The sequence below is a fragment of the Streptomyces sp. NPDC057099 genome, from assembly GCF_042671245.1.
Lineage (GTDB): Bacteria > Actinomycetota > Actinomycetes > Streptomycetales > Streptomycetaceae > Streptomyces > Streptomyces purpurascens.
This window is the reverse complement of the sequence record NZ_JBHUTX010000002.1, coordinates 1-111571: the sequence shown is the minus strand read 5'-3', so window position 1 is coordinate 111571 and position 111571 is coordinate 1. Positions and strand designations below refer to the sequence as shown.

104 protein-coding genes and 6 pseudogenes (1 of these 110 cut by a window edge) are annotated in these 111571 nt (G+C 71.7%); 40 read left to right on the top strand and 70 right to left on the bottom strand.

The window, feature by feature from the left end; all coding sequences use genetic code 11:
* On the bottom strand, window positions 1-2150 hold the 5' portion of the coding sequence (locus tag ACFT4A_RS02970; RefSeq protein ID WP_382825389.1) for a bifunctional salicylyl-CoA 5-hydroxylase/oxidoreductase. The gene continues 226 nt to the left of window position 1, outside the view; 2150 of the gene's 2376 nt are visible here — the first part of the coding sequence; it begins with the start codon at window positions 2148-2150; the stop codon falls past the left edge of the window.
* The gene (locus ACFT4A_RS02965) at window positions 2135-2962 is read right to left on the bottom strand and encodes an enoyl-CoA hydratase family protein (RefSeq protein ID WP_382825387.1); all 828 of its coding nucleotides are present in this window, start codon (window positions 2960-2962) and stop codon (window positions 2135-2137) included. The genes ACFT4A_RS02970 and ACFT4A_RS02965 overlap by 16 nt, the downstream gene beginning before the upstream one ends.
* Before the next feature lie 310 nt (window positions 2963-3272).
* Between ACFT4A_RS02965 and ACFT4A_RS02960 the strand changes: the two genes are divergently transcribed.
* Complete coding sequence (locus ACFT4A_RS02960) at window positions 3273-3740, top strand: ATP-binding protein (RefSeq protein ID WP_382825385.1); 468 nt, start codon at window positions 3273-3275, stop codon at window positions 3738-3740.
* Window positions 3741-3747: 7 nt separating this feature from the next.
* Here ACFT4A_RS02960 and argF read toward each other — a convergent pair whose 3' ends face one another.
* The 6 genes from argF to ACFT4A_RS02930 all read right to left on the bottom strand — a co-directional run bounded on the left by argF (window position 3748) and on the right by ACFT4A_RS02930 (window position 10493).
* Window positions 3748-4755 carry an ornithine carbamoyltransferase gene (gene argF / locus ACFT4A_RS02955; protein WP_382825383.1) on the bottom strand — a complete coding sequence of 336 codons (1008 nt, stop codon included), beginning with the start codon at window positions 4753-4755 and terminating at the stop codon, window positions 3748-3750.
* A gap of 61 nt (window positions 4756-4816) precedes the next feature.
* Window positions 4817-6040 carry an arginine deiminase gene (locus tag ACFT4A_RS02950; RefSeq protein WP_382825381.1) on the bottom strand — a complete coding sequence of 408 codons (1224 nt, stop codon included), beginning with the start codon at window positions 6038-6040 and terminating at the stop codon, window positions 4817-4819.
* 93 nt (window positions 6041-6133) lie between these two features.
* Complete coding sequence (locus tag ACFT4A_RS02945; protein WP_382825379.1) at window positions 6134-7840, bottom strand: HEXXH motif domain-containing protein; 1707 nt, start codon at window positions 7838-7840, stop codon at window positions 6134-6136.
* An 89-nt stretch (window positions 7841-7929) separates the two neighbouring features.
* Complete coding sequence (locus ACFT4A_RS02940; RefSeq protein WP_382825377.1) at window positions 7930-8157, bottom strand: hypothetical protein; 228 nt, start codon at window positions 8155-8157, stop codon at window positions 7930-7932.
* 99 nt (window positions 8158-8256) lie between these two features.
* Entirely contained in the window at window positions 8257-9363 is a 1107-nt protein-coding gene (locus ACFT4A_RS02935; protein WP_382825376.1) for a caspase family protein, read from the bottom strand.
* A complete protein-coding gene (locus ACFT4A_RS02930; protein WP_382825374.1) occupies window positions 9360-10493 on the bottom strand; it encodes a hypothetical protein in 1134 nt (377 codons plus the stop codon). The genes ACFT4A_RS02935 and ACFT4A_RS02930 overlap by 4 nt, the downstream gene beginning before the upstream one ends.
* A gap of 185 nt (window positions 10494-10678) precedes the next feature.
* Here ACFT4A_RS02930 and ACFT4A_RS02925 point away from each other — a divergent pair, with 185 nt between their 5' ends.
* Window positions 10679-12004 carry a cation:proton antiporter gene (locus tag ACFT4A_RS02925; protein ID WP_382825373.1) on the top strand — a complete coding sequence of 442 codons (1326 nt, stop codon included), beginning with the start codon at window positions 10679-10681 and terminating at the stop codon, window positions 12002-12004.
* A gap of 46 nt (window positions 12005-12050) precedes the next feature.
* Here ACFT4A_RS02925 and fxsT read toward each other — a convergent pair whose 3' ends face one another.
* The 5 genes from fxsT to ACFT4A_RS02900 all read right to left on the bottom strand — a co-directional run bounded on the left by fxsT (window position 12051) and on the right by ACFT4A_RS02900 (window position 23410).
* The gene (gene fxsT, locus ACFT4A_RS02920; RefSeq protein WP_382825372.1) at window positions 12051-16613 is read right to left on the bottom strand and encodes an FxSxx-COOH system tetratricopeptide repeat protein; all 4563 of its coding nucleotides are present in this window, start codon (window positions 16611-16613) and stop codon (window positions 12051-12053) included.
* A 1-nt stretch (window position 16614) separates the two neighbouring features.
* The gene (locus tag ACFT4A_RS02915) at window positions 16615-17706 is read right to left on the bottom strand and encodes an AAA family ATPase (protein ID WP_382825370.1); all 1092 of its coding nucleotides are present in this window, start codon (window positions 17704-17706) and stop codon (window positions 16615-16617) included.
* The gene (locus ACFT4A_RS02910) at window positions 17703-19253 is read right to left on the bottom strand and encodes a hypothetical protein (protein WP_382825369.1); all 1551 of its coding nucleotides are present in this window, start codon (window positions 19251-19253) and stop codon (window positions 17703-17705) included. Before ACFT4A_RS02910 ends, ACFT4A_RS02915 begins: the two co-directional genes overlap by 4 nt.
* 156 nt (window positions 19254-19409) lie before the next feature.
* Window positions 19410-21950 carry a polynucleotide kinase-phosphatase gene (locus tag ACFT4A_RS02905; protein WP_382825368.1) on the bottom strand — a complete coding sequence of 847 codons (2541 nt, stop codon included), beginning with the start codon at window positions 21948-21950 and terminating at the stop codon, window positions 19410-19412.
* Complete coding sequence (locus tag ACFT4A_RS02900; RefSeq protein WP_382825366.1) at window positions 21947-23410, bottom strand: 3' terminal RNA ribose 2'-O-methyltransferase Hen1; 1464 nt, start codon at window positions 23408-23410, stop codon at window positions 21947-21949. The genes ACFT4A_RS02905 and ACFT4A_RS02900 overlap by 4 nt, the downstream gene beginning before the upstream one ends.
* A 127-nt stretch (window positions 23411-23537) precedes the next feature.
* Between ACFT4A_RS02900 and ACFT4A_RS02895 the strand changes: the two genes are divergently transcribed.
* A complete protein-coding gene (locus ACFT4A_RS02895) occupies window positions 23538-24329 on the top strand; it encodes an SAM-dependent methyltransferase (RefSeq protein WP_382825365.1) in 792 nt (263 codons plus the stop codon).
* An 87-nt stretch (window positions 24330-24416) separates the two neighbouring features.
* On the opposite strand, the gene ACFT4A_RS02890 is transcribed toward ACFT4A_RS02895, so the two are convergent.
* The gene (locus ACFT4A_RS02890) at window positions 24417-25340 is read right to left on the bottom strand and encodes an LLM class F420-dependent oxidoreductase (RefSeq protein WP_382825363.1); all 924 of its coding nucleotides are present in this window, start codon (window positions 25338-25340) and stop codon (window positions 24417-24419) included.
* 238 nt (window positions 25341-25578) lie between these two features.
* Between ACFT4A_RS02890 and ACFT4A_RS02885 the strand changes: the two genes are divergently transcribed.
* On the top strand, window positions 25579-25752 hold the full coding sequence (locus tag ACFT4A_RS02885) for a hypothetical protein (protein WP_382825361.1): 174 nt from the start codon (window positions 25579-25581) through the stop codon (window positions 25750-25752).
* Window positions 25753-25848: 96 nt separating this feature from the next.
* On the opposite strand, the gene ACFT4A_RS02880 is transcribed toward ACFT4A_RS02885, so the two are convergent.
* The 4 genes from ACFT4A_RS02880 to ACFT4A_RS02865 all read right to left on the bottom strand — a co-directional run bounded on the left by ACFT4A_RS02880 (window position 25849) and on the right by ACFT4A_RS02865 (window position 28484).
* Window positions 25849-26313 carry a DUF6099 family protein gene (locus ACFT4A_RS02880; protein WP_382825359.1) on the bottom strand — a complete coding sequence of 155 codons (465 nt, stop codon included), beginning with the start codon at window positions 26311-26313 and terminating at the stop codon, window positions 25849-25851.
* 173 nt (window positions 26314-26486) lie between these two features.
* Complete coding sequence (locus ACFT4A_RS02875; RefSeq protein ID WP_382825358.1) at window positions 26487-26816, bottom strand: nucleotide pyrophosphohydrolase; 330 nt, start codon at window positions 26814-26816, stop codon at window positions 26487-26489.
* On the bottom strand, window positions 26809-27996 hold the full coding sequence (locus ACFT4A_RS02870; RefSeq protein WP_382825356.1) for an ATP-binding protein: 1188 nt from the start codon (window positions 27994-27996) through the stop codon (window positions 26809-26811). The genes ACFT4A_RS02875 and ACFT4A_RS02870 overlap by 8 nt, the downstream gene beginning before the upstream one ends.
* 92 nt (window positions 27997-28088) lie before the next feature.
* A complete protein-coding gene (locus ACFT4A_RS02865) occupies window positions 28089-28484 on the bottom strand; it encodes a cell division protein SepF (RefSeq protein WP_031134653.1) in 396 nt (131 codons plus the stop codon).
* 194 nt (window positions 28485-28678) lie between these two features.
* Between ACFT4A_RS02865 and ACFT4A_RS02860 the strand changes: the two genes are divergently transcribed.
* Window positions 28679-32758, top strand: coding sequence for a molybdopterin-dependent oxidoreductase (locus ACFT4A_RS02860; protein ID WP_382825355.1), 4080 nt, complete (start codon window positions 28679-28681; stop codon window positions 32756-32758).
* Between the two features lie 438 nt (window positions 32759-33196).
* Here the strand turns inward: ACFT4A_RS02860 and ACFT4A_RS02855 are convergent.
* Window positions 33197-33713: pseudogene (locus tag ACFT4A_RS02855) on the bottom strand (YceI family protein).
* A gap of 119 nt (window positions 33714-33832) precedes the next feature.
* Here ACFT4A_RS02855 and ACFT4A_RS02850 point away from each other — a divergent pair.
* The 5 genes from ACFT4A_RS02850 to ACFT4A_RS02830 all read left to right on the top strand — a co-directional run bounded on the left by ACFT4A_RS02850 (window position 33833) and on the right by ACFT4A_RS02830 (window position 37879).
* On the top strand, window positions 33833-34336 hold the full coding sequence (locus ACFT4A_RS02850; RefSeq protein WP_382825353.1) for a MarR family winged helix-turn-helix transcriptional regulator: 504 nt from the start codon (window positions 33833-33835) through the stop codon (window positions 34334-34336).
* A 200-nt stretch (window positions 34337-34536) separates the two neighbouring features.
* A complete protein-coding gene (locus ACFT4A_RS02845) occupies window positions 34537-35871 on the top strand; it encodes a hemolysin family protein (protein WP_382825351.1) in 1335 nt (444 codons plus the stop codon).
* The gene (locus ACFT4A_RS02840) at window positions 35868-36890 is read left to right on the top strand and encodes a hemolysin family protein (RefSeq protein WP_382825349.1); all 1023 of its coding nucleotides are present in this window, start codon (window positions 35868-35870) and stop codon (window positions 36888-36890) included. Before ACFT4A_RS02845 ends, ACFT4A_RS02840 begins: the two co-directional genes overlap by 4 nt.
* A gap of 389 nt (window positions 36891-37279) precedes the next feature.
* The gene (locus ACFT4A_RS02835) at window positions 37280-37507 is read left to right on the top strand and encodes a hypothetical protein (protein ID WP_382825348.1); all 228 of its coding nucleotides are present in this window, start codon (window positions 37280-37282) and stop codon (window positions 37505-37507) included.
* A 204-nt stretch (window positions 37508-37711) separates the two neighbouring features.
* Entirely contained in the window at window positions 37712-37879 is a 168-nt protein-coding gene (locus ACFT4A_RS02830; protein WP_382825347.1) for a hypothetical protein, read from the top strand.
* Here the strand turns inward: ACFT4A_RS02830 and ACFT4A_RS02825 are convergent.
* The 11 genes from ACFT4A_RS02825 to ACFT4A_RS02775 all read right to left on the bottom strand — a co-directional run bounded on the left by ACFT4A_RS02825 (window position 37848) and on the right by ACFT4A_RS02775 (window position 50438).
* On the bottom strand, window positions 37848-38996 hold the full coding sequence (locus tag ACFT4A_RS02825; RefSeq protein WP_382825345.1) for an acyltransferase family protein: 1149 nt from the start codon (window positions 38994-38996) through the stop codon (window positions 37848-37850). The two genes, ACFT4A_RS02830 and ACFT4A_RS02825, sit on opposite strands and share 32 nt — an antisense overlap.
* A 141-nt stretch (window positions 38997-39137) precedes the next feature.
* Window positions 39138-40778 carry an ABC transporter ATP-binding protein gene (locus tag ACFT4A_RS02820; protein WP_382825343.1) on the bottom strand — a complete coding sequence of 547 codons (1641 nt, stop codon included), beginning with the start codon at window positions 40776-40778 and terminating at the stop codon, window positions 39138-39140.
* Window positions 40775-41569: an ABC transporter permease subunit gene (locus ACFT4A_RS02815; protein WP_382825341.1), complete on the bottom strand. Its 795-nt coding sequence runs from the start codon at window positions 41567-41569 to the stop codon at window positions 40775-40777. The genes ACFT4A_RS02820 and ACFT4A_RS02815 overlap by 4 nt, the downstream gene beginning before the upstream one ends.
* Window positions 41566-42525, bottom strand: a complete 960-nt coding sequence (locus tag ACFT4A_RS02810; RefSeq protein ID WP_382825942.1) for an ABC transporter permease — start codon at window positions 42523-42525, stop codon at window positions 41566-41568. The genes ACFT4A_RS02815 and ACFT4A_RS02810 overlap by 4 nt, the downstream gene beginning before the upstream one ends.
* An 89-nt stretch (window positions 42526-42614) precedes the next feature.
* Window positions 42615-44183 carry an ABC transporter substrate-binding protein gene (locus tag ACFT4A_RS02805; RefSeq protein ID WP_382825339.1) on the bottom strand — a complete coding sequence of 523 codons (1569 nt, stop codon included), beginning with the start codon at window positions 44181-44183 and terminating at the stop codon, window positions 42615-42617.
* Window positions 44184-44207: 24 nt separating this feature from the next.
* The gene (locus ACFT4A_RS02800; RefSeq protein WP_382825338.1) at window positions 44208-45014 is read right to left on the bottom strand and encodes a class I SAM-dependent methyltransferase; all 807 of its coding nucleotides are present in this window, start codon (window positions 45012-45014) and stop codon (window positions 44208-44210) included.
* Window positions 45011-46234 carry an MFS transporter gene (locus ACFT4A_RS02795; protein WP_382825336.1) on the bottom strand — a complete coding sequence of 408 codons (1224 nt, stop codon included), beginning with the start codon at window positions 46232-46234 and terminating at the stop codon, window positions 45011-45013. The genes ACFT4A_RS02800 and ACFT4A_RS02795 overlap by 4 nt, the downstream gene beginning before the upstream one ends.
* Window positions 46218-47270, bottom strand: a complete 1053-nt coding sequence (locus ACFT4A_RS02790) for a dipeptide epimerase (RefSeq protein ID WP_382825334.1) — start codon at window positions 47268-47270, stop codon at window positions 46218-46220. The genes ACFT4A_RS02795 and ACFT4A_RS02790 overlap by 17 nt, the downstream gene beginning before the upstream one ends.
* Entirely contained in the window at window positions 47267-48355 is a 1089-nt protein-coding gene (locus tag ACFT4A_RS02785) for a PLP-dependent cysteine synthase family protein (protein ID WP_382825332.1), read from the bottom strand. Before ACFT4A_RS02785 ends, ACFT4A_RS02790 begins: the two co-directional genes overlap by 4 nt.
* Window positions 48352-49185: a Rossmann-like domain-containing protein gene (locus tag ACFT4A_RS02780; RefSeq protein WP_382825330.1), complete on the bottom strand. Its 834-nt coding sequence runs from the start codon at window positions 49183-49185 to the stop codon at window positions 48352-48354. Before ACFT4A_RS02780 ends, ACFT4A_RS02785 begins: the two co-directional genes overlap by 4 nt.
* On the bottom strand, window positions 49182-50438 hold the full coding sequence (locus ACFT4A_RS02775) for an ATP-grasp domain-containing protein (protein WP_382825328.1): 1257 nt from the start codon (window positions 50436-50438) through the stop codon (window positions 49182-49184). The genes ACFT4A_RS02780 and ACFT4A_RS02775 overlap by 4 nt, the downstream gene beginning before the upstream one ends.
* A gap of 147 nt (window positions 50439-50585) precedes the next feature.
* On the opposite strand from ACFT4A_RS02775, the gene ACFT4A_RS02770 reads away from it, so the two are divergent.
* Window positions 50586-52079: an alpha/beta hydrolase gene (locus tag ACFT4A_RS02770; protein ID WP_382825327.1), complete on the top strand. Its 1494-nt coding sequence runs from the start codon at window positions 50586-50588 to the stop codon at window positions 52077-52079.
* A 12-nt stretch (window positions 52080-52091) separates the two neighbouring features.
* Here ACFT4A_RS02770 and ACFT4A_RS02765 read toward each other — a convergent pair whose 3' ends face one another.
* Entirely contained in the window at window positions 52092-53153 is a 1062-nt protein-coding gene (locus ACFT4A_RS02765) for an N-acetylmuramoyl-L-alanine amidase (protein WP_382825325.1), read from the bottom strand.
* A gap of 249 nt (window positions 53154-53402) precedes the next feature.
* Between ACFT4A_RS02765 and ACFT4A_RS02760 the strand changes: the two genes are divergently transcribed.
* The gene (locus ACFT4A_RS02760; protein ID WP_382825324.1) at window positions 53403-54878 is read left to right on the top strand and encodes a hypothetical protein; all 1476 of its coding nucleotides are present in this window, start codon (window positions 53403-53405) and stop codon (window positions 54876-54878) included.
* Here the strand turns inward: ACFT4A_RS02760 and ACFT4A_RS02755 are convergent.
* Window positions 54768-55757, bottom strand: a complete 990-nt coding sequence (locus ACFT4A_RS02755; RefSeq protein WP_382825323.1) for a LysR family transcriptional regulator — start codon at window positions 55755-55757, stop codon at window positions 54768-54770. The genes ACFT4A_RS02760 and ACFT4A_RS02755 overlap by 111 nt on opposite strands.
* A 117-nt stretch (window positions 55758-55874) precedes the next feature.
* Here ACFT4A_RS02755 and ACFT4A_RS02750 point away from each other — a divergent pair, with 117 nt between their 5' ends.
* From ACFT4A_RS02750 to ACFT4A_RS02740, 3 genes are read left to right on the top strand one after another with little or no spacing between them, the layout of a single operon-like run.
* Window positions 55875-56540 (top strand): RraA family protein, encoded by a 666-nt coding sequence (locus tag ACFT4A_RS02750; protein WP_382825321.1) that lies wholly within the window; start codon window positions 55875-55877, stop codon window positions 56538-56540.
* Window positions 56537-57193 (top strand): RraA family protein, encoded by a 657-nt coding sequence (locus ACFT4A_RS02745; RefSeq protein ID WP_382825319.1) that lies wholly within the window; start codon window positions 56537-56539, stop codon window positions 57191-57193. Before ACFT4A_RS02750 ends, ACFT4A_RS02745 begins: the two co-directional genes overlap by 4 nt.
* Complete coding sequence (locus ACFT4A_RS02740) at window positions 57190-57801, top strand: RraA family protein (RefSeq protein WP_382825317.1); 612 nt, start codon at window positions 57190-57192, stop codon at window positions 57799-57801. The genes ACFT4A_RS02745 and ACFT4A_RS02740 overlap by 4 nt, the downstream gene beginning before the upstream one ends.
* Before the next feature lie 28 nt (window positions 57802-57829).
* On the opposite strand, the gene ACFT4A_RS02735 is transcribed toward ACFT4A_RS02740, so the two are convergent.
* The 7 genes from ACFT4A_RS02735 to ACFT4A_RS02705 all read right to left on the bottom strand — a co-directional run bounded on the left by ACFT4A_RS02735 (window position 57830) and on the right by ACFT4A_RS02705 (window position 65981).
* Entirely contained in the window at window positions 57830-58633 is an 804-nt protein-coding gene (locus ACFT4A_RS02735) for an alpha/beta fold hydrolase (protein WP_382825315.1), read from the bottom strand.
* A gap of 98 nt (window positions 58634-58731) precedes the next feature.
* Window positions 58732-60006, bottom strand: a complete 1275-nt coding sequence (locus ACFT4A_RS02730; protein ID WP_382825314.1) for a phosphatase PAP2 family protein — start codon at window positions 60004-60006, stop codon at window positions 58732-58734.
* Window positions 60007-60209: 203 nt separating this feature from the next.
* Window positions 60210-61295, bottom strand: a complete 1086-nt coding sequence (locus ACFT4A_RS02725; RefSeq protein ID WP_382825313.1) for a tartrate dehydrogenase — start codon at window positions 61293-61295, stop codon at window positions 60210-60212.
* A 106-nt stretch (window positions 61296-61401) separates the two neighbouring features.
* A complete protein-coding gene (locus ACFT4A_RS02720) occupies window positions 61402-62331 on the bottom strand; it encodes a LysR family transcriptional regulator (RefSeq protein WP_382825312.1) in 930 nt (309 codons plus the stop codon).
* Window positions 62332-62368: 37 nt separating this feature from the next.
* On the bottom strand, window positions 62369-63529 hold the full coding sequence (locus tag ACFT4A_RS02715; protein ID WP_382825311.1) for a glycerate kinase: 1161 nt from the start codon (window positions 63527-63529) through the stop codon (window positions 62369-62371).
* Window positions 63529-64941 (bottom strand): C4-dicarboxylate transporter DctA, encoded by a 1413-nt coding sequence (gene dctA, locus ACFT4A_RS02710; protein WP_382825310.1) that lies wholly within the window; start codon window positions 64939-64941, stop codon window positions 63529-63531. The genes ACFT4A_RS02715 and dctA overlap by 1 nt, the downstream gene beginning before the upstream one ends.
* A gap of 167 nt (window positions 64942-65108) precedes the next feature.
* Window positions 65109-65981, bottom strand: a complete 873-nt coding sequence (locus ACFT4A_RS02705; protein ID WP_382825308.1) for a helix-turn-helix domain-containing protein — start codon at window positions 65979-65981, stop codon at window positions 65109-65111.
* A 183-nt stretch (window positions 65982-66164) separates the two neighbouring features.
* On the opposite strand from ACFT4A_RS02705, the gene ACFT4A_RS02700 reads away from it, so the two are divergent.
* From ACFT4A_RS02700 to ACFT4A_RS02680, 5 genes are all read left to right on the top strand, one after another.
* The gene (locus tag ACFT4A_RS02700) at window positions 66165-67181 is read left to right on the top strand and encodes a zinc-dependent alcohol dehydrogenase family protein (protein ID WP_382825307.1); all 1017 of its coding nucleotides are present in this window, start codon (window positions 66165-66167) and stop codon (window positions 67179-67181) included.
* A 63-nt stretch (window positions 67182-67244) separates the two neighbouring features.
* The gene (locus tag ACFT4A_RS02695; RefSeq protein ID WP_382825306.1) at window positions 67245-67910 is read left to right on the top strand and encodes an SDR family NAD(P)-dependent oxidoreductase; all 666 of its coding nucleotides are present in this window, start codon (window positions 67245-67247) and stop codon (window positions 67908-67910) included.
* 17 nt (window positions 67911-67927) lie between these two features.
* Window positions 67928-68446, top strand: coding sequence for a cyclophilin-like fold protein (locus tag ACFT4A_RS02690; RefSeq protein ID WP_382825304.1), 519 nt, complete (start codon window positions 67928-67930; stop codon window positions 68444-68446).
* A gap of 49 nt (window positions 68447-68495) precedes the next feature.
* Window positions 68496-69263 (top strand): SDR family NAD(P)-dependent oxidoreductase, encoded by a 768-nt coding sequence (locus ACFT4A_RS02685; RefSeq protein ID WP_382825303.1) that lies wholly within the window; start codon window positions 68496-68498, stop codon window positions 69261-69263.
* A 63-nt stretch (window positions 69264-69326) separates the two neighbouring features.
* Window positions 69327-70052, top strand: coding sequence for a GntR family transcriptional regulator (locus ACFT4A_RS02680; RefSeq protein ID WP_382825302.1), 726 nt, complete (start codon window positions 69327-69329; stop codon window positions 70050-70052).
* 60 nt (window positions 70053-70112) lie between these two features.
* On the opposite strand, the gene ACFT4A_RS02675 is transcribed toward ACFT4A_RS02680, so the two are convergent.
* From ACFT4A_RS02675 to ACFT4A_RS02645, 7 genes are all read right to left on the bottom strand, one after another.
* Window positions 70113-70766, bottom strand: a complete 654-nt coding sequence (locus tag ACFT4A_RS02675; protein WP_382825300.1) for a DUF3105 domain-containing protein — start codon at window positions 70764-70766, stop codon at window positions 70113-70115.
* A gap of 108 nt (window positions 70767-70874) precedes the next feature.
* Window positions 70875-71267 (bottom strand): hypothetical protein, encoded by a 393-nt coding sequence (locus ACFT4A_RS02670; RefSeq protein ID WP_382825299.1) that lies wholly within the window; start codon window positions 71265-71267, stop codon window positions 70875-70877.
* Between the two features lie 41 nt (window positions 71268-71308).
* Window positions 71309-71977 carry a DsbA family protein gene (locus ACFT4A_RS02665; protein WP_382825297.1) on the bottom strand — a complete coding sequence of 223 codons (669 nt, stop codon included), beginning with the start codon at window positions 71975-71977 and terminating at the stop codon, window positions 71309-71311.
* Window positions 71978-72155: 178 nt separating this feature from the next.
* Entirely contained in the window at window positions 72156-72851 is a 696-nt protein-coding gene (locus tag ACFT4A_RS02660) for a hypothetical protein (RefSeq protein WP_382825295.1), read from the bottom strand.
* A 52-nt stretch (window positions 72852-72903) separates the two neighbouring features.
* Window positions 72904-73506, bottom strand: coding sequence for a response regulator (locus ACFT4A_RS02655; RefSeq protein ID WP_382825293.1), 603 nt, complete (start codon window positions 73504-73506; stop codon window positions 72904-72906).
* The gene (locus tag ACFT4A_RS02650) at window positions 73503-74618 is read right to left on the bottom strand and encodes a sensor histidine kinase (protein ID WP_382825291.1); all 1116 of its coding nucleotides are present in this window, start codon (window positions 74616-74618) and stop codon (window positions 73503-73505) included. Before ACFT4A_RS02650 ends, ACFT4A_RS02655 begins: the two co-directional genes overlap by 4 nt.
* Window positions 74615-74833 (bottom strand): hypothetical protein, encoded by a 219-nt coding sequence (locus ACFT4A_RS02645; protein WP_382825289.1) that lies wholly within the window; start codon window positions 74831-74833, stop codon window positions 74615-74617. The genes ACFT4A_RS02650 and ACFT4A_RS02645 overlap by 4 nt, the downstream gene beginning before the upstream one ends.
* 164 nt (window positions 74834-74997) lie before the next feature.
* Here ACFT4A_RS02645 and ACFT4A_RS02640 point away from each other — a divergent pair, with 164 nt between their 5' ends.
* Together ACFT4A_RS02640 and ACFT4A_RS02635 are read left to right on the top strand one after the other, a co-directional pair.
* Window positions 74998-75882: an ABC transporter ATP-binding protein gene (locus tag ACFT4A_RS02640; protein WP_382825287.1), complete on the top strand. Its 885-nt coding sequence runs from the start codon at window positions 74998-75000 to the stop codon at window positions 75880-75882.
* Window positions 75883-75942: 60 nt separating this feature from the next.
* Window positions 75943-76662 carry an ABC transporter permease gene (locus tag ACFT4A_RS02635; RefSeq protein ID WP_382825286.1) on the top strand — a complete coding sequence of 240 codons (720 nt, stop codon included), beginning with the start codon at window positions 75943-75945 and terminating at the stop codon, window positions 76660-76662.
* Window positions 76663-76695: 33 nt separating this feature from the next.
* Here ACFT4A_RS02635 and ACFT4A_RS02630 read toward each other — a convergent pair whose 3' ends face one another.
* Both ACFT4A_RS02630 and ACFT4A_RS02625 read right to left on the bottom strand, forming a co-directional pair.
* Window positions 76696-77058 (bottom strand): GntR family transcriptional regulator, encoded by a 363-nt coding sequence (locus ACFT4A_RS02630; protein WP_382825285.1) that lies wholly within the window; start codon window positions 77056-77058, stop codon window positions 76696-76698.
* A 1-nt stretch (window position 77059) separates the two neighbouring features.
* Window positions 77060-77812 (bottom strand): DUF1648 domain-containing protein, encoded by a 753-nt coding sequence (locus ACFT4A_RS02625; RefSeq protein WP_382825940.1) that lies wholly within the window; start codon window positions 77810-77812, stop codon window positions 77060-77062.
* Between the two features lie 151 nt (window positions 77813-77963).
* Here ACFT4A_RS02625 and ACFT4A_RS02620 point away from each other — a divergent pair, with 151 nt between their 5' ends.
* Together ACFT4A_RS02620 and ACFT4A_RS02615 are read left to right on the top strand one after the other, a co-directional pair.
* Complete coding sequence (locus ACFT4A_RS02620) at window positions 77964-78485, top strand: DUF4232 domain-containing protein (RefSeq protein WP_382825284.1); 522 nt, start codon at window positions 77964-77966, stop codon at window positions 78483-78485.
* Window positions 78486-78566: 81 nt separating this feature from the next.
* Window positions 78567-78941 (top strand): DUF2255 family protein, encoded by a 375-nt coding sequence (locus ACFT4A_RS02615; protein WP_382825282.1) that lies wholly within the window; start codon window positions 78567-78569, stop codon window positions 78939-78941.
* Here the strand turns inward: ACFT4A_RS02615 and ACFT4A_RS02610 are convergent.
* Window positions 78903-81569 carry an AAA family ATPase gene (locus ACFT4A_RS02610; protein ID WP_382825281.1) on the bottom strand — a complete coding sequence of 889 codons (2667 nt, stop codon included), beginning with the start codon at window positions 81567-81569 and terminating at the stop codon, window positions 78903-78905. The genes ACFT4A_RS02615 and ACFT4A_RS02610 overlap by 39 nt on opposite strands.
* Before the next feature lie 149 nt (window positions 81570-81718).
* On the opposite strand from ACFT4A_RS02610, the gene ACFT4A_RS02605 reads away from it, so the two are divergent.
* The 5 genes from ACFT4A_RS02605 to ACFT4A_RS02585 all read left to right on the top strand — a co-directional run bounded on the left by ACFT4A_RS02605 (window position 81719) and on the right by ACFT4A_RS02585 (window position 85631).
* Window positions 81719-83032, top strand: coding sequence for an MFS transporter (locus tag ACFT4A_RS02605; protein WP_382825279.1), 1314 nt, complete (start codon window positions 81719-81721; stop codon window positions 83030-83032).
* Window positions 83029-84372: a carotenoid oxygenase family protein gene (locus tag ACFT4A_RS02600; protein ID WP_382825277.1), complete on the top strand. Its 1344-nt coding sequence runs from the start codon at window positions 83029-83031 to the stop codon at window positions 84370-84372. The genes ACFT4A_RS02605 and ACFT4A_RS02600 overlap by 4 nt, the downstream gene beginning before the upstream one ends.
* A gap of 97 nt (window positions 84373-84469) precedes the next feature.
* Complete coding sequence (locus tag ACFT4A_RS02595; RefSeq protein WP_382825275.1) at window positions 84470-84691, top strand: hypothetical protein; 222 nt, start codon at window positions 84470-84472, stop codon at window positions 84689-84691.
* Between the two features lie 117 nt (window positions 84692-84808).
* Window positions 84809-85078, top strand: coding sequence for a hypothetical protein (locus ACFT4A_RS02590; protein WP_382825273.1), 270 nt, complete (start codon window positions 84809-84811; stop codon window positions 85076-85078).
* A gap of 61 nt (window positions 85079-85139) precedes the next feature.
* Entirely contained in the window at window positions 85140-85631 is a 492-nt protein-coding gene (locus ACFT4A_RS02585) for a CinA family protein (RefSeq protein ID WP_382825271.1), read from the top strand.
* Between the two features lie 248 nt (window positions 85632-85879).
* Here ACFT4A_RS02585 and ACFT4A_RS02580 read toward each other — a convergent pair whose 3' ends face one another.
* The 11 genes and pseudogenes from ACFT4A_RS02580 to ACFT4A_RS02530 all read right to left on the bottom strand — a co-directional run bounded on the left by ACFT4A_RS02580 (window position 85880) and on the right by ACFT4A_RS02530 (window position 95017).
* Window positions 85880-86575 (bottom strand): cation transporter, encoded by a 696-nt coding sequence (locus ACFT4A_RS02580; protein ID WP_382825269.1) that lies wholly within the window; start codon window positions 86573-86575, stop codon window positions 85880-85882.
* Entirely contained in the window at window positions 86575-86910 is a 336-nt protein-coding gene (locus ACFT4A_RS02575) for an ArsR/SmtB family transcription factor (RefSeq protein WP_382825267.1), read from the bottom strand. Before ACFT4A_RS02575 ends, ACFT4A_RS02580 begins: the two co-directional genes overlap by 1 nt.
* Window positions 86911-87029: 119 nt before the next feature.
* Window positions 87030-87986: pseudogene (locus tag ACFT4A_RS02570) on the bottom strand (diaminopimelate decarboxylase family protein); the annotation flags it as partial.
* Window positions 87987-87988: 2 nt separating this feature from the next.
* Window positions 87989-88291: pseudogene (locus tag ACFT4A_RS02565) on the bottom strand (histidine kinase dimerization/phospho-acceptor domain-containing protein); the annotation flags it as partial.
* 59 nt (window positions 88292-88350) lie between these two features.
* Complete coding sequence (locus ACFT4A_RS02560; protein WP_382825265.1) at window positions 88351-89034, bottom strand: response regulator; 684 nt, start codon at window positions 89032-89034, stop codon at window positions 88351-88353.
* A gap of 143 nt (window positions 89035-89177) precedes the next feature.
* Window positions 89178-89846 (bottom strand): potassium-transporting ATPase subunit C, encoded by a 669-nt coding sequence (locus ACFT4A_RS02555; protein ID WP_382825264.1) that lies wholly within the window; start codon window positions 89844-89846, stop codon window positions 89178-89180.
* A 5-nt stretch (window positions 89847-89851) separates the two neighbouring features.
* Window positions 89852-91984, bottom strand: a complete 2133-nt coding sequence (gene kdpB / locus ACFT4A_RS02550; RefSeq protein ID WP_382825262.1) for a potassium-transporting ATPase subunit KdpB — start codon at window positions 91982-91984, stop codon at window positions 89852-89854.
* The gene (gene kdpA, locus ACFT4A_RS02545; protein WP_382825260.1) at window positions 91984-93645 is read right to left on the bottom strand and encodes a potassium-transporting ATPase subunit KdpA; all 1662 of its coding nucleotides are present in this window, start codon (window positions 93643-93645) and stop codon (window positions 91984-91986) included. Before kdpA ends, kdpB begins: the two co-directional genes overlap by 1 nt.
* A gap of 32 nt (window positions 93646-93677) precedes the next feature.
* Window positions 93678-93767, bottom strand: coding sequence for a K(+)-transporting ATPase subunit F (gene kdpF / locus ACFT4A_RS02540; protein ID WP_037770757.1), 90 nt, complete (start codon window positions 93765-93767; stop codon window positions 93678-93680).
* Between the two features lie 201 nt (window positions 93768-93968).
* Window positions 93969-94567 (bottom strand): annotated as a pseudogene (locus ACFT4A_RS02535) (amino acid permease); the annotation flags it as partial.
* Window positions 94568-94843: 276 nt separating this feature from the next.
* Window positions 94844-95017: a hypothetical protein gene (locus ACFT4A_RS02530; RefSeq protein ID WP_382825258.1), complete on the bottom strand. Its 174-nt coding sequence runs from the start codon at window positions 95015-95017 to the stop codon at window positions 94844-94846.
* Between the two features lie 129 nt (window positions 95018-95146).
* Here ACFT4A_RS02530 and ACFT4A_RS02525 point away from each other — a divergent pair, with 129 nt between their 5' ends.
* Window positions 95147-95542, top strand: a complete 396-nt coding sequence (locus ACFT4A_RS02525) for a molybdopterin-binding protein (protein WP_382825256.1) — start codon at window positions 95147-95149, stop codon at window positions 95540-95542.
* A gap of 23 nt (window positions 95543-95565) precedes the next feature.
* On the opposite strand, the pseudogene ACFT4A_RS02520 reads toward ACFT4A_RS02525, so the two are convergent.
* Window positions 95566-95694 (bottom strand): annotated as a pseudogene (locus tag ACFT4A_RS02520) (NAD-dependent formate dehydrogenase); the annotation flags it as partial.
* A pseudogene (locus tag ACFT4A_RS02515) lies at window positions 95692-95997 on the bottom strand (molybdopterin-dependent oxidoreductase); the annotation flags it as partial. The pseudogenes ACFT4A_RS02520 and ACFT4A_RS02515, both read right to left, overlap by 3 nt.
* A gap of 82 nt (window positions 95998-96079) precedes the next feature.
* Between ACFT4A_RS02515 and ACFT4A_RS02510 the strand changes: the two are divergent.
* From ACFT4A_RS02510 to ACFT4A_RS02485, 6 genes are all read left to right on the top strand, one after another.
* Window positions 96080-96466 (top strand): molybdopterin-binding protein, encoded by a 387-nt coding sequence (locus tag ACFT4A_RS02510; protein ID WP_382825254.1) that lies wholly within the window; start codon window positions 96080-96082, stop codon window positions 96464-96466.
* Between the two features lie 55 nt (window positions 96467-96521).
* Window positions 96522-97346 (top strand): molybdate ABC transporter substrate-binding protein, encoded by an 825-nt coding sequence (modA, locus tag ACFT4A_RS02505; RefSeq protein WP_382825252.1) that lies wholly within the window; start codon window positions 96522-96524, stop codon window positions 97344-97346.
* A complete protein-coding gene (gene modB, locus ACFT4A_RS02500; RefSeq protein ID WP_382825250.1) occupies window positions 97343-98230 on the top strand; it encodes a molybdate ABC transporter permease subunit in 888 nt (295 codons plus the stop codon). The genes modA and modB overlap by 4 nt, the downstream gene beginning before the upstream one ends.
* Window positions 98227-99312: an ABC transporter ATP-binding protein gene (locus ACFT4A_RS02495; protein ID WP_382825248.1), complete on the top strand. Its 1086-nt coding sequence runs from the start codon at window positions 98227-98229 to the stop codon at window positions 99310-99312. Before modB ends, ACFT4A_RS02495 begins: the two co-directional genes overlap by 4 nt.
* An 80-nt stretch (window positions 99313-99392) precedes the next feature.
* Window positions 99393-99947, top strand: a complete 555-nt coding sequence (locus ACFT4A_RS02490; RefSeq protein ID WP_382825246.1) for a hypothetical protein — start codon at window positions 99393-99395, stop codon at window positions 99945-99947.
* 574 nt (window positions 99948-100521) lie between these two features.
* On the top strand, window positions 100522-101574 hold the full coding sequence (locus ACFT4A_RS02485) for a hypothetical protein (protein WP_382825245.1): 1053 nt from the start codon (window positions 100522-100524) through the stop codon (window positions 101572-101574).
* Window positions 101575-101714: 140 nt separating this feature from the next.
* On the opposite strand, the gene ACFT4A_RS02480 is transcribed toward ACFT4A_RS02485, so the two are convergent.
* Complete coding sequence (locus ACFT4A_RS02480) at window positions 101715-102608, bottom strand: LysR family transcriptional regulator (protein ID WP_382825243.1); 894 nt, start codon at window positions 102606-102608, stop codon at window positions 101715-101717.
* Between the two features lie 138 nt (window positions 102609-102746).
* Between ACFT4A_RS02480 and ACFT4A_RS02475 the strand changes: the two genes are divergently transcribed.
* From ACFT4A_RS02475 to ACFT4A_RS02465, 3 genes are all read left to right on the top strand, one after another.
* A complete protein-coding gene (locus ACFT4A_RS02475) occupies window positions 102747-103565 on the top strand; it encodes a 3'(2'),5'-bisphosphate nucleotidase CysQ (protein WP_382825241.1) in 819 nt (272 codons plus the stop codon).
* A gap of 41 nt (window positions 103566-103606) precedes the next feature.
* A complete protein-coding gene (locus tag ACFT4A_RS02470; protein ID WP_382825239.1) occupies window positions 103607-104203 on the top strand; it encodes an NADPH-dependent F420 reductase in 597 nt (198 codons plus the stop codon).
* Between the two features lie 541 nt (window positions 104204-104744).
* Window positions 104745-105005, top strand: a complete 261-nt coding sequence (locus ACFT4A_RS02465) for a hypothetical protein (protein ID WP_382825237.1) — start codon at window positions 104745-104747, stop codon at window positions 105003-105005.
* 121 nt (window positions 105006-105126) lie between these two features.
* Here the strand turns inward: ACFT4A_RS02465 and ACFT4A_RS02460 are convergent, their stop codons facing one another.
* Genes ACFT4A_RS02460 through ACFT4A_RS02445 form a run of 4 tightly spaced genes read right to left on the bottom strand, consistent with a single transcriptional unit; the run spans window position 105127 to window position 108455 of the window.
* A complete protein-coding gene (locus ACFT4A_RS02460) occupies window positions 105127-106326 on the bottom strand; it encodes a Shedu anti-phage system protein SduA domain-containing protein (RefSeq protein ID WP_382825236.1) in 1200 nt (399 codons plus the stop codon).
* The gene (locus ACFT4A_RS02455) at window positions 106319-107239 is read right to left on the bottom strand and encodes a hypothetical protein (RefSeq protein ID WP_382825234.1); all 921 of its coding nucleotides are present in this window, start codon (window positions 107237-107239) and stop codon (window positions 106319-106321) included. Before ACFT4A_RS02455 ends, ACFT4A_RS02460 begins: the two co-directional genes overlap by 8 nt.
* Window positions 107236-107781 (bottom strand): hypothetical protein, encoded by a 546-nt coding sequence (locus tag ACFT4A_RS02450; protein ID WP_382825233.1) that lies wholly within the window; start codon window positions 107779-107781, stop codon window positions 107236-107238. The genes ACFT4A_RS02455 and ACFT4A_RS02450 overlap by 4 nt, the downstream gene beginning before the upstream one ends.
* Window positions 107778-108455 carry a recombinase family protein gene (locus ACFT4A_RS02445; RefSeq protein WP_382825231.1) on the bottom strand — a complete coding sequence of 226 codons (678 nt, stop codon included), beginning with the start codon at window positions 108453-108455 and terminating at the stop codon, window positions 107778-107780. The genes ACFT4A_RS02450 and ACFT4A_RS02445 overlap by 4 nt, the downstream gene beginning before the upstream one ends.
* A gap of 273 nt (window positions 108456-108728) precedes the next feature.
* Between ACFT4A_RS02445 and ACFT4A_RS02440 the strand changes: the two genes are divergently transcribed.
* Window positions 108729-108863: a hypothetical protein gene (locus ACFT4A_RS02440; protein WP_382825230.1), complete on the top strand. Its 135-nt coding sequence runs from the start codon at window positions 108729-108731 to the stop codon at window positions 108861-108863.
* An 87-nt stretch (window positions 108864-108950) separates the two neighbouring features.
* On the opposite strand, the gene ACFT4A_RS02435 is transcribed toward ACFT4A_RS02440, so the two are convergent.
* The 3 genes from ACFT4A_RS02435 to ACFT4A_RS02425 all read right to left on the bottom strand — a co-directional run bounded on the left by ACFT4A_RS02435 (window position 108951) and on the right by ACFT4A_RS02425 (window position 110749).
* A complete protein-coding gene (locus ACFT4A_RS02435; RefSeq protein WP_382825228.1) occupies window positions 108951-110039 on the bottom strand; it encodes a tyrosine-type recombinase/integrase in 1089 nt (362 codons plus the stop codon).
* A 66-nt stretch (window positions 110040-110105) separates the two neighbouring features.
* Window positions 110106-110312, bottom strand: coding sequence for a helix-turn-helix domain-containing protein (locus ACFT4A_RS02430; RefSeq protein WP_382825226.1), 207 nt, complete (start codon window positions 110310-110312; stop codon window positions 110106-110108).
* 227 nt (window positions 110313-110539) lie between these two features.
* Window positions 110540-110749, bottom strand: coding sequence for a hypothetical protein (locus ACFT4A_RS02425; RefSeq protein WP_382825224.1), 210 nt, complete (start codon window positions 110747-110749; stop codon window positions 110540-110542).
* Window positions 110750-111571: the final 822 nt, after the last annotated feature.

Below are 111571 nucleotides of genomic sequence, written 5' to 3'. Positions count from 1 at the left end.
CCGACCGCGATCACCGGGACACCGGTGGCGCGGCGGATACGGTCCGCGAACGGCGTCTGGTACGACCGCCCGTACTCCGGCCGCTCGTCCGCCACGACCTGCCCCGTCGACACGTCGATCGCGTCGGCGCCGTGCGCGGCGAACGCCCGGGCGATCTCGACGGCGTCCTCGGCCGTGGTCCCGCCCTCGGCCCAGTCGGTGGCGGAGATGCGCACGGTCAGGGGCCGCTCCCCCGGCCACACGTTCCGTACGGCGTCGAACACCTCCAGCGGGAAACGGAGCCGCTTCTCCGGCGAGCCGCCGTAGGCGTCGGTACGCCGGTTGGTCAGCGGGGAGAGGAAACCGGAGAGCAGATAGCCGTGGGCGCAGTGCAGTTCGAGCAGATCGAAGCCGGCCCGGGCGGCACGGCACGCGGCTGTCGTGAACTGCTCGCGGATGTCGGTGAGCTGGGCGCGGGACAGCGCGCGCGGCGTCTGGCTGTACGGCTTGTACGGGAGCGCTGAGGCGGCCACGAGCGGCCAGTTGCCCTCCTGGAGGGGCTCGTCCATGCCCTCCCACATCAACTTCGTGGAGCCCTTGCGGCCGCTGTGGCCGAGCTGCACGCCGATCGCGGTGCCGGGGGCCTGCGTGTGCACGAAGTCGGTGATACGCCGCCACGCCTCGGCCTGCCGGCCGGTGTAGAGGCCGGCGCAGCCGGGCGTGATCCGGCCCTCCTCGCTGACGCACACCATCTCGGTCATCACCAGCCCGGCCCCGCCCAGCGCCCGCGCGCCCAGATGGACGAGGTGGAAGTCGCCGGGGACGCCGTCGACCGCCGAGTACATGTCCATGGGCGAGACGACGACCCGGTTGCGCAGGCTCAGACCGCGCAGCCGGAACGGGGTGAACATCGGGGGCGTGCCGGGCGGACAGCCGAACTCGCGCTCCACCGCCGCCGTGAAACGCGCGTCGCGCAGCCGCAGATTGTCGTGGGTGACGCGGCGGCTGCGGGTGAGCAGGTTGAAGGCGAACTGGCGGGGCGGCTGGTCCAGGTACAGGCCGAGGTTCTCGAACCACTCCAGGCTGGCACGGGCCGCGCGCTGCGTGGAGGCCACGACGGGCCGCCGCTCCGCCTCGTAGGCGGCCAGGGCCTCCGCCGGCGAGTCCCGTTCCTCCAGGCAGGCGGCCAGCGCCAGGGCGTCCTCGACGGCGAGCTTGGTGCCGGAGCCGATGGAGAAGTGGGCGGTGTGGGCGGCGTCGCCGAGCAGGACGAGGTTGCCGTGCGACCAGCGGTCGTTGACGACCGTACGGAAGGTCGTCCACGCCGAGTTGTTGGACCTCAGGGGGCGGCCGCGGAGGGCTTCCGCGAAGATCTTGCCGCAGCGTTCGATCGACTCGGTCTCGTCGAGTTCGTCGAAACCGGCCCTCCGCCAGACCTCCTCGCGCATCTCGATGATCACGGTGGAGGCGTCGGGGGCGTAGGGGTAGCCGTGCAGCTGCATCACGCCGTGCTCGGTCTCGGCGATGTCGAAGCGGAAGGAGTCGAAGGGGAAGTCGGTGGCGAGCCAGATGTAGCGGCAGTGGTGTGTGGTGACCTGGGGGCGGAAGACGTCCGCATAGGTCTCGCGGGTGGTGCTGTGGATGCCGTCCGCGGCGATGACCAGGTCGTGGGTCTGCGGGAGGTCCTTCGGGGCCTCGGTGTGGAAGCGGAGGGCTACGCCGAGGTCGCGGCAGCGGGTGTGCAGGATTTCGAGGAGCCGTTTGCGGCCCAGGGCGGCGAAACCGTGGCCTCCGGAGGTCTGGCGGGTGGTGCGGTGGGTGATGTCGATGTCGTCCCAGCGGATGAAGTCCCTCTGGAGGGCCTCGTAGACCTGGGGGTCGGCGTGTTCTATGCCGCCGAGGGTCTCGTCGGAGAGGACCACGCCGAAGCCGAAGGTGTCGTCGGGGGCGTTGCGTTCCCAGACGGTGACCTCTCGGGTGGGGTCGAGGCGTTTGAGGAGGGCGGCGGCGTAGAGGCCGCCGGGGCCGCCGCCGATGATCGCCACGCGCAGGGGGTGGCTGTTGTCGTGGTGCGGGTGCGGGCCGTCCGTGGCTGATCGCGCCCCGCGGCGGAGCCGCAAATCGACACAGCCCCGCGCCCCTGAAGGGATCGCGGTCACCGTCCGCTCCATTTGGGAGGGCGCTTCTCTGTGAAAGCGGCGTGGAATTCCGCGTAGTCCGCGCTGTTCATCAGCAGCGCCTGGGTCGACGCGTCCAGTTCCACCGAGGCCGCCAGGGGCATGTCCAGCTCGGCCGTCAGCAGGGCCTTCGTCTGGGCATGGGCGAGGGCCGGGCCTTCTGCCAGACGACGGGCCAGCTGCTGGGCCGCCTCGTCCGCTCCGCCCTCCTCCGTCAGTTCGCTGATCAGGCCGATGCGCTCGGCCTCGGGGGCCCGGACCGGGTCGCCCAGCATCAGGAGGCGGGTCGCGTGGCCCAGGCCCACGACCCTGGGCAGCAGGTAGGCCGCGCCCATGTCGCCGCCGGAGAGGCCGACCCGGGTGAAGAGGAAGGCGAAGCGGGCCGAGGGGTCGGCGACGCGGAAGTCCGCCGCGAGGGCGAGCACCGCTCCGGCGCCCGCCGCCACACCGTGCACCGCCGCGATCACCGGGAAGGGGCACTCCCGCACGGCACGCACCACCTGGCCGGTCATGCGGTTGAAGTCCAGGAGCCGGGCCGTGTCCATGCCGAGGGTGGCGCCGATGATCTCGTCGACGTCGCCGCCGGAGCAGAAGCCGCGTCCCTCGCCGGCCAGCACCAGGGCCCGTACGGACCGCTCCCGGGACAGCTCCGCGAGCAGGTCGCGCAGGTCGGCGTAGGCGCCGAAGGTGAGCGCGTTGAGTTTCTCGGGGCGGGCCAGGGTGACGGTGGCGACGCCGTCGGTGAGATCGACGCGCAGGTGCTCCCAGCGGGGGGTGCGGGCGGCGGAGCCGGTGAAGGGACTCATGACGTGCGGCCTCCTCGGGCGGGCACTGTCTCACTGAGCTCTACCCCACGAAGCTATCACTCATCCGTGACTGTCGTCATGAGTGCGCGATAGACCGTTCGGGTAGGACTTCTGTGTGGATCCGGGGTGACCCGGGCCGGTCACATCCGTCACAGATCATCCACACCGGCGTAACGGCGGGAGCAGCCGCGCGCGGCACCGCGTTCACCTGGGTAAGCCGTCCGGCAGGGGGGCGAAGACGCTCCCCGACGGTGGCCCCTCGGACGCCTCTGAAGAGCGGCGCCGTACCATTCATCAGGTTGAAAGCAGGATGTCCTGCTCCATGAACGGACCCGCCTTGTACGAACTCCCCTCAGCCCCCGCCTCCTGGCGCATCGCGCTGCCGCACACCGTCGCGGCCGTGCCCGTGGCCCGTGCCCTGGTCCGTACGGCGCTGGCCGAGCTGGAGTACGGGGCCGACTGCGACACGGCGGAGCTGCTCACGGCGGAGCTGGTGGCCAACGCGGTGGAGCACACCACCGGCGAGGCTCCGATAGAGCTGGTCGTGGAGCTGATGCCGTCGGGATGTCAGGTCGAGGTGCACGACACCGACCCGGCCCCGCCCGGCGACCTCACCCGCCCGGCCGGCGGGCCGCCCGACCCCTGGCAGGAGCACGGGCGCGGGCTGCTGCTGATCCGCACCCTGAGTTCGTCGTGCGGGCACCGGCCGACCGAGTCGGGCAAGGCGGTCTGGTTCAGGCTGCCGGCGGTACCGGCTCAGCGGCGCCGGTCGGCGTAAGGCCGGCTCAGGCCAGGGTCGCCACCAGGACCGCCTTGATGGTGTGCATCCGGTTCTCCGCCTCGTCGAAGACCACCGAGTGGGCCGACTCGAAGACCTCGTCGGAGACCTCCAGGTACGCCAGGCCGTGCGAGGCGTGGATCTCGCGGCCGACCTTGGTGCCCAGGTCGTGGAAGGCCGGCAGGCAGTGCAGGAACCGCACGTCCGGGTTGCCGGTGGCGCGCAGGACGTCCATGGTCACGGCGTACGGGCCGAGGGCGGCGATGCGCTCGTCCCAGACGTCCTTCGGCTCGCCCATGGAGACCCAGACGTCCGTGGCGACGAAGTCGGCGCCGCGGACGCCGTCGTCCAGGGTCTCGGTGAGCGTGATGCGGGCGCCGCTGGTCTCGGCGAGCTCGCGGGCCCGGTCGACGATCTCCTCGGCCGGCCAGTAGGCCTTCGGCGCGACCAGACGCACGTCCATGCCGAGCAGAGCGCCGGTGACCAGGTAGGAGTTGCCCATGTTGAAGCGGGCGTCGCCCAGGTAGGCGAAGGCGATCTCGTTCAGCGGCTTGGCGCAGTGCTCGGTCATGGTCAGCACGTCGGCCAGCATCTGGGTGGGGTGCCAGTCGTCCGTGAGCCCGTTGAAGACGGGCACCCCGGCGTGCGCGGCCAGCTCCTCGACCTTCTGCTGGCTGTCGCCCCGGTACTCGATCCCGTCGTACATCCGGCCCAGCACCCGCGCGGTGTCCCTGACCGACTCCTTGTGGCCGATCTGCGAGCCGGACGGGTCGAGGTACGTGGTCGAGGCGCCCTGGTCGGCGGCCGCGACCTCGAACGCGCAGCGGGTGCGGGTGGAGGTCTTCTCGAAGATCAGCGCGATGTTCCGGCCCCGCAGATACTGGGTCTCGGTCCCGGCCTTCTTGGCGGCCTTCAGCTCGGCGGCCAGCTCGACCAGACCGCGGAACTCCTCCTCGGTGAAGTCCAGCTCCTTGAGGAAGTGGCGGCCGGCGAGGGCGCTCGGGGCTGTCGCCATGGGGGCGCTCCAGAGATACGGGGACACAGACTCCTGGAATACTATACGAAGCTCAGCATGCCTATACGGGCTCCCGTTCGACCGGGCAGCTCATGCAGCGCGGCCCGCCTCTCCCCCGCCCCAGCTCACTGCCCGGGATCTCTATCACCTCGATGCCCTGTTTGCGCAGATGGGTGTTGGTGGTGGCGTTCCGTTCGTAGGCGACCACGACGCCCGGTTCGACGGCCAGGACGTTGCAGCCGTCGTCCCACTGCTCGCGCTCGGCGGCGTGCACGTCCTGGGTGGCGGTCAGCACCCGGATCTCGTTCAGGCCCAGCGCGGCGGCGATCGCGCGGTGCATGTGCTCCGCCGGATGGTCGGTGACCTTCAGCTCCTTCTCGCCGACGCCCGGCTCGATGGTGTACGAGCGGAGCATGCCGAGGCCCGCGTACTGGGTGAAGGTGTCGCCGTCGACCATCGTCATCACGGTGTCGAGGTGCATGAAGGCACGCCGCTTGGGCATGTCGAGCGCCACGATCGTCTCGGCGGAACCGGCGGCGAACAGCTTGTGCGCCAGCATCTCGACGGCCTGCGGTGTGGTGCGCTCGCTCATGCCGATGAGCACGGCTCCGTTGCCGATGACCAGGACGTCCCCGCCCTCGATGGTCGACGGGTAGTCGGCCTGCCCCTCGGACCACAGGTGGAAGGTCTCGTCCCGGAACAGCGGGTGGTGCCGGTAGATCGCCTCGAAGTGCACGGTCTCGCGCTGCCGGGCGGGCCAGCGCATGGCGTTGATGGAGACGCCGTCGTAGATCCAGGCGGAGGTGTCGCGGGTGAAGAGGTGGTTGGGCAGAGGGTCCAGCAGGAAGTCGTCCAGGTCCATGACGTGGAAGCGCACCGAGGTCGGCTCCGGGTGCCCGTCCAGGAACTCGCGTTTCGTCATGCCGCCGACCAGGAGCTCGGCCAGTTCCCGCGCGGGCAGGTTCTCGAAGGCGGCTCTGAGGTGGTCGGTGGCCAGGGGGCCGTACTCCTTCTCGTCGAAGACCCGGTCCAGGACGAGGGTTCTGGCCGCCGGGACCTGGAGCGTCTCGGCCAGGAGGTCACCGAAGAGGTGGACGGCGACGCCCCGGTCGCGCAGCACGTCGGCGAATCCGTCGTGCTCGGCGCGGGCCCTGCGCACCCACAGCACGTCGTCGAAGAGCAGCGAGGTCTTGTTGCTGGGGGTGAGCCTTTTGAGCTCGAGATCGGGCCGGTGCAGGATGACGCGGCGCAGCCGCCCGGCCTCGGAGTGGACGTGGTATGCCATGCCTCCATCCTGACCATCGCGGCGCCCGTTGACGCGCTGCTCGCGTGTTTCCACGAACTCTTGTTTGCGTCTCCGTGACGACAACCGGCACGGTCATCCGCTCGGCAGCGGCTGGAGCAGCTCCGGCCGGGCCAGCATCCGCCGGGTCGTCCGCCCCGGGTCGAGCACGGCGCGCGCGACGATCCAGCCGGCCAGGGCGTGCGGTTCGGCGGGATCCGTGGCCAGCTGGTCGGCGTACCGGGCGAGCGCGGCGGCGGCGTCCCCGGCGGCGAGCTGCTCGTCGGCGGTGTCCGGGGCGACGGGGCGGGCGGCGAAGGCATGGGTGCGGACGTCGGGCCAGGAGGTGCGGTCGGGGCGGAAGCGGGGGCCGTCGGAGCCGGAGGAGGGCGGGGCGACATTGCGCAGACGCCACTCGGTGCGGTGCAGCGCCGCGGCCGTCCGGGCCCGGGTGAGCGCGGCGTGCGGGACCGGCTCGCGCAGCCAGCCGTCGAGCGTACGGGCGAGCCCCGACACCAGGGCCCGGCCCTGCGGGGTGAGACGCCCCTCCACCAGCAGGGTGCGCACGACGAGCCGGCTCTGCAGGCGGCGCAGCGCGAAGTGGTACCCGGCGAGGTCGGCCGCCCCGTCGCCCCGCGCCACGGCCATGCGGTCCCGCCAGAACCCCGCGACACCCGTGAAGGCGTACGCCCCGTGCAGCAGACCGGTGAGATGCCGCGGGTCGGGCCGCCAGGGGGCGTAGTAGCGCTCCTCCCGGTCGTCGTCGAGCAGCGGGAAGAGGTGCAGGAGGGCGGCCAGTTTGCTGTGCTGGAACTCGTGGACGAGGGTCTCGGCGAGGGCGAGCGGGCAGGAGGGGCGGGCGATGACCATGGCGCCGAACGAGTCACCGCTGGAGGCGGACACCAGGACGGTCGGCGGCGCGGGCGGCAGGGTGCCGGTACGCCCCCAGGGCACCACGGCCCGTATCGCGCCGGGGTCGAACCGGCCCGGCCCTTCGCCGCCCGGCGCGGCGAGCAGCGCGACGGCCTCCTCGAACAGCCGCTGCCAGGCCTCGGCTTCGCCGGCGTCGAGCCGTGCGGGCGGCAAGGGGTCGTCCAGGTCGCGGTAGGGATCGAGGTCCTCGAGGGGGATGGCGACGGTTCCGGCGGGGGTGGGGTGGGTGAGGGTGCGCAGGGGGGACCAGGCGGGGTCGGTGTCCGGCCCCGCCGGTGTCGGTCTCGGCAGGGGCTGCGTCGCCGGGCTGATCGTCACGGCGACGGTGCCGCCGTCGCGGCCCGGGCCGGACAGCGTCAGCTCGCCCCCGCTCGTCCGGGCGCGGGCGACCGTCAACCCTCTTTCCGCTCCGGTGAGTCGGGCCAGTCCCAGCCCCGGCAGCGACAGTCCGCCGTCGGCGAGGGGCACCCTGAGGTCCGCCCGCGTACCGGCACGCAGCGCCGCGGCGACGGCCAGGGCGCACAGATGCCCGGCCTCCGCCCACAGCGGCGGGCCCGACGCGGTGCCGTGCAGCCGGCGCAGCACATGGGCGAGCCAGCCGCCGGTCGCCGGGGCGAGCAGCAGCCGGTCGACCGGCCCGGGTGCCGCGGCGGCGGCCTCCTTGAGGACGTCCCACGCCTCGGCGGCCGGGCTGTGCGGCGTCCGCAGCGTGCCGAGCCGGTCCAGCAGGGTCCGCAGAAGCAGCAGCCTCCGCGCCCGCTCCGCCCGTTCGAGGAAGGCGACGGCCTCGGCGGAACCCCCTCCCGCGGCCAGTTCCGCGAAGAGCCGTTCGGGCATGCGGAACGGGGCGTGACGCGGCTCGCTGGGCATGCGGGACCTCCGGTCGGGGGGTACGGGCGTACAGACCCCGGCGGGAACACGGCATGCCCGTCCGGGGTCTGCCGTGCGGCAGGGTGCGGCTATTCGGCCCTGGCGGTCCCCTCGCCGCCCCCTCTGATGCTGTCGCGTGCGCGCAGGACCTCGCCGAGCAGACGAGCAGAGGGAGGCAGCGGGGCGAGACGGTCCACCGCGGTCACGGGCAGCCCCGCCAAGTCGACGAGATCCGACTCCCAGACGTCGGTACCAGCAGCTGTGGCCGGCTCACGAACGGCGGCTCCGGCGTGGCACAGAGCGGGCGGCTGGTCCAAGATGCTCCCCCTTCTCGCACGGTGGCACGCGATGCCCCGTGTCCTTTCCATCATGGCCATTCCTGCCCCGGTCGAAAACCGTACGATCACGCCACTCGATCATTTCCGATCACGCGGACGCATCACAGAGGCCTCGAACTCCCTTAACGCAGCGTCCAGTTCGCCCCTGAGGTCCGGATCGTCATCGAGAGAGACGACGGCGTCGAACAGCTCCCACAACATCTCCGGTCGCCCCCGGACCAGCCTGTTGAGAATGCCGACGACATCGGTGCGGGCCTTGCTGTGACGGGGCAGCGTCGCAGTGACACGCGGGTCCAACGAGGCGACCACCGTCTGCCGTTCGGTGGGGTCTGCCATCAGCGAATACGCGAGGAGGGCGTCCACCGCCCGCTGCAACGGCGAGGCCCGACGCTTCCCGGGCGACGGTACGGCCGGGGCCACGATCTCGGTGCGCTCAGGGCTCTGCAACCGAATCTCCGGGTACTGGAGAGTACGTCCCGCTTCCCTGAGGGCCGCGATACGTGCCCGTACGGCCGGAAACAGTCCCTCCGGATCGGGCAACGCGGGCAGGACGGCCGCCTGCTCGGCCAACAGCCCCAGCAGGATCTCGGAAAAGAGCCCCGTACCGCGCTCCGGGTCGTTGGCGGCGATCCGCCCCCGCCCGGCCGCCCGCAGCAGCGTCTGCCGATGGGCGAGGTTGCGCCGCCCCACCGGCAGGGCGTCCGGCGGCAGCTGCTCCCGGAAGGCCAGGTCCTCTTCGAAGGTCTCGCAGGCGTCCACGATCCACAGCTGGTCGGCGAAGGCCGGTACGGCGTCCCCGGCGTAGCGATCGAGCGCGGAGTCCAGGTCGATGCCCAGCTTGTCGGCGGCAGTGGCGTCCGAGCAGAACAGCCGCAGGTGCCCGGCCCGGTCGAGGACGCCGTGCCCGCCCCACCAGACCCAGAGGACATCGCCCTGGGCCAGGGTCAGTTCACGGACGAGGACGCGGCGCAGCGTCGCGTGATCGGCGGGCTGGTAGGCGACTTCGGGAACGTACGGCGGCAGCGGGGCGAGATGCAGCCGGAGCCGGTCGTCCGGCACCCCGGCGTCCCGCAACAGCCGGTGGAAGGCGACGGCGTCCCGCGCCGGTCCGGGCAGGTCCCAGCCGGTCCCGGCGTCGTACCGCTCGACACCGACGATCAGCGCATGCACCCGGGCGGGGTTCACGGCAGCCGGTCCACGATGTGCCGGTAGACCTCCGGGTTCGTCCAATAGGCGCTGTGCGAGGCCGGGAAGGGCTGACGGCTGTCGACCGCCACGTCCGTGACCCGTCCGGGGAACAGGCCCGCGCCCAGATGGGAGAGCAGGTCGCGGGGGTCGTACAGGTTCAACCAGTCCGGTACGTGCGACGGCAGGGGTGCGGGGTGTTCGAGGGAGGGCAGGGATCCGGACTCGTAGAGGAACGGCCCCTGGGACCCCGCCGTCACCAGGAGCCGGACCTGCGGCAGCGGGGCGGAGATCAGGGTGTCCAGGGCGATGATGCCGCCCAGGCTGTGGCCGACGAGGGTGACGGGCGGTTCGAGGCCCGTGACCAGGTCACGCAGCTCGGCGCGGACCGCCGCGCCGCGGCTGAGGTAGCGCAGGATGTCAGCGGCGGCGGGGTGGGCGGCCTGGGTGAGGGCGCGGCGGCGGCGCACGACGGCACGGGATGCCGCCGAACCCGCGACCCGCAGCACCAGGGAGCGCACCCCGCGTTCCGTGCCCCGGGGTTGTGCACCGAGTGCCACGCCGAGCCGGTCGGCGACGGCGTCACGGCTGTCGCCGGCCGGGACCAACGGGGCGTCGGAGTCCAGGACGTCGGCGATGACCCGGGCCGTGAGACTGCGGGCGGCGAGGGCGGCGAGGGCGTCCGGGGCGAGGGCGACGGCGGCGGGAGCGAGCAGCGGATGGGCGGCCAGGTCGGTGGCGGCGCGGGCCAGGCCCGGGCCCAGCTCGGCGGCGGGAGCGTCGCCTTGGGCCGCGAGGGCGCTGAGCCCCGCCCGTATCGCCTGGTCAGGGGGCAGCGAACCGGGCGCACGCTCGACGGCCTGCGGCGCACCGGCCGCGGCGAGCACGAGTTCGGCGTACGGATCGGCGTAGAGGGCGGCCCATGCGGCGGGCGACGCGTCGTCGGGGTCACCCTCGGCCAGGCCCCGGGCCGTGCCGCCCGGCTCGGCGGGAAGACTGACCCCGCCCGCCGCGAGCGTGGCGCCGTGCGTGCCGCCCCAGTAGTACGGCACGATGCGTAGTCCGTCGCGCAGGGCGGTCAGTCCGGCCGCCACGCGCCCCGCAAGCTTCGAGAAGCCTGGTTCGCGCACCCCTGTTCCATGAATGAAGACGACCGTCGCCATGTGCCCCCCGTGACACCGGTACAGAGTTGTGTACGACTGCCGATACGCCGTCAACTTACCAGTACCATCAGGAGGTTGGGGGTCAAGCACACGTGCGAGGACCCGCCTGCGGCCGAACCGCCGGCCATGACAACTGGACACAGGGGGACGCAGTGAACGCTGACGCGGTGGTCACGCATTTCCTTCTCGCCTCGGCCCTGATCCTCGCGGTCGGCCATGGCGCCGGCTGGGTGGCCCAGCGGCTGAAGCAGCCGTACATCGTGGGGCAGCTGACAGCGGGCATCGCCCTCGGTCCCTCGTTGCTCGGCAGTACGGCGCCGGATGCCTACCGGATGCTGTTCCCCCAGGAGATCGGCACCGCGCTGACCGGGCTCGCGCAGTTCGCCCTGGTGGTCTTCCTGTTCGCGGTGGGGTACGAGCTGGATCTGAAGATCCTGGGCGACCGGGCGCGCACGGTCGTGACGGTGGCGCTGGCGGCGTTCGTGGTCCCGATGATCGTGGGCAGTGGCTGTGCGCTGCTGTTCCGGGAGCAGTTGCGGGCCCTGGACATGCCCCCGCTCACCACCGGCATGGTGCTCTTCGCCGGGGTCGCCCTGTCGATAACGGCCGTACCGGTCCTGACGGCCATCGTGCGGGAGAACAACCTGGCCGACACGGTGCCGGGCGTCCTCGCGGTGTCCGCGGCCGGGCTGCTCGACGTGATCGGGTGGACGGTGCTGGCCGGAACGATGCTGGACAGCGACAGCGGTGAGCACGCGCTGGGCTGGCAGTGGCGGGCCGTCATCGCGGCCGGTTTCGCCGTGCTGATGCTGGTGGCGGCCCGGCCCGTGCTGCGCCGGGCGCTGTGGCGGACCCGGATGGAGCCGTCGCTGCGACTGGCTCTGCTCATCGGCTTCGCCTGTGCGTCGGCGTCCGTGACGCAGTTCCTCGGGCTGCACGCCATCTGCGGTGCGCTGCTCGCGGGGATCGTCTGCCCGCGTGAGCGAGGCGGCACCCTCGACCCCGATCTGCTGCGGCCGCTGCATGTCGTCAGCTCGCTGCTGGTGCCCTACTTCTTCGTCTTCTCCGGGCAGTCCGTCACCCTCGACAGCATGAACGCCACCGGCTGGATCACGCTGCTGGTGGTGACGGTGCTGGCGGTCACCACGAAGGTCGGCAGCGGCGTGGTGGCGGCCCGGATGGGCGGGCTGGACCGGGACGACGCCCGGACCGTCGGTGTGCTGCTGAGCGCCCGCGGCCTCACGGAGCTGATCGCCCTCAACGCCGGTTTCCAGGCGGGTCTGGTGAGCAAGCCCCTCTACACGGTGCTGGTCTTCATGGCCCTGGCCACGACGCTGCTCACCCAGCCCCTGCTGATCCTGGTCCGCCGCCTGTCGGACCACGAGCCGACCCGCGCCCCGGGCCCCGCCGAGGTCGTGCCGGTGCATCTGACTCTCCCGGACCACGCGGGCGACACCCCGGTGGCGGACGCGGGCTGACCGGTCCGGGGTGGCACACGGGTGCCACCCCGGCCGAGGCTGTGGTCTACAGCGGCATCGGCGCCATGTCGCACTCGATACGGCGGCCCTGACGTGCGGCCACATGCCACGGGTGGTCGGCGCGGACCACGCGGGCGAAGCCCTCCGTCGCCTTGCGCTGCAGCTCGTCGGCCTCCGCCCTGCGGCCCAGGCCGCGCAGGTCGAGGCCGAGGTTGGCCATGCACGCCAGCGTCAACGGGTGCTCCTCGCCGGCGATCTCGGCGAGCAGCGGCAGATTGGCCTCGTCGATCTCGTGCGCCCGCTCGAAGTCGACCCGCGCGTAGGCCGTGTTGGCCTGGCCGATGGCGACGGTCAGCGTGGTGATGTGCCGGGCGCCCACACCCGCGGCCAGCCGGCTCGCCGCGTCGTCCTCCAGCTCCTGAGCCTGGTCCAGTGCGCCGAGGGCACGCAGGGTGGCGGCCAGGTTCGCCTTGGTCAGGAGGGTGTACGAGTGGCTCTCACCGAGGCGCTGCTCGAATCGCCGCAGTGTCTCCTCCGCCAGCTCACGGGAGCCGTCGAGGTCACCGTTCAGCCGCCGGTCGACGGACACGTTGGTCGCCGACGACACGGCGTCGAAGTGGTCCTTTCCGTAGCGGGAGACGAAGCGCCGCAGCGTCTCGTCCGAGAGCTTGGCCGCCTCTTCGTGGGCCCCGTCCCGGCGTCGGCAGACCGCGAGGTTGCGGGCGATGCGCAGGGTGAGCGGATGTTCCTCGCCGAGTTCGGTGCGCGCCCGGCGATACGCGTCCTCCTGGAAGTCGCGGGCGCCGGGATAGTCGCCGCTCTCGCGCATGTCGATGGAGAGCGCGTTGAGGGTGTTGAGAGTGAAGAAGCTGGCGGGGCCGAACAGCAGCTCACGCTGCTGGGCGTTCTCCTGGTCCAGCGGCAGCGCGTCCCTGAACCGGCCGCACAACCGCAGAGCGACTCCCCAGGCATGGGTGGCCCTAAGCGTCATCGGATCGTCCGGACCGAACAGGGACCGGGCCAGCTCGGTGGCCTCCTGCGTCAGCGCCCGGGCTTCCTCGAACCCGCCCTGGTAGCCGCGGGCGTCCGCCATCTCGCACAGCGAGTCGATCAGGTTCTCCGAGTCGACATCGGTGCGGCGCGAGATCTCCAGGGCCTTCTCGGTGAGCGGGATGGACTCGGGGACCTGGCCGTTCTGCCGCAACAGGAATCCGAGGCTCTTCGTCATCCGGAGGACGTGGAGGTCCTCCTCGCCCGAGGAGCCGATCCAGGCGCTCCAGGCCTGGCGGGCGAAGTCGGCGGCGCCCACGTGGTCTCCCCAGTAGTAGAGGAACCACACCGTGTCGAAGACCAGCTCCCGCACATAGGTGTCGGTGCTCGTCACGGCCTGTGAAGTGAGCACGTGGGGCAGCAGCGCCTGATACGCACGCCATTCCAGCGACGAACCGGAGGGGCCGGGCTTGGCGGCCGACAGCAGCTGATGCGCGGCGTCGCGCATCCGCTCCCGCTCGTCGGCGCTCAGCTTGGCCAGGAGCACCGTCTGCAGCAGGCGGTGCATCTGGAGGGTGTCGGAACGCGGGTCCACCCGGACCAGGGAGAACTGGCTCAGGTCGCGGACGGCGCGGTTGAGTTTGATCGATTCCCTCAGCAGGGGATCGACCTCGGGCGTGACGTTGACGCCGCGGCTGCCGCGCAGCATCGCCCTCGGGATGGGCTCGGGGGCCATGCTGGCGCAGATGTCGAGCAGCTGCCGGGCGCCGGGGTTGTTCTCCTTGATCCGCTCCAGCGAGATGTCCCATGCGGCGGCGACGGAGACCGGATAGTCGGGAGCCGGGTCGAGTTCGAGGATCTCGGGGCTGCGCTGCGCGAGCAGATCGAGGTACTCGTCGACCTGCATGCCGGTCACCGCGCGCCAGGCTCCCGCCTGCTCGACCGCGAGCGGCAGGTCGCCCAGTGCCTCGGCGAGCCGGCCGGCGTCCTCGATGGACAGGTCGGGCGAGCGCCTCTGGAGCAGCTCGACCGACTCCTCTCGCTCGAACACGTTGACCGGCAGCGACGTGGCCACCCTCTCCCAGGCCCGGTTCCGGGACGTGACGATGACCTTGCCCGGTCCGTTGGCCGGGAAGTACTGACGGACCGTGTCGACGTCCTCGGCGTTGTCGAAGACGAGCAGCCAGCTGTCGTACGGCGTTCCGGTGCTCAGCGCCTCCAGCACGGCCGGCACCGCGGTGTTGGCTGCGGGGGCGCCGAGGCTGTCCTGACCGGTGGGGGCGACACCCAGCTGTGCCGCCAACTGGGCCAACGCGGCGAGAATGAGGCTCTCCCGCTCGGCGGGGATCCAGCAGATCACCCGATAGTCGTGCTGGTGGGTGTAGACGTACTCGAGTGCCAGCTGGGACTTGCCGACGCCACCGAGGCCATGAAGGGCGTTGGGGAGCACCGCCGCCGTGTCCTGAGCCGCCAGCTGCTCCTCCACGGCACTCAGCAGCGCCTGCCGGCCGACGAACGACGTGTTGCGCAGAGGCACGTTCACCAGGAGGGCGGCGGGCGTTCCGGTCGTGGTGCTCGGCATGGGGAGCTCAGCCTCCGAGGGTTCTTGTGGGATGGCGTCGGATACCAGGGGTGGCACGGGTGGTTCTCCAGCTTCTTGGGGGGCGGTCGACGGTGGCACACTTCCCGTTCCGTCGGACAATCCCCCAGGAGCCGCGCGGTTCACCTCAGAAGTTGCAGCTCCGGGCGTTCCCGGACTCACTCGTTCGGCGTCACCGGGCCCCCGGGCCCTGGACAGACCGGGCTCGATTCGGCGGGCCCGCTCGGAGTACGGCCCCGAGAGCGCGCGCATCACGGCCAGCTCGCTGCGCGCCCAGCCCCGCTCCGACGGGTCGGGCAGCGTGGTCCCCATCGGGTCGCGCAGGGCGGCGCGCAGCGCGACACCCCGGGCGCCCGCGCCGGGCAGCTCGCCCACCACGCTGACGGTGTGGGCGAGTTGGCTGCGGGTGGTGGTGGCGAGCAGTTCCTCGCGGACTCCGTCGGCGAACTCGGGGCGCCCCTCGCCGCCGCTGTCCCAGTCGATCAGCCCGCCCATCAGGATCTCGGCGAGGTGGTCCGGGCCGGTCTCCGGCATGGTGCGCCGCCTCAGCTGTTCGACGAGGTCGAACTCGAACGGAATGGCGGCGAGTTGGGTGGCAAGCCGACGTGCGGCGGGGGTGGCCAGCGTGAAGAACCGGCGTACGGCGGCTTTGGCGGCGCGTGGGAAGCGGGGGGCGCGCAGGCCGGGCGCGGGCGATCCCTTGGTGAGGGTGCCGGCCAGGACGACGGGCAGGGCGCGGCGCACTCCGCGTTCCCCGGTGACGAGGTCGGCCCAGGCCGCGAGCGAGGCGGGCTTCAGGGAGAGCACGGGGACGGGCACGGAGCCGTCGCCCGCGTCGGGCAGCGGTCGCATCGGGTCGGGGCCGCCGGGCGGCGCCCAGTGCTCGAGCCCGTCGTTGGCGGCGCCGAATCCACCGGCCTCCAGAACGGCCGGATACGGGTAGAGCGAGGCGCGGTGGCGCAGATGCGGCGGGAGCAGATGCACCAGGGCCGTGGGGCCGGCGTGGGCGAGCCGGGCGAGCAGGTCGTCGGCGGCGGGAGAGGCCCAGCCGTGGGCGAGCCCGTCGGTGACCACGAGGAAGACGCGGTCGCCGCGTCCGGCGAGGAGTTCGGCGGGGTCGGCGGCGGCCCGGCCGACGCTCCAGCGCAGGGTGGCGGTCCCGGTGCGCGGCACGTTCACCCGGACCGTTCGCACGGCCCGGAAGGCGCCGCTGTGCTCGGCGGCCTCGGCGAGACGGGCGGTGGACTCCTCCCAGATCCGCAGGGTGGGCGCGTCGTCGACCAGCATGACCAGGTCGAAGGCGGCCGTGCGGGCGGGCCGCAGGAACGGCATCCACATGCCGTCGATGATCCCCTGCTCGGCGGTGGTCTCCTCGTCGAGCTCGAGGGTGTCGCGCGACGGCACGCGGCGGGCCAGCTGGTGCAGGGCGCGGGCGAAGCGGGCGGTGGTGCGGCCCGGGGCCTGCTGCGGGCGGTCGTCGGCGGGCAGCAGCGGCTGCCCGAGGCGCAGGGTGAAACGGCCCTCGGCGTCGGGTAACAGACGGGCCGCGGCACCCGGTTCTGCGGGCAGGGCGGCGCCGGTCCCCGGCCGCGGACGGTCGTCGAGGCCCTCGGGGGTGGCCGGCACGCCCTCGGTGGAAGGCGGGCGAGGGGCGCGTGCGGTGTCAGGGGTGGTGTCGGAGGGCCGGGACCGGTCGGCCGGTGGGGTGTCCGGCTGGTCCGCGTCGTCCGTTTCCCGCGGGCGGGCGGAAGGCGGGGCCGTGGATGCGGCCGTCCGGCCCCGCGCGGGCTCCGGGACGGACGCGGCCGGGCCGCCGTGGCGGTTCCAGTGCGCGGCGAGCCAGACCGCGTCGGCGACGTCCTGCCAGCGCGGGACGGACTGTTCCAGGGCGGCCGGGACCGGCGCTCCGTGCTCTGCCGCCTGGTCGGCGGACTCGGGCAACGCCGAAGGAGGCGACGACCCCGAAACGGGAAATCCGTCGCCGAGCCCGGATGCGTGCTCCCTGGGATAGCCCTTCAATTCAGCGGCCCTTCGCGAGGTCGCGCAGGAGCATTTCCACGAGCTTACGCCCGTCACCATCCGCCTGGAAACCACCCGCCGTCGTCATCTGGACAGCGTTGAGCAACTGGTCCAGGGAGTGGGAACCGCCGGCCTGGACCCGCTGAACGAACAGGTCGACGAGGTCTTCCGTGCCCTGCGGGCGGGTGCCGAGGTGCCCTTCGACCATGGCCAGGAGTTGCTCCCGGGTGGGCGTGCGCATCTCCAGCGGCAGACAGCGCCGGCGGAAGGCCGCGGGGAATTCGCGTTCTCCGTTGCTGGTGATCACCACGACCGGGAACTCCCGGCACTCGACCCGCCCGTCGCGCACCTCGGCGCGGCCCCCGGGGTCGCTGGTGTGGACGCGTGCGCTGTCCGCGGCGTCGCGTACCAGCTCGGGGACGTCATAGCTTCCGTTCTCCAGGACGTGCAACAGGTCGTTCGGCAGGTCGATGTCGCTCTTGTCGAGCTCGTCGACGAGAAGCACACGGGGACGATCGTAGGGCAGCAGCGCGGTCCCCAGGGCGCCGAGAGTCACGAAGTCGCCCAGAACCGGGGGAAGTTGGCGAGGTTTTTGAGGAAGCGCGGTGTTGACGTCCGCAACCGGGTCGGCATCGTCCGGTTCCAGGGACGCGGCATGCCGCAGTCCGGCCCGCCAGGCGGCGATGGCCTGGGCGCGGCCCATGGCGTCGTGGGCGTAGAGGCCCTCGCGCAGGGTGGTGCGGCTGACGATGTTCCACTCCAGGACCCGGCCGAGGCCGAGTTCGCGGGAGATGAGGTAGGCGAGAGTGGACTTTCCGACTCCGGGCGGGCCGGTGATCAGCAGGGGCCGGCGCAGCAGCAGCGCGGCGTTGACGACGTCGATCTCCTCCTCGCCCAGCTGCGGGGTGACGTCGCCCGGACCCAGTCGGCGCAGCGCGGCCTGGGGGTCGGCCCCCGGCACGGGCCGGGGCGGTTCGCCCCGGAAGCGGCGCCAGGGCGGCGGCGCGGGCAGGTCGGGCGGGACGGCGGGGGCACTGCCCGTGCCGTGGAAGATCCGCCAGCCGTTCGGGACCGTCTGCTCCTGCGCGCTCATGCGGATGCCTCCTCGCTGGCGAGATCGCCTGGGTCGGTGGGCTGGAAGTCGACGGGACGCGTCGGATCGTCCCAGAAAAAGCCGATGTGCCGGCCGAGCAGCTCGCCGGGGCCCCGGCCCTCGCTCTCGGCGTTCCTGCGCAGGAGGTGAACGGCCACCGGGATCCGCGCCGGGGTGTGCGCCGCGGCGAACAGGGCGGTCACCACTTCCCGGCGCTCCTCGAGGAAGACTCCTCTGCGGTCCCAGATCGCGAGCCCCACCCCTTCCGCTATGGCGGCCTTGAGGGCCTCCAGTGCCAGGACGTCGGCCGGGGCGTCGAGCACCACCGCCGTATGTCTTGGTTCCCCGGCGAGCCCGGCCTGCCACGCGCCGAGCCGGTCGCCGTCCGGTTCGCGCCAGCCGTGCACCAGGACGCCGTGCTCGCGCAGGGTTCGCCAACGCTCCCGCCACTGGTCCCGGACCAGGGCGTCGTCCGTGCGCATCCGCTCCAGGCTGCGCAGGTGCACCCCGTACTTCAGGCTGAGCGGCAGCGGCTGCCCGTCGCCGATCCGGAAGGTCAGACCGGCCACATCGTGGTTGAGGAGGTCGTACGGAAGGACGAACTCGATGTACGGCGGTGGCTGCCGGCGTCCGCCCGGGTCGGGTTCGCGGGGCGCCGACCAGAGGCGGGCGCCCTGCCGTAACGCGCACTGGACGGCCGTGCCTAGCTCGTCGAGGGTGGTCGTGGCGGGTTCGCCGGGCTGCGGGTCCCAGCGGCCGGGGACGGTGTTGAGCCAGGGGCGGACGACGATGTCGCCGGAACCGTCCCGTGCCGGTTCGACGGCGACGACCAGGCAGCGCGGGATGTCCGGATCGCTCTCCGTGGTGCCGCGGGCCTTGCGGCGTTCCTCCACCGGTCCGGTCAGGCCGGCGCGGCGAGCCCAGTCGTCGGCCCAGCCGGACAGGGCGGTGCGGTGCCCGGGGGTGGCGGCGAACCGGGCGGCGTGGTCGATCAGCAGGACGGCGGGGGGCAGTCCGTCCGGCTGCACGTTCCGGTCCAGGACGTGTGCGAAGAGCTGTTCCGGGGCGAGTCCGGTGGGCAGGTCGAGGCCGTTGAGCTCCTCGACCAGGGCGTCGCGCAGCCGGGCGGCGGGGAGTTCGCCCTTGGCGAGGACGGCGCGGGCGCTGGTCTCGTCGTCCCGGGAGAGGGGGCCTTGGAGGGCGGGGGGCGGGGCGGGCGCGAGCCACTGGTCGAGCAGCTGGTCGAGCTCGTCGCCCGCCAGTTCGCCTTCGAGGATCCGCACCACCTCGACCAGTACGCGTTCGCCGCCCGGCATGTTCAGCGCGGCGCGCGTCAGCAGCACCACGTCCTCGCGCAATTTGACGCCGCGCAGGTCGATCTGACGTCCCAGCAGGTCTCCCAGGACGGCACCGAAGTGCAGCCGCCCCTGCGCGTCCTCCATGCAGCCCAGGCCGCACAGGGCGTTGGTCAGCCCCAGCAGCAGCCGTAAGCCTTCCGCACGCCCGGACCCGCCCTCGGGTTCGCCGAACCCCGCGTGTGTCTCCACCGACTTTCCCCCTGAGCCGGTATACCTGCCTGATCAACCAGCGAAGTTAGCACGGTAACCAGCGGTTAACCAGGGACGAATGGGACCGGAAGGACGACGTCCGGCCAGGATCGCCCCAGTCGGGACAAGCCTGGCCGAAATCGATCGGCTTCGGGCTCACAGCCTCGGGTCCACCGGCTCCGATTCCAGCGCCAGCACCCCGAAGACCGCCTCGTGCACCCGCCACAGCGGTTCACCGTCGGCCAGCCGGTCCAGGGCCTCCAGGCCCAGGGCGTATTCGCGGATCGCCAGGGACCGCTTGTGGTTGAGGAAGCGCGAGCGCAGGCGGGCCAGGTTCTCCGGGCGGGTGTACTCGGGGCCGTAGATGATCCGCAGGTACTCGCGGCCGCGGCACTTGATGCCGGGCTGGACGAGGCGGCCCTGGGGGTCGCGGACGAGGGCGCCGATCGGCTTGACGACCATGCCCTCGCCGCCGCGGCCGGTCATCTCCAGCCACCAGTCGACACCGGCCCGGACGGACTCCGGGTCGGCCGTGTCGACGTACAGCCGCCGGGTGGTCCGGAGCAGGCCGCTGCCGTCGTGCTCGACGAGCCGGTCGAGCAGGGCGAGCTGCTCGTCGTGGGGCAGGGCGGCGAGGCTGCGGCCCTGGACGGCGAGGATCTGGAACGGTGCCAGGTGGACCCCGTCCAGGCCGTCCGTGGTCCAGCAGTAGCGGCGGTAGGCCTCGGTGAACGCGGCGGCGTCGGCGGAGCGTTCGCGGGTGCGGGCCAGCAGGCCGGCCACGTCCACGCCGCGTGCGGCCGTGCCCTCCAGCGCCGCCAGCGCGCCCGGGAGCACCGCGCCGGAGGCGGCGCCCACCGCGGCGTACTGGGAGCGCAGCAGTCCGGACGCCTTCAGGGACCAGGGCATCAGCTCGGCGTCCAGCAGCAGCCAGTCGGTCGCCAGTTCGTCCCAGAGGCCGGCCTCGCCGATCGCCGTGCGCACCCGGTCGAGGATCTCCGCGGTGAGGGAGTCGTCGTCGAGGAAGGGGCGGCCGGTGCGGGTGTAGAGCGCCCCGGTGGGGCCGTCCACGCCGAAGCGCTTGCGGGCCGCGTCCGCGTCCCGGCAGACCAGGGCCACCGCCCGCGACCCCATGTGCTTCTCCTCGCACACGACCCGCTCGACCCCGTCCGCCGCGTACTGCGCGAAGGCCTCCACCGGGTGTTCGAGGTAGCCGTCGGCCTGGCTGGTCGCCGTCGGTGCCATGGTGGGCGGGAGGTACGGCAGCAGGCGCGGGTCCACCGCGAAGCGGCTCATGACCTCCAGGGCCGCCGCCGCGTTCTCCTCGCGGATCGAGATACGGCCCTGGTGACGGGTCTCCACGATCCGGCGGCCGTGCACGTCCGCCAGGTCCAGCGGGCGGCCGTCGTGCCCGCCGGGGGCCTCGGTGCGCAGCGGCCTCGTCGGCTGGTACCAGACGCGCTCCGCCGCTACGTCGACCAGCTCGCGCTCCGGCCAGCGCAGCGCGGTGAGCTTGCCGCCGAAGACGGCGCCGGTGTCCAGGCAGATGGTGTTGTTGAGCCAGCTGGCCTCCGGGACGGGGGTGTGGCCGTAGACGACGGCGGCCCGGCCCCGGTAGTCCTCCGCCCACGGGTAGCGCACCGGCAGGCCGAACTCGTCGGTCTCGCCGGTGGTGTCGCCGTACAGGGCGTGGCTGCGGACCCGGCCGGAGGTGCGGCCGTGGTACTTCTCGGGCAGCCCGGCGTGGCACACGACCAGCCGGCCTCCGTCGAGGACGTAGTGGCTGACGAGGCCGTCGAGGAACTCCCGTACCTCGGCGACGAACTCCTCGCTCTCGCCCGCCATCTGCTCGATGGTCTCGGCGAGGCCGTGGGTGTGCTGGACCTTGCGGCCGCGCAGGTGGCGGCCGTACTTGTTCTCGTGGTTGCCGGGCACGCACAGGGCGTTGCCGGACTTCACCATCGCCATGACGCGGCGCAGCACGCCCGGGCTGTCGGGGCCGCGGTCGACCAGGTCGCCGACGAAGACGGCGGTACGGCCCTCGGGGTGGACTCCGTCCTTGTAGCCCAGCTTGCCGAGCAGCGACTCCAGTTCGGCGGCGCAGCCGTGGATGTCGCCGACGATGTCGAAGGGGCCGGTGAGGTGGGTCAGGTCGTTGAAGCGCTTCTCGGTGACGATGGTGGCGTGCTCGACCTCGTCGACGCCGCGCAGGACGTGCACCTTGCGGAAGCCCTCACGCTCCAGGTGCCTGAGGGAACGGCGCAGTTCCCGGGTGTGGCGCTGGATGACCCGGCGGGGCATGTCCGCGCGGTCGGTGCGGCCCGCGTTGCGCTCGGCGCACACCTCCTCGGGCACGTCGAGCACGATGGCTATCGGCAGGACGTCGTACTGCCGGGCCAGGTCGATCAGCTGGCGGCGGGCGTCGGGCTGCACGCTGGTCGCGTCCACGACCGTGCGGCGGCCGGCGGCCAGGCGCTTGCCCGCGATGTAGTGCAGGACGTCGAAGGCGTCCTTGGTGGCGCTCTGGTCGTTCTCGTCGTCCGAGACGAGGCCGCGGCAGAAGTCGGACGAGATGATCTCCGTGGGCTTGAAGTGCCTGCGGGCGAAGGTGGACTTGCCGGAGCCCGAGGCGCCGACGAGCACCACCAGGGAGAGGTCGGTGACGGGCAGGACCCGCCCCTCGCGTACGTCGGTCATGCCGCCTTCGCCTCCTTCGGGTTGGTCAGGGTGAACACGGCCATCTGGGTGGGCGGTCCCACCTCGGGGTCGTCGGGGCCTACGGGTATGAACTCGGCCGTGTAGCCGTGCCGTTCGGCGACCGCCTCCGCCCAGGCGCGGAACTCCGTCCGGGTCCATTCGAAGCGGTGGTCGCGGTGGCGGACATGGCCGGCCGGGAGGCTCTCCCAGCGCACGTTGTACTCGACGTTCGGGGTCGTCACGAGGACCGTGCGCGGACGGGCCGAGCCGAACACGGCGTACTCCAGGGCGGGCAGCCGGGGCAGGTCGAGGTGCTCGATGACCTCGCTGAGCACGGCGGCGTCGTAGCCCTTGATCCGCTGGTCGGTGTAGGCGAGCGAGCCCTGGAAGAGCTGGACGCGCGCGGCCTGCCGCTCCCCCATGCGGTCCAGCTTGAGCCGCCGGGAGGCGATGGTGAGCGCCCGCATCGACACGTCGACGCCCACGATCTCGGTGAACGCCGGGTCCTTGAGGAGTGTCTGCACCAACTGGCCCTGGCCGCAGCCGAGATCCAGGACGCGGGCGGCCCCGGACGCCTTGAGCGCGGCGGTGATCGCCTCCCGGCGCTGCACGGCCAGCGGGGTCGGGCGCTCCTCGGTCTCGGTCTCCGCCCCGACCGCGTTGTCGATCTCCTCGACCTCGCTGTCGTCCGTCTCGGCCAGCCGGACCAGCTCCAGCCGCTCCGTCGCGGCACGGGTCAGCGACCAGCGGCGCGCGAGGTAGCGGCTGGTGATCAGCCTCTGCTCCGGGTGGCCGGGCAGCCAGCCCTCACCGGCGCGCAGCAGCTTGTCGACCTCGTCGGGCGCGACCCAGTAGTGCTTGGCGTCGTCCAGGACCGGGAGCAGGACGTAGAGGTGGCGCAGGGCCTCGGCGAGGGTGCGGTCCGTGGACTCCAGTTCGAGTCGGACGTAGCGGGAGTCGCCCCACTGCGGGAACTCGGTGTCCAGCGGCACGGGTTCGGCGGTGACCGTCCAGCCCAGCGGCTCGAACAGCCGCTGTACGAGCCCGGGGCCGCCGCGGGCGGGCAGCACCGGCACCTCGATACGCAACGGCCGTGGTACGGCCGGCAGTTCGGGCCGGGCGTTGCAGACGCCCTTCATCGCGCTGGAGAAGACGGCGCTCAGCGCCACGGCGAGCAGGGAGGAGGCGGCGTAGGGGCGGTCGTTGACGTACTGCGCGAGCGCCGCGTCCGGGGCACCGCCCCGGCCCTTGCCCTTGCCACGCCTGACCAGCGTCACCGCGTCCACCTCCAGCAGCAACGCCGCCGTGCAGCGCTCGGCGTCCGCCTCGGGGTAGAGGACATGGGCGGTGCCGTAGGAGGTGGAGAACGCCTGGGCCTTCTCGGGGTGCTTGTGCAGCAGGTAGCCGAGATCGGTGGCGGGGCGCTCCGGGGTGCCGGTGGTGGTGATGGTCAGAAACACGGTGGGTCGACCTTTGATCAGTGGTCTGAACTGCGGATCCACTCACCGTACCGAGGGAACAGCGGCGGCATCCGGGAATTTTCGCTAGCCTCCGGCCGACCGGGCGTTCGAGGGAGGATGTGCGACTGTGGGCACGATCGACACCAGCAAGCCCCGTTCGGCGCGGATGTACGACTACTTCCTGGGCGGGAAGGACAACTATCCGGTCGACGTGGCGGCGGCCGAGCAGGTGACCTCGCACTTCCCCGCCGTGAGCGCGATGGCGCGAACCAATCGCGCCTTCATGCACCGCGCCTCCCGGCTGCTGGCCGAGCGGGGCGTCCGCCAGTTCCTCGACATCGGGACCGGCATCCCGACCGAGCCGAACCTCCACCAGATCGTCCAGAGGATCGCCCCCGACGCCCGGGTGGTCTACGCGGACAACGACCCGATCGTGCTCCGGCACGCCGAGGCCCTGCTGCACAGTGCGCCGGAGGGCAGGACCGCCTATGTCCAGGCCGATGTGCGGGACCCCGGAAAGATCATCGCGACGGCCCGGGAGACCCTCGACTTCAGCCGGCCGATCGCCCTGTCCCTGGTGGCACTCCTGCACCTGGTGGGCGACGAGGACGAGCCCCTCCGGCTCGTACGGGAACTCCTCGAACCGCTGCCGTCCGGAAGCCACTTGACGCTGTCCCACGCGACCGGCGACTTCGACCCGGAGACCTGGGAGCGGGTCGTCGAGGTGTACCGCAAGGGCGGCACGGCGGCACAGGTGCGCAGCCTCGGAGCGTTCTCGGAGTTCTTCACGGGCCTTGAGCTGGTGGACCCCGGTGTGGTCCTGGCCGCGCGGTGGCACCCCGAACTCGGCGCATCGCGGGGAGAGGACCGGGGTGGCGAGGAGATCCCCCTCTACGTGGCGGTCGCCCGCAAGCCCTGACCGAGGCCCGGCGGATCGCGCACCACGTCCCGATCCGCCGGACGGCCGACGTGCCGTGCCGGACCTACGGCTGCTGCGACACCGGCCTTACGACAGCTGCGACTGCACCTGCGAGGAGATCAGCTCCAGGTGGTCGAGGTCGTCCAGGTCGAGGATCTGGAGGTAGATCCGCTGGGCGCCGATCTCGGCGTAGCGGCCGATCTTGTCGACGACCTCGGACGGGGAGCCGGCCAGGCCGTTGAGCCTCAGCTCGTCGGCCTCGCGGCCGATCGCTGCGGCGCGGCGGGCGACCTCCGCCTCGTCGCGGCCGACGCAGACCACGAGGGCGTTGGAGTAGGTCAGATCGTCGCCGTCGCGGCCGGCCTCCTCGGCGGCGGCGCGCACCCGGCCGAACTGGCGCTCGCTGTCCTCGACGGAGGCGAAGGGGATGTTGAACTCGTCGGCGTACTTCGCGGCCAGCCGCGGGGTGCGGGTGGCGCCGTGGCCGCCGACGAGCACGGGGATCTTCTTCTGGGCGGGCTTGGGCAGCGCGGGAGAGTTCGTGAGGTCGTAGTGGGTGCCGTGGAAGTCGAAGGTCTTGCCGAGGTCCGTCGCCCAGAGGCCGGTGACGATCTCCAGCTGTTCCTCGAGGCGGGAGAACTTCTCCTTGGGGAACGGGATGCCGTAGGCCTTGTGCTCCTCCTCGAACCAGCCGGCGCCGAGGCCGAGCTCGACGCGGCCGCCGGACATCTGGTCGACCTGCGCGACCTGGATGGCGAGCACGCCGGGCAGCCGGAAGGTGCCGGCGGTCATCAGGGTGCCGAGCCGGATGCGCTTGGTCTCGCGGGCGAGTCCGGCCAGGGTCAGCCAGGCGTCGGTGGGGCCGGGCAGGCCGTCGCCGTCGCCCATGCGGAGGTAGTGGTCGGAGCGGAAGAAGGCGTCGAAGCCGAGGTCCTCGGTGGCCTTGGCGACGGCGAGCAGCGTGTCATAGGTGGCCCCCTGCTGGGGCTCGGTGAAGATGCGCAGATCCATACGTCCATCCTGCACGCCGGGGTGCGGGGCGACGCGGTCGGTCCCCCGTCCCGCATGGTCCCCGGTCGGGTGAAATTACGTGCATACCGCGGGTGCCGCCTGCCCCGGCCAGTGACCGGCCCCGATGGTGATCGTTGGCTCGGGCGGAGCCGGAGCGACCGGCTTCCGCACCGGCCCGCGACCGCCGGGGCGTCACCCGCGTCGGCCTCCCCGGGGGCCATGGGCCGAGGAGGCCGTCATGTCCGAAGAGACCGTGCCGCAGCAGGGCGGGACCGGGCAGCCGAAAGGGCTGTTGCAGCAGATGGAGGAGCTGATGGCGGCGTTGAACGCGGACCTGTCGGCGTTGGACGCGGATCTTCAGGCGGCGGGGGATGCGGGCCGGGGGACGGGCGAGGAAGGCTCTGTCGGCTGAGGGCTGGGGCGGAGGTGTTGCCCTAGGGGCGCGGGGAACTGCGCGAACAACCCCCACCGGCCCGCAGAGGGCTGAACGCCAGGAGCTGCCGCTGCCCTACCCCGCCTCCGGTACCACCTGCTCCCGGTCCGCGAGTCTGCGGAGCATTTCGAGGACTCGGTCGCGGGACTCGTCCGCCGCGTCGATGGCCTCCATGCACTGCCAGTACGTGCCCTCGTCGTCCGCGGCGCAGGCGAGGCCGACCAAGGCGATGCCGACCTCGCCGAGGAGGCCGCCGAGGAACATCAGGGTGTGGCGGGCGTCGCCCAACTCGGTGAGCTGGCCCGCCCGCAGCTCACCCGGGGCCAGTTCGGGCGGGTCGAGGACGCCGCAGCCTCGGCCCGCCAACTCCGTCAACCCCAGTGCCTCGCCGCGCAGTTCGGGCGGTCCGGCGACCGCGAGGCGGCTGCCTATCGCCTGCGCGAGGGCCTGCGCCTGCCACACCTCGGCCAGGATCTCCCGCCCGCTGCCACCCGCGGCCAGGGACCGCCTGCTCGTCACGATGAGCCGCACCGCGTCCATGCGCTGCCCCCGTCTGTCCCGACGCGCTCCCGCGCGTACGCCTGCCCGAACTCCCTAGTTCACTACCCAGAGTGAAGGGGCGTGAGACCAAAAGCCAGAGGAAGACGGAAAATTGCGGACAACAATTCGGATTCGAGTCGCATTTTGGTTACGCAGCGTACAAACGGACTTTGCTACTCCTGGACCGGGAACCTCCGCTCGTTCCGGTCGATCTTCGCGTCCAGCGCCGCCAGCGGGTCGATGCCGAGCACCTCGCACAGCTGCAGCAGATACGCGAGCACGTCGGCGACCTCGTCGGTGACGCGGGGCGCGGCGTCGGGGTCGGTCATGACGCGGGCCGACTCCTCGGGGGTCAACCACTGGAAGATCTCGACCAGTTCGGAGGCCTCCACGCTGAGCGCGGCGACCAGGTTCTTGGGCGTGTGGTATTGCTGCCAGTTCCGCGCGGCCGCGAAATCGGCCAGGCGGCGTTGCAGTTCGGCCAGGTCCAGGTGATCAGTCACGGTCCAGGTGTACCACCGTGACACCCTCCGCCCCGGCGGCCCACGAGGCGTCACTGACCGTGCCGACGAGCCGGATGTGCCCCCGTTCGCACATCCGGGACGCCAGCCGCAGCAGTTCCAGCCGCTGCCGTCCGTCCAGGCCCCGGTCGAAGCCGTCGGCGAGGACGGTGAGGGTCTGGAGCGCGGCGGGCACCTCGCCGGCCGGGTCGACCTCCAGCACACCCGGTCCGGTGAGCAGGACCAACGCGAGGGCCACGTAGCGCAGTTCACCGTCGCCGAGCCGCCGCAGGTCCGTGAGGACGCCGTCGCCCCGGTCGAGCGTCGCACGGACCGCTCCCGTTGCCTCCTCCGCCCGGGCGAGGACGTCCGCGACCGGCCCGGCGCAGCCGGCGCGTACCGCCGCCACGAACAGCGCGTGCCGCCGTCCGCACTCGGTGCGGGTGCGCTCCAGTACGTCGGCCAGATTGCCGCAGCCGCGGAGCAGCCGGCCGGACCCGGACGGCACGGGGCCGCGCATCCTGGCGGGCTGGGGGTCACAGGCGAAGACGGAGCGCAGGGCGACCACCATCTGCTCGGCGGCAGCCAGCACCCTGCGCTGGCCGGGTGTCTTGCCGGCCACCCGCAGCGGCAGCAGGGCCGTGCCGAGCCGGTCGTCCGGCAGCGGGCCGCGGGTCACGGGCGTGGGCCCGGCCGTGTGCCAGGCGGCCTGGACGGCGCGCTTGCCGGGGTCGCGCAGGGCGGTCTCCAGGAGGACGAGGCCGTCGGCCGTCAACCGTTCGCCCACGACGCGCAGTTCGGGCTCGGCCTGCACGGCCACGTCGAGCCGGACCGGGCCCGCGGGGCCGTCGGCCGTGCAGCCGATGCGGAAGCCGCGGCGGCGCTGCGCGTCGGGCCGGGCCCGCTCCGGCACACAGGCGACGGGGTCCGGGAACGCCTCGCCGAGCCCGGCACCGCCCCCGAGCCGGGCCAGGGCCTCGTACGCCCGCAGCGCGCTGGTCTTGCCGCAGCCGCTGGGGCCGGTGAGGAGGGTGAGCGGCCCGAGCGGGAAGGCGGCGCGGCGGTGGGTGGTGAACGCGGCCAGGCGCAGTTCGGTGAGGCGGGGGCGGGAGCGGTCGGGGTGCGCGACGCCCGCGGGAGGTACGGGGGATGTGGGGGGTGTGGGTGCGGGGGGCTGGGTCATATCCGGACGGTAGGGCTCCGGCGACAGGACGAACCGTTCCGTCTCCGGGCCTTTCCTACGATCGAGCTACCGTCACACCGATCGAGCCGCCGTCACACCCCGGGAAGCCCGGCTCCCTCCATCAGTCCCGTCACCTCGGTGCCCGCCGGTGTCAGCAGGAACACGTTGCGGTCGACGCGGTGCATCCCGCTCGCCAGGCCGAAGACGACGCCCGTGCTGAAGTCGAGGACGCGCTTGGCGACCTCCGTCTCCGCGCCGGTCAGGTCGAGCAGCACGGGCACCCCCGCCATCAGCCGCTCGGCGACGTCGCGGGCGTCGGCGAAGACGTTCACCCGCAGGACGACGAAGCGGCGGCGCGTCTCCGTCTCGGCCTCGGGTATGGAACGGTGGCCGACGGAGGACGGCCAGGCGTCCCGGCCCCGCAGCGGCACGACCTGGGCGAGCCCCTCCCACTGTTCGTCGGTGACATCGTGGCTGTTCACCGGCATGCTCCGTCCTGGCTCGCGCTGACTGTCTGCATCGGGCAATTCTTGCGCAGAGTCACCCGTTCGGCCCAACTGCGACACGCTCCGCGACCTCAATGCACCTCACAACGGCCGGAAGGCGGCTGTGTGACGGGCGTAACCCCTGGTGATCAAGCGGTGTGACAGCGGTGTAACGGGCGATTCGTACTCTCTAGGGCATGACCACGACCCCCGGGACCCGGCAGGAGACGCGGCAGGTGCGCACCGTCTGCTCCTACTGCGGTGTGGGCTGCGGCCTCGTCCTCGACGTCGGGGCGGGCCCGGACGGCCGCCGCAAGATCTTCAAGGCGTCCGGCGACAAGGCGCATCCGGCGAACGCGGGGCGGCTCTGCACCAAGGGCGCGACCACGGCCGACATGCTCGCCGCGCCCGGACGGCTGACCAGCGCGCTGGTGCGGGACGACCGGGGCGAGGAGGCGGTGCCGGCGCCGGTGGCCGACGCGATCGCCGAGACCGCGGCGCGACTGCGGGCCATCGTGGACGAGCACGGGCCGGACGCGGTCGCCTTCTACGTCTCCGGGCAGATGAGCCTGGAGGCGCAGTATCTGGCCAACAAGCTGGCCAAGGGGTTCGTGCGGACGAACGGGATCGAGTCGAACTCGCGGCTGTGCATGGCGAGCGCGGGCACCGGCTACAAGCTGTCGCTGGGGGCGGACGGGCCGCCCGGGTCGTACGAGGACTTCGATCAGGCGGACGCCTTTCTCGTCATCGGGTCGAACATGGCCGACTGCCATCCGATCCTCTTCCTGCGGATGATGGAGCGGGTCAAGGCGGGCGCCAAGCTGATCGTCGTAGATCCCCGGCGGACCGCGACCGCCGCCAAGGCCGATCTGTTCCTGCAGGTCAAGCCGGGGACCGACCTGGCGCTCCTGAACGGTCTGCTGCAGCTGCTGCACGAGGGCGGGCACACCGACCCGGAGTTCATGGCCGCGCACACCGAGGGCTGGGAGGCCCTGCCCGGGTTTCTCGCCGACTACGCCCCGGCCGCGGTCGCGGAGATCACCGGGATCGCGGAGGACGATCTGCGCACCGCCGCCCGGATGGTCGGCGAGGCGGGCAAGCGGTGGATGAGCTGCTGGACCATGGGGCTCAACCAGTCCACGCACGGCACCTGGAACACCAACGCCCTGGTCAATCTGCATCTGGCGACGGGGGCGATCTGCCGTCCGGGCGCCGGGCCGTTCTCCCTCACCGGTCAGCCCAACGCCATGGGCGGTCGCGAGATGGGGTACATGGGCCCGGGGCTGCCGGGGCAGCGGTCGGTGCTCGTGGACGAGGAGCGGGCGTTCGTCGAGGACGTGTGGGAGCTGCCGCCGGGGACCCTGCGCAAGGACGGCGTCGGCAAGGGCACCGTCGAGATGTTCCGGAAGATGGCCGACGGGGAGATCAAGGCCTGCTGGATCATCTGCACCAACCCGGTCGCCTCGGTCTCCAACCGCCGTACGGTCATCGAGGGCCTGGAGGCCGCCGAGTTCGTCGTCACGCAGGACGTGTTCACCGACACCGAGACGAACGCGTACGCCGATGTCGTCCTGCCGGGCGCGATGTGGACCGAGGCGGAGGGCGTCTTCGTCAACAGCGAGCGCAACCTCACGCTGACCCGGCCGGCCGCTGACCCGCCCGGGGAGGCGATGGCCGACTGGCGGATCATCGCGGAGGTGGCGTGCGCGATGGGGTACGAGAAGGGGTTCTCGTACGACAGCGCCGAGCAGGTCTTCGAGGAGATCCGGCGGTTCTGGAACCCGAAGACCGGGTGGGACCTGCGCGGGGTGTCCTACGAGCGGCTGCGCGAGACGCCCGTGCAGTGGCCGGCCGCGCGGGAGGACGGGCCGGAGCGCAATCCCATCCGCTACGTCGGTGACGACGGGCTCCGTTTTCCGACGGCCTCGGGGCGGGGCGTGTTCTTCGCGCGCCCGCATCTGCCCGCCGCCGAGATGCCGGACGACGACTATCCGTTCGTGCTCAACACCGGGCGGGTGCAGCACCAGTGGCACACGCTCACCAAGACCGGGAAGGTCGCGAAGCTCAACAAGCTGAACTCCGGGCCCTTCGTGGAACTCCACCCGCTGGACGCGGCCGCGCTCGGCGTCGCGGAGGGCGATCTGGTCGAGGTCGCCTCGCGGCGCGGGCGGGCCGTGCTGCCCGCGGTGGTGACGGACCGGGTGCGGCCGGGGTGCTGTTTCGCTCCGTTCCACTGGAACGACCTGTTCGGCGAGTATCTGAGCATCAACGCGGTGACGAGTGACGCGGTGGATCCGCTGTCGTTCCAGCCGGAGTTCAAGGTGTGCGCCGTCTCGCTGGCGAAGGTGTCCGCGCCGGCACCGGCACCGGCGCCTCTCCCCGCCGAGGCGCTCGTGCCGACGGAGGTGACCCCGGGCGCCGCCGATCCCTTCGGCCTGGAACCCTCCCCTCCCCCGGTCCTCTCCGCACAGGAACGCCGGTATCTCACCGGCTTCCTCGCCGGGCTCCGCTCGGGCACCCTCGGCGGAGTCCCGGTGCTGCCGCCCGACGCGCCCTTCTCCGCCGAGCACGCCCTGTGGGTCAACGGGGTCCTCGCCGGCATGTACTCCCGGACCTCCGGGACATCGACCGCCCCGCCGCAGGAACCCGCCGGGCGCGAGATCGTCGTGCTGTGGGCCTCGCAGACCGGGAACGCCGAGGAGTTCGCCTCCGCCACCACCGAGCGGCTGACCGCGACCGGGCATCGCGCCCGCCTCGTCGGCATGGACGAGGCCGATGTCGGGGCACTCGCCCGCACGGCCGATCTGCTCTTCATCACCAGCACGTTCGGGGACGGCGACGCGCCCGACAACGGCAGCGGCCTCTGGGACGCGCTCGCCGACGCCGGGGCCCCGCGGCTGGACGGGGTGCGGTACGCCGTGCTCGCCTTCGGCGACTCCTCCTACGACGACTTCTGCGGGCACGGGCGGCGGCTGGACGCGCGGCTCGACGAGCTGGGCGGGGTGCGGCTGGCCCCGCGTGCGGACTGCGAGCCGGACTACGAGCCCTCCGCCGGGGAGTGGCTGGACCAGGTGCTCTCGGCGCTGGGCGACACGAGCACGGCTCCGGCCCCGACCTCGGCCCCGACCCCGACCTCGGCCGAGCAGCCGAGGACCAGGTCCAAGCCCGCCGCCACCGCCGCCCGGCTCGTCGGCAACGAGTTGCTCAGCCGGCCCGGCGCGGGCAAGGAGGTCCGCCGGTTCACCTTCGACACGAGCGGGACGGACCTGGCGTACGAGGCCGGGGACGCGCTCGGTGTGCGGCCGGTCAACGCGCCCGCCCTCGTGGACGAGTGGCTGGCGGTGACCGGCCTGGACGGGACAACATCCGTGCAGGTCAAGGGCGTTGGCGAGGTGCCGTTCGCCGAGGCCCTGCACCGGCACTTCGACATCACGCGGATCACGCCCGACCTGCTGCGCTTCGTCGCCGAACGCGCCCGGGACAAGCACGAGTTGCGCAGGCTGCTGCGGCCCGACAACAAGGACGGGCTGGCGCAGTGGAGCTGGGGACGGCAGGCCGTGGACGTGATCGCCGAGTACGCGGTGCGGGCGAGTGCCGAGGAGTGGGCCGGGGTGCTGCGGGGGCTCCAGCCGCGGCTGTACTCCATATCGTCCAGCCCGCTGGTGGACGCCCGGCGGGTGTCGCTGACGGTGTCCGTGGTGCGGTACGAGAATCTGCACGGCCGGGCGCGCGGCGGGGTCTGCTCGCCCTTCCTGGCGGATGCCGAAGCGGACACGGAGGTACCCGTGTTCGTGCAGCGCTCCCCGCACTTCCGGCCTCCGGGCGACGCCTCGACGCCGATGGTCATGGTCGGCCCGGGCACGGGGGTCGCGCCCTTCGTCGGTTTCCTCCAGGAGCGGCGGGCGCTCGGCCACCGGGCTCCCAACTGGCTGTTCTTCGGCGAGCAGCACCGCGCGACGGACTTCTACTACGAGGACGAACTGACCGCGCTGCTCCACGAGGGCACCCTCACCCGCCTGGACACCGCCTTCTCCCGTGACCAGCGCAACAAGGTGTACGTGCAGGACCGGATGCGCGAACACGGGCCCGAGCTGTGGCACTGGCTCTGCGAGGGGGCCCGCTTCTACGTCTGCGGCGACGCCTCCCGCATGGCCAAGGACGTGGACCGGGCCCTCAAGGACATCGCGGTGACGCACGGCGGACTGAGCGAGACGGAGGCCACCGCGTACGTGAAGCAGCTCGCGGCGGACAAGCGGTACGTGCGGGACGTGTACTGACCCGCGGGGCCACGGGTCCTGAACCACGGGCCGACCGGCACCGCTCCACGGGCTTTACGTCTCCTACCTGATGAAGACGCCGCTGTGGCCGGCGGCGGTGACCGCTCCCGCGTCGGCGTTCACCGGGGCCTGGCAGCCTCGTCCGCGCTTGCTGTCGGGGGCCCGTGGCGCGGTCCGGTCCGGATTGTCGCGACGGCGCTGCTGCTGACGCCGGCGCTGCGCAGCGCGGCCGCGGCGGCGAGGGCACACCGCCCCACCGCGGCGACCGTCTCCCGCATCGCCCTCCAGGTCGGCAACAGGGACGGCAGGGCGCTCGCCCCGCACTTCACCCTGCCCCGACAGGGTGTCCGTGTCCGCCGGCGCCCATTCACGGCGTCGCCGCAGACGCTGTCGGGCGCGGATGTGGGGCGGTCGCTCGCCGGGACGGACCGAGTGCGGTCAGCCCGTGGTGCGGACGAACCGGAGGGCGGCGGTGACCGTGGTCAGGCCGCGGATCATGCCCAGCTGGTTCCAGCCCAGGCCGAACTGGTCCCGGTCCACGGTGAACTCGGTGTCCAGGGTGAGCCCGGTGGCGTCCCCGTCCGTCAGGCGGGCGGTGAGGGACAGCGGCCTGCTGATGCCGCGCACGGTCAGCTGGCCGACGACGTGCACCTGGTCGCCGTCGCGGAGCTCGGCGCTGCGGGCCGCGAAGGTGATCTCGGGGTGGTGGTCGGCGTCGAAGAAGTCGGCGGACCTCAGATGGGTGTCGCGCTTGGCGTTCCCGGTGTCGAGGGAGGCGACGTCGAAGGTCAGGGTGCCGACGGCGGACCCCGTCGGGCCGGACCTCGCCCGTGCCGCTCAGCGCGCCGAATCCGCCCTTCACGGTGACCAGGCCCCACATGGTCTTGTGCCGGATGCCCACGGTCGAGGCGGTCGCGTCGAGCTGCCAGAGTCCGGTTTCCACGGCGACGGTCATGATCCTGCTCCCACTCGTATCGTCCAAATTTGGATGACTGTTATGAGTGCACGCTAGCGGCTGGTCCAAATTTGAACAACCCCCTGCTCCAAATTTGGACGACACGTAGACTGGACGGCATGGCCGACCCCGAGGAGCACCCCGCCGACCTGCCCGGATGTCCCTCCGCCGAGGGCACCGGGCTGCTGCCCCCCGAGCTGCGCGCCTGGATGCTGCTGCTCGCCGCGACGGGAGCGGTGGAGCAGCGGCTGCGGGCGGCCGTGAAGGAGAAGCTGGACATCTCGCACGACGAGTTCCTGATCCTGTGCCTGCTCGCCGAGCAGCCCGAGGGCGGCCTGCGCATGACGCGCGTCGCGGAACTCCTCGGCCGCCCCAAGACCCGCCTCACCTACCAGATCGCCTGCCTCCAGCACGCCGGCCTCGTCACGCGCAGGTCGGTGTGCGGGGACAAGCGCGGCATCGAGGTCGCCCTGACGGAGAAGGCCCGGGGCCTTCTGGCCGAGGCCTCCGGAGCGCTCGCCGAGACGGTCACCGAGGGCCTGGCCCGCTTCATGGGGCCGGACCAGTGCGCGGCGATGCGTGGGCTGGTGCCGGACCTCGCCGAGGAGTCCCGCCCGGAATGAGGGGCGCCCGGAGCGGGGCGCTGTTCTCTACAGCGTCGTAGAATTCGGGAACACGGGCGCGACGACGGTCGTTGACCCGAGTACACACCACACATGAGGAGCGAGTTCTTGTCCGCCAGACCGACGGACCCTCCGGGGCACAGTCCCCGACCATCCCGCCACGACATGACTGATCGCGGCACACGGCGGGGTGGTGTCGGATGAGTGCCGCCGAGGCCTTGCTGGGCCTGCTCGCCGTGTTCGTGCTGACCGCCGGCACCGGCTACTTCGTGGCCCAGGAGTTCGCCTACGTCTCCGCCGACCGGCTCGCCCTCGCGCGTGCGGCCGACGCCGGGGACCACAAGGCCGCCCGGGCCCTGAAGGTCCTGGAGCGGCTGTCGTTCATGCTGTCGGGCGCGCAGCTCGGCATCACCGTCACCGGCCTGGTCGTCGGCTTCATCGCCGAGCCGTCGGTGTCCGCGCTGCTGAGGCCCGCCCTGTCCGGGCTCGGCCTGCCCGACGCGGCCGTCAGCGGTATCGCCGTCGTCCTCGCCTTCGTGCTGGCCACGGTCGTGCAGATGGTGCTGGGCGAGCTGGCCCCGAAGAACCTCGCGATCGCCGTGCCCGAGCGGCTGGCGAAGGCGCTGGCCCCGTCCACGCTGGCGTATCTGAAGGTCGTCGGCCCCGTCGTCCGCGTCTTCGACAACGCGGCGAACAAGCTGCTGCGCAAGGTCGGTATCGAGCCGGTCGAGGAACTGCACCACGGCGCCACGCTGGAGGAGCTGGGCCATCTGATCGGCGAATCCCACGAGCAGGGCGCGCTGCCGAAGGACACCGCCGCGCTGCTGGACCACGCGCTGGAGTTCTCCGAGCGCTCCCTCGACGAGGTGATGGTGCCGCGCGCGGACGCCGTCTTCGTCCGCAAGGACGCCGGTGCCGAGGAGGCGATCGGCCTGATCGCCGAGCACGGCCACTCCAACTACCCGGTCCTCGGCGACCACCCGGACGACATCGCGGGTGTGCTGGGCGTGCGCGAGCTGATGGCGCTGCCCGCCGCCCGTATCGCCGGCGCGACCGCCGGTGAGGTGGCCCGGCGGCCCCTGCTGCTGCCGGACACGCTCGCGCTGCCCGACGCGGTGACGCGGATGCGGGAGCAGGACGACGAGTTCGCGGTCGTCCTCGACGAGCACGGCGGCGTGGCGGGCATCGTCACCTACGAGGACATCGCCGAGGAACTGGTCGGTGACATCGCGGACGAGTCGGACACCGTCACCGTGCTCGCCGTCGCGGACGGCGACGGCTGGCTGGTGGACGCCGGGCGCCGGCTGGACGAAGTGGCCGAGGCCACCGGCGTCCGGCTGCCGGAGGACGACGACTACGACACCGTGGCCGGCCTGGTCGTGGACCGGCTCGGCCGCTTCCCGACGGTCGGCGACAGCGTCACGGTCGAGCTGCCCGAGGGCGGCCGCGCCGTGATCGACGTCCGCACGCTCGACCGGCATGTCGCCGACCGGGTGCGGATCAGCCCGCTCGTGGAAGCCGAGGAGATGGCGTGAGTTTCCCCATGGCGGTCTTCGTGACCGTGCTGCTGCTGATCGGCAGCGGTTTCTTCGTGGCGGCCGAGTTCGCGCTGGTCGCCGCCAAACGGCACCGCATGGAGAAGGCGGCGGCCGAGGGGCGGCGCGGCGCCGGGGCGGCACTGGCCGGTATCCGCGAGCTGTCGCTGATGCTGGCCGGCGCCCAGCTGGGCATCACCGTGTGCACGCTGGGCCTGGGCTCGGTGTCCAAGCCGGCGATCTCGCACGAACTGGACCCGCTGCTGCACAAGCTGGGCCTGCCCAGTGCCGTGAGCTACGGCGTGGCCTTCGCCGTGGCGATGGTCGTGGTGGTGTTCCTGCACATGGTGGTCGGCGAGATGGCGCCGAAGTCCTGGGCGATCGCCCACCCCGAGCGTTCGGCGATGCTGCTCTCCCCGCCCTTCCGGGCCGTGGTGCGGGCCGTGCGGCCGCTGATCCGGCTGCTCAACGCGGTGAGCAACGCGCTGGTACGGCTGTGCCGGGTGGCCCCGCGCGACGAGCTGGCCTCGGTGCACGACCGGGAGCAGCTGACGCACCTGGTGGAGGAGTCCGAGCGGCTCGGCCTGATCAGCGCGACCGACTCGGAGCTGCTGACCCGTTCGCTGACCGAGCCGGAGACGCCGGTGGCGGCGCTGCGGATCCCGGCCGCGGAGATCACCTGGGCCGAGGGCGGCGCGGACGTCGACGCGCTGTTGCGTTTCGCCGCCGAGCACGACCGCACCCGGCTGCTCGTCCGGGAGAACGGCGTCGTCCTCGGCTCGGTCCACGCCCGTGACGCCCTGGTCGCCCGGGCCCGGGGGCGTGCCACGACCGCGCGGGAACTGGCCCGGCCGGTGCCCGAGCTGACGGAGGCGACCACGGTCGCGGACGCGATCGAGGTGCTGCGCCGCCGCCGGGCTTCCCTGGCCGTCGTCCGCGACCCCGACGGCGGGCTCACCGGACTGGTCACCCTGGACGACCTGCTGGCCCGTCTGATGCAGCCGGCCGCGGCGGCCTGACCGGGGCGGGACCGAACATCCAGCACATCTGCACACCGCCGGCCAGGACGCCGTAGGACGGTGCACCCGGCGCCAAGTCCGTCCCGCGGCATGAGAACTTGGCGCCGAAGTGCCCGCTTCGGAATTCGGGAGGCAATACACCCGTGTGCCGCCGGGCGACGGGATATGTGAAGGAGTGTGCGCAATTCGGTGACCTCGTGGTCATGGCGGTGAAGGCGGTCGCCGGAAATCCGGGTGCGGCGTCGGCGGGCGGCTGGCCGTCCGGCTCCGGGGAATGTTTTGATCCTGCGCACGGCGGCGCCGCGGATGCGGAATCCCGGTTCCCGGAATCCCGCGATCACCCGCGCCGCTCCGCCATTGCGCACATTCACGCGAAGGGAAACACCCCCATGAACCTCACCCCCCGGGTCGACATCGCCGAGCTCTCCGACGCGGACCTGGACCAGGTCTCCGGCGGCAACGCGGGCGGCGCTGCCTCCGCGGGCCTCGCGGGCGGCCTCTCCGCCGGCCTGGTCGGGCCGCTGACCGCCGAGGTCTGCGGGAACCTGCAGGCGGCGCTGTCGACCGAGGGCGCCGCGGCGGGCGCGAACGCGGGCGTTCACACGACCTCGCTCTGATAAACCCCGCGCGAAGGGCCCCGGGAGGCTTCCCGGGGCCCTTCGCCGTGCCACGCGCCCCTGCCGGACGTCGCAATGTTGAGGAATTCGCGAAGATCATGACGGAATTCTGGACATGACGGGGGCGGTCGACACGGCGAAGGGGGATGACGCAGACTTGCAGCGGCCCTCAGACCCCGGCTGTAAAGCGATAGGACCAGCCCAGTGAAATCCGACTCGACCAAGACCGAAGAACTGCCCATCTACGAAAGCCTCGTGCGCGAACGCGGTGACGTCGTGGAGGAGGCCCGCGTGGTGGCCGAGGAGACGCAGCACCAGGTGACGCAGGCACTGAACGGTGTCACGACGACGGGTCGTGGCCCCGGTTCCTGAGTGAGAAACGCCACCGGGGGGCCGCGGCTCTGCCTCCCGGGCCGAAGGCCCACTCCATCCCCGGTTCCGTCACACAGCGGAACAGACGCCGCACGGACGGCGTGCACAGCGCGGTCATGACCGCGGCGGCCACCAGGGTGGCCGTGAGCGCGCCGACGGGTCCCCGGACCCAGGCCGGTTCGTACCAGCCCCAGTACTTGGCGGCCTGCGCGACGAAGCCGTGCAGCAGATAGCCGCACAGCGTGCCCGCGCCCAGCACCGTGAACCACATCCGGCGTCCCGGCACCCAGGCGAGGAAACAGGCCACCAGGACGACCGAGCAGCCGAAGGCGGCCAGGGTCATCAGGGGGCCGTACCAGAAGGGCGCGGCCAGGGCCCGGGCGCTGTCGGCGTGGAAGAACCAGGCGTAGTTCATCCGCGGAACCGCCCAGTACGCCACGGCGAGCGCGCAGCCGGCCACCGGCACGGCGAGGATGCGCGCCTTGCGCCGGCGCACCAGCCGGAAGTGCTCCGGCCGCAGCAGCAGCCCGAAGACGAAGTACGGCAGGAACTGCAGGGTGCGCTGCAGGTCGAGGTCGTTGCCGATGGACGGCGAGAGCGTCGCCAGCATCGCGATGACGAAGGCCAGCGGCAGCGGCCACCGCACATGACGCCAGAGCGGCGTGGTCAGCCGCCAGACGAACAGGGCCGCCAGGAACCAGGTCAGGTACAGCGGATCCAGCAGGCTGATCGGCCGGTCGGGGTCCTGGCTCGTCCAGCGGGTGAACAGGGTGTACGCCGTCTCGAACACGACGTACGGGACGACGACACCGGTAACCAGGCGCTTCAGCTTCCCCGGGCTTCCGTCGAAGGTGCGCGAGAAGTAGCCGGAGATGATGATGAACGCCGGCATGTGGAAGGCGTAGACGAGCATGTAGAGCGCGGTGACGGCTCTGCTGCCCGGCCGCAACGGCTCCCATGCGTGCCCGACGGCCACCAGCACGATCGCCAGGTACTTGGCGTTGTCGAAGAACGCGTCCCGCTGCCGGGCCGGTCGGGCCGGCGCGTCCTGCTCCTTCGGCCGAGTGGCCCGGCCTTGTCCGGCCGCCGGGCGGGCCGTTGTCACCGTGTCACTCACGGGCCCTCCCCCAGCGACTCGAAGCGGCTGTGCCTCGTCTTGCGTGGAGTAAGGGAGTGGTGTCTGCGCAGAACATCGCCCGCACCCTAATCACAGGGCCGTGCCCTCGTTCAACTCGTAACGGGGGTGACTCGCTTCGGTTCATGCCCGGGTATACGTATCGAGACGGGCGATCGTCTCCGCGAGGGCTGCGGTGAAGGGATGGTGCGGCTCGGTCAGGACCCTTCGGGCCGGGCCCTGTTCGACGAGTTCGCCCGCGTCCAGTACGGCGATGCGGTGGGCGAGTGCGGCCGTGTCCAGGTCGTGGGTGATGAGCACGAGGGCGAGGTCGTCGCGGTCGCGGACCAGTGCGGTGAGCAGGTCGAGGATGCCGCGCCGGGTGACGGTGTCGAGGCCGGAGGTGATCTCGTCGCAGACCAGGACCCGGGGGCGGGCGAGGAGGGCCCGGGCGAGGGCGGCGCGCTGGAGTTCACCGCCGGAGAGCTCGCCGGGGCGGCGGCGGACGACGGACTCCGGGAGGCCGAGGCTCGCGAGCGTGGTCAGGGCCTCGTCCGTGGCCGTCTTCTCGTCGGTGCCGCGCAGCCGGACGGCGGTGCGGGCGACCTGGGCGAGGACGGGCCGGTGCTCGTCGAAGGCGGCCCGGGCGTCCTGGAAGACGTACTGCACGGCGGCCAGTTGGGCACGGCTGCGCCGCCGCAGGCTGCGCGGCAGCGAGGTTCCGTCGAGCAGGATCTCGCCGTCGTGGTCCCGGTGGAGTCCGGCGAGGCAGCGGGCGAGGGTGGTCTTGCCGCTGCCCGAGCGGCCGACCACGGCGAGGCATTCGCCGGGGTGCAGGGCGAGGTGGGGGGCGCGCAGGACGGTGGTGGTGCCGTTGCCGTGCCGGGCCGTGAGGTGGGTGATGCGGAGGACGGGGGGACGGACCTGGTCGGGGGTGTCCTCGGCCTGGGGGCGGTCGGGTTCCGGCGGGGCGGGGTGACGGGCGAGGGCGCGGCTTTCGTCGTCCCGCTTCACGTCAGCGCCGCCCTCATCGGAGAAAGCCGTACGGGACTCGGCGAGCAGACGGCGGGTCCAGTCGTGGCGGGGTGCGCGCCACAGGCGTTCGGCCGGTCCCGACTCGACGACCCGGCCCGCGCGCAGGACGAGGACCTCGTCCGCGAGCGCGCGGACCACGTCCAGGTCGTGGCTGAGCAGGACGACCGCGATACCGCGGGCCGCGACCGCCGCCAGCTGGTCGACGATGCCGCGCTTGGTCAGCGCGTCCTGGCCCGTGGTGGGTTCGTCGGCGACGATGACGCGTGCGCCGAGGAGGAGGGCCTGGGCGAGGACGACGCGTTGTTGCTGGCCGCCGGAGAGCTGGTGGGGGTAGCGGCGCAACAGGACTTCGGGATCGCGGAGTTGGGCCGCCTTCAGGGCTTCGCGTACGCGTTCCCGGGCCGCCGTGCGGCGCTCGGCCCGGGGCAGGTGACGTACCTGGGCGCGGGCGATGTCGTCGAGCAGGGCGCTGACGCGGCGGGCCGGGTTGAGGACGGCGGCGGGGTGCTGGGGCACGTATCCGACCGGTCCGGCCCCGGACCGTCGTACCTCCCCGGTGACCAGGGCGCCCGGCGGATACTCCCCCAGCAGTGCGAGGCCGGTGGTGGTCTTGCCGCTCCCGGAGGCACCGACCAGGGCGGTCACCCGGCCGGGGAGCACGCGCAGGTCCACCCCGTCGACGATGGCCCGGCCGGCGATCTCGACGCGCAGGTCACGGATCTCGGCGACCGGATCGGTTGCGTGGCTCACGGGCGGCGTCCTTTCTTGTCCAGTGCGGCGTCGAAGAGCAGGTTGGTGCCCGTCGTCAGCGCGACGATCAGCAGCGCGGGCACGACCACGGCCCAGGGCTGGATGAACAGGCCCGTGCGGTTGCGGTCGACCATGACCGCCCAGTCGGCGGCGTCCGGGGCGACGCCCACGCCGAGGAACGCGGCCGTCGACACCAGATACAGCACGCCGGTCAGCCGGACACCGGCGTCGGCGGCCAGGGTGCGCAGGGCGGAGCGGCCGACGTAGCCGACGGCCACGCGCCACCACGACTCGCCCTGCATGCGCAGCGCCTCCACGGCGGGCCGGGCCGCCGCCTCGGCCGCCGAAGCCCGTACGATCCGGGCGGCGTCGGGCACGTTCACCAGCGCGACGAGCAGCGCGAGTCCGGCCGCGCCCGGCGAGAACACGGACGCCACCAGCAGGATCAGCAGCAGCGACGGTACGGCGAGCAGCACGTCCAGCGGCCGCATCAGCAGTTCCTCCAGCCACCGTGCGCGGGTGACCGCCGCGGCGAGACCGACCGGCAGGGCGACGGCGTAGGCGAGGGCCGTCGCGGCGAGCGCGGTCAGCACGACCGTAAGGCCGCCGTGCAACACCTGCTGCCAGACGTCCCGGCCGACGAAGTCGGTGCCGAGCCAGTGGCCGCCGCCGAGGGTGAAGGAGACGGCGCGGGGGCCGGGCTCGCCCGCGAAGAGGGGCCCCAGGAGGGCGAGAAGCAGCGGGACGGCGACGACGGCGAGGCCGAGCAGCAGTCGGCGCGGGGCCCTCACGCCGCCGCCCCCGTCCGGGGTGTCAGCCGGTACGCCACCACGTCCGCGCCCAGGTTCAGTACGACGGTCAGCACGCCGAACACCACCGCCAGCCCCTGCACCACCGGCACGTCCCGCTCGGCGACGGCGTTGAGCAGGACCGTGCCGAGGCCGGGGATCACGAAGAGCGCCTCCACGACGATGACGCCGCACAGCAGCCAGTCGACGGTGCGGGCGAGTTGCTGGGCGGCCGGGGCCAGGGCATTGGGCAGGGCGTGGGCGTAGCGGACACGGGCGCCGGGGACGCCGTAGCGGCGGGCGTGGGCGGCGTAGGGCGAGGCGAGGGCGTCGACCATGCCGGCCCGGACCAGGCGGGACAGGGAGCAGACCGGGCGGGACAGCAGGACCAGCACCGGCAGGACGAGCACGGCCGGGTGGCCGAGCAGGTCCGTGCCGTAGCCCACGGCCGTCGGCGGCAGCCAGGCCAGCTTCAGCGCGACGACCGTCACCAGCAGCACCCCGAGGGCGAATTCGGGCACGGCGTACACGGCGAGTGTCACGGAGCTGACCAGCCGGTCGATCAGCCGCCCCTCGTGGTGGGCGGCGAGCACGCCGAGCCCGAAGCCGAGCGGGACGAGCAGGGCGACGGTGAGCGCGGCCAGCAGCAGGCTCGGGCCGAAACCGTCGGCGACGTAGTCGACGACCGGGCGGCCGGAGGTAAGGGAGGTGCCGAAGTCGCCCTGCAGGAGGCCCGTCGCCCAGTCCGCCAGCCGTACGTACGCGGGCCGGTCCAGCTCCAGGGTCTCGCGGATCGCCGCGATGCGCGCGGGGTCGGGCTGGTCGCCCGCGAGGGCCACGGCGGCGTCGCCCGGGAGGGCCTCGGTGAGGGTGAATACCAGCAGCACCACGGCCACGGTCTGTACGAAGCCGAGGGTGAGGCGCCGGGCGACGAAGGAGCGGAGGCCGCCGGGCGCCACGCTCGACGTACGGCTGCCGCGCCGTCGTGGCTGGTCGCGCCCCGCGGCGGAGCCGCATGTCGATACAGCCCCGCGCCCCTTCAGGTCCGTCACGTCAGCCATACCTTGTCGAATCGGGCCCAGTCGAGGGTGTTGGCCGGGGCCTTGGTCTCGACTCCCCTGACCTTGCGGGCCGTGCCGAGGATCCAGTCGGCGAAGCCCCAGACAAGGAAGCCGCCCTCGGCGTAGAGCCGGCGCTGCATCCGCTCGTAGACGGCGGACCGCTCGGTCTTGTCGCGGGTGGACTGCGCCTGCTGGTAGAGGGCGTCGAAGTCCTTGTGCCGCCACCGGGTGGCGTTGGTCGTGGAGTCGGTGAGCAGCCGCTGGGAGATGTGGGCCTCGATGGGCATGGCGCCGGAGCGGTAGCAGCACAGGGTGCCGCCGTCGAGGATGTCGCTCCAGTAGGAGTCCTTGCTGCCCATCCGCACGTCGATCGTGACGCCGGCCTTGGCGGCCTGGTCCCGGAAGATGCCGGCGGCCTCGGTGAAACCGGCGGCGACGGCCGAGGTGTCCAGGGTGACCTTCAGCTTCTCGGCGCCGGCCTTCTTCAGCAGGGCGCGGGCACGGTCGAGGTCCTGCTCGCGCTGGGGCAGACCGTCGGCGTAGTACTCGTAGCCCTTGCCGAACAGGTCGTTGCCGGCCTCGCCCGCGCCGGACAGGGCGCCGTCGACGAGTTCCTTCCGGTCGGCGATGAGGAAGAACGCCTCCCGCACCCGCCGGTCGTCGAAGGGCGGCCGGTCGGTCTTCATGCAGAACGCCTGCATGGCGCTGTTGCGCAGCCGGACGATCTCGATCTGGCCCCGGCCCTCGTGGGCGCGGGCGGTGGTGGGGTTGAGTTCGTGCGCGTACTCGACCTGGCCCGCGAGGAGGGCGTTGACGCGCGCGGATTCCTCGTTGGCGACCACGAATTCGAGCTCGTCGAGGTACGGGGCACCGTCCCAGTGGTCCTCGTACCGGCGGAAGACGGCGGAGCGGCCGGGCGCGAAGGAGACGAAGCGGAAGGGGCCGGAGCCGATCGGCTTCTTGTCGAAGTCGCCGGCGTGCTCGGGGACGATGTACGCGCCGAACGCGGCCAGGACGTTGGGGAATTCGGCCGTGGGGCGCTTGAGGACGAACTCGACCGACCGCTCGCCGGTGGCGCGGCTGGCGTCGAGGTCGATGGGTTCCAGGGAGGCCTTGGCGCGGAACGCCTGCTTCGGGTCGGCGATCCGGCGGTAGCTGTGGAGGACGTCCTGAGCGGTGACCGGCCTGCCGTCGTGGAAGGTGGCCTCGCGCAGGGTGATCTGCCAGCGGTCGAGGGTCTTGTTCGCCTCCCACGCGGCGGCGAGGCGGGGACTGGCGGAGAGGTCGGCGTCGTAGTCGGCGAGCTTGTCGTAGAGGGCCTTGGCGCGGGCGACGTCGGCGAACAGGCTGGCCAAGTGCGGGTCGAGGGTCTCGCTGGCGCCGCCGCCGGCGAAGGCGGCGCGCAGCCGTCCGCCGCGCTTCGGCTTACCCCCGCTGCCGCTGTCCGTCTTGTCGTCCGTGCCTCCGCCGCAGCCGGTGAGGGCGAGGGCGGCGGCGCCGGTGGTGGCGGCGAGGAAGCCGCGTCGGCGCAGGCCGGGAAAGTGTTCGTCGTGCATGGCTGGTCCTTCGTGTCCTTGGGGTCAGGGGGTGTGGAGGCGCGCGACGACGTGCAGCCGGTCCCCGTCGGTGGTGATGCCGGGCAACTCGCCCTGCTGCCAGCGGGGTTCGGTGCGCGGTCCGGGGCCGTCGTGCAGTTCGAGCACCTCGAAGTCGTGCGCGGCGAGGAAGCGCCGTAGCTCCTGCGGGAACAGCAGACGCCAGGCGGAGTGCTGTGCGGCGGGCGGGGAGCCGTCGTCCGTGGTCCAGACGCGGGTACGGCGCAGGAGTTGGGCGGTGCGGTCGACGGTCAGCGTGGTGTGCGACCGGTAGGCCGTGCCCTGCCAGGCGAACTCGTCGACGGCGGGCCGGTCGAGCAGGTCGGTGCGGCCGAGGAAGTACGCGCCGTTGCGCATCTCGGCGACCAGCAGCCCGCCCGGTGCGAGGGCGTGGCGGCAGGAGGCGAGGAAGCCGTCGAGCTGGTCGTTGGTGTGGCAGTACAGCAGGGAGCTGTCCAGGCAGACGACCGCGTCGAAGGCGTCGTGGCCCAGGTCGAAGCCGTGCAGGTCAGCTGGGACGTACGCGGGGCCGGGATGGCGGTCGCGGGCGTGGGCGAGCATCGCCTCGGAGAGGTCGGCGCCGGTCACGGTCCGGCCGGAGCGGTGCAGGGCGGCGGCGTCGCGGCCGGTGCCGCAGCCCAGGTCCAGGACGCGCGGCCCGGCTGCGTGACGGCGCAGGGTGTTCTCCGTCCACCGGGCGGCCAGTCGCTCGGGGTCGGGGAAGCGGGCCTCGTACAGCTCCGGGTGGTCGGTGAGGAGGTTGCCGGGCACGCCGGTTCGGAAGACGCTCATGCGGTGCTCCGCTCGCGTACCGGTTCCGCGGGCTCCGGCAGCGCCCCGCGGCGGTACAGCCACGCGACCGCGCCCGCCGAGGCCAGCCCGAACAGGGCACAGGAGACCCACGGCAGCCAGGAATGCCCGCCGCGCTCGCCCGTGTCCATGGCCCAGCCGACGGCCGTGTTGCCGAGGGCCGCGGCGATGCCCGAGACGACGTAGAAGATCCCGAAGTAGGTGCCGGTCAGCTCGGGCCGGCCGAAGCGCGGGATCAGCTCCATCACGAACGGCTGCGCGATCATGATGCCGAGGTAGAGCAGCAGCGCGCCCGCCAGGACGGGCACGACACCTGACGCGAGGGCCGGCGGCAGGAAGGCGAGGCCCATCACCGCGAGCCCGACGGCTATCCAACGGGCCCTGTCGCCCTGGGACTTGAGGCGCTTGGTGATTCTCAGCTGGAGCGCCAGGTTGGCGACCGTGCCGACGAGGAAGACGATGCCCGCCGCCCCGTCCCAGCCGGTCGCCTTCCTGGCGCCGTCGGGCAGCAGCAGATACAGCTGGTTCTCCAGGGTGAACATGCCGACCATGGCGAGCGCGAAGGCGACGAAGGCCCGGTTGCCGAGCACTTCGCGCCAGTCCCCGAGGACGCCGCCGCCGCTCGGCTCGACCTTCCGCGCGGGCAGGACGAGGGCCTGCGCCACGGTGAGGACGGCGAAGATCCCGGCGGCGGTGAGCGCGGACGTGCGGAAGTCGACGAGGAGCAGGGCGCTGCCCAGCAGGGGGCCGATGAGCGCGCCGGTCGTGGCGAACACGTTGAACAGCGCGAACGCCTCCGCCTTGCGCTCCCCGGACTCCTGCGCGAGATACGCCCGCACGGCCGGGTTGAACAGCGCCCCCGCAAGCCCGCTCAGCACGGACGCGGCGAGCAGGACCGCCAGCCCGTCGCCGAGCGCGAAGAGCGCGAACCCGAGGGTGCGCAGGGCACAGCCCGCGATGATGACGCCGCGTGCGCCGAGCCGGTCGGAGGCGGAGCCGCCGATGATGAACAGGCCCTGCTGGCTGAGGTTGCGGACGCCGAGGACGATGCCGACGACCGCCGCCGACATGCCGAGGTTCTCCGTGAGGTGGGTGGCGAGGTAGGGGATGAGCAGATAGAAGCCGGTGTTGACGCCGAGCTGGTTGACCAGCAGGAGCCGCACGGCGAGCGGGAAGCGGCGTATCTCATGCCACGTGCGCACGGACCGCCACCTCCTCGACGCCCAGGCCGGCGAGACCGCTGGTGCGGACGACGCCGTCGGTGCCGCCGATCCCGGTCCAGGGGTCGTGGGCGAGCAGCAGATGCCCGTCGAGGTCGGCCCAGCGGGCCCGGTCGGCGAGGTGGACGGCGGGGGCGAGTCCGAGGGTGCTGGCGGTCAGGCAGCCGAGCATCAGGTCGGTGCCGCTGCCCTCGATCAGCTCGGCGATGCGCAGGGCCGCGTGGACGCCGCCGCACTTGGCGAGCTTGACGTTGACGCCTTGGACGCGTCCGGCGAGGCGGCGCACGTCCTCCAGGGTGACGGCGTCCTCGTCGGCGATGACGGGCAGCGGTGCTCGCTGCGCGAGGGCGCCCAGGGCGTCCGGGTCGCCGCTCGGGACGGGTTGCTCGACGGCTTCCACACCGAGGTCGGCGAAGCGCGGCAGCAGGGCGTCCGCCCGGGCCACGGACCAGGCGCCGTTGGGGTCGAGGAGCAGCCGGGCCCGGGGAGCGGCGTCGCGGATGACGCGCACGCGCTCGATGTCGTCCTCGGGGTCGGGGGCTCCCGCCTTGACCTTGATGACCTCGAAGCCGCTCGCGGCAAGCCGCCGGGCCTCGGCCGCCGCACGGGCCAGGGCGGTGATGCCGATGGTGCGGGCGGTCGTGGCGACGGGCGGGGCGGTGGTCCCGAGGAGGCGGTGCACGGGGACGCCCGTGCGTCGGCCGGCCAGGTCGAGCAGCGCCGACTCGACGGCGGCGGTGACCGCGGGCGGCGTGTCACTCGCGGTCAGCTCCCCCGCCCGCAGGGCCTCCAGGGCGCTCTCCGGATCGGCGAAACGGCTCAGGTCCACGGCGGTGAGGAGCCGTACGAGCGTCTCGGTGCCGAGTCCGTAGTAGACGCTGGTGACGGCCTCGCCGTGGCCGCGCAGTCCGTCGTGCTCGACGGTGAGCCATACGGCGTCGCGTGCGGTCATGGTGGAACGGGAGATGCGCAGCGGCTCGGCGAGTTCGAGGCGTACGGTGCGCAGGCTGGACTTCACAAGGTCTCTTTCTTCAGGGCGGGGGCGGCGAGCGGGTCGCTGACGCGGGTGCAGCGGACCCAGCCGGCGGCCTCCGCAGCACAGGGGTGCGGTATCTCGACGGGCCGGGTGGCCGCGGTGTCCGGGTCGAGGCCGTGGGCGGCGGTGAAGTCGTCGTCGTAGACCGTGCCGAGGTAGCGGTGCGGGCCGTCGGGGAAGACGGTGGCGACGACCGCCCCGGGGTGGACTCGGGCGGCCCAGGCGGCGACCCGGGCGGCGGCGCCGGTGGACCAGCCGCCGCTGACGAAGGCGCCCCGCGCCAGTCGGCGGCAGCTGTCGACGGCCTCGGCCGGACCGACCCAGTGGACCTCGTCGAAGGCGTCGTAGGCGACGTTGCGCGGGTGGATGCTGCTGCCGAGGCCGCGCATCAGCCGGGGGCGGGCGGGCTGGCCGAAGATGGTGGAGCCGGTGGCGTCGACGCCGATGAGCCGCAGGGCGGGCCAGTGGCGGCGCAGCGGGCCGATGATGCCCGCGCTGTGGCCGCCGGTGCCGACGCTGCACACCAGGATGTCCAGATGGTCGAGTTCGACGGCGATCTCAGCGGCCAGGGACGCGTAACCGGCGGTGTTGTCGGGGTTGTTGTACTGGTCGGGCCAGTAGGCGCCGGGCAGTTCGGCCAGCAGTTCCCGCAGCCGGGCGAGGCGCGCGGCCTGCCAGCCGCCCCGCTCGGCCGGACGGTCGGCGATCTCCAGCCGCACCCCGTGGGAGCGCAGCAACTGGCGCATGGGCGGCTCCAGTTCCCGGTCGCCGACCAGCACGACGGGATGGCCGAGGGCCTGTCCGGCGAAGGCGAGCCCGATACCGAGGGTGCCGGAGGTGGACTCCACCACCGGGGCGCCGGGCAGCAGTTCGCCGCGTTGGCGGGCGCCCAGCAGCATCGACACGGCGGCCCGTGCCTTCATGCCGCCCGCGGCGAGCCCTTCGAGCTTGGCCCAGAACCCGGGGTGCGGGCCGGGCAGGTCGGGGGTGATGCGGGCCAGTGGGGTACGGCCGACCAGGGAGAGCAGTTCCCGTCGCGCGGCCGGACGGAGCGCGGTCGCGGTCATCGCCCGCCTCCCGGACAGGAGCCGTCGTAGCGGTGCAGGACACCGGGGCCGCCGTCGAGCCAGAAGAACGGGTACGGCTCCGCGCACACCGCGCTGACGCCCCGCCCGAGGAAGCGCGGCAGCACGGCGCTGCCGGTCTGGGCGAACATCACCAGCTGCTTGCCGTGCGCCAGCGCGTGCCGCCGCAGCGGTTCGAAGGTGCCGTTGCCCAGGGTCATGCCGGAGACGAGCAGCGCGTCGCACCGCCCGGCCGCGGCGAGCGCGTCGGCGACGACCGGCTCGTCCCACTCGGTCGCGCCGCCCTTGAGGTCACACGGAACATAGCGCAGACCGCGCGAACGCAGCACCTCCAGAAGGGAGTTGACCACGCCCACCACGAGCACGGTGGCTCCGGGCGGCAGGTCGAGCAGGCCGACGACCGCCTGAGCCCTGGCCCGGGACTTCTCCAGAGACGACCCGGCGGCCAGCGGGACGGGGCGGGCCCCGTTGGCCGGGGTGTGCGGCAGGACGTGCATCAGATAGGCGTCGAGGGCAGCGACCCGTACCGCCGGCAGCGGATGCTCCAGCAGCCGGGCCACGTCCGCGCCCACACACTCCTCGACCGCACTGTCGGGCAGCGCGCCGGGCTCGACCGCGCAGGAGCCGACCGCCTCGCCGAGGCGCAGGCTGAGCACCTCGTTGCGGTAGCCGGTGCCCCGCCCGGCGTGCCGGACGGCCTGCCGGGTGGTGAAGGCGACGGCGACGCGCAGGGTGCCCGGTTCGGGTCCGAGGGCCCCGGCGCGCACTTGGTCTACGAGGTCGTCGTAGGAGGCGTCCGTGAGCGCGGTCATCGGATCACCAGTCCCGCCCGCAGCCCGTCCAGCACGCTTTCGACGCGTGCGCGGGCACCGAGTCCGTCGGCGTCGCCGGCCATGACGTGCCCCAGGTACTCGTTGTTGCTGCCCGCCGCCTTCACCGCCTTGCCGGGTTCGGCGAGTTGCACCTCCAGCACACCGGGCAGGTCGCCCACGTCCACGCCGTCCAGCGCTTCGAGGGTGCCCGAGGAGCCCGGCACCAAGAAGCCGATGGCCGCGCTGCGCAGCCCGGTGTCCGTGTGCCGCAGGTCGGGTGCGCGGCCCAGGGCGACGTCCACGAAGGCGGCGGCGAGGTCGATCCCGGTGACGTGCCGGACGAGCTCGGTGATGCGGTTGCCTGCGGGCCGGGGGTTGACCTCGACCACGCGCGGCCCGGCGGAGGTCAGTTTGATCTCCGTGTGCGCCACGACCCCGTCGGTCAGGCCGAGGGCCTTGAGGGCGGCAAGGGCGGTCTGTTCGGCGGCCTCGGCGTCGGCCGTCGTCAGGTCGGCGGGGAACATGTGCCCGGTCTCGACGAAGGCGGGCGCCCCGCCGACGCTCTTGTCGGTCACGCCCACCACATGGACCGCGCCCGCGTACGACACCGTCTCGACGCTCACCTCGGGACCGTCCAGCAGCTCTTCGAGCAGCACCACGGGCGTCCGCCGCTGTCCGCGCGCGTTGACCGGGAAGTCGGCCAGGGCCCGGCAGGCGGCGGCGAGCTGTGCCTCGTCGTCCACACGGCGCACGTACATGCCCGCGCACAGGTCGACGGGCTTGACGACCAGCGGATAGCCGATGTCCCGCGCGGCCCGGGCGATGTCGGCCCACTCCTCCCGGACGGCGAAGCGCGGGCCGGGCACTCCCGCGTCGCCGAGGACGCGGCGCGTGGTGTCCTTGCGGCAGGCGTTGCGGACCGCCTCGTGCCCGGGCCCGGGCAAGCCGAGACGTTCCGCGATCCGCGCCACGGCCGGCAGGTAGTAGTCGCAGGACGTGACGACCCCGTCGAAGCCGAGCACCCCGTGCAGCCGCTCGACCTCGGGCAGCAGCGCCTCGATGTCGTTGGTGTCGGCGGTGATGACATGACGGGCGCCGAGCAGCGGATGGGACGTTCCCTCCGGGGCCGAGCGCAGGTAGTGGTGCAGGTCACGGGTGAGGAACGTGAACGCGTGCCCGTTCTCCCGGATCGCCCGCGGCAGCAGTCGGCTCATGGACCCGACCCAGCTCTCGACCACCAACAGATGAGCCACAACTCCCCCTTTCTTGCAGTGAGTCAGAGGCGTGCGGGCAGCCCGGCGAGCCCTCCGGGAGGAGGGTGCCGGGGGTTGCCCGCCCCAGACGTTATCGATAATCATTTTCATTGTCATCTGATCGGGCGAAGATCTTCTGGAGACCCCTTGACCCGTCCCGCACGCCGCACCGCACTGCTGTGCGCCCTCGCGGCCGCCACCGCCCTGCTCCCCGCCGCCCCCGTCCGGGCGGCGGCCGAGCCGCGCTCCCCGCTCCGCTTCACCGACTGCCCCGACTCCGTCCCCCGGCCGGCCGCGCCGGAGCGCGTCGAGTGCGGGCGACTCGCCGTGCCGCTGGACTGGCGCCACCCCCGAGGGCCGCGCATCGAGGTGGCGGTCTCACGGGTCCGCGCCTCGGGCACCCCCGCCGAACGACGCGGCATCCTGCTGGTCAACCCGGGCGGCCCGGGCGGCTCCGGGCTCCCCTACGCGGTCACGAAGCGGGCCAAGCTCCCCGAGAGCGTGCGGCGCGCGTACGACGTGGTCGGCTTCGACCCGCGCGGCGTGGGACGGAGCAGCCCGGTCTCCTGCGGCCCGATGGGCGGCCTCTTCGACAGCCCGGGCGGCGACCCGGTGCCGGACGGGGCCCCGGCGGAGCGGGCGTATCTGTCGTCCCTGCGTGCCCTGGCCGACGACTGCGCGACGCACGCGGGCCGTCTGCTGCCCCATCTGTCCACCGAGCAGACCGCGTACGACATGGACGCGATACGCGGGGCCCTCGGCGAACCGCGGACGAGCTTCCTCGGTGTCTCCTACGGCAGTTGGCTCGGCGCGGCGTACACCGCCCGCTTCCCGCACCGCGTCGGGCGGATGGTGCTGGACAGCGTGGTCGGGCCGTGGGACTGGTACGACTTCGATGTGCTCCAGAGCCGGGCGCTGCTGCGTCAGCGCGGGACGTTCTTCGCCTGGGCGGCGGCCCACGGCGAGCGTTTCGGCCTGGGAGGGACACCGGGAGCGGTGCGGGAGGCGTATCTGCGGGTGCGCCGGGGACTCGCCGCGCGGCCGGTGGCGGGCTTCGGCCCGGCGGAGTTCGACCGGGCGGTGTACCGCGCGCTGGGCCGCACCGAACGCTGGGAGGGCCTCGCCGACGGTCTGCGCGGCTACCTGGCCGACGGTGACCCGGACGGGCTGCTTCCGGCCACCGCCTTCGACGGCCCGGACTCCCGCAACTACGAGGCGGCCAACCGTGTCGTCAAGTGCGCCGACGGGCCGGGCCCCAGTGCCCGCGACATCGTCACGGACATCCGCCGCACCCGCCGTCTCGATCCGCAGCCGGTTCTGACGGGCATGGAGGCGAACGCCTGCGCCTACTGGCACCACCGGCCCGGCCACCGCACCCCGCTCGGCAGTCCGGACGCGCCGCCGGTCCTCCTGGTCGCCTCCGCGCACGACCCCGTCACGCCGGTCGAGGGGGCCCACTCCATGCGGCGCCTGCTGCCCGGTTCACGCCTGGTCACCCTCGACGACGACTACTCCCACGGCGTGTTCGCGAGCCGCGGCAACGCCTGCGTCGACGACACCGTCGCGGACTATCTGGTGCGCGGAACGGTGCCGTCGGCGGACGTGCGCTGCACGGGCCCGGGCCTGCCGACGGTCCGGTAGGGAGCGCCGGTCTCAGGCCTCCGTCCACACCAGCACGGTCAGCACCGCGTTCGCGACGGTGACGGGCACCGCGGCCTGGCTCAGCAGCCGCACCCGCATGCTGCGCCCCGACGCGAGCCGCTTCGTCAGCGGCAGGACCACGAAGGAACCGCCCCCGGTCCCGGTAATCTCGTGGATCGGGTGGTCCGCGCGGTGCTCGTCGCCCTCGTACTCCGACATGCGCGCCTGCACGACCGCGCCCGCCGGCAGACCGTCGATCTGGAGGCTGACGGTCCCGCTGAACCGGGCCGGGCCACGGGCGAACACGCTTCCGCCGGTGGCGTGGTGGCCGGTCTCGTCGGTCCACTCCTCGGTGAACTCGACCGAGTCCCAGGCGCCGGGCGCGAGGGCGTACTCCCCGGCGACACCTAAGTTGACGTACTGGGGCATGGGGTCCTCTCCTTCCCACCGGCCCGCCGGGAGGGCCAGGGCGTCGGCGACATCACGGCGGAAGTCGGCCATGTCGAATCCGCGCGGGTCGACCTTCCAGTCGCTCCATTCCAGGTGCCCGATCGCGCTCTTGTGGCCCCAGCCGTGCGCACGGCAGACCGCGGCGGTGGCCTTGACCATGGCGACGTACTGTTCGCCGGGCCACGGGTCCTTGCCGTCGCCCTTGTTCTCGCACTCCCAGCCGTAGAACCGGGCGTTGCCGTCGACCGCGCCGGCCGAGCCGTCGTGCTCGTGCGTCGCCGGCGGGTACGTGCCGTACGACTCGCCGATGACGGCGTTCAGTACGTCACCGTCGCCGCCGCCGGCGTGGTTGGCCCGGCCGTTGCCGGTCAGATGGACGACACCGTCCTTGGTGATGCACCCGGTGGCGAGCGGACCGGGCAGGGCGCTGTGGCCGTGGTAGATCAACTCGACGACGTCCGTGCTCGGCCCGGTGACGGTGTGATGGATCATCACACCGTGTACGGGGCCCCAAGGACCCTTGTGATTGCGGTTGTTGGTGCGCCAGCCGCCGACCTCGTGGACGGCGCAGCCCTCGGCCTTCAACGCGGCGACGAGCCGGGCGGCGGTGAGTGGTGTGGCCATGCGTCGGTCCTCCGTTTCGGCGCGCTCGCACCGGTCCGAAGACTGCGGGCCCGGCGGCGGAGCGTGCCTGCGGAACGCTTCGCCCGAATCTGCCCTGGAAACTCGCCAGGCCCTCATTCACCATTGTTCCGCCGCTTGCCCCCTCGCTCACCTCGCCGTACACCCGCACACAAATTCGGCGGGATTACGCCCCTGCCGCGGCAGGCGGGGCAGGGGCACTGTCAGTGGCCCGGCGTAGGGTCCGCTGCCATGAGCCTCCCCGCCGTCGAGGAGTCCTGGGTCCGCATAGACACCTGGCTGACCCGACACGCTCCCCTCACCCACGCCACCCTGCGCCCGCCGACGGCCCGGGCCGACATCGAGGCGGCCGTACACACGCTGGGCGTGCGTTTCCCTCCCGACCAGGTGGCGTCGCGGCCCTCGTTGCCCCACGTCCTGGCCGACTTCGCGGATGCTCTGGAACAGGGCCTGCCGTTCTTCGGGCGTCTCCCCCTCGCCGTGGACGGAAGGCTGCTGTGGGAGGAGGAGAGGACCGTGCCCGCCGACCCGGTCTCCCCGCTCGGTCACGCCGGTGCGCTCGCCGAGCCGGAGTCGGACCCGCCCTCCCCTCGGAGCCCGGTCTTTCCGGATCAGGGCGAGAGCGGCGTACCGGCACCCGTGCGGGGCGGCGGCGAGAGGGGGACGCAACGGCTCTTCTTCGTCCGCACCGGCCGCCCGCGTCGCGAACCGCTCCCGGATCAGCCGGACGTGGCGTTCGCCGCGGGTCTGACAGCGGCCGAGATGCTGCGCCGAATCGGCGCGATTCACGCCACCGTCCGGCCGCGCGACCGCCGGCAGGCCCAGCGGGCGGTGGAGTCGGCGTGGGCCGGGCACCGGCCCCTGGTCCGTGCGGGCGCCGTCGGCGGATGGGCGTACGCCACGATCGAGGGCGGGGCCGCGCAGTTCGCCCGGCCCGAGGTGCTGCGCGCCCTGTCCGCCGGTACGCGGGTGGTGGTCCTGACCAGGCAGGGTCCCGAGGTCGCTCTCGCCTTCGCGGAGGACGGCGTGCCGGGCCCTGAGGAGGACACCCGGCGCGTCATGTCACCACGGGAGGGCAATCACATCGGCGGACCGTGGGCGCGGCGCCTCGGTGTGGACCTCTGGCCCGGATCCACCGCCGCCTACACCGACTTCCTGGCCGTCCTGGAAGAGGAGTTCGGGATCGCCTACGACCCGGACGAGGAGGGGCCGACGGAGCTGACCAGCGCTCTGGTGCTGCCCCTCCTGGAGGACCCGCAGGAGCGTGAACCCGAGGCGTGCGTACGGGACTTCGACCTGGCCGGGCTGGTGGAGCGCACCCCGCCGGGGCGACTGCGCACCGCCGTCGCGGCCCAGCTGGCCCGGCTGGCGGCCGAGACGCACCTCGACGCCCACCCGGAGGTGACCGAGGCCCTCGACCGGATCCGGCACGGCCTGCCGGTCGACTGCGACCAGGACGATCCCCTGGCCCTGCGGATGCGGACCCTGGTCGCGGAGGTCCACGCGACCAGGACGATGCTGTCCGGCGGCGAGAGCGGCCCCGTGTCCGAGGAGGACCTCACCGCATGGGTCGCGCGCGGCGACGCCGCCGACGCGCTACGGGCCTTCCTCCGGCTCCCCTTGCCCGTCGCCGCCGAGGCGGTCCTCCAGCGGCGGGTCTCCCTCCGCTGGCGGGACGAACTCGCCGCCGACCTGGGCGGCACCTGAGCCGGCGGCGTGGCGCAGGAACTCCTCCACCAGCGGCTCGTGCCCGCCGTCCCGTGAGACCAGGGAGAGTTCGACGATGTCGGCGCTGTCGCTGAGGGGCCGGTAGGCGATCGGGCCCTGGATCGAGCGGACCGCCACATTCGGCACGAGGGTGACGCCGAGGCCGCAGGCCACCATCGCCAGCTGGGTCAGGATGGAGTTGGCGACGTGCCGTGCCTCCGGGGTGAAGCCGGCCCTGCGGCAGGTCGCCATGAGCTGGTCGTGGTAGTCGGGGGACGCCTCGCGGCGCAGCCACACCCAGGGCTCGTCCGCGAAGCCGGAGAGGTCGACCGGGTCCGTGGGGTCCCCGGTCAGCGGATGCCCGTCCGGCAGCGCGATCACGAACTGGTCGTGCCGCCAGGGCCGTACGCGCAGGCCGCGTACCGGTGCGCTCGGCCGGATGACGGCCAGGTCGATCTCGTGCCGGGCGACGGCCTCCTGCCCCTCCCCCGTGTCGACCTCCGTGAGGTGCAGATCGACCCGGGGCCGGGCGTCCCGGAAGGCCGACAGGGTGCCCAGCAGCGGCTCGCTCAGCGCCGAGGTCACCACGCCGATCCGCAGCGTGCCCACCAGACCGGCCTCGGCCTGGGTCGCCACCTCGTGGGCGTGCCGGGCGGCGGCGACCAGTCTGCGGCACTCCTCGGCGAACGCGCGGCCGGTCTCGGTCAGCCGTACCCTGCGTTCACCGCGGTCGAAGAGCCGCACGCCCAGCTGCCGTTCGAGCTGGAGGATGGCCTGGCTGAGGGGCGGCTGGGACATCCGCAGCTGCTCGGCAGCGCGGCCGAAGTGGAGCGTCTCCGCGACGGCGAGGAAGTAGCGGGCCTGACGGACCTCGATCATGAATCGCTCCCCATCGCGTCGCTTCCTGTGAGTCGCCCTCCATCAGTCGCTGCGCATATCGATGACAGAGGAAATCAGACCTTCAGTATATGGAGGCCCGTTGTTTGACTGGGGTGCATGACTGCTGGAGATTCCCTGTTGGACCGGTTCGCGGCGCTGGACAGCGCCACCGTGTCCGATGCCCTCGACGCCTGCGGGCTCCCTCCCGGCCAGGGCGGTCTGCGCCCGATGTGGGGCACGCCCAAGGTGGCCGGATTCGCGCGGACCATCGCGCTGGAACCCCTGACCGGCGAGCACGGCGGCTCCCACATCCTCACGGACGCGATCGCCGAGGCCGGTCCCGAGGACCTCGTCGTGGTCGCGAACGGCGGCCGTACGGACGTGTCGTCGTGGGGCGGCATCGTCAGCGTCGGCGCCTCGGCGCGCGGCGTCCGCGGTGTGGTCACGGACGGTGCGTGCCGGGACGTGGCGCAGGCGCGTGAGCTGGGTTTCCCGGTGTTCGCGCGCGCCCAGGTGCCGGTGACCGCGCGCGGCCGGCTGCGGCAGCGATCCTCGGGTGAGCCGGTCCCGCTGGGAGGGGTGACCGTCGGCCCCGGTGACGTGGTGCTGGCGGACGAGGGCGGCGTCGTGGTCGTCCCGCGCGAGCGCGCCGCCGAGGTACTGGAGGCGGCCCGACGCCTCGCGGACCGCGAGGCGGCCATCGAGGCCGAGGTACGGGCCGGTGTCCCGCTGCCGGACGCGATGCGCGACGCCCGCCTGGCCGGAACGGAGGCCACCCGATGAGCGACCTCGTCACGCGACTGCGCGCACTGCCCACCGCCGCGCTCTCCGACGCCCTCGACCGGATCGGCGTCGAGGGCGCCCTGCACGGCCTGTCCCCTCTCTCCGACGGCTTCCGGGCGGCCGGCCCGGCCTTCACCGTCCGCTACGCCCCGGTCGACGAGTCCGGCGCGGGCACGGTCGGCGACTTCCTCGACGACGTCCCGCCCGGGTCGGTCGTCGTCATCGGCAACGACGGCCGTACCGACGTCACCGTCTGGGGCGGCATCATGACCGGACTCGCCGCCCACCGGGGCATCGCCGGCACGGTGATCGACGGGGTGTGCCGGGATGTGTCGGCGTCCCTCGCGCAGGGCTACCCGCTCTTCAGCCGGGGCCGGTTCATGCGCACCGGCAAGGACCGGGTGCGGCTGGTGTCGGTCGGCGAGCCGGTGACCGTGAGCGGTGTCGAGGTCCTCCCCGGCGCGCTGGTGTGCGCCGACGCCGACGGCGTGGTCGTCGTACCGGCCGCAGAGGCCGAGCGCGTCGCCGGGATCGCCGAGCGCATCGAGCACGTCGAGGCCGGGATCGTCGACGCCGCGCGCCGGGGCGGCACCCTGCGCGAGGCCCGCGAGCGGTTCGGCTACCACTCGCTCCAGACGAGGAGCCGGTCATGACGGACGCGGCGCGCGGTCACGGCACCGCCACCCTCTACGAGGCGTCCGCCAGGGCCGCCCACGCCTGCGATCCCGCCCTGCGCGCCGCCTGGCCGGGAGCCAGGGTGGCCGGGCCGGCGTTCACCGTGCAGGGGGTGGGCGGCGACAACCTCGCCCTGCACCGGGCGGTGGCCGAGGCCCCGCCGGGCAGTGTCCTCGTGGCCGACCTGCAGGGCGCCCGGCACGGGCACTGGGGCGAGATCCTCGCGGTCGCCGCCCAGCGGCGCGGCATCCGCGGCCTGGTCGTCGAGGGCGGGGTACGGGACACGGCCGAACAGGCGGAGCTGGACTTCCCGGTCTTCGCCCGGCACATCACCGTCGTCGGCACGGGCAAGGACCACCCCGGCCGGTTCGGCGCCCCCGTCCGCGTGGGGGACGTCGTCGTACGGCCCGGTGACCTCGTCGTCGGCGACGCGGACGGCGTCGTGGTCGTACCGGCCGGGGCCGTGCCGGGGACGCTCGACCGGGCCGATGCCCGCGTGCTGGACGAGCGGCGGGCCCTCGAAGCCATCCGCGCGGGTATGACGACGCTGGAGTACTACGGCCTGCCCGCCGGGCCCGGCGCCTGACGGAACGGCGCTGCGGGCCCGGCTCGGTTCATCGAGGGGCGCGGGCCTGGAAGCCGGCGATCCGCTCCCACATCGCGACAGGGTTGGAGTACATCGGCCAGTGGCCGCTGTGGGGGATCTCGGCCAGTTCGACACCGTGCGCGGCGAGTTCCTTCAGGTACGACAGGGAGGAGTTCTGCTCGCCGTACAGGAACATGCGCGGGAAGGGCAGGGCGAGGAACGTGGTCAGCAGGTCGCCGTGGTCGGACAGGTCGACCATCGACTCGAAGATGCCGCGGACCGCGCCGGGCCGGACCTTGTGGCGGACACTCGCCGCGTACAGGGCGGCGCCGGACTCCGGTGAGCTGCGCACCCGTTCGGTGAAGTCGGCGAGGAAGCTCTCCGGGTCGTCCGAGGGGTGCGTGATGATCTGCCGGCTCAGAAAGCAGTCCTCGGGGGCCACGTTGCCCTCGATGTCGACGAAGCTGAGGACCCGGTCGGGCTCCTGGTGGGCGAGCAGCAGGGCGGTCAGGCCGCCCATCGAGTGGCCGACGAGGTGGAACCGTTCGATCCCCTGCCGCGCCAGGACCGCCTGGGCGGTCTTCACGAGGAACGGGATCGAGATCCTCGACAGATCCGCGCACCGGCTCTCGCCGCAGCCCGGCGCGTCGTAGGCGAGGAAGGGCCGTCCGGCGAAAGCGGGGTGGACGTCGAGGTCGGCGTAGTCCTCCTTGGTGGAGCCGAAGCCGTGCAGGAAGACGACGGGGTCGCCGTCCCCGGTCCGGCGGACGGCGGCGACACTCAGATCCACGCCGTCCACCCGCAGGTCGAGGCGTTCGTTCAGCACTGCCATGCCGTCGAGTCCACCAGACGCCGTCGATAGACACAAAGTCTGACTTCGACTCCCAGCGATATGGACAGCCTCTTGGCCGACGCCCCTCGCGGCCGTGCTCAGACCATTTCGGGCTGCGGCTCCGGCCGGGGCACCGGGGCCGTCTTCGGCTCCCACACCCTGGTGGTCCGTATGTAGCCGTAGATCACCGAGGCCATCGCCAGCAGGAGAAGCGGTCCGAATATCCGCGGATGCGCGGCCATCTCCACCGGCAGATAGCGGTAGGAGACCAGGAGCGCGCCGAACACCGTCGTGCCGTAGGCGACCAGCTGGATGCCCGACCGGTCCCAGCCGCGTGCCTGAGCGCGCAGGCCTGCCTCGATGGTGAGCGTGAACACCACGCCGGCGACGAGGTCGACGCCGTAGTGGTAGCCGAAGCCGAGCGTCGCGGTGAGCGTGGCGATCAGCCAGAACGTGCCCCCGTAGCGCAGCAGGCGCGGGCCACGGCGGGAGTGGAGGTAGATCGCGACGGCCCAGGCCGTGTGCAGGCTGGGCATGCAGTTGCGCGGGGTGATCCCGTCGAACGGCATCGCCTGCGGGGCGCCGATCGGCGGCGGCAGGTCGGGCCAGAGGTTGGCCAGCGCCCAGTGGCCGCCGTCGGCACCGTAGGCGTAGACCGGCCCGACCACCGGGAAGATCATGTAGATGCCCGGCCCGAGGAGGCCGATCACCAGGAACGTGCGCACCAGATGATGCTTCGGGAAGCCGCGCTCGGCCGCCACGTTGCGCAGCTGGTACAGCGCGACGACGACCGCGCCCACCGCGAGCTGCGCGTAGACGACGTCGAGCAGCCCGATACCGACCGGGCCGGTCGCCGTGACGAGACGGCCCACCAGCCAGGAGGGGTTGCCGAGCGCGTGGTCGGCGGACGCCAGGTACTGGTCGAGAACCGTCGGCTGGGTCTTCGACGTGATGAGCAGCCAGGTGTCACCGGTCTTACGGCCGGCCACCAGCAGCAGGCCGAGCCCGACGCCCTTCAGCAGCAGCACCCGCTCCGCGCCGGTGCGGCGTGTGACGGCCATGACCGCGATGCCCAGGATCACCCACAACGCGCCGTTGCCGAAGGGGTGACCTTCGGCCAGGAAGGGGGCGCCGATCGCCCACCGCACCAACTGGAAGACGGCGTCGATGCCGACCGCGATGCCGACCGCGATGAACCGTTGCCGCCGGTTGAGGACGATCAGCGCCATGGCCAGGCAGGCATACAGCAACCAGCCCGATTTGGGAGGAAGTATCACCTCTTGCACCTGGCAGGTGATCGGCCCCGGCATTCCGTAGCGACGCGCGGCGATCTCCAGCGCGATGAGGAAGCCGAGGGTGATCACCCCCGCCATGGCCCATAGCAGCACGCGCGGTTGACGCCATGCGGCGAACGTCGTCCTGCTGCCTATTCGCGCGAACAACCGCGATGCCATGGGTATCAATTTTTTAGTCTGTTTTCCGGTGAAGAAGGACTATGAGGGCGCTCGTCACAAGCTCGAACATGCTAGCGGAGCGATGCGGATGAGTCTCGCGATTACGGGTGATTCGAGCCGACTCAGATGGTCAGGGCATCGATCAGGGCCTTGGTGACGTCCTCCGTGGCGGCGGTGCCGCCGACATCGCGGGTGAGGATGCCCGCTGCCGTGGTCGCCTCGATCGCCTTCTTCAGCCGGGCCGCCTGGTCCGGCAGGCCGAAGTGCTCCAGCATCAGGGCCGCGCTGCCGACCGCGCCGATCGGGTTGGCCAGGCCCTGGCCCGCGATGTCCGGGGCGGAGCCGTGCACCGGCTCGAACATGCTCGGGAAGCGGCGCTCCGGGTTGAGGTTGGCGCTGGCCGCGAGGCCCAGGCTGCCGGCCAGGGCACTGCCGAGGTCGGAGAGGATGTCGGCGTTCAGGTTCGACGCGACGACCACCGACAGGTCCTCGGGGCGCAGGACGAACTTCGCGGACATGGCGTCGACGAGGACGCTCTCGGTCTCCACGTCCGGGTAGTCGGCGGCGACCCGCCGGAAGACGTCGTCCCAGAGGACCATGCCGTACTGCTGGGCGTTGCTCTTGGTCACCGACGACACCTTGCGACGGCTGCGGGTGCGGGCCAGGTCGAAGGCGAAGCGCATGATGCGTTCGCAGCCGACCTCGGTGAACAGGGCCGACTGCACGGCGACTTCGCCGCCGGGCCCGCGACCGCCGAGGTTGCGTCCGCCGAGCCCGGCGTACTCGCCCTCGCTGTTCTCCCGGACGACGACCCAGTCCAGCTCGGTGTCGTCGGCCTTGCGCAGCGGGCTGACGACTCCCGGCAGGAAGTGCACGGGGCGGACGTTGGCCCACTGGTCGAAGCTCTGGCAGATCTTCAGGCGCAGGCCCCACAGGCTGATGTGGTCGGGGACGGTGGGCCAGCCGACGGCACCGAAGTAGATCGCGTCGAAGTCCTTGAGCCGGTCGAGCCCGTCCTCGTCCATCATCCGGCCGGTGCGCTCGTAATACCCGCAGCCCCAGGGGAACTCCTCCCACTCGAACGCGAAGGCTCCGCCGGAGTCCGCGGCCAGGGCGTCCAGGACGGTCCGCCCGGCGGCGACGACCTCCTTGCCCACGCCGTCGGCGGGAATGGCGGCGATACGGAACGTGCGGGGTGCGGTGGTCATGGGTGCCTCCGGCTCGCTGTGACGGGATCGGTTGCGAGTCAACACAGGGCGGTCGTACGGCGTCCAAGACCTGGTTCCGATGCGACGTATAGGCGCCGCCGATGGGTCACGCGTCAGGCGTCGGGGGTGGCCCGCCGGTGCCGTGTGCCGCGCGGCGCCGGGCGAGCGATTCGGTGAGTGCGAGGAAGGCGCGCGCGGCCGGCGTGAGATGCGCGGGCAGGCTGACCATCGCCACGTGGAGGTGAGCGGTCGGCTCGATGGGCGCGACCACGGCACCGCAGCGGCGGGCCAGCCGGGTCCAGGAGGACGGCAGGACCGCGACACCCACCCCGGTGAGGACCAGCGGCAGGATCGAGGTGCGGTGGTCCACGACCGTCACGATCTCCGTGCCGGTGCCGCCCGTGGTGATGTCGTCGACGATGCTGCGCATCAGGCTGCCGGTGCGGGAGGCGATGAGTTTCTGCCCGGCGAGGTCCCCGGGCCGGATGGTGACGTCGTCCTCGATCGCCCCGCCCGGGGCGGCGACGACCACGAACGGCTGGTCCTCGACGTGCAGGACGTCCAGCCCGGCCGGCTGCACCGGGGTGGCGCTGCCCAGCAGCCCCAGTTCGCACGCCCCGCTGCGGACCAGGGACAGCACCTCGTCCGGGGTGAAGGCGGCCTGGGTGCTCACCGTCACCGACGGATGCAGCTCGGCGAAGCGGTGGACGAGGGTCGTCAGCGGTTCGATGCCGGGCGAGGGCATGGTGGCGACCTCGACCGTGCCGCCGTGCAGCCCGGCGAGCGCGGCGGCGGTGTCCCGTACGGCGGTCAGATCACGCAGCACTCGCCTGCTCGGCTCCAGCAGCTCCTGGCCCGCGTCGCTCAGTACGACGCCCCGGCCCACCCGGTGGAAGAGGGCCACCCCGAGGTCGGCCTCCAGGTTCGCCATCGCCTGGGACAGCGAGGGCTGGGCGACGTGCAGGGCGGCGGCGGCCTTGCTGAAGCCGCCGTGCTCGACGATGGCGAGGAAGTACTCCAGTTGCCGGGCGTCCACGGTGCCTCCCCGCTCTGTCCTGGTGCGACAGGCGAGCCTACCTGGCGGTTTCCGCTCTCTCCCGTCCCTCTCGTATGAGCCGGCGCTCGGCGAGTGCGCGCCCGCACCGCTCGAGCAGTCGCGCGGACAAGTCGCTGTCGTGCGCGCAGTCCTGGTCGGTGAGGTCCGTCAGGGCCTGGACGGAACGGAAGTGGGCGGCGGTCCGCTCGGCGGGCAGCGTGCAGCGGCCGGCCACCGCGTGCACCTCCGTGCCGTACCGGCGGGCCCGCCGGGCGAGCGCGACCGGCAGCTTGCCCGACAGCGACTGCTCGTCGAGGCTGCCCTCACCGGTGACGACGAAGTCGCTCGCGGCGAGCAGCTCGTCGGCTCCGAGCAGGGTGAGGAAGTAGTCCGCCCCGGAGCACACGCGCCCGCCCAGCAGCATCCCGGCGTATCCGAGCCCGCCGGCCGCTCCGGCGCCTCGCGTCTCCGCGCGTCGCGCGGCGTCCGGGACGCCCGCCGCCGCCAGCCGGCGCACGAACCCGGCGAGGGCGTCGTCCAGTTCTCGTACTTCTGCCGCGCTCGCCCCCTTCTGTGGTCCGTAGACGGCGGCGGCGCCCGTCGGCCCGAGCAGCGGGTTGTCCACGTCGGTGGCAAGCACGAGGTCGACGCCCTTCAGGGCGGCACGGGCTTCGGTGAGGTCGACGGTGCGGAGGTCGGCCAGTCCGCCACCGCCCGGGCCGATCGGTGTGCCGTCCGCTCGGGCGAGCACCGCGCCGAGGGACCGCAGCAGGCCCGCGCCGCCGTCGGTGGTCGCGACGCCGCCGAGCGCGAGGACGATCGTGTCGGCGGCGCCCTCCAGCGCGTACCGGATCGCCTCGCCGACGCCGTGGCTCGTGGCCGTGAGCGGCGCTTTCCGCCCGCCCGGCAGGACGCCGAGTCCGCAGACGGCCGCGGCTTCGACGAGGACGGTACGGCCGTGTACCGCGAGGCCGGCGGTGACGGGCTGCCCGGTCGGGCCGGTCGCCACGATGTCCTCGCGTCGGAACCGGCCCGCGCAGGCGGCGGCCACGCTGCCCTCTCCGCCGTCGGCCAACGGCAGCCGGTCGACCCGCGTGTCCGGGGCCGCTGCCAGCAACCCGCGCTCCAGAGCGAGGGCCACCTCGTCGGCGCCGAGGGAGCCCTTGAACTTGTCCGGGGCGATCAGGACGGACGCCATCAGGGCGTCACCTCGGCGGGTTCGACGGGGGTGCGCTGCACGGGGGCGGGCGCACCGGCCGGGCCGTCCGCACCCTCGGGCTCCGCGGTCGCCGGTGGCTCTCCGGCCTTGCCGGCGAGGACCTCGCGAGCCCTGGCCAGGTCCAGTCCGTTCTCCCATTTGGCGACGAACAGGGTGGCGACGGCGTTGCCGAAGAAGTTCACCAGCGCCCGGCACTCCGACATGAACTTGTCGATGCCGAAGATGAGCATGATGCCCGCGGCCGGGACGGAACCGACCGTCGACAGCGTCGCGGTGAGTGCGATGAAGCCGCCGCCCGCGACACCCGCAGCGCCCTTGGACGTCAGCAGCATGACGGCCAGCAGCCCGAGTTGCTGCCCGAGGGAGAGGGACGTGTCGGTGGCCTGGGCGATGTAGAGGGTGGCCAGTGAGAGGTAGATGGCCGCGCCGTCGAGGTTGAAGCTGTAGCCGGTCGGCACGACCAGTCCGACCGTGGACCGCTCGGCCCCCATGAACTGCAGCTTGCGCATCAGCCCGGGCAGCGCGGGCTCGGCGGTCGAGGTGCCGAGGATCAGCCAGAACTCCTCCTTGAAGTAGCGGAAGAGCTGGAAGATGTTCAGCCGCACGTACAGCGCGAGCACTCCGCCGAGCACGACCACGACGAACAGCGCGGAGGTGACGTAGAAGAGGAGGATCAGCGAGCCGAGGCTGGTCAGCGTGGACAGGCCGAACTTCCCGATGGCGTACGACATCGCGCCGAAGGCGCCCAGCGGTGCGGCCTTCATGACGAACGACAGGACCTTGAAGACGACCTCGGTCAGCCGTCCCACCGCCGCGATGATCGGCTCGCCCGTCTTCCCCACCATCTTCAGCGCGATGCCGAAGACGACGGCCAGGAAGATCACCTGGAGGATGTCGCCCTCGACGAACGGGCCGAAGAAGCTGTCCGGCACGATGTTGGTGAGGAACTCCCACCAGTGCTGGTGTTCGCCCTGGTCGATGTACTGGCCCGCGTCGCCCGAGGCCTTGAGCGTCGACGGGTCGGCGTGCACACCGTCGCCGAGCCGGAAGATGTTGATCGCCACCAGCCCGGTCAGCAGGGCGACGATCGTGCCGACCTGGAAGTAGGTCAGCGCCTTGATGCCGGTCCGGCCGACCTTCTTCAGATCGGCGACTCCGGCGATGCCGCCGATGATCGTCAGAAACACGATCGGGCCGATCAGCATCTTCATCGCGGTGATGAACGTGGTGCCGATCGGCTCCATGTCGGTGGCAAGATCCGGCCATCGCCAGCCCAGCACGATGCCGATCACGATCGCCACCAGCACCTGTACGTACAACTGCCGGTACCACGGCGTCGCCGCGATGCGCACGGCTTGCTCGGCTCGCTCGTTGCCCGGGGTATGCGTCATTGCAGCCTCCCTGATCGCGCGACACCGAGCCCGATCGGTCCGCGCCAGCTTGCGCCACAGTGAACCGGGGCGCAGCTCAGGGGGTCCACGACCAAAAATCGATGCCCCGTATAGGCGGTGCCTATCTGTGCGCCTGCGCCTTCTGAACAGTTGGCCGGGCGGTGCCGTCAGACGGCGGGTGGTTGTGAGGCGGACAGGTCCTGGTCGGTGGCCCAGGAGGCGAGGATGCGCAGGCGTTCGTGGGTCGGGGAGCCGGGGGCGGCGGTCCAGACGGTCAGGTGCTGGTCGGGGTCGGTGTTGGCGGTGAGGGTGTCCCAGTCGAGGACGAGTTCGCCGACGACCGGATGGGCGAGGGTCTTGGTGCCGACGGTGCGGGCGGCGACGCGATGGTCTCCCCACCACTGGGCGAACTGCTGGTCGCGCAGGGACAGTTCGCCGACCAGCTCGATCAGACGCGGGTCCTCGGGATACTTCGCGGCCTCCATCCGCAGCTGGGCCACGGAGATGTGCGCGGAGGTCTCCCAGTCGGCGTACAGGGTGCGCATGGCCGGATCCGTGAAGATGATCCGCGGGTAGTTGCGGTGCTTCTCCGGGATGCGGGAGAAGTCGGTGACCAGGGCGGCGGCCAGCGCGTTCCAGGCGAGGACGTCCCCGCGTCGGCCCTGCACGACGGCCGGGGTGGCGGTGAGGTCGTCCAGGACCCGCTGCAGTTGCGGCTGGACCGTCTGCCGGCCGCGGCGCCGGGTGCGGGTGGTGGTCTTGCCCGCGAGCTGGAAGAGGTAGCCCCGCTCGTCGTCGTCCAGGTGGAGGACGCGTGCGAGGACGTCCAGCACGGGTGCCGACGCCTGCATACGGCCCTGTTCGAGGCGGGTGTAGTAGTCGGTGCTGATGCTGGCGAGCTGGGCGACCTCCTCGCGGCGCAGCCCGGTCACCCTGCGGGGCCTGCCGGTCTCGGGCAGGCCGACCGTGCGGGGGCTCAGCTCCGAGCGGCGCTTCTTGAGGAATTCTCCCAGCTCATTGAGGGGGACGTTGCCGGTCATGCTTCCCAGAATGACATCGATCGCGCCCGGGGAAGGGGGGAGAAATCACTCCCAGGATGTTCCTCTCCCGGGATGGATTTCTCCGCTTTTCGCGCACGCCCCGCGGTGTGAGGCTCGACCGTGAGCAGCCGTGCCCGACCCCGGCTGCGGCACGTAGATCCTCGTAGCAAGGAAGGTCCCCCCATGCGCGGAGCAGTCATCCACTCCCCCGGCGACGTGCGCTTCGAGGAGCTGGACGACCCGAAGATCCTCAACCCCACCGACGCGATCATCCGCACGGTCGCCACCTGTGTGTGCGGGTCCGACCTGTGGCCCTACCGCGGCCTGGAGCCCGTCACCGAGCCCCATCCGATGGGGCACGAGTACGTCGGCATCGTCGAGGAGGTGGGCAGCGAGGTCACCTCCGCCCGGCCGGGACAGTTCGTCGTCGGCTCCTTCGCCACCTCGGACAACACCTGCGCGAACTGCCGTAACGGCTGGCAGTCCAGCTGTCTGCACCGCGAGTTCATGAGCACCTGCCAGGCCGACCACATCCGGATCCCCAACGCCCACGGCACCCTCGTCGCCACCGACGGTCACCCGGACGCCGCGCTGGTGCCCAGCCTCCTCGCCGTCTCCGACGTGATGGGCACGGGCTGGTACGCCGCCCTCGCCGCCGAGGTGAAGCCCGGCTCGACGGCCGTGGTGGTCGGGGACGGGGCGGTCGGTCTGTGCGGTGTCATCGCGGCCAAGGAACTCGGCGCGGAAAGGATCATCGCCATGAGCCGTCATGAGGCGCGCCAGGAGCTCGCCCGGGAGTTCGGCGCCACGGACATCGTCGGCGAACGCGGCGAGGAAGGCATCGCCCGCGTCAAGGACCTCACCGGCGGTATCGGCGCCGACTCGGTGCTGGAGTGCGTCGGCACCCCCGAGGCCATGCGGCAGGCCCTGCACTCCGCCCGGCCCGGCGGCAACGTGGGCTTCGTCGGCGTACCGCACGAGGTGCGGGTCGACGGTGAGGAACTGTTCTTCTCCCACGTCGGCCTGCGCGGCGGGCCCGCCCCCGTACGCCGCTATCTGCCCGACCTGATCGACCGGGTCCTCTCCGGCCGGATCGATCCGGGCAAGGTCTTCGACCTCACCCTGCCCCTGGAACAGGTCGCCGAGGGGTACAGGGCGATGGACGAGCGCCGCGCCGTCAAGGCCCTCCTCAAGCCCTGACCCGCACGCCCCGCCGAAGGACTCGACAAGCCCTGACCCGTACGCCCCACCGGAGGACTCCACATGACCACCTTTGCCCTCGTCGGCGCCGGCCCCGGCCTCGGACTCGCCACCGCCCGCCGCTTCGGAACCGCCGGCCACACCGTGGCCCTCGTCTCCCGCGACGCCCGGAAGCTGGAGGAGCTGACCGCCGAACTGGCCCGCGACGGTATCCGGGCCCGCGGCTTCGCCGCCGACGTCCTGGACCCCGCTTCCCTCACCACGGCCCTTCGGGAGGCCTCCGAGACGCTGGGGCCGATCGAGATCCTCCAGTACAGCCCCGTGCCCCGCGCCGACTTCATGAAGCCGGTCCTCGACACGAGCGCCGACGACCTCGAAGCGCCCCTGTCCTTCTCCGTCAAGGGACCCGTCACCGCCGTCGACGCCGTGCTGCCCGGCATGCGCGCCCTCGGCCGCGGCACCCTGCTGTTCGTCAACGGCGGCAGCGCCGTACGCCCCCACCCCGACCGGGCCGGCACCTCGGTCGCCTTCGCCGCGGAGAGCGCCTACGCGCGCATGCTGCACGAGGCGCTCGCCCCGGAGAACATCCACGCCGCCCAGCTGATCATCCCGGGCGCCATCCGGCCCGACGCCGAGCACAGCAGCCCCGAGGTCCTGGCCCGGCGCCTGTACGACCTCCACACGGAGCGCGACGGCTTCCGGCACTACGCCGAGCCGCTGCCCGACTGAGCTCCCGGACGGCATCCATGACCCCGGCCGCCCTCGCCCGTGCCGTACCGGCCGCCGCCCTGCTCCTGGCTTTGACCGCCTGCGCCCAGGACACGCGGGAGCCGGCCGGCCCCGCGTCGCCCGCACCGCGCCGACGGACGGCGACAGGACCCGCACCCACCCCGCCCACCGGCAGGACCACCACCGTGAACATCCGGCTCACCCTCGACGGCCATCCGGTCGACGCCACCCTGAACGACGGCACCGCCGCCCGCGACTTCGCCGCGCTGCTTCCCCTCACCCTGGACCTGAGCGACTTCCACGGCACCGAACGGATCGCCGACCTGCCCCGCAGGCTCGACACCTCCGGCGCGCCGGACGCGGCCCGGGCCAGGGCCGGTGACCTGGCGTACTACGCGCCCTGGGGCAATCTCGCCCTCTACTACCGCGACGGCGGCTCCAGCGACTCCGGCCTGGTCGTCCTCGGCCACCTCGCCGACGGCGCCACCGAGCGCCTCGCCACCGCGGAGCACATCACCGTCGAAGCCGCCGCCTGACCGGCCCTCCCCAGGAGAACGGGAGAACTGGAGAACGGGAGAACACCTCATGAACCCCACCTACGACTTCACCGGCCAGGTCGCCCTCGTCACCGGGGCCGGCTCCGGCATGGGCCTGGCCACCGCCCGCGCCTTCGCCGAGTCCGGTGCCGCCGTCGCCCTCACCGACGTCGACGAAGCCGCGCTCGACGCGGCCGCGAAGGAACTCACCGCCGCCGGCCACCACGTCCTCGCCCTCCCCTGCGACGTCACCGACGAGGACCAGGTCGCGGCCGCCGTCGACCGCACCGTCGAGACCTTCGGCCGTCTGGACATGGCCTACAACAACGCCGGTGTCCAGATCCCGCCGAGCGACGCCGCCGACGAACCCGCCGAACGGTTCGACCGCGTCAACGCCATCAACCTCCGCGGCGTCTGGGCCGCCATGAAGCACGAGCTGCGGCACATGCGCGCCCAGGGCAGCGGGGCCGTCGTCAACTGCTCCTCCCTCGGCGGCCTCGTCGGCCTGCCCGGCCGTGCCTCCTACCACGCCTCCAAGCACGGCGTCATCGGCCTGACCACCAGCGCCGCCCTCGAGTACGCCCCGCGCGGCATCCGCGTCAACGCCGTCTGCCCCGGCGCCATCGACACCCCCATGGTCAGCGACATGATCGCCAAGGGAGAACTCGACCGCGCCGAAGCCGAGGCCGGCCAGCCCGTCAACCGGCTCGGCACCGCCGACGAGATCGCCCAGGCCGTGCTGTGGCTGTGCAGCCCGGGAGCCGGCTTCGTCGTCGGCGTCGCCCTTCCCGTCGACGGCGGCTACGTCGCCCGATAGCCCCGCCCTCGCCCCGCTAGGCTGTATACAGCACGATGTGCGGTCCGGCGACGAGGGAGTGCCATGGTCCGGGCGACCGGCAAGAGCGAAGCGGTGTACGAGCGGCTGAAGGGTGACATCGAGTCGCTGCGTCTGCGCCCCGGGGCGAAGCTGAGCGAGATCCAGCTCGGGGAGGAACTGGGGGCGTCCCGCACCCCGGTGCGCGAGGCGATCCGGCGACTGGCCCGTGAGGGGCTCGTCGACTTCGTGCCGGGCGAGGTGGCCCGGGTGGCGGGGATCTCGCTGGGCGGGGTGCGCGCCCTGTTCGACTTCCGGATGCTGCTGGAGCCGGAGGCGGCCGCTTCGGTCGCGACGGCGGGCACGGCCCGTGAGCAGACCCTCGCGCCGTTCCGGGAACTCCTGGAGCGGCTGGACGAGTTCGACACCTCCTTCCGGGCACTGAACGCGGCCGAGCAGGAACGGGGCTACCAGGGTTTCTACGAGCTGACCGAGCGGTTCGACCAGGCGGTCATCGCGGCGTGCCGCAACCCCTACCTCGCCCGCACGATCGGCGACCTGCGCAGCCAGACCGTGCGGCTGCGACATCTGTCGCACAGCGGATCCCGGCGCATGCTGACGTCGCTGGAGGAGCACCGCGCCATGCTCAAGGCGATCACGCGGGGCGACGCACAGGCCGCGTCGGCGGCCTGCCGTCACCATCTGGCGCAGACGCTGCAGGCCCTCATCGACAGCCTGACCGCACAGGACTTCGCCCTCGGCCGGGAGGTTCAGCTCGACATCGTCGGCTGACCCCCCTCCTCATCTGCTGTATACAAGGTTGGATGCCCGCGAGTTCACCACCATGGGCTGCTACTGGGTCAGTCCGTTCGCGCAGGCGGCGCCCGGCTCGGGCGTCTGCGAGCCCTGAACGTACTTGGTCAGGAACTGCTCGACCCGCGGGTCCGACGCCTTGTCCACGGTGAGCTGGTAGCCCCAGGCCGACAGCATGATCGTCCCGGACTGGTCGTCGACCGGACTCATCAGCGTGTAGGGGGTCCTGGAGACCTTGTCACCGAGCGCCTTGACGTCGGCGTCGGCGGCCTTGTCGTTGTACGTCACCCAGACCGCCCCGTGTTCGAGGGAGTGGACGGCGTTCTCCTTGCCTATGGCCTTGGTGTAGACGGTGCCGTCGCAGGTCATCCACGCCTGGTGGTGGTCGCCGCCGACGGGCGGGTTCATCGGGTAGTCGACGGCGGCCTGGACGTGCTCGCGGCCGAGCTTCTTGGCGTCCCAGGTCTGCTCGCCGCGTACGGGCTTCTTCGCGGCGGCGGCCTGCTGCTCCTCCTTCTCGTCGGCCTTGTCGAGGGCGTAGGCGCCGAAGCCGGCCAGTCCGGCGACGATGACCGTGCTGAGCGTGATGGTGATGACGCGGTTGCGGCGCTCGCGGGATCTCTCGGCGCGGCGCATCTCCTCGATACGGGCCTTGCGGGTACCGGCGGCGGCCTTCTTGCTGGTCTTGCTCATGGCTGGGTGTCCTTCTTCCTTCGCGCCGTACGGCGGGCGGTGCGGGGCTGCTTGGATGTCTCGGGTCGCCGTGCGCTCGCGTGGGCGCACGGCGTGATGGCATCCGGCTCAGGTCCGCAGCACCTGAAGGACGTGAAGGTCGGGAGCGCCGCTCGCGGGAGGAGGCTGGGCGAGGAGCCCGGGGCTGCCCTGCCGCCTGGGGAGATCCGGCATGCGGGGCAGCAGCGCCGGCATCGGTTGCACGGGGGCCGCGAGCGCCCCGGCCGCCGGATGTACGGCCGAGGCACAGCACGCGTCCCCGGTCGGACAGTCGTCCGCATGCACGGCCGTGACGGCGTGATGCCCGGCCCGGTGGCCGCCGTCGACGCCGCCGTGTTCCGCGCACCCCAGGCACATCACCACCGCCGCGAGCAGGACGGCGAGGGCAGGACGGAGGACCCGGGCCCACGTGGTCCACCACGCTCCGCGGGGTCTGCGCTGCGTCAGCGTCCTGCTCGTCATCACGGTGATGTTAAGCGGCTTCCGGGGGTGCCGGGGCGGGGTCAGTCGCCGAGCCTGTCCTCGATGAGCGCCTTGAACTCCTCGTAGGAGGCGGGGGGTTGGATCCTGGTCCCGTCGACGAGGAAGGTCGGGGTGCCCTGGACGCCGAGGCCGAGGCCGTCGCGCTGGTCGGCCTGGATGCGTCCGGCCGTCTCCTTGTCGGCGAAGTCGGCGTCGAACTTCTTCATGTTCAGGCCGAGTTCCTCGGCGTAGCCGCGGAAGACGGGTGCCTTCCACTCCTGCGACTCGCCCCACTCCTTCTGCGTGGTGAAGAGCTTGGTGTACATGGCCTCGAACCTGCCCTGGCGGGCGGCGGCCTCGGCGGCGCGGGCGGCCGGCTCGGCGTTGCGGTGTCCGGGCATGGGGAAGTAGCGGGCGACGAAGGTGACCCGGTCGCCGTACTCCTCACGCAGCCGCTCGACGACCGGGTAGTACGCCCCGCACGCCTCACACTCGAAGTCGAGGAACTCGACGATCGTGAGCTCGCCGCGCTCCGGCTCGGTCAGCCGGTGGCTGGAGGCCCGGACGGGCAGCGCCTCGGCGGCGGGCCGCACGTCCGCCCCGGCGCTGCCGCCGTCGTCGGGCCTGAGCAGCAGGTAGGAGCCGAGGGCCGCGGCGAAACCGGCCACGAGGACGGCGGCGACGATCAGGTGTTTGTACGGTTTCTTCATGATTCCTCGGGGGGGAAGTGGTCGTGGTGGTGCGGGCCGACCAAGCAGGGGTTGTGGGCGGCGAGCGGGTCGCTTCCGCCGTCGCCGCGGTCGATCCGCCGGTCCGCGCGGCGTGCCGCGCGCCGGGCGGCCGTCCCGCCGCGTGCCCGTCAGGGCAGGCAGGGACCACCGATCGGCATCAGCCGAAAAGGGGCAGGACGAACGGGCCGCGGCGGTGACGTGGGGGCGCCCTGCCCTCGTTCAGCCGCACCAGCAGCGCCGACACCGGCGGAGCCGCGCTCTCGCGCACCGCGACCCGCGGGCCGTTGCCGTGGCGGCCGCTCAGCAGCGGCCACAGGAACAGCAGCAGACGTCGTACGACCGTCCAGAGCGTCCGGCTCTGCCACAGCAGCCGCTCGGTGAGGCCCAGCAGACGGGCGGCGAGCAGGAGCATGACCGCATGGCCGGCCAGCACCACCCCGGGCGGCGCACCGGCGACCGCGTCGTGTTCGACCAGCCGGGACAAGCCGCCGGAGCCACCCCGTTCCGCCACGGCCGCACACGCGCCGGGCAGGGAGTACGCGGTGTGACAGGCCAGTTGCGCGGCGGCGAGCACCGTCAGCACCTGGGTGTCCGTCAGCCTCCGCCGCGTCAGCACCGTCGCGCCCGGCACGGCCACCGCGGCCATCCCGGCCACGATGATCCACCGAGGAGCATGGCACCGCGCCAGCACGTGCCCGGCCAGCGGCAGCAGCACGCACAGCACGGCGAGCACACCCGCCCTGAGCCCGCGCAGCACGCCGGACGCCGGGGAGGCGAGTCCTCGCGGGCGGTGCGGTCGCATCAGGGCCGGGCCTTCGGGAGCGTCGGGCTGCGAGGGGCGGTTCCCCCGCACGCCTCGGCAGCGTACCGGGCCACTCCTGACGCCCCTCTGGCGGTGCCCGCCGCTACAGCCAGTCGTGCTCCCGGGCGTAACGCGCCGCTTCGTGCCGGGTCCGGGTCTGGGTCTTCTGCATGGCGTTCGAGAGGTAGTTGCGTACGGTGCCCTCCGCCAAGTGGAGGCGGGCGGCGATGTCGGCGACGGAATAGCCGTCGCGCGTGACGCGCAGGACGTCGATCTCCCGGTCGGTGAGGGGACAGTCGTCGACGACGGCGAGCGCGGAGACGTCCGGGTCGATCCAGCGCTTGCCGTCGTGCAGCGTGTTGATGACCGACGTGATGTGCGCGGGTTCCGCGGACTTGCTGACGAAGCCCTGGACGCCCAGTCTCAGGGCCTTGCGGAGCACTCCGGGCCTGGCATGGCGGGTCAGCATGAGGATCACCTGCTCCGGCCGGGCACGGCGGATCTCCGCGACAGCGCCCAGTCCGTCCACACCGGGCATCTCCAGATCGATCACGAGCACGTCGGGATGGTGCAGGAGTGTGGCCCGGACCGCCGATTCGCCGTCGTGCGCTTCGGCGAGCACGGTGATCTCGTCCTCCAGGCTCAGCAACGCCGCCAGCGCCTTGCGGAGCAGGGCCTCGTCGTCGGCGAGCACCACGGTGGTCATCGGTCGGCCCTCCCGTTCGAAAACGCCGCGGCCGTGAGGAAGCGCCCGTCCGTCTGCTCCACCGTCAGCTCACCGCCGTTGTCGCCCACCCGCTCCCTGAGCGTGGACAGTCCGCTGAGTCCGGACAGGGGAGCCGTCCCCGCGCCGTCGTTGACGATGGTGATGCCCGATTCCGCGAGAGTGATCCGCACCTGCGTGGCCTGTGCGTGGCGCAGGATGTTCGTCGTCGTCTCGCGCAGGACCTGGCCGAGCAGTTCGTTGACCCGCTCGTCGACGTCGGCCTCGCGGTCGACCCGCACGCGGATGCCCGCGGCTTCGAAGAGGTTCTTCGCGTTCTCCAGCTCCACGGACAGATTGAGCCGCCGCTGTGCGTACGCCAGCTCCTTGGTCTGGGTGATGGTGTCGCCGACCAGGGCGCGCACCTCCCGGAGTTCCTCCTCCACCCGCCCGATGTCACTGCGCACCAGCTTCTCGGCCAGCGCGATCTTCAGCTTGACCACATGCAGTGTGTGGCCCTGGATATCGTGCAGATCACTGGCGAAGCGCACGCGTTCCCGGACGACCGCCAGTTCAGCTTCACGTTCCCGTGACTGCTCCAGCTCCTCGACGAGGTCGTAGAAGACCTGCCCGGCGAACATGCCGCCGGTCACCACGACCATGACGCCTGCCGGGGTGAGGACATAGAGGAGCAGGGCCTCCGGCACATCCGCCGGTGCGACCAGCAGCCGGGCCGTGCCCACGGCGGCGACGAAGGCGATCAGTCCGACGGCGGCCACGACGCGGTGGCGCTGCAGCTTGGGCGCGTACAGCGGGCCCAGGACGGAGATGCCGTAGAACGCCGTATGGCCGCCCACGAACAGCACCCCGGCGATCCACACCAGCGCGGTGATGACCAGGCACGGGAGGACGAACCGCGGAATGCCGCTCGCCGTCCACCGCGCGGAGGCGACCAGCGCCGCGGCCACGCCCAGGCTCAGGATGACGGCGTCCCACCACGTCCGGGCGTCGACCGCCACCAGCAGGGTCCCGACGGAGGCGTTCACCGTGACCATCGTGGTGACGTTCAGCCGGCGCAGCCGCTCCCGCGCTCCCCCGCGGTCCGGCGACCTCACCGCCGAGTCCGCACGCTGAGCAGCGGGATCGCCGAGGCGCTCGCCACGGTGAGGGCCGCGGCCGTCCACATCAGCCACTGGTTGTTCTCGAGCCAGGACTCCATGGCGTCAGGGTAGAGACCGACGCCGAGGAGGTGGACGAGGAAAACCGCGCACACCAGGAGGAAGACGGCGATATTGGCCGTCAGCAGTATGCGCAGGGGTCTGGTGTCCATGTACGGCGCTCCGGGGTCGAACAGCAGAGTCTCCCCGCAGTGTTCTGCCTGCTCACGGGCGGCACCAGTGACACCACGTCATGGGTCCACCCCCCGAGATGTCACACCGCGACGATGACACCACGGCACTGCCGGACGAGCGTGACGTCGGCTGAGATCGACGCATGACCTCGACACCAGTCATCGACGTTGAACACCTCAACCTCAGCTACGGCGACTTCCACGCCGTGAAGGACCTGTCGTTCCAGGTGCGGAAGGGGGAGCTGTACGCGCTGCTCGGCACGAACGGGGCCGGCAAGACCTCGACCCTGGAGACCGTCGAAGGCCACCGCGCGGCCACCTCGGGCACCGTGCGGGTCTTCGGGCAGAGCCCCCGCGACCGCCGGTCCGTGCGGCCCAGGATGGGCATCATGCTCCAGGAGAGCGGGTTCTCCCCGGATCTGACGGTGAAGGAAACCGTCCGGATGATCGGTGCGCTCTCCCGGCGCGGGGACAGGGTCGAACGCGTCCTCGACGTCGTCGACCTCACGCACAAGGCCGGCACCAAGGTGTCCCAGCTCTCCGGCGGTGAGAAGCGGCGGCTGGACTTCGCCACGGCCGTGTACGGGAAGCCCGAGCTGATCTTCCTCGACGAGCCGACCACCGGTTTGGACATCCAGTCCCGGGACGCCCTGTGGGACGCCGTGGACAAACTGCGCGAAGACGGCTCCACCGTCGTGCTCACCACGCACTACCTGGAGGAGGCCCAGGCGCGCGCCGATCGTGTCGGGCTCATGCACAAGGGCGCCTTCCACCAGGAGGGGACCGTCGCCGAGCTGACGCGGACGCTGCCGGCCGTCATCCGCTTCTCGCTCCCGGCCGCCGCACCGGCGCTGCCGCTGCGGGCCACGCGTGTGAGTGACGGACGGTTCCTCGTCGAGACGTTCGGGCTGCAGGAGACCCTCTACGCCCTGCTCGACTGGGCGCACGCCAACGGGCTGGAGCTGCGGGACCTCGAAGCCGGGCCGACCCGGCTCGACGACGTCTTCCGCGCCATCGGCGACGACTAGCCCCTCCTCCCTCCCACGGTCACCCCTCCCCCGGCACCTCCCAGGAAAAGGCCCTTCACCATGCTTTCCATCGCTCTCGGCGAGCTGATCCAGATCTTCCGGAACCGGCTGGTTCTGGTCACCAGTTTGATCATGCCCACGGCGGTCAGCGCGTACTTCATCCGCCGGCACGAGGTCTTCGCGGACCTGGGCAGCCTCGGCTACATCGCGGCGGTGGTGGTGTTCACCGTAGGGGCGTTCGGGCTCTACACGACCACCGTGACCACTCTGGCCTCACGCCGTCAGAATCTCTTCCTCAAGCGGCTGCGCTCCACCCCGGCGGGCGACGCCGGCATCCTCTCCGGGCTGATGCTCCCGGTCACCGTCCTGTCGCTGGTCCAGGTGGTCGCGATTCTCGTGGTGCTGGCCTCGGTCGCCGGCGAACCGGCCAACGTCCCCCTCCTGGCGGCGGCGGTCCTCTCCACAGTCGTCATGATGCTCGGACTGGGACTGGCCACGGCCGGACTGACGAACTCCCCCGAGCACGCCCAGGTGACCACGCTGCCGGTCAGCCTCGGCACCATCGCCGTCGCCAGCTGGGTGGGGATCACCGGCACGGAGGAACTCACCCTGCTCAAGCGGCTGCTCCCCGGCGGCTCGGCCACCGAACTGGTCCTCAACGCCTGGAACGGCGGCGTCCCCGTCGCGGACTCCCTCCTCCTGCTGGCGCCCACACTGAGCTGGGTCGTCGTCGCCATCGCGCTGGCGTCCCGCCTGTTCCGCTGGGAGCCGCGCCGGTGAGCGGGAACGGGGGCAGGGGTGTCGGTACGGGGATCAGGCCTCACTTCCCCTGAGGCCGCTGCGTACGAGCCCGACCACCTCGTCCTCGGACAGGCCGAGGGCGTTCGCCTCGGACACCAGCGCACGCACCCGCTCCAGCAGGCGGGCGCGGGCCGGGGTGCCGGCGAGCACGACCGCCCCGCGCCCGCGGCGCAGCTCGATCAGCCCTTCGTCGCGCAGCCGTTGGTAGCCGCGGAGCACGGTGTGGAGATTGACCCCGAGTGATTCCGCGAGGGCGCGGGCCGACGGCAGCCGCTTCCCCGGGGCCACCTCGCCGTCGGCGATGGCCCGCCGTACCCGCGCGGCGATCTGGTCGCCGAGGGGGACGGCCGATCCCGGGTCGACGCGGATCAGCATGTCAGTGCGCCTTTCGCCGGGCGATCAGGGTGTTGAGCAGGGCGGCCGCGGTGGCCGCGTCGTCGACCGTGACGGCGAAGTCCCGCCCGCCCGCGCGGCGGACGAAGAGCGTCGGCCCGGAGCGCAGGATCACGCCCGAGGCACCGGGGCGGATCCGGTAGCCCCAGCCGCCGAAGTCGCCGAGGGCGTCGATCTCCCGGTGCGAGGCGCCGGTCATGGCCTCCAGCGGTACGCGGATCCGGGGCCATGGGAGCCGCCCGGGCGTCACGGTCAGCCCCTGGCGGCCCACGGTGACGTGCAGACGGGCGAAGCCGAGACAGAGGACGCCGCCCGCCAGAAGGGCGGCGACGCCCAGCGGCCCGGTGAACGGGAGCAGGGCGACGGCCGCGGTGGTCAGCACCAAGCCCGTGGCGGCGAGGGCGGCGCAGACGAGGGCGGTGGCGATCACCAGGTGCCACACGGGGAACCGGACAGCGGAAGTGTCCTCGTCCGCGGCCTGGTTGACCCACTGCACCGACACGAACAGCGAGCCCATGAACCCGGCGCCCGCATACGCGGTGACCAGGAGCCAGACGCTCCGGGCATGCACCCGAGCCATGAGCACGGCCATGGTCGCGCCGGTCAGGACGAGCAGCACCGTGCTCATCGCCAGGAACGCACCGGGCCCGGTGAACCCATCCGCTTCTCCGGTGAGCGAGAAGTGCGTTGCCATCCGGTCGGGGAGGTGACGGCGCGTCCCAGCGCACCGTTCCAGGCGCTCGGCGTCTTTGCTGGTCAGACCCTGTTCCAGCGTTCCGGCGTCCCGTCATCACCGCCGTTTGTGGCGGGCGGGACGGATCACGGAACAGGCTGCGGTCGTCCCAGCAACCCGCTGGACGACCCACCTCTGCACGATGGAGATCTCGATGCGTTCGCGCTTTGCCGCCCGCCCCGCCCGTCTCGCCCTGGCCGCCGTCGCGGCGGTCGCCCTCACTGCCACCGCGACCGCGACCGCGACCGCCGACAGCAAGAGCAGCGCCGCGCGGGCCTGCGTGACCAAGGACCTGACTTTCAAGCTCACCACGGAGACGCAGGCGGGTGGCTACTACCTCCTCACCGCCAAGGCCAAGTCGGGCGTCACCTGCTACCTGAAGGGTGTCTTCCCCTCCGCGTCCTTCGGCTCGGCCGCCGACACCGAGGTGGGACCGGCCGAGCACGCGGTCAGCGAGAACGTCGTCCTCTCCGGCTCCACCCGGGCCTACGCCGGCATCAACCCCAAGACCACCAACAACGACTTCGGCAAGGAGTTCGAGCGGATCCACCTGTCCGTCGCGGGCGACGAGGCCAACTCCATCAGTCTCGACCTCCCCGACACCGCCCTGGTCGACAGGCCCGTCGCCACCAACTGGCACGCCGACCCGGCCGACGCCGTCCCGTTCTCCGGCTGACGGATACACGGCTACAGCGCACACCCGTCTAGGTGACGACCACCGACGCGTACGCGGTGCCCGCGCGGCGAGAGTCGGCCCATGGACACTGTCATGGACCGTACGGAGATCGTCTTGTGGGTACGACACGCGAACGGCCGGTGGTCGTCCAGACCGGTCTGGGTGGTGGTGCTCGACGGAAAGGCGTACGTCCGCTCGGCCTTCGGGAGGCGCGGCGCCTGGTACCGCCGGGTCCTGCGGCACGCGGACATGGAGGTGGAGGCGGCCGGGGCCAGACTGCCGGTCGCCCTCCAGCCGGCGGACGACCCCGAACTCGTCCAGCGGGTCTCCGACGCCTACCGGGCCAAGTACGGGCTGAGTTGGCCCGGCCCCGTGGAGTCCATGAACGGGCCCGAGGCCGCGGCCACCACCATGCGGCTAACGGAGGCCGGGCAGGTCCCGCAGTTGCCTGCGTGAAGTGAGCCCGAGCTTGCGGAAGATGTTGCGCAGATGCGCGTCGACCGTCCGCGGGCTGAGGAACAGCTTCGCCGCCACTTCCTTGGAGGTGGCGCCGTCGGCGACCAGGCGGGCGATGTGCAGCTCCTGCATCGTCAGCTGGTCCGAAGCGGTCGACGTGCGGCTGCGGGCCTGCTCGCCCGTGGCCCGCAACTCACCGGCGGCGCGCTCGGCGAACGCCTCCATGCCGAGGTCGGACAGCGCCTCGTGCGCCGGCCGCAGCGCGGACCGGGCGTCACGCCGTCGGCCCCGGCGGCGCAGCCACTCCCCGTACAGCAGCTGTGCCCGGGCGCGGTAGACGACCAGCGTGCCGTCGTCGAGCAGACCGATCGCCTCCTGGTAGGCCGACTCGTCCTCGGTCACCAGGGCCCGGGCACAGGCCTCGACGCCCAGACCCCAGGCCTGCCGGCCCGCCCGCGTGCGCTCCTGGAGAGACGCGAGGGCCGCGGCGGCGACCTCGGTCTCGCCGCACCGTACGGCCGCCTCGACCAGCTCGGGCAGGGCAAGGCCCGCCGTGCCGACGGCGCCGTACTCGACCGCCCGCCGCGCCGCCTCCAGCGCGGCCGGGTAGTCGGCCAGGCCGTTGCCGAGCACGGCCGTCGCCCAGGCCACGCTGAGGCTCATCCGGTGATCCACCGACGCGAACAGGTCGACGGCCTCCTTGCGCCGCCCGCGCAGCGCGGCCAGGTGGAGACGCGGATAGACCAGCGGTGCCGCCCCGGTGGCATCGGCGATCGCCTCCTCCTCGGAGATCAGCTCCGTCGCGGCACCGAAGTCACCCCTGTGCACGGTCGCGGTGGCCCGCATGGCCAGTGCGACGGGCAGCGTGTGGAAGGATCCCGACTCGCGGCCGGCCGCGACGGCACGGGTGGCGATGCCGCACAGGGCGTCGAAGTTCCACAGCTCGGTGGCCACCATGAAGCCCAGGGACGGCCGCCTGGCCCACACCTCGTCGTCGGGGTCCCCGACGACCGGCCTCAGGATCTCGCCCGCCGCCGCATGCCCCTCCCCGACCAGGCTGACGAGGCCGGTCAGGACGGCCGCCGCGCCGGATGCCGGTTCACCCGGAGGCAAGGCGACCTTCCCGACGGCCTCCACCACCTCAGCGAGATCACCGAGCAGAAGTCCCATCTCCATGGCGTCCAGGGAGCACTCCCGTGACCAGGCGGGGTCGGTGTCCGCCAGCCGCGCGGCGGCACGCAGGAGGTATGCCGTGGGGCTGTCGTCGCCCCGGCGGCGGGCGAACGACAGCCTGCCGCGGAGCAGGTCGGCCCTGGCGGCCCGGCTCGGCTCGTCGGCGGGGACGGTGGTGAGCAGATCGGCCGCCGTGTCGAAGTCGCCCGCCGCGAGCTTGGCCTGGACCGCGGCGAGGACCCGCTCGGCGCGTCGGACCGGGCTGATCGTGAGCGCGGCCGAGCGGGCGAAGAAGGCCGCCGCCGCGGCAGCCCCGCCGCGTTCCTGAGCGCGGTGGGCGGAGGCTTCGAGTTCGTCGGCGACCTGCTCGTCCGGGCCGGCACTGGCCTGGGCGCGATGCCAGGCCCGCCGGTCGGGGTCGGCGACCGGGTCGGTCACGGCGGCCAGCGCCTGGTGCGCCCTGCGCCGCTCCTCCGGCGCCGCGGCGCGGTAGGCGGCCGAGCGGGCGAGGGGGTGGCTGAACCGGATCCGGGTGCCGAACTCGACCAGCGGCACGGACCGGGCGACGGCGGTCGCGTCGATGCCCAGGAGTTCGGCCGCGCGCCACAGCAGGCCGGGGTCGCCGATCGGGTCGGCGGCGGCGACGGTCACCAGCGTCCGGGCCGCCGGCGTCAGGAGTTCCAGCCGGGAGCGGAAGCTCTGCTCGATCACGCCGGGTACCGAGTCGGGCTGGGCGAATCCGCCCGCCATCCCGGCGAGTCCGGCGGTCGCGGGCAGTTCCACCAGCGCGAGGGGGTTGCCGCGCGCCTCGGCCAGGATGCGGTCGCGCACCCGCTCGTCCAGGGGCGCGCGGATCGCCGCGGCGAGCAGCGCGCGGGCATCCGCCGCGCCGAGGCCCTGAAGCGCATGGCCGGGCAGCTCGTCCAGTTCGGGCGGCCGGCTCGGCTCACGGGCCGCGAACACGAGGGCGATCGATTCGGCCGAGACCCGGCGGGCCAGGAAGGCCAGCGCCTTGGCCGACGCCCGGTCGAGCCACTGTGCGTCGTCGACGACGCACAGCAGCGGGCGTTCCCGCGCGGTCTCCGCGAGCAGGCCCAGCGACGCGACTCCGACCAGGAACGGATCGGGTGTGCCGATGTCGAGGCCGAAGGCGATCTCCAGCGCCTTGCGGTGCGGCGCGGGCAACGCCGCCAGTCCGCCGGTGACGGGCGCGAGCAGCTGGTGCAGCGCGGCGAACGGCAGCTCCGTCTCGAACTCCGCGCCGGACGCCCGCATGACGAGGAATCCGGTCGCGGACTCGTCCAGATGCCGCAGCAGCGCGCTCTTGCCGATGCCCGGCTCACCGCGCAGGACCAGGGCACCGCCCCTGCCCTCCCGTGCCGATTGCAGCAGGGCGTCGAGCCGGCGTATCTCGTCCTGACGACCGATCAGCACATCTGTGTATGTCCCGGGCATGATCGACAACCTATGCGGTCGTACGCCGCAGGGGAATCCGCGCACGCCCGCACGCCCCGCGCCCAACGGCCGTACGCGACACCCCGCATAGGCGATATAGGCGATGACCACCGACGCGAGCGCCGTACGCCCGCTGCGAGTGTCGAGCCATGACCCGCACCGCACCGAAACGGACGACCACCACCACCGGCTGGATGCCGCTGGCGGTCCTGGCCACGGCCCAGTTCCTGGTCGTACTGAGCACGTCGATCGTGAACGTCGCCCTGCCGCGGATCCGGACCGGCCTCGATCTGTCGGACACGAGCCAGGCGTGGACGGTCAACGCCTACGTCCTGGTCTTCGGCGCACTGCTGCTGCCGGGCGGGCGCGCGGGTGACGTCCACGGCCTGCGCCGCGTGTTCCTGCTCGGCATCGGTCTGTTCGCCCTCTCCTCCCTGGGCGCGGCACTGGCGCCCACGGCGGTCGTGCTGATCGTCTGCCGGGCGATGCAGGGAATCGGCGCCGCGCTCCTGGCGCCCACGGCGCTGGCCCTCGTGCTGACGCTCTACCCCGACGGGGAGCGGCGTGGCACCGCGCTCGGTGTGTGGGGCGCGGTCTCCGGTGCCGGCGGGGCGGCGGGCGTACTGCTGAGCGGCCTGCTCACCAGCCTGTACGGCTGGCGTGCGGTGTTCGTCGTGATGGTGCCCCTCGCGCTGGCCGTCCTGGTGGCCACCCGGCTGCTGGTCGGGGCCGACCGGCCACGCGGCGGAAGCCTGGACGCGCCGGGCACGGTGGCGGTGACGGCGGGACTGGTCGCGCTCACCTACGGCCTGTCAGGCCCCTGGCCGCTCGCGGTGATCGGTCTGGCGCTGCTCGGCCTGTTCGTGGCGTTCCAGCGCCGCGCCGCCGACCCGCTGCTGCCGGTGCGCATGAGGGTGGTGGCGGTGCCCAACCTGCTGATGGCCCTGCTGGGCGCGGTCTGGCTCGGGCTGTTCTACTTCCTGCCGCTCTACCAGCAACGCGTCCTCGGCTACTCGCCGTTGGAGGCCGGGCTGACCCAGCTGCCCCTCGCCCTCATGATCACCCTCTCCTCATGGGTGACCGGCAGGGTCTCGGGCCGCCCTGTGCTCCCCGTGGGGCTGCTGGTCCTCGCGGCGGGACTGGCCTGGCTGTCCCGGACTCCGGCCGACGGCACCTTCCTTGTGGACCTGCTCGGCCCGACGCTCCTCATCGGCGTCGGCCTGGGGGTGGCCTTCGTCCGGCTCACCGCGATGTCCTCCACGGGCGTCCCGGCCGCCGACAACGGCCTGGCCGGCGGGCTGGTCAACGCCACCCGGCAGATCGGCGGAGCCATCGGCCTGGCCTTCCTGACGCTGCTCCCCTCCTCCGGCGCGGCGTTCGCGGCCTGCGCCGCCCTGACCCTGCTCATCTCAGCGCTCGCGACTCTCTCCACGCGCTCGCCTCTCCCGACACGAAAGGCATGACCATGACCCTGGACAAGCCGTACATCAACGGTCACTTCGCCCCCGTCACCGACGAGATCACCGGCCATGAGCTGAAGGTGCGCGGCACCCTCCCGCCCGAGCTGAACGGCCGCTATTTCCGCAACGGCCACAACCCCAAGCCGGGCATCACCCCCACCCACTGGTTCCGGGGCGAGGGCATGATCCACGGCGTCCGTCTCACGGGCGGCCGGGCCGAGTGGTACCGCAACCGCTGGGTGCGCACGCCCTTCCTGGACGGTGTGCCGTTCACCGGAACCGAGCTCGACGTCAGCGCCGCCGCCACCAACATCATCTTCCACGGGGGCCGCTATCTGGCCCTGCAGGAGGCCAACCTGCCCTACGAGGTCAGCGCCGACCTCGACACCATCGGCGTCCACGACTTCGGCGGCAAACTCGCGAGCGCGATGACCGCGCACCCCAAGGAGGACCCGGAGACCGGCGAGCTGCACTTCTTCAGCTACAGCCCCTTCCCGCCGTACCTGACCTACTACGTGGCCGACGCCGGCGGCGACATCGTCACCTCGCAGGTCATCGACGGCTCCGGCCCCTCGCTCATGCACGACTTCGCCATCACCCGCGAGCACGTCGTCTTCATCAACTCGCCCGTGGTCTTCGACCATGCCGAGCATTCCGGCATCCCCTACCGCTGGCACGACGACGTCCCGCTGCGCATCGGCGTGCTGCCGCGCGCCGGAGGCACGACCACCTGGTTCGAGGCGCCCGACCAGGCGGCCCTGCTGCACATCGCCAACGCCTACACCGACGCCCGCGGCCGGATCGTCCTCGAAGCGCCGCGCTTCGACCGTTCCGCCTGGGAGAACTCGTGGAAGTGGTGGGTCGGCGCTCCCGGCTACGGCACCAGCCCCGACGCCGGCTCGACCCTCTACCGGTGGATCATCGACCCGGCCACGGGCGAGGTCACCACGGAATCCCTCAACGACCTGGTCACCGAGTTCCCGTCGATCAACGACGCCCACACCGGTTCGGCCCACCGCTACAGCTACGCCATCGCCTTCCCCGGCGCGGGCCTGTCCGGCTACCACACCGTCAAATTCGACACCCGCACGGGCCGGGAGAAGCTCCTCGCCCACGGCGAGGGCCGCATGCCCGGCGAGGCCGTCTTCGCACCCGCCGAGGGCGCGACCGCCGAGGACGACGGCTACCTGCTCACCCTCGTCAGCGACCTCAAGGCCGACGCCTCGGAGCTGCTCGTCCTTGACGCGAGCGACCTGAGCACGGTGGCCGCCGTCGAACTCCCCCGCAGGGTGCCGGCCGGCATCCACGGCCACTGGATCCCGGACACGGAGCAGCCCGCCTGACGCGAGGCCGCTGGATCCCCGACACCGCGCTGCGCGACAGCCGAGTAGCGCCGTTTTGGCCTAGTTACACATACGACGCCTGATCGTTCAGCAGTGCATGACCAACACGCGACGCACCCTCGCCGCCCTGGCTCTCGCGGGGGCCGCACTGACCAGCACCGGCACCGCTCACGCCGCCGACCCCGGTGACAAGGGCGGCGACCAGGCCAGTAGCACTTCCGTCAGCACGAGCGGAAACAATCTCCTCCACAGAACGACCAACGCACTCAGCCCGCTCACCAGCCTCCTCCCGGTGAATGTCAACGACATCGGCCGCTAGACGAATGTCTCGGCCGTAACTCCTGGCCCCGGGGATCTCATGGCGATTCCCGGGGCCGAACCATGGGGGGTGGCAACGGATCACGCACGACACGGTCCGCAATGGGCATTCCGGGTCATGGAAGCCCTGGAACGGGATTGCCGGTTCAAGGTCTATTACGCGGGTGAGCGGCGCCCGACCAAAGCCAGTTTCGAACGGCCGGACGTGGGCGCCCACCGCGACTCCGCGTCCGTCTACTACCACCAGAGTGACATCCGTCTGCCGTTCATGCTCCGCCAAGCCGCGCGGTACAGCCCGGACTTCCCACGCTGCAAGGAGTACGAGTACCAGCAGATCGGCGACATCGTGCGTGACATCGAGGAGAGCGGGACCTCTCACTTCGACTGATTCAATGAGCACTCGCGGCGACGGACGGACCGCCGGCACAGCCCGCAACGGAGGAGTCTTTGTGACACTGCAGGACATCGCGGCACGGCTCGGTTCGCTGCTCCGCGCCGGCGGTCTGTCCGTCAGCACGGCGGAGTCCCTCACCGGCGGCATGCTCGGCGCGACGATCACCGGCACCCCCGGCGCATCGGACTACTACCGCGGGGGCGCGATCACCTACGCGACGGACTCCAAGGCGACCGTCCTCTCCGTCACCGAGGCGACCCTCGCCTCCGACGGCCCCGTGAGTTCTGCGACCGCCGAACAAATGGCGCGCGGTGTACGGGAGTTGTTCGGCAGTTCCCTCGGCGTCTCGACAACCGGCGTCGCCGGCCCCACCGGCCAGGACGGCAAGCCCGTAGGACTCGTCTACATCGGCGTCTCCGACACGGAGCGCACGGTCAGCCACGAGTTCAGAAGCAACGGCACGACGCGCGACGAGGTACGCCGCCAGGCCGTGGAACGGGCACTGAGCCTGCTCGTCGACCATCTCGACCGGACAGAGAAGAGCTGACGGACCCGGGCGCGGAGCGGCGTGGCGACGACGTCAGCACCCGGTCCAGCTCCTCCCCGGCCCGGTCGTACCCGGCGTCGGAGATCCGTTGGAGTTCGCACAGGTCGCCAGCAGAGAACCGGCATGCAGGGATCCCTCGTCCCGGGCACGGTCAACGCCTCGCCCCCGGCATGGCGGCGGCTCGACACTCTCAATCGCGCACAACTGGGCGCGTGACGGTGAGCGTCACGACGGGAGGACGTCGCTGCTCAGCCGCAACAGTCGCACCCTGGGCGACAGCCACACGCTTCACTCGCCCCGGCCACAGGGGCGACGGCGCAACAGCCCTCTCCCCGCCACGCGTCACGCCCCTCCTTCACGGCGACGGCCGCGATGACGAGGGCGGCGACGGGGTCCGCCCAGGACCAGCCGATCGTGGCGTTGAGGATCAGGCCGACCAGCAGCACGCCCGAGAGGTACGTGCACAGCAGGGTCTGACGGGAGTCGGCGACCGCGCTGGCGGAGCCGAGTTCGCGGCCCGCGCGGCGCTGGGCGGCCGACAGGAACGGCATGACCACGAGGGAGAGGGCGGCCAGCACGATACCGGGGACGGAGCGTTCGGCCTCGCCGGTGCCCGTGAGGGCGCGGACGGCGTCGACGCCGACGTAGGCGGCGAGCGCGAAGAACGACAGCGCGATGATCCGCAGGGCGGCCTTCTCGCGCGCCTCGCGCACGGCGTGCTCCCGGGCGGAGAACTGCCAGGCGACCGCGGCGGCCGAGGAGACCTCGATGATCGAGTCCAGGCCGAAGCCGATCAGCGCGGTGGAGGAGGCGAGGGCGCCGGCGGTGATGGCGACGATCGCCTCGATGGCGTTGTACGCGATGGTCGCGGCGACCAGCAGGCGTATCCGGCGGGCGAGCGCGTCACGGCGGGCCGGGCCGGGGCCGAGGGATATCGCGGTCATCAGCAGCACCCCTGCTCGTCGGCGTCCACACACGTACGGTCCGTGGCGACGGCGACCACGACGGCGCGCAGGTCGTCCAGCGCGTGGCCGAGGCGTTCGTCGGCCAGTTCGTAGCGGGTGCGGCGGCCGTCGGGCACGGTGACGACGAGGCCGCAGTCGCGCAGGCAGGCGAGGTGGTTGGACAGGCGGGTGCGGGAGACGGCGAGGGTGTCGGCGAGGTCGGCGGGGTAGGCCGGCGCTTCGCGCAGAGCGAGCAGGATGCGGCAGCGGATCGGGTCGGCGAGCGCGCGGCCGAAGCGGGCGAGGACGTCGATATCCGAGACAACGGTCAGCACGAGGCGACAGTACACGGCATCCTGAATTCAAGGAAAGCTGAACGATGTGAGCCCGGGCGGGCCGGTCGGCGTGGGTGAAGGAAGACCGGCCCGCCCGGGGGTCGAGGGGTGCCGGTTCGCTACAGGCCCACGTCCCGGCTGCGGATGTCCTCCAGGGACTCGCGACGCACCAGGAGGCGGGCGAGTCCGTCCCGTACGGCGACGACGGGAGGACGGCCGACCAGGTTGTAGCCGGAGGCCATGGACAGGTGGTACGCGCCGGCGACGGGGACGGCGAGCAGGTCCCCTGGACGTATGTCGCCCGGGAGTTCCGCGTGCGGTGCCAGGACATCGCCCGCCTCGCAGTGCCGGCCGACCACGGTCGTCCGGACCGGGGCCGCGGTGCTGTGCCTGCCGATCAAGCGGGGCGCGTAGCGGACGCCGTAGAGGGCCGGGCGCGGGTTGTCGCTCATGCCGCCGTCGACGGCCACGAAGACGTTCCCGCCGGTGTGCTTCACGGACAGGACGCGGTACAGGGCGATGCCCGCCGGGCCCACGATCGCCCGTCCCGGTTCGATGATCAGGCGGGGCACGGGAGGTCCGGCCGTGGCGCAGGCCTCGGTGAGTTCGGCGCGGACCTTGCGGGCCAGTGACGTCAGGTTCAGGCCCTCCTCGCCGGGGCGGTAGGCGATGCCGTGGCCGCCGCCGAGGTCGAGTTGGGGCAGGAGCAGGCCGTGCTGCTCGTACAGGCGTGCCATGAGGCCGACGATGCGGCGCACGGCGACGAGGTACGGCTTGACGCTGGTGATCTGGGAGCCCAAGTGGCAGTGGAGACCGGTGAGTTCGAGCTGCGGCTGGCCCAGGATCCGGGCGATGGCGTGCTGGGCGTAGCCGTCGATGGGGGCACCTCCCGCTCGAGCGAAGCCGAGAGTGGGGGCGGAGAGGCCGAACTTCTGGTCGTCCGTGCCGGTGCGGATCTTCTGGTGGCCGCCGGCGCTGATGCCAGGCACCACCCGGACCATCACCTTCTGGCGCCCGTCCGGCCCGACGGCGGCGGCCAGCCGCGCGATCTCCGAGGGGCTGTCGATGACGATCCGGCGAGCCGGTCGGCGCCCCCCTCGATGGCCTCCAGCAGCTCCGCCTGGTCCTCCGGCGACCACTCGACGTCGTCCGAGCGCAGGGAGGTGACCGCGGCCTTGATACCGGCGAGCGGGGTGCGCAGGTCGTGCCTGACGGCGGCGAGCAGCGCGGTCCGTATGCGGTTGCCCTCGGCGAGTTCCTTGGCGCGGTCGGCCTCGCGCCGCAGTCGCTGGCGGTCCAGGACGACGGCGGCCTGCGCGGCGAACGCGGCCAGCACCCGGCGGTCGGCGGCCGGCAGCACCCGGCCGCGCAGGTCCAGGGCTCCGTCTCGTCGGTCCGCTCCAGCACCGAGGTAGATCCGAAGCTTGCCGCGTGCCATGTTCACCCTTCGAAGCGGTAGCCCATGCCGGGCTCGGTGATCAGATAGCGGGGGTGGGAGGGGTCCGTCTCCAACTTGCGGCGCAGCTGGGCCATGTAGACGCGCAGGTAGTTGGTCTTGCTGCTCTGCGAGACGCCCCAGACCTCCTGCAGGAGGTGCTTCTGCGTGATCAGCCGGCCCGGATCGACGACCAGGATCTCCAGCAGATGCCACTCGGTCGGAGTGAGCCGCACGTCCCGCCCGTCCCGGACGACCTTCTTGGCCAGCAGGTCGATGCTGAAGTCCGCCGTCTCGACGAGCGTCGTCTCGGGGACGAGCGGCGCGTCCTCGGTGCGGCGGACGGCGGCCCGCAGCCGGGCCAGCAGCTCGTCCATGCTGAACGGCTTGGTGATGTAGTCGTCGGCGCCCGCGTCGAGTGCCGCCACCTTCTCCTCGGACCCCTGGCGGGCGGACAGGACCAGGATGGGCATCCGGCTCCAGCCCCGCAGGCCCTTGATGATGTCGACGCCGTCCATGTCGGGCAGGCCGAGGTCGAGCAGGACCACGTCGGGCTGACGCGCGGCGGCGAGCCGGAGGGCGGTGGCGCCGTCGGGGGCGGCGTCCACTCCGTACTTGCGTGCCTGCAGGTTGATGACGAGGGCCCGTACGAGCTGCGGGTCGTCCTCCACCACGAGCACCCGGGTCATGGGTGTGTGCCTCTCCTGTCGTGCGTCGGGCCGTGCGCGCCGGAGGCGGGGCGGCCGACTTCATGGCGGCGGGAGCCGGCGGGTCCGGGATGTCTCCCCGGCCGCCGGCTCCCCTCCGGCTCGCGAAAGGACCCCTGAGGCCATCACTTCGTCGCTGCGAGGTCCTTGAGCGCGATGTTGAGTTCGAGGACGTTCACCCGGGGTTCGCCCATGAAGCCCAGGGTGCGGCCCTCGGTGTGGTTCTCGACCAGCCGGTCGACCTGGGCGACGGACAGGCCGTTCTTCTCCGCGACCCGGTGGACCTGGAGGTCGGCGTAGGCCGGGGAGATGTTCGGGTCCAGGCCGGAGCCCGAGGACGTCACCGCGTCGGCGGGGACCTGGGACGGCTTGGCCTTGTAGCCGGCCGTCGAGTTGTCCTTGACGACGGCGGCCTTCGCGTCCTTCACCCACTGGATGAGCTCTTCGTTGTCGCCGGACCGGTTGGTCGCGCCGGACAGGATGAGCTTGTACTGGGTGTTGACGCTGTTGGTGCCGAGACCGTTCTGCGGACGTCCCTGGAACCACTTCAGATCGGGATCCGGGGTCTCCTGACCCTCCTTCGGCGGCAGGTTGTAGGCCTGGCCGATCAGCGAGGAGCCGACGACCCTGCCGTCCGCCTTGATCTCGGAGCCGTTCGCCTTGTTGTGGAACAGCCCCTGCGCGATGCCGGTGACGACCAGCGGGTAGATGACGCCCGTCACCAGGGTCAGTACGAGGAGGGCGCGCAGGCCCGCCCCGAGCAACCGGGCCGTGTTCGATACGGAGTTGTTCATCGCGATCAGCCGATTCCGGGAATGAGGGAGATGAGGAGGTCGATGATCTTGATGCCGATGAAGGGCGCGATCAGGCCGCCGAGACCGTAGACGGTCAGATTGCGGCGCAGCATCCTGTCGGCGCTGACCGGCCGGTACTGCACGCCCTTCAGGGACAGCGGCACCAGCGCGATGATGATCAGCGCGTTGAAGACGACCGCGGACAGGATCGCGGAGTCCGGCGAGGACAGGCCCATGATGTTGAGCTTGTCCAGGCCCGGGTAGACCGCCGCGAACAGCGCCGGGATGATCGCGAAGTACTTCGCGACGTCGTTGGCGATGGAGAACGTGGTCAGCGCACCGCGCGTGATCAGCAGCTGCTTGCCGATCTCGACGATCTCGATGAGCTTGGTCGGGTTGGAGTCGAGGTCGACCATGTTGCCGGCCTCCTTGGCGGCCGACGTACCGGTGTTCATCGCCACGCCGACGTCCGCCTGGGCCAGCGCTGGGGCGTCGTTGGTACCGTCACCGGTCATCGCGACCAGCTTGCCGCCCGCCTGCTCCCGCTTGATGAGCGCCATCTTGTCCTCGGGAGTCGCCTCCGCGAGGAAGTCGTCGACGCCCGCCTCGTCGGCGATCGCCTTGGCGGTCAGCGGGTTGTCACCCGTGATCATGACGGTCTTGATGCCCATGCGGCGCAGTTCCTCGAACCGTTCCCGCATGCCGTCCTTGACGACGTCCTTGAGGTGGATGACGCCGAGGATCCGGGCTCCGTCCGCGTCCTCCACGGCGACCAGCAGCGGGGTGCCGCCCGCCTCGGAGATGCGGTCGGCGATGGCGTCCGCGTCGTCGGCGACCGTGCCGCCCTGCCCCCGCACCCAGGCGACGACCGAACCGGCGGCGCCCTTGCGGATCTTGCGCCCGTCGACGTCCACGCCGGACATCCGGGTCTGCGCGGTGAACGCGATCCACTCGGCACCGGTCAGCTCGCCCTGGTCGCGCTCGCGCAGGCCGTACTTCTCCTTCGCCAGGACCACGATGGAACGGCCCTCGGGCGTCTCGTCGGCCAGCGACGACAGCTGGGCGGCGTCGGCGACCTCGGCCTCCGTCGCCCCGCTCACCGGCGCGAACTCGGCCGCCTGGCGGTTGCCGAGCGTGATGGTGCCGGTCTTGTCGAGCAGCAGCGTGGAGACGTCACCGGCCGCCTCGACCGCGCGGCCCGACATCGCCAGGACGTTGCGCTGCACCAGCCGGTCCATGCCCGCGATGCCGATCGCGGAGAGCAGGGCGCCGATGGTGGTCGGGATGAGACAGACCAGCAGGGCGACCAGCACGACCATCGTCAGGTCCGTGCCCGCGTAGTCCGCCAGCGGCGGCAGGGTGGCGCAGGCCAGCAGGAAGACGATCGTCAGCGAGGCGAGCAGGATGTTCAGCGCGATCTCGTTCGGCGTCTTCTGCCGGGCCGCGCCCTCGACCAGGCTGATCATCCGGTCGATGAAGGTCTCGCCCGGCTTCGTCGTGATCCTGATGACGATCCGGTCCGAGAGCACCTTCGTACCGCCGGTGACCGCCGAGCGGTCGCCGCCGGACTCACGGATGACCGGGGCCGACTCACCGGTGATCGCCGACTCGTCGACGGAGGCCACGCCCTCGATGACGTCACCGTCACCCGGGATGATGTCGCCGGCCTCGCAGACGACCAGATCGCCGATCCTCAGCTCGGTGCCGGGCACCTGCTCTTCGACGGATCCGTCGAGCCGACGGGCCACCGTGTCGGTCTTGGCCTTGCGCAGGGTGTCGGCCTGCGCCTTGCCACGGCCCTCGGCGACCGCCTCCGCCAGGTTGGCGAAGATCACCGTCAGCCACAGCCAGGCGCTGATGGTCCAGCCGAACCAGTCGCCCGGGTCCCTGAACGAGAAGATCGTCGTCAGGACCGAGCCGACCAGCACCACGAACATGACGGGGGACTTGACCATCACCCGCGGGTCGAGCTTGCGGAAGGCCTCCGGCAGCGACTTGAGCAGCTGCTTCGGATCGAAGAGGCCCGCACCGACACGGCCCTCGGCGGACTTGTGCCCGGTGGGTACGTCGCTGTGCGGCGCCCGGGTCGGAGTGGCTGTGGACATCGAGTCCTCTTGCTTCTCTGTGCGAGTGGTCATCACGCCAGCCCCTCGGCCAGCGGTCCCAGCGCGAGGGCCGGGAAGTACGTCAGACCGGTGATGACGATGATCGTGCCGACGAGCAGACCCGTGTACAGGGGCTTGTCGGTGCGCAGCGTGCCCGCGGTGGCGGGCACCGGCTTCTGCTCGGCGAGCGAGCCGGCCAGCGCCAGCACGAACACCATCGGCACGAAACGGCCGAGCAGCATGCACAGGCCGAGCGTGCTGTTGAACCACTGCGTGTCCGCGTTCAGACCGGCGAAGGCCGATCCGTTGTTGTTGGAGGCGGACGTGTAGGCGTACAGGATCTCGGAGAACCCGTGCGCCCCGCTGTTGGTCATGGAGTTCGCCGGGGTCGGCAGCGCCATGGCGAAGGCGGTGAAGACGAGCACCAGCGCCGGGGTGATCAGGATGTAGCAGGCCGCGAGCTTGATCTCGCGGGAGCCGATCTTCTTGCCCAGGTACTCGGGCGTGCGGCCGACCATCAGACCGGCGATGAACACCGCGATGATCGCCATGATCAGCATGCCGTAGAGGCCGGAGCCGGTACCACCGGGCGCGATCTCGCCCAGCATCATGCCGAGCATGGTGATGCCGCCGCCGAGGCCGGTGAAGGAGGAGTGGAAAGAGTCCACCGCGCCGGTCGAGGTGAGCGTGGTCGCCGTGGCGAAGATCGACGAGCCGCCGACGCCGAACCGGAGCTCCTTGCCCTCGTACGCCCCGCCGGCGATGTCGAACGCCGGGCCATGGTGGGCGAACTCGGTCCACATCATCAGCGCCGTGAAGCCGAGCCAGATGGTGGCCATGGTCGCGAGGATCGCGTAGCCCTGCTTGACCGAGCCGACCATGAGGCCGAAGGCGCGGGTCAGGGCGAACGGGATGACGAGGATCAGGAAGATCTCGAAGAGGTTCGAGAACGGGGTGGGGTTCTCGAACGGGTGGGCGCTGTTGGCGTTGAAGTAACCGCCACCGTTGGTGCCCAGCTCCTTGATGGCCTCCTGCGAGGCGACGGCGCCGCCGTTCCACTGCTGTTGGCCGCCCACGAACTGGCCGACCTCGTGGATGCCGGAGAAGTTCTGGATGGCGCCGCAGGCGACCAGGACGATCGCGGCGACGGCGGCGATCGGCACCAGGATGCGGATGGTGCCGCGCACCAGGTCGGCCCAGAAGTTGCCCAGCTCACCGGTGCGCGAGCGCGCGAAGCCGCGTACGAGGGCCACCGCGACGGCGATGCCGACGGCCGCGGAGACGAAGTTCTGCACGGCCAGACCGGCGGTCTGCACGACGTGGCCCATGGCCTGCTCGCCGTAGTACGACTGCCAGTTCGTGTTGGTCACGAAGGACACGGCGGTGTTGAACGCCTGGTCCGAGTCGATGGCGGAGAAGCCGAGCGAGCCGGGCAGCACGCCCTGGATCCGCTGGAGCACGTAGAGGAAGAGCACCCAGACCAGGGAGAAGGCGAGGACGCCGCGCAGGTACGCGGGCCAGCGCATCTCGGAGTCCGGGTCGGCACCGATGCCCTTGTAGATCCACTTCTCGACACGCCAGTGCTTGTCGGAGGAATAGACCTTGGCCATGTAGCTGCCGAGCGGTTCGTAGGCGAGCGCCAGCGCGGCGATCAGGGCGAGCAACTGGAGCACGCCCGCGAGTACGGGACCCATCGCCCCCGCTGCGGTAGCGGCTGATGTCACTGTCAGAACCTCTCCGGGAAGATCAGGGCGAGGACGAGATAGCCCAGCAGGGCGACGGCCACGACCAGGCCGACGACGTTCTCGACGGTCACAGCTTCGTCACCCCCTTGGCGACGAGAGCCACCAGCGCGAATCCCGCGATCGTGGCGATGACGAAGGCCAGATCGGCCATCGCGAACTCCTGGAGTGAGGTTCGGTGTATACGGACGATTAGAGGAAAGCCCCTCTTCGGCCGGATCGGACCGCCCGTTGACGGCTCTCATACGGCGGGGCCCAGGGCTTTGACGGGTCTCTTACGCCGCCCGAGCCCCGGACCGTGTGGGCGCCGTTTCGAGGGGTCGGAGGAGCCGGAAGCGGAGTCGGCGGATCACCGCGTCGGTCTCGCGTCGCACGGCGTGTGCGACGACCGCGCCGCGCTGGTTCCGCAGCAGCCTCCCCCAGCCACAGCCGCTCCGGCTCGGTCTCCGGGATCAGCACGGTGACCTGTGTGCCCGGCTCGGCGGCGGCCACCTCACGGACGTACCCGGCGATCGGACGGCCCAGGCTGCGCCGCTCGCTGGTCAGCCGGACCAGGGGCACCCCGGGGTTCCACCCCGCCCAGGAGCGCTCCGGGGCGTGCAGATGGGCGCGGTCCTCGGCGTCCGGGTAGCAGCCTGGACAGGGACGAGACGGGGACGATCACCAGGGAGCGCTCGCGGTGCGGGGGCTCCGGTATGCGGCCGAGGCCGAGCCGCTCGCCGATCCGGCCGTAGGCGCGGTGCACGGTCTCGAAGGCGACCACGAGCAGCGGCAGGGCGATCACGATCAGCCAGGCGCCCTCCTGGAACTTCTCCACGGTGACGACGACGGTGGCGACACCGGTGAGCAGCGCGCCGAAGCCGTTGAGCAGCGCTGCCGAGACGAGGGCGAGGGCCAGGACGGCGTGGCGGTGGACCCGTACGACGGCGTCTCCTCCCACCTGGTCCTGCGGGACGTCCACGGCCATCGCCTGGAACGCGACCCCCGCATCCTCACGGCCAACCCCCTGCTCTGGCACGAACTCGACACGGGCGTCCGCCGCTCCCTGGAGCGGCACACTGCGCCACGGTACGGAGGTCCTGGAACGGCTCGGCCAGCGCATCGACGACGAGACGGTGGACGCGGTGTTCCGGGTGTCGGGGCTCTCCCGTCAGGGGCGGTAGATCAACTCGATGATGACGGCGATCATGAACATCCACGCTCCCAGACCGATGATCCACAGCAGATCAACTGCGATGCCGCCGGCAAGCACGGCCAGCCCGGCGGTGCCCAGAACGATCACCAGTCGACGGACACCGCGGTCGGGGAACCAGTCGATAGCCACGCTGTCAGCGTCTGGAAGGTCGGTCGTCCAGCGCAAGCGATGCCCTGAATACTGTCGCGTTCTTGACGCGCGCAAGACCGTCGGTGCAGGGGGCAGGCCCACCCCGCGGATGGGCCTATCTTGGCCCGCATGCAGTCATACACGATCGGCCAGGCAGCCCGGCTGCTCGGCGTCAGTCCGGACACCGCGCGACGGTGGGCGGACGCGGGGCGAGTGGCGACCCATCGCGACGAGGGCGGGAAGCGGCTCATCGACGGGAAGGACCTGGCCGCCTTCTCCGTGGAGCTCGCCAAGAGCGGAAGCGGTGAGGAGGACGCCTCCTCCACCTCGGTGCGCAACGCCTTCCCCGGCATCGTCACCGCGATCAAGCTCGGTGACGTGGCGGCCCAGGTGGAGATCCAGGCGGGTCCCCATCGGCTGGTGTCGCTGCTGACGCGGGAGGCCGTGGAGGAGCTGGGGCTGGAGGTCGGCATAGAGGCCACCGCCCGGGTGAAGTCGACGAACGTGCACATCGACCGCGTCTGAGCGAGAGGCGGTGGCCTCCGCGGGGTGCCGGCGGCGTAGCGGGTCTGCGCGGACAACGACGAGCCGGAGATGTGCGGGGTCGTGCCGTGGTGCGGCATGGTCCGCCACGGGTGGTCGGCGGGCGCCGGCTGTGGGTACCAGACGTCGCCCGCGCCGTGGACGGCGATCAGGAAACGCAGGCGGTCCTTGCGGCGGGCGGGGTCGAAGGCCGGGCCCGCGTCCATGAGGACGTCGTGCAGGAGCGGCCCGGTGAAGCGGTGGTGCTGGATGCCGCTGGTGGCGCACTCGAAGCTGACCTGTGCCCGGTGCTGGGGCCATGCGAGCAGGTCGGGCACCGTCAGCCGGGCCGGTCGGTCGAGGTCGCCCGCGAGATCGAGTTCCGCCCCGGGTCCGGCGGCCGTACGGGCAGCTGCGAGGGTCTGGCTCCCGAGCCACCCTCCCGTACAAACGCACATGCCATGCCGACACAGAAAGAGTCCGGCTCATGCGATACGACAGGAGACTTTCGCCTCGCATCTGCGGAAGTATGATCGGCGTATGCACACCTACCGGATCGGGGACGCCGCCGCCTTACTCGGCGTGAGCCCCGACACCGTGCGGCGTCTGGTCGACGGCGGGAAACTGACCGCCGAACGCGATGAGCTGGGGCGCCGGATCATCCCGGGACCGGCCCTCGCGGCCTACGCCCGCGAGATACACCGGGCCGAGCGGGAGTCCACCGGCTCCTCGGCCCGCAACCGGTTCACCGGCATCGTCACCGACGTGATCCTCGGGGACGTCTCCGCGCAGGTGGAGATCCAGGCCAGGCCGTTCCGGGTGGTGGCGATGGTCAGCCGCGAGTCGGCTGAGGAACTGGAGCTGGAGCCCGGCGTTCCGGCGGTTGCCGTGATCAAGTCGACCAACGTGGTCGTCGGGAGCCCGTAGACAAGGTCTTCAGGCCGTAGTTGTGTCCGTGAGGACCAGAGGGAGTGGACCCGTGATGACCCGTACCGTGCGCCGGACCCGCCGGATGCTGCAGGTGACCGGCGCAGGTGCCGCCGCGCTGCTGGCCCTGAGCGCCTGCTCGTCCTCCGACGACTCCTCGTCGGCGTCGGACTCCTCGGCGTCGGCCTCCGGCTCGCCGAAGCCGTCCGGAGAGGTGACCGTCTTCGCCGCCGCCTCGCTGAAGGAGAGCTTCACGACGCTGGGCAAGGAGTTCGAGAAGGCCCACCCCGGCACCAAGGTCACCTTCAGCTTCGGCGGCAGCGACGCGCTGGCCGCGAGCATCACCGGCGGCGCCCCGGCCGACGTGTTCGCCTCCGCCAGCCCCAAGACGATGAAGATCGTCACGGACGCCGGAGACGCCTCCGGCACGCCCGCCACCTTCGTGCGCAACCAGTTGGAGATCGCCACCCTGCCGGGCAACCCCGACAAGGTCGCCTCCCTGAAGGACCTCGCCAACGCGGACCTGAAGGTCGTCCTGTGCGACAAGACGGTGCCGTGCGGCGCCGCCGCCCAGAAGGCCCTGGACGCGAGCAAGCTGAAGCTCACCCCGGTCTCCTACGAGGAAGACGTCAAGTCCGCCCTCAACAAGGTGGTCCTGAAGGAGGCCGACGCGGCGGTCGTGTACAAGACCGACGTGAAGGCGGCCGGTGACAAGGTGGAGGGCGTGGAGTTCCCCGAGTCGGCCGACGCCGTCAACGACTACCCCATCACCCTCCTCAAGAGTTCGGAGAACACCGGGACCGCCAAGGCGTTCATGGAGCTGGTGCAGTCCGCCGAAGGCCAGAAGGTCCTGAACGAGGCCGGGTTCCTCAAGCCGTGACCTCTCCCTCCCTGAACAAGGCCGACGCCGCGGACACCCTCACGGGTGGCCCGCGGCGCCGCCGCGTCCCCAGGGGCGGTCGCGGAGGCGGTCGCGGGGGAGGTCGCGGGGGCGCCCCGCTGCCCCTCCTCCTGCCCGCGCTGATCGGCCTGGCCTTCCTGGTCCTGCCGCTCGTCGCCCTGCTGGTCAGGGCCCCCTGGCGCAGCATGCCCGAGCTGCTGACCAGCACCGAGGTGTGGCAGGCCCTCCAACTGTCCCTGGTCTGCGCGACGGCGGCGACCGCTGTGAGCCTGGTGATCGGGGTGCCGCTGGCCTGGCTGCTGGCCCGGGTCGACTTCCCGGGCCGCGGGCTCGTGCGCGCCCTGGTGACCCTCCCACTGGTCCTGCCCCCCGTGGTCGGGGGTGTGGCACTGCTGATGGCACTGGGCCGCAACGGAGTCGTCGGCAAGTGGCTGGACGCCTGGTTCGGGATCACCCTGCCCTTCACCACCGCGGGAGTCGTGATCGCGGAAGCCTTCGTGGCGATGCCGTTTCTCGTCATCAGCGTGGAGGGCACGCTGCGCGCCGCCGACCCGCGCTACGAGGAGGCCGCCACGACGCTGGGCGCCTCCCGCTTCACCGCGTTCCGCCGCGTCACCCTGCCGCTCATCGCGCCGGGTATCGCGGCGGGCGCGGTCCTGGCCTGGGCCAGGGCACTCGGCGAGTTCGGCGCGACCATCACCTTCGCCGGCAACTTCCCCGGCCGCACCCAGACCATGCCCCTCGCGGTCTACCTGGCCCTGCAGAACGACCCGGCGGCGGCGATCGCCCTCAGCCTGGTCCTGCTGGCCGTGTCCATCGCCGTACTCGCCGGTCTGCGCGACCGCTGGATGACCGCCTCATGACCGATCCCGAGAAGACCGATGCCGAGAAGACCGATGCCGCCGCCGAGGGGCTCGACACGCGGCTCGTGGTCGAGCGCGGCTCCTTCCGTCTCGACATCACGCTGACAGCGGCCCCCGGAGACGTCGTCGCCCTGCTCGGCCCCAACGGCGCCGGCAAGACCACGGCTCTCCGCGCACTGGCCGGTCTCGTTCCCCTCACCAGCGGCCATCTCCACCTCGACGGCTCGGACTTGGACCGTATGCCTCCGGAAGCCCGACCGGTCGGGGTCGTCTTCCAGGACTATCTGCTCTTTCCGCATCTGTCCGCCCTGGACAACGTGGCCTTCGGGCCACGCTGCCACGGCGCGAGCAAGGCGGAGGCCCGCGCCCAGGCCGCCGCATGGCTGGAGCGCCTCGGTCTGGCCGAGCACGGCTCCGCGAAACCCCGCCGTCTCTCCGGCGGGCAGGCCCAGCGCGTCGCCCTCGCCCGCGCCCTGGCCACCCAACCCCGGCTGCTCCTCCTCGACGAGCCGCTCGCCGCCCTCGACGCCCGCACACGCCTCGACGTCCGCGCCCAGCTCCGCCACCATCTGGCCGAGTTCGAGGCCGTCGCCGTCCTCGTCACGCACGACCCGCTCGACGCCATGGTTCTCGCGGACCATCTCGTCGTCATCGAGGACGGCCACATCGTCCAGCGGGGCACCCCCGCCGACATCGCCCGCCGCCCGCGCACCGACTACATCGCCCACCTGGTCGGCCTCAACCTCTACCGCGGCGAGGCCGAAGGACACACGGTCCACGTCGACCACGGATCGGCGGTCACCACCACGGAGGACTTCACCGGCCCGGTCTTCGTCGCCTTCCCCCCGAGCGCGGTGACCCTCTACCAGGACCGCCCCAGCGGCGCCAGCGCCCGCAACCTGTGGCGCTGCGAGGTGTCCGGCATGGAAACCCACGGCGACCAGATCCGCGTCGCCCTCACCGGCGAACTCCCCCTGGCCGCCGACCTCACCACGGTCGCCGCGGCCGAACTCGACCTGCGCCCCGGAGCCACGGTCTGGGCAACGGTCAAGGCGGCTCAGACGCACGCGTATCCGGCCTGAGGGGCCGTCGGCCGACGAGGCCCGCGCCAAGTTGAGCATTCCTGGACCGCCGGGCCGCTCTTCCGCCTAGGGTCTCGATCATGTTCAGGTCAGGGGTGGGGTTCTTCGCGCTGTTCGGGCTCGGCTGGTGGCTGCTGGGCTCGAGCGCGTTCGACGGGTTGACGCGGCAGATCCTGCTCGTGGCCGGCTGTGCCGTCACGGTGGGGCTGATGCTCGCCGCGCGCCGTTCGCTTCCCCCGTCGGCAGGGGGACCCTTCCCCGCCGGCCGACGCCGACGGTTCAACCAGATCAACGGGCTCCAGTGGCTGCTGATCATCGCTGTCGTCGCGGTCTGCCGTCACCTCGGGGTGCCGGTGCTCGTTCCCCCGCTGATCGCGGTTGTCGTCGGGCTGCACTTCCTGCCGTTGGCGGCGGTGTTCGAGCAGCCCCGACTGCGCATACCGGCGGGCCTGTTGATCGCTTCCGGGGCGACGGGCGTGACCGTCTGGCTCACCAACGGCCCGGACGAGACCGTTCGCCTCGTGGTGGGCCTCATCTCGGCGCTCTCCCTGTGGGGCATGGCGACATGGACAGTCGCAGGGGCGGCGTCCGCTGCCGGGCGAGGGGGAGGAACTGAGCGATCCGGCGACGCGTGACAGCCCTCATCGTGAAGTGGGCGGGTGCACAACTCGGCCGCCATGCCCGGGAGGAACGACCCCACCGTCCGGCTCCTCCTCGGCCAGCCCGACGGCAGCCAGGAACCCATGGATCTGTGTTCGTGCCTGCACAGCGGCCACGGAATAGCCGGAGACGCCCACCGAGTCAGATACCAGCCCACCCGTCGTGGGCTGCCCGACAATGTTGTTGACGACCATTTCCGGCCCACCTCTCGCTCTTACAACGGCTAACCCTGACAGCTCTTTGTCGTTACGGTCCGGCGGCGCACCCAACGTGCCGGCGTGCTCGCGCTGGAGGCCGTGTTCAAAGGCGTCCGGAAAGACAGCCGCTTACCAGACTGCCCGGCGCACGGCTACGGAAGAGCGAAACGACGCCGGGCACGCCGGCCCCGTGGCCATGCTGCTCCCAGCGACGAGAGCCGGGGGAAACGTGAAGGCGATTCTGGCGGGGGCCGTACTTCTGGTGTGTCTGAGCACACCGCTGATGGGAGGCATGCAGCAGCCACGGCTGCCATCGAAGCGACGCACTCCCGAATACTCGGTAGGGGCGCCATTGGCGGTCGGACTCGGCTCCTGGGCGATGTGGGTGCTGATGTTCCCGGTGCTCCGCGTCGGCTTCACCGATACCAGGAACACCTGGATATGCGTCGCGTTGCTCGTACTGTGCGTACTGGTCGCCCGACCGCTGGTCCGGATGGCGGCGCCCGCGCGGCTCAAGCGGAGCCGCCTGCTGGTCGCGGCACGCGCGGTGGGACTCTGCTGCGTCGTGGCGGCCGTCATGGCACCGCTGGACGCCGAGGTCGACAAGCAGCCCATGGCCGGAATGACCGTGATCTACGCGACGACCGCCGCCGTACTGGGTCTGATGCGGATCGTGGACCACGGCTACTTCCCGCTGGTCCTGCTGCGGACGGCGCTGTGGAAGGCGCTCCTGGCCGCCGTGACCGGGTACTGGATCCACCACACCGGCGGCACCCTCGTCCCCGACCCGGACCACGCCACCGCCGGGACACTGCTGCTCGCCGCCCTGTGGTGGTCGCTGGTGGGGCTGTCCACCGGCTGCGCGATGACCGCGGCCGCCCGCCTGACACGCTGGATGAGGACCGGACCGCCTGCCCGTCCCGCACCCCCCGGAGTGACGTCCTGGCCACCCGCCGTCGGCGACGTGTGGACGGCCGAACTCACCCACGACGACAACACCTACAAGGAGCGTCCGGTGCTGGTGCTGGAACACACCCCGGGCTTCGTCCGCGTACTCGGCATCACCAGCGTCGACAAGTCCGGCCGGCAACGCGGCTACTTGAAGCTCCGCCTGTCCGAGTGGCAGGGCGTACTGAAGAAGGACGGCTGGCTGAACCTGGAGATCGCGCACATCCCGTACTGCGACTTTCTCTGGCGCCACGGGGAGTGCCCGGACCGGGTATGGGACGTCCTGTGCACGAAGGCCGACGTCCGGGAGCGGCCCCCGAAGGCAGGACCCGCCCCGGGATTCACCTCCCGCCACCGGCTCCGGTCAGCGATGAACTCCCACGTCGGCCGTGACGCACGCACGGTCCGCCCCGCCGCCGGCCCGGGGCGCCGGGTGTGGCGGCGGGAGAAGGTCTGACCGGAACAAGCTCAGACGGGGTGTGCAACTGTCGAGGCCTGGTGCGCACGCCACTGTGCTGCACCACGAGGTCGGGGACGATTCCCACGGCGGTCGCTTCGGCCGCCTGGACGAGGACGAGCCTGGCAGCGCGACGCTCCTCACATGGCCAGCGCGGTTCGCGCCAGCCCGCGCAGCCAGGCGTGGGCTTGGTCGGTGTCGTAGCGCTGATGCCACGACAGGTATATCGGTGCCGACGGCAATTCGAGCGGGAGGGGGAGCACGGCCAGGCCGAGGTCGGCGACCGCTGACCGCGTGGTGGCTTCGGGGACGCTGATCAGGAGATCGGAGCCGCGCGCGAACTCCAGCGCGGCCGCTTCCGTGGGCGCGGTCGCCACCACGCGGCGGGTGAGGCCGAGCCGCACGAGGGCGTCGTCGAGGGCATTGCCGAGGTTTCCACGTCGCGAGACGGTGACGTGCTCGGCGGCGGCGTACCGCTTCGCGGTGACGGTCCTGACACGGGTGAGGGGGTGCCCCTGCCTCACGACGATGACAAGGCGGGTCTCGCCCACCTTCTCGGCACGGATGTCCGGTGCGCTCGGGCGGTTGGCGTTCGCCTCCAGGTCGACCTCGCCGCGCCGCAACTCGGGGGTGTCGATGCTCGATTCCGCGACGAAGCGCAATCGCACGCCCGGGGCCTGTCCGCGCACGGCCGCGAGCAGTGCGGGGCCGCTCAAGGCGACCAGGGAATCGTGCCAGCGGAGCGTGAAAGTGCGCTCCAACGTCGCCAGATCGAGTTCACGGCTCGGTGCCAGCACCCCCTGGACCTGGTGCAGCAGCTCGTGCACCTGTTCCCGGACGGCGATCGCGTACGGCGTCGGGGTCATCGTGCGGCCGGTGCGCACCAGGATCTGATCCCCGGTCGCGCGCCGGATTCGGCCCAGACTCCGGCTCATCGCGGGGGCGGTGACGTGCAGGCGCGCGGCCGCCCCGCCCACACTTCCCTCCTCCAGCAGCGCGTCGAGCGCGGCGAGGAGATTCAAATCCAATTGCATATGAGTAATCCTAGCCGTGCTTTACATGCATTTGAAGTTAATGATTGGGCTCTATACCTTCGAGACGAAAGCGCAAGAAGCAAGGCGCAGTTCGGGCCCGACCGGCCCCATTACCCCTCCTTCCACAGGAGCACCACCATGTCCGAAATGCTTCAGACCACTGCCCTCCCCGCCTCCGACGCCGACCTGCTCGCCCAGGCCGCGATCGCCGTCCGCGCGGCCGGTTCAGCGCTGCGCGAGCGCTTCGGCGAGGTGGTCCGCTACCAGACCCGCGAAGAGCTGATGCGCGCGCTCGCCGCCAACGACGACACGGCCCTCGACATCCTGCGCCCCCGCCTCACGCGCCTGCGCCCGGACGCCGGCTGGGTGGAGGACGAGCTGGACGGCGGGGCGCTGCCGCCCGGCGAATGGTGGGTCGTGGATCCGGCCGAAGGCAACGTCAACCACCTGCACGCCCTGCCGGACTGGGCGGTGACCGCCACCCTCGTGCGTGAGAACCAGCCGGTGCTCACCGCCGTCCACCTGCCGTTGACCGGCGAGACCTACACCGCGCTCACCGGCGCGGGCGCCCACCTCGACGGCCGGCCGCTGCACGTCTCCCGGACCGCGGACCTCGGCCTGAGCATCGTGGCCACCAGCCAGGCCCGGCCGGACGAGGACGAGAAGGTCGTGCGGCGCGTCGGCTCCTCGATCACCGCGATGCTCTTCGACGCACTCGTCGTCCGCACCGCCGTGCCCGCGACCCTGCACCTGCTGAACGTGGCCGCCGGCCGGATCGACGCCTTCTGGCAGTTCGCCGGCGCCCGCGCGGACCTGCTGCCCGGGGCGCTGCTCGTCACCGAGGCCGGCGGACGGATCTCCGACACCGAGGGCCGCCCCTGGACCCCGCAGAGCGAGAGCTTCCTGGCCACCGCACCCGGCGTCCACGCCGAGGCCGTCGCCACGCTCTCACGCTGACCGCGCACCACAACCTGCACCTACGGAAGGACCAGATCATCATGACCACGATCGCAGTTCTCGGAAACGGCCGCGTCGGCGGCAACCTGGCCGCAGCCCTCACCCGGGCAGGGCATGAGGTGACCGTGGCGGAGCGCGCGCCGGGCGCCGCCGCCGACGCTGCCCGGACAGCCCGGATCGTCATCAACGCCACCCCGGGCGCCGGCTCGCTGGACCGGCTCGTCGCCCTGCGCGAGGAACTGCGGGACAAGATCCTCGTCGACGTCTCCAACGCCACCATCGACGGACCGGACGGACTGCCCGCCGACCTGATCTACCCCGGCTCGAGCCTCGCCGAGCAACTCCAGGAAGCGCTCCCCGAAACACGCGTCGTCAAGACACTCAACACCATGCTCTTCCCGGTGATGACCGCGCCGGCCACGCTCACCCAGGCGCCCGATGCCTTCCTCTCCGGCGAGGACCCGCAGGCCAAGCAGACCGTCCGCGAACTGCTCATCGAGTTCGGCTGGCGCAAGGAGTGGATCACCGATCTCGGCGGGATCCAGACCGCCCGCGCCACGGAGGCCGCCATACTGTTCGTACCGCACGTGATCCGGTCCAGCGGATTCGCGCCCTTCGCGATCTCGATCGCCCGCTGACCGCACACAGTGCGCCGGACGGCGCCCCGTGGCCACCCTTCCTGGGGCCGTCGGGCCGTCGGCCTCGCACCGAGGAATCGGCCCATCCCGTAACGTCCACACCACATATGACGCGCACACTAAAAACCGCAGGTCAGGAGCCCTTTGCCGCCGGTTCAAGGATGGCAACACATTCCACGTGGTGCGTCATCGGAAAGATGTTGGCCTGCACGAAGGCATTAAAACAGCAGGTCGGAGAGGCTTTCGGGTCCCGAATGAGGGCCAGCGGGCCCCCGGAGCGTCAAATGAGCGTCACGGCCGTACGTCGGTTCGGAACGGACAATCTGGCATGGCATGGCTCCCCTCTGCCACGGGAAGTGTCAGTGGCGCGGCACGTTGTCCCTCAGTTCTACGATCTGCCCATGACCCGACGTATCGGCCGGGGCGGACGCACGGCCAGCGTCGACGGGCCCATACGACGCGGCCGGCCCAGACAGATGGCCCTCCGGCGCCTCTTACGCCCTGACCCGGATCGGACCGCTCCCGGCTACGGTAGACGCCCATGAACGCCTACGAGCGGGCCGTGCAACGCGCCCTCGCCACCACCGGCCACACCCACCTCACCACCCGTCAGCTCGCCGCGCTCCTTGACCGCGCCGAGGAAGCCACCCCGCACGCACAACACCTCCAACGCCTCCACCCAGGACATGCCACCACCCGCAACCGCCTGCACGCCGCCGGCATGACCTGCGCACAGATTGGCCTCCACGACGGCGACCCGGAGTTCCTCGACGCGCTGCTGCAGGAACTCGCCCACGCTTAAGCCCGGCAGCAGCCCGCCTGGCTCGGGAGTACCGGGCCAGGGCGGGGAGCATTTCGGTGCAGGGTCGTGCGCGCCAGCGGAGTGATGGTCGTTTCCTCCGCTGGGCCCCGCCAGGCGCTCTCTACCAGTCGCGGTCGAGGTCTCCAGTTTCTGTGTCGAGCAGACCTGGGAGCGCTGAGTCGGCACCGAGGCCGGCCCGCAAAAGCCAGTCGTACGTCCGGATTTCAATCCGGTCGTTCGCGGAATGGCGATCCCGGATCTCGCGGGCGCTGTCCGTCACGTCCTCCCGACCCATGATGATGAGCCCGCGTGCATCCACGGTGATGCCCGGGAGGGAAGCCCGGGCAGACAGGAGGTTGACCTTCAGCCACTCGCGCCAGTCCTGGATCTGGTCGATGGCATGGCGCAGCGTGGGCGACTCACGCTGGTTTCCAGGGTTGGTGAGCCGCTCGGTGGGGCTTTTCAGTTCGACGAGGTGCCAGCGAAGGCCAGCCGAGGTCCGACTGGCGATGAGGAAGTCCGAGACGTACCTGTCGCCGAGACGAACCTGCGGGCGGACCCAGATTCCGTGGTGGCCGGCGATCACGTTGGCCAGGAGGGCTGGGTGGTTCTCCAGGACGACCTGCATGGGCCGTTCCTCGGTGGCGTTGACCAACGCCTCGTGGAGGGCTCGGCATTCCACCATTGACGGGCGCCGAGGGACCTTCCATCTGTCGAGCAGGGCCAGCTCGCGGTTGGTAACGCGCTCGGGGTGCCGGTCCTCGGCAGTGGCTTCTTCGCGTGCCTTGGCGAGCAGATCGCCGTGGTCGGCGTCGCCCGGCTTCACCAGGTGCTTGACGGTATGGGGCCACGCTCGGCGTCCGAGACCACCGCGGAAGTTCAGCAGACCGCTCAGGCTGATCGAGCTGATCTGCCCGTATCGATCCTCATCGGGCTTTCTCCTCTTCACGGAAACGGCGATATCGCCCACCTCGGGGCGCAGCCGTTCGAGATGATGGACCGTGCGCCGCGCCCAGGCGACTTCGAGCCACCCGTTCAGCACGTCGCGGCTTCCTACCTCCTCCTGGACCGGGATGCGAAGACCGGTCTCGGCGGCCACGCTGGCGAGGTAGTTGTACTCAGGCTCGTCGATACCCGGATGCTCCCGCAGGCGCAATGGCTTCGCGAGTTGGGCGCGTAGGAGGGCGCCGGCCAACGGGGTGGGGGTATTGGTAGCCATGGGAATCACCAGCGCGTCCGAGAGGGCGAGCTGCTCCGCCGTCGGCCCTGCGAACAGATGGCCGAGTCCGTCCGCGACCAGTTGCCAGTTTGTCTCAGCCACCGGGTGTCAGGTCCTTCATCTCGTAGGGATGGCCCTGGTTGTGCTCGTCGCCTTCGTCTCCGGTATCCGACCCGTATGGTCCAAAGAGTCCGCTCTGTCCGGGTCGGTTGGCGCCCAGGGCGAACGCGTTGCCCTTCATGCGGTGCGGGGAGGAGATCACGCGTTCTCCCCAGTCGTCTGCGCAGGCAGCAGAACCGCGTCGGCCGGCCGGACCTTGGTCAGGCACACCCCGCAGAGCAGCGGCCCCTGCTCGTAGAAGAAGGGCGTGACCTGCTGGCGCCGGGGGACGGGGGTGCACTCGCAGACGATCGCGAACCGGGCGCCGGAGCGTCCGCCGCGCGGCGGGGCGACGGCCTGCACGGCAGCTTCGAGCTCGACGCCGGCCGCGGCGTCGAGAGCGGCGATCGCCTCCGCCCACCTGCTCGGCTCCCGCGTCGAACAGCGGGCAGCGGCCCATGTCGATCACGCGGGCGGCCCGGGCTGGCGGGGTGAGCCCGACTTCGCGGGCGAGCCGCCCGTAGCGATTCTTGTGCCAGCGCCAGTCACCGCCGCTGACGTCGACGATGTCCCGGGTGAGGGCCAGGCCGTGCGCGGCGTGGCGCAGCAGGCCCTCCATCAGGGGCCGTCCGTCCAGGCCGAGGGTGCCGGAGGATACCTGTAGCTCCATGGTCAGGTGCCCGTCGCGGACAAAGCGGCGCCCGGTGCGCAGGGCGGTGCACTTGGTGGCGTCCTGGGCACTGGCCGGGGGCGGCACGGTGACGGAAAGGTCGGGGATGCCGGTGAAGCGATGGCGGATCTCGCGCCAGGTGGTCTCCACCGCGCTGATGATGACCGCGCCGTACACGACGGGCGCGGTCACACCGCCCGCCGTGGGCGGCGGGGTGGTGTCGGTGAAGAGGGTCAGGTCACTCACGTGGTGGGCTGCCTTCGGATCGGACGGGTGAGGTGGAGGTTGGCGGCGGCGTTGGCGCAGGTGACGGCGAAGTCGTAGTCGGCGTTCGCGTACTCCTCCCTGGTGATCGGCTGATAGTGCCGAGCCATCCAGGCGTGCGCCTGGGCCTCGGCCCGCCCCAGCGCCCGGTCGTCGGGGAGGCGTTCGGTCAGGTGGGCGTCGACCAGTCCGTACTGGTAGCGGTTCATCTCCCGCAGGTGCTGGTCGATACGCGTCCACAGCTTCTCGGTACGGCCGATCTTCACGCGCGGGTTGGGCCCGGCGATCTCCAGCACGTACAGCCGGTGTCCGACCGCACCCGTGTCGAGCAGCTCGTCACGGACCCGGTCGCGGAGTCGCCTTTGCAGCCGTACGACAGGCTGGGGCAGCGGCACTGCGGCGCCGGCCAGCAGAATCGCCCGTGCCTCTGCCTGGAGCCGAAGGAAGGACGGGCGGCCGGGCGGCGGCGCAGGCGGCAGAAGCCGCATGTACGGGGCTGGCAGGGTGGGCGGCGTGTTCGTCATCGGCTGCCGCCCGTGAGCTGGGCCGGGACGCGGGAAGTCCGCAGCTCCTTCAGATCGGGGATGTGGTTGTAGAGGGTGCCGACCGAGACGCCGAGGAGTTTGGCGATCGTCTCGATGCTGTTCTCCGGGTTGGGCAGCATGTCGCGGGCGGCGCGCAGCATCTGCTCGCTGACGACGGTGGGCCGGCCGCCGACACGGCCGCGGGCCCGCGCGGCGGCCAGGCCCTCGTTGGTGCCCTGCACGATCAGCTCCCGGATGAACTCCGCGAGGGCTGCGAAGACGTGGAAGATCAGCCGGCCGCCGGGGGTAAGGGTGTCGAGCTTCTCGTGCAGCGAGGTGAACCCGATCCCGTGCGTACGCAGCTCGGCGACCATGTTCACCAGGTCCTGAAGCGAGCGCCCGTACCGGTCCAGCGACGGCACGACGAGGATGTCCCCGGGCTCCAGGAAGGCGTGGCACGCCTTCAGCTCCGGCCGTGCGCCGTTCTTGCCCGACTTCTTCTCCTTGAAGATTCGCCGGCACCGCGCGAGGGTGAGCGCGTCCACCTGCCGGTCTAGCTTCTGCCCGCCGGTCGACACCCGCGCGTAGCCGATGCGGATCTCACTCGGCCGCGCGGGGAAGGCGGCCAGGAGGTCGTCGTCGGCGTCGAACATGTCGGTCAGGGTCGTCGTCACGTACGGCAGTGTGGCGTCAACTAACCATCCTTTTCTGAGGAACGGCCCGGAACCCCCCGTAGGAGGCCCGAGAGCCTTCAATAACTCCCTCAAAAACCGCGACCCCTCAACAACCCTCCGACATCCTTTGCTGAGGAAATCCGGGCCCTCAAGACCCCATCCGGATCACGCCCGGCGCCTTGGCGCCACCGGTTCCGCGAAGGTCCACTCGGACGTGCGGATACGGGCACATGTTTGGGCGCGGTGGTTCTGCCACCACTGACACTTCGGTCCATGGGGAGGGTGTCGGCGGAAAAGCGCCGGGCAGCAGTCGAACGGCTGTCCCGGCTGCGTGAGGACGAGGCGTTGACTGCCGCGCACGTGCGTACGGTCTCCGGCGACCTGGGGGTGTCGGAGCGGACGGTGTGACGCTGGCTCGCGCCGCCGAAGCCGGCTGTCCGGCCGCGCTACGAGCTGACGTCGCCCTGTCCACGACGAACAGGGCGACGGCCCGCTTTATGCGGCAATCGTGAGGGGGTTTTCCATGCGCTCCCAAGCGCTGAGGACGGCCTTATGGGCGTCCGGCTGCAGGTGGGCGTAGCGCTGGGTGGTCTGGAAGCTCTCGTGGCCCAGGAGGTGCTGGACTTCGTAGAGCGAGACTCCCTTTTGGACCAGCCATGAGGCGCAGGTGTGGCGCATGGAGTGCGGCGGGTAGTGCGGGACGAGTTGCAGCTCGCCGTCGTCGCCGAAGTGGTAGGCGGCCTCGACGGCAGGCCACCAGGTCTGCCGTCGCCAGTTACTGTCGGCGAGCAGGCGCCCGGAGCGGCCCTTGGTAATGGTGGTGAACACCACCGCGTCGCGGTCGAGCCGGTGGATGTGGCGTTCGAGAGCGTCCAGGACGTGGGGCGGGAGTGGGACCTCCCGACGGCTCTTGGAACTCTTGGGGTACTCCTTGATGCCGCTCTTGGTATTGACCTCCACCACGAACAGGCGAGAGCGGCGCGTGTCGATGCGGTGCCGGTGGAGGCCGGAGAGCTCTCCCCAGCGCAGTCCGGTGTAGAAGCCGAGCAGGCACATCGTCCGCCAGACGGGGGCGAGTCCGTCGAGGATGCTCTGCGCCTGGTCGGGCGTGAACCACTGTGGCGGTTTGACCGCGATAGGCGGCAGATCGATGCTGCGACACGGACTCACCGCGATCACATCGTCGTCGACCGCCGCACGCATGATGGACGACGTCAGGTTGTAGGCCCGCTTGATCGCGGCAGGGCCTGCGCCCTTCTCGACCAGGGAGCGGATCCAGCTCTGGACGTCCATGCGGGTGATAGCCCGCATCTCCCAGTCCGCCCAATACGGCATGACGTGGTTCTTGATGCTGGACCCGTCGCCCCGCAGGGTGTGGGGTTCGACGATGCGGGCGTTCCACCACCGGTCGTGCCACTCCAGGAAGGCGATCTCGCCGGCCCGCGGGTCGCGCATGCCTCCGCGCGCGAACTGGGTCTCCAGCTCGATGCCCCAGGCCCGTGCCTGGGCCTTGAGGGGGAAAGACTCGCTGAACCGGTCTCCGGCCCGGTTTCGAACGGTCGCCTGCCACTTGCCGGTCTTCAATTTGCGCAGGTACGCGGTACTACTCCTTCGTTCAGGAACGGCGAGGGCCGGACTGATGGCGAGAGATCATCGGCGGGCGCGAGGGGCAGCGACAAGCCTGCTGGCGATGAACTCCTCCAGCCCGGTAGCAGGGACACGGACGCGGGAACGTTCCGTCCCTGTGCGCAGATCGACGACGGGGAGGTCTCCGGCGGCGATGAAGCGGTAGACGGTGCGGCGGTCGACGTCCAGGGCGGCGGCGACAGCGGGGATGGACAGCAAACGGGCAGTCATGCGCGAGTCCTCGGAAACAGGGGTGGAATGGCCAAGCTGGCGAATTGATTTAGCCGGCCGGTCCAGGGCGAAGGTCAACCAGCCCCATCACGACACTGGGACCACATCGCTGAAGAGCTGAGCCCATGTGACACGGCGACCGCAGCGAGGCGTGGACCGCCGACGTTCGGGATGCGTGCGACGGGAGGGTCCACGCTCGGATCGTGAGTCCGAGCGCGGGACGGAACTTACCGCTCGGCAGCGTCCGGAAGGCCCGTGATCTCTTCCAGGTGATCCCAGTCGATCTCGACGTCTTCCAGCCGGAAACGATGCGGGTATCGCAGCGCAACCCAACTCCCTCTCACACCAGCCCACTCAGCGACGCCCCATGCCGGAACACCTGCCTTGAGCCAGGCATCCAGAAAGGAATCACGCACGCTGGAGACCTGCTCCCCCAAACCCGCTTGCATCTCCTCCGGACTCAACACCGCCTGGCGAGCCTGCCTCCACACCCTCCGGCACTCGGAGGACGCCAACGGCCCGCCCCGCTCACCAAGGAACAACAGATCGCCCGTCTTCAAGCCCGCCCCGCCGATCCATCGGCCGCAGCACACCCACGAGTTCCGGCGAGAGAGGGACCCTCCGGCCCTCGCCGGAGCGGACCAACATTTCCCCGAACTCCCCGTCTGGGAGCGTCACGTCGTGTACCCGAACCGAGGCCGCCTCGCCCGGCGATAGTGCGGTGCCCGCCATGGAGGCGAGAAAGGGAAAACACGACTCCCGGAGATTCCTCCTGGATCCATTCAGAAGAGCGCGGACGTGGCCCACGGAGAGCAAGGACGATTCATCTATTGCGGGCTGCGACAAACTACTTGGCTCCTCATGCGAGACATCGGGACGCGTCGGCGTCCCCTGGTCCATCAATGGTCCGACGAAGCGCCGGTTTGGCCAACCGGCGATCGTCGGCTATGTTGCGCACGCGACGCACCACTCGCGGATCCGGCCGATCCGCGGAGAGCCCGTTCCAGATCGCCCGGATTTCCGAAGACCGCTCTAGGTTTGCTTCGTTCGCCGAGTTAATCCAGTCCGTACAGGACTTAATGTGTCTGCCGTCAGCGAATCGGCACGAAACGACCCAGGACCGGGCCCCAAAAGCCAGGAAACACCAGAACAGAGTAGGCGCCTTCTAAGAGCTCGTAACACGATCTTGTTGAAGTGTGCTGGTTGGCCGTGACCGGTGTGACGATTTGGCCGTTCGTGACGGTGTGAGTACTCGGCCG

Excerpts from the sequence above, each read along its gene's own strand:
- ACFT4A_RS02555 (WP_382825264.1), bottom strand. The coding sequence starts at position 89,846 with ATGAACAACTCCGTATCGAACACGGCCCGGTTGCTCGGGGCGGGCCTG.
- dctA (WP_382825310.1), bottom strand. The coding sequence starts at position 64,941 with ATGACGCATACCCCGGGCAACGAGCGAGCCGAGCAAGCCGTGCGCATC.
- ACFT4A_RS02950 (WP_382825381.1), bottom strand. The coding sequence starts at position 6,040 with ATGGCATACCACGTCCACTCCGAGGCCGGGCGGCTGCGCCGCGTCATC.
- ACFT4A_RS02655 (WP_382825293.1), bottom strand. The coding sequence starts at position 73,506 with ATGACCACCGTGGTGCTCGCCGACGACGAGGCCCTGCTCCGCAAGGCG.
- ACFT4A_RS02430 (WP_382825226.1), bottom strand. The coding sequence starts at position 110,312 with ATGACTGCCCGTTTGCTGTCCATCCCCGCTGTCGCCGCCGCCCTGGAC.
- ACFT4A_RS02705 (WP_382825308.1), bottom strand. The coding sequence starts at position 65,981 with ATGACCGGCAACGTCCCCCTCAATGAGCTGGGAGAATTCCTCAAGAAG.
- ACFT4A_RS02560 (WP_382825265.1), bottom strand. The coding sequence starts at position 89,034 with ATGACCCGGGTGCTCGTGGTGGAGGACGACCCGCAGCTCGTACGGGCC.
- ACFT4A_RS02440 (WP_382825230.1), top strand. The coding sequence starts at position 108,729 with ATGGGGAGGGTGTCGGCGGAAAAGCGCCGGGCAGCAGTCGAACGGCTG.
- ACFT4A_RS02735 (WP_382825315.1), bottom strand. The coding sequence starts at position 58,633 with ATGGCAGTGCTGAACGAACGCCTCGACCTGCGGGTGGACGGCGTGGAT.
- ACFT4A_RS02615 (WP_382825282.1), top strand. The coding sequence starts at position 78,567 with ATGGACACTGTCATGGACCGTACGGAGATCGTCTTGTGGGTACGACAC.
- ACFT4A_RS02945 (WP_382825379.1), bottom strand. The coding sequence starts at position 7,840 with ATGCCCAGCGAGCCGCGTCACGCCCCGTTCCGCATGCCCGAACGGCTC.
- ACFT4A_RS02510 (WP_382825254.1), top strand. The coding sequence starts at position 96,080 with ATGCACACCTACCGGATCGGGGACGCCGCCGCCTTACTCGGCGTGAGC.
- ACFT4A_RS02635 (WP_382825286.1), top strand. The coding sequence starts at position 75,943 with ATGCTTTCCATCGCTCTCGGCGAGCTGATCCAGATCTTCCGGAACCGG.
- ACFT4A_RS02800 (WP_382825338.1), bottom strand. The coding sequence starts at position 45,014 with ATGAGCGTCTTCCGAACCGGCGTGCCCGGCAACCTCCTCACCGACCAC.
- ACFT4A_RS02665 (WP_382825297.1), bottom strand. The coding sequence starts at position 71,977 with ATGAAGAAACCGTACAAACACCTGATCGTCGCCGCCGTCCTCGTGGCC.
- ACFT4A_RS02745 (WP_382825319.1), top strand. The coding sequence starts at position 56,537 with ATGAGCGACCTCGTCACGCGACTGCGCGCACTGCCCACCGCCGCGCTC.
- kdpA (WP_382825260.1), bottom strand. The coding sequence starts at position 93,645 with ATGGGTCCCGTACTCGCGGGCGTGCTCCAGTTGCTCGCCCTGATCGCC.
- ACFT4A_RS02965 (WP_382825387.1), bottom strand. The coding sequence starts at position 2,962 with ATGAGTCCCTTCACCGGCTCCGCCGCCCGCACCCCCCGCTGGGAGCAC.
- ACFT4A_RS02610 (WP_382825281.1), bottom strand. The coding sequence starts at position 81,569 with ATGCCCGGGACATACACAGATGTGCTGATCGGTCGTCAGGACGAGATA.
- ACFT4A_RS02695 (WP_382825306.1), top strand. The coding sequence starts at position 67,245 with ATGACCACCTTTGCCCTCGTCGGCGCCGGCCCCGGCCTCGGACTCGCC.
- ACFT4A_RS02880 (WP_382825359.1), bottom strand. The coding sequence starts at position 26,313 with ATGGACGCGGTGCGGCTCATCGTGACGAGCAGGCGGTCCCTGGCCGCG.
- ACFT4A_RS02835 (WP_382825348.1), top strand. The coding sequence starts at position 37,280 with ATGAACCTCACCCCCCGGGTCGACATCGCCGAGCTCTCCGACGCGGAC.
- ACFT4A_RS02780 (WP_382825330.1), bottom strand. The coding sequence starts at position 49,185 with ATGACCGCGCTCACGGACGCCTCCTACGACGACCTCGTAGACCAAGTG.
- ACFT4A_RS02475 (WP_382825241.1), top strand. The coding sequence starts at position 102,747 with ATGTCCGAAATGCTTCAGACCACTGCCCTCCCCGCCTCCGACGCCGAC.
- ACFT4A_RS02480 (WP_382825243.1), bottom strand. The coding sequence starts at position 102,608 with ATGCAATTGGATTTGAATCTCCTCGCCGCGCTCGACGCGCTGCTGGAG.
- ACFT4A_RS02450 (WP_382825233.1), bottom strand. The coding sequence starts at position 107,781 with ATGACGAACACGCCGCCCACCCTGCCAGCCCCGTACATGCGGCTTCTG.
- ACFT4A_RS02470 (WP_382825239.1), top strand. The coding sequence starts at position 103,607 with ATGACCACGATCGCAGTTCTCGGAAACGGCCGCGTCGGCGGCAACCTG.
- ACFT4A_RS02750 (WP_382825321.1), top strand. The coding sequence starts at position 55,875 with ATGACTGCTGGAGATTCCCTGTTGGACCGGTTCGCGGCGCTGGACAGC.
- ACFT4A_RS02755 (WP_382825323.1), bottom strand. The coding sequence starts at position 55,757 with ATGATCGAGGTCCGTCAGGCCCGCTACTTCCTCGCCGTCGCGGAGACG.
- ACFT4A_RS02860 (WP_382825355.1), top strand. The coding sequence starts at position 28,679 with ATGACCACGACCCCCGGGACCCGGCAGGAGACGCGGCAGGTGCGCACC.
- modA (WP_382825252.1), top strand. The coding sequence starts at position 96,522 with ATGACCCGTACCGTGCGCCGGACCCGCCGGATGCTGCAGGTGACCGGC.
- ACFT4A_RS02740 (WP_382825317.1), top strand. The coding sequence starts at position 57,190 with ATGACGGACGCGGCGCGCGGTCACGGCACCGCCACCCTCTACGAGGCG.
- ACFT4A_RS02905 (WP_382825368.1), bottom strand. The coding sequence starts at position 21,950 with ATGACCGACGTACGCGAGGGGCGGGTCCTGCCCGTCACCGACCTCTCC.
- ACFT4A_RS02600 (WP_382825277.1), top strand. The coding sequence starts at position 83,029 with ATGACCATGACCCTGGACAAGCCGTACATCAACGGTCACTTCGCCCCC.
- ACFT4A_RS02765 (WP_382825325.1), bottom strand. The coding sequence starts at position 53,153 with ATGGCCACACCACTCACCGCCGCCCGGCTCGTCGCCGCGTTGAAGGCC.
- ACFT4A_RS02675 (WP_382825300.1), bottom strand. The coding sequence starts at position 70,766 with ATGAGCAAGACCAGCAAGAAGGCCGCCGCCGGTACCCGCAAGGCCCGT.
- ACFT4A_RS02580 (WP_382825269.1), bottom strand. The coding sequence starts at position 86,575 with ATGACCGCGATATCCCTCGGCCCCGGCCCGGCCCGCCGTGACGCGCTC.
- ACFT4A_RS02590 (WP_382825273.1), top strand. The coding sequence starts at position 84,809 with ATGGAAGCCCTGGAACGGGATTGCCGGTTCAAGGTCTATTACGCGGGT.
- ACFT4A_RS02960 (WP_382825385.1), top strand. The coding sequence starts at position 3,273 with ATGTCCTGCTCCATGAACGGACCCGCCTTGTACGAACTCCCCTCAGCC.
- ACFT4A_RS02870 (WP_382825356.1), bottom strand. The coding sequence starts at position 27,996 with ATGACCCAGCCCCCCGCACCCACACCCCCCACATCCCCCGTACCTCCC.
- ACFT4A_RS02725 (WP_382825313.1), bottom strand. The coding sequence starts at position 61,295 with ATGACCACCGCACCCCGCACGTTCCGTATCGCCGCCATTCCCGCCGAC.
- ACFT4A_RS02845 (WP_382825351.1), top strand. The coding sequence starts at position 34,537 with ATGAGTGCCGCCGAGGCCTTGCTGGGCCTGCTCGCCGTGTTCGTGCTG.
- ACFT4A_RS02700 (WP_382825307.1), top strand. The coding sequence starts at position 66,165 with ATGCGCGGAGCAGTCATCCACTCCCCCGGCGACGTGCGCTTCGAGGAG.
- argF (WP_382825383.1), bottom strand. The coding sequence starts at position 4,755 with ATGGCGACAGCCCCGAGCGCCCTCGCCGGCCGCCACTTCCTCAAGGAG.
- ACFT4A_RS02525 (WP_382825256.1), top strand. The coding sequence starts at position 95,147 with ATGCAGTCATACACGATCGGCCAGGCAGCCCGGCTGCTCGGCGTCAGT.
- ACFT4A_RS02850 (WP_382825353.1), top strand. The coding sequence starts at position 33,833 with ATGGCCGACCCCGAGGAGCACCCCGCCGACCTGCCCGGATGTCCCTCC.
- kdpB (WP_382825262.1), bottom strand. The coding sequence starts at position 91,984 with ATGACCACTCGCACAGAGAAGCAAGAGGACTCGATGTCCACAGCCACT.
- ACFT4A_RS02885 (WP_382825361.1), top strand. The coding sequence starts at position 25,579 with ATGTCCGAAGAGACCGTGCCGCAGCAGGGCGGGACCGGGCAGCCGAAA.
- ACFT4A_RS02490 (WP_382825246.1), top strand. The coding sequence starts at position 99,393 with ATGTTCAGGTCAGGGGTGGGGTTCTTCGCGCTGTTCGGGCTCGGCTGG.
- ACFT4A_RS02865 (WP_031134653.1), bottom strand. The coding sequence starts at position 28,484 with ATGCCGGTGAACAGCCACGATGTCACCGACGAACAGTGGGAGGGGCTC.
- ACFT4A_RS02605 (WP_382825279.1), top strand. The coding sequence starts at position 81,719 with ATGACCCGCACCGCACCGAAACGGACGACCACCACCACCGGCTGGATG.
- ACFT4A_RS02690 (WP_382825304.1), top strand. The coding sequence starts at position 67,928 with ATGACCCCGGCCGCCCTCGCCCGTGCCGTACCGGCCGCCGCCCTGCTC.
- ACFT4A_RS02685 (WP_382825303.1), top strand. The coding sequence starts at position 68,496 with ATGAACCCCACCTACGACTTCACCGGCCAGGTCGCCCTCGTCACCGGG.
- ACFT4A_RS02670 (WP_382825299.1), bottom strand. The coding sequence starts at position 71,267 with ATGACGAGCAGGACGCTGACGCAGCGCAGACCCCGCGGAGCGTGGTGG.
- ACFT4A_RS02730 (WP_382825314.1), bottom strand. The coding sequence starts at position 60,006 with ATGGCGGGGGTGATCACCCTCGGCTTCCTCATCGCGCTGGAGATCGCC.
- ACFT4A_RS02890 (WP_382825363.1), bottom strand. The coding sequence starts at position 25,340 with ATGGATCTGCGCATCTTCACCGAGCCCCAGCAGGGGGCCACCTATGAC.
- ACFT4A_RS02915 (WP_382825370.1), bottom strand. The coding sequence starts at position 17,706 with ATGAGCGCGCAGGAGCAGACGGTCCCGAACGGCTGGCGGATCTTCCAC.
- ACFT4A_RS02785 (WP_382825332.1), bottom strand. The coding sequence starts at position 48,355 with ATGACCGCGACCGCGCTCCGTCCGGCCGCGCGACGGGAACTGCTCTCC.
- ACFT4A_RS02495 (WP_382825248.1), top strand. The coding sequence starts at position 98,227 with ATGACCGATCCCGAGAAGACCGATGCCGAGAAGACCGATGCCGCCGCC.
- ACFT4A_RS02645 (WP_382825289.1), bottom strand. The coding sequence starts at position 74,833 with ATGGACACCAGACCCCTGCGCATACTGCTGACGGCCAATATCGCCGTC.
- ACFT4A_RS02805 (WP_382825339.1), bottom strand. The coding sequence starts at position 44,183 with ATGCACGACGAACACTTTCCCGGCCTGCGCCGACGCGGCTTCCTCGCC.
- ACFT4A_RS02640 (WP_382825287.1), top strand. The coding sequence starts at position 74,998 with ATGACCTCGACACCAGTCATCGACGTTGAACACCTCAACCTCAGCTAC.
- ACFT4A_RS02760 (WP_382825324.1), top strand. The coding sequence starts at position 53,403 with ATGAGCCTCCCCGCCGTCGAGGAGTCCTGGGTCCGCATAGACACCTGG.
- ACFT4A_RS02595 (WP_382825275.1), top strand. The coding sequence starts at position 84,470 with ATGACCAACACGCGACGCACCCTCGCCGCCCTGGCTCTCGCGGGGGCC.
- ACFT4A_RS02680 (WP_382825302.1), top strand. The coding sequence starts at position 69,327 with ATGGTCCGGGCGACCGGCAAGAGCGAAGCGGTGTACGAGCGGCTGAAG.
- ACFT4A_RS02630 (WP_382825285.1), bottom strand. The coding sequence starts at position 77,058 with ATGCTGATCCGCGTCGACCCGGGATCGGCCGTCCCCCTCGGCGACCAG.
- ACFT4A_RS02715 (WP_382825311.1), bottom strand. The coding sequence starts at position 63,529 with ATGGCGTCCGTCCTGATCGCCCCGGACAAGTTCAAGGGCTCCCTCGGC.
- ACFT4A_RS02620 (WP_382825284.1), top strand. The coding sequence starts at position 77,964 with ATGCGTTCGCGCTTTGCCGCCCGCCCCGCCCGTCTCGCCCTGGCCGCC.
- ACFT4A_RS02465 (WP_382825237.1), top strand. The coding sequence starts at position 104,745 with ATGAACGCCTACGAGCGGGCCGTGCAACGCGCCCTCGCCACCACCGGC.